At 72.1% G+C, this 112,693-nt stretch carries 99 protein-coding genes, 3 tRNA genes and 4 pseudogenes (1 of these 106 cut by a window edge); 55 read left to right on the top strand and 51 right to left on the bottom strand.

What is annotated here, in order from left to right:
* Positions 1-779: the 5' portion of an exodeoxyribonuclease III gene (locus ACZ7FF_RS25360; RefSeq protein ID WP_470814560.1), read on the bottom strand. The gene continues 25 nt to the left of window position 1, outside the view; only the first 779 of its 804 coding nucleotides appear in the window; its start codon is at positions 777-779; its stop codon lies beyond the left edge, outside the window.
* 77 nt (positions 780-856) lie between these two features.
* On the opposite strand from ACZ7FF_RS25360, the gene ACZ7FF_RS25355 reads away from it, so the two are divergent.
* Positions 857-1,333, top strand: coding sequence for a GNAT family N-acetyltransferase (locus ACZ7FF_RS25355; protein WP_470814559.1), 477 nt, complete (start codon positions 857-859; stop codon positions 1,331-1,333).
* Positions 1,334-1,382: 49 nt separating this feature from the next.
* Here ACZ7FF_RS25355 and ACZ7FF_RS25350 read toward each other — a convergent pair.
* The 7 genes from ACZ7FF_RS25350 to galU all read right to left on the bottom strand — a co-directional run bounded on the left by ACZ7FF_RS25350 (position 1,383) and on the right by galU (position 6,966).
* Positions 1,383-1,456, bottom strand: a tRNA-Ala gene (locus ACZ7FF_RS25350).
* Positions 1,457-1,549: 93 nt separating this feature from the next.
* Positions 1,550-2,743, bottom strand: a complete 1,194-nt coding sequence (gene sepX, locus ACZ7FF_RS25345) for a divisome protein SepX/GlpR (RefSeq protein WP_470814558.1) — start codon at positions 2,741-2,743, stop codon at positions 1,550-1,552.
* A 186-nt stretch (positions 2,744-2,929) separates the two neighbouring features.
* Entirely contained in the window at positions 2,930-3,577 is a 648-nt protein-coding gene (locus ACZ7FF_RS25340; RefSeq protein ID WP_470814557.1) for a GNAT family N-acetyltransferase, read from the bottom strand.
* A 20-nt stretch (positions 3,578-3,597) separates the two neighbouring features.
* On the bottom strand, positions 3,598-4,098 hold the full coding sequence (locus ACZ7FF_RS25335; RefSeq protein ID WP_470814556.1) for a MogA/MoaB family molybdenum cofactor biosynthesis protein: 501 nt from the start codon (positions 4,096-4,098) through the stop codon (positions 3,598-3,600).
* The gene (moaC, locus tag ACZ7FF_RS25330; protein WP_470814555.1) at positions 4,095-4,607 is read right to left on the bottom strand and encodes a cyclic pyranopterin monophosphate synthase MoaC; all 513 of its coding nucleotides are present in this window, start codon (positions 4,605-4,607) and stop codon (positions 4,095-4,097) included. The genes ACZ7FF_RS25335 and moaC overlap by 4 nt, the downstream gene beginning before the upstream one ends.
* A gap of 128 nt (positions 4,608-4,735) precedes the next feature.
* On the bottom strand, positions 4,736-6,058 hold the full coding sequence (glp, locus tag ACZ7FF_RS25325; protein ID WP_470814554.1) for a molybdotransferase-like divisome protein Glp: 1,323 nt from the start codon (positions 6,056-6,058) through the stop codon (positions 4,736-4,738).
* Positions 6,055-6,966, bottom strand: a complete 912-nt coding sequence (galU, locus tag ACZ7FF_RS25320) for a UTP--glucose-1-phosphate uridylyltransferase GalU (protein WP_470814553.1) — start codon at positions 6,964-6,966, stop codon at positions 6,055-6,057. Before galU ends, glp begins: the two co-directional genes overlap by 4 nt.
* A 133-nt stretch (positions 6,967-7,099) precedes the next feature.
* Here galU and ACZ7FF_RS25315 point away from each other — a divergent pair, with 133 nt between their 5' ends.
* A complete protein-coding gene (locus ACZ7FF_RS25315) occupies positions 7,100-7,681 on the top strand; it encodes a 5-formyltetrahydrofolate cyclo-ligase (RefSeq protein WP_470814552.1) in 582 nt (193 codons plus the stop codon).
* A gap of 63 nt (positions 7,682-7,744) precedes the next feature.
* Here ACZ7FF_RS25315 and ACZ7FF_RS25310 read toward each other — a convergent pair whose 3' ends face one another.
* Positions 7,745-10,540, bottom strand: coding sequence for a penicillin acylase family protein (locus ACZ7FF_RS25310; RefSeq protein ID WP_470814551.1), 2,796 nt, complete (start codon positions 10,538-10,540; stop codon positions 7,745-7,747).
* Positions 10,541-10,732: 192 nt separating this feature from the next.
* Here ACZ7FF_RS25310 and ACZ7FF_RS25305 point away from each other — a divergent pair, with 192 nt between their 5' ends.
* From ACZ7FF_RS25305 to mscL, 6 genes are all read left to right on the top strand, one after another.
* Positions 10,733-12,265, top strand: coding sequence for a potassium/proton antiporter (locus ACZ7FF_RS25305; RefSeq protein ID WP_470814721.1), 1,533 nt, complete (start codon positions 10,733-10,735; stop codon positions 12,263-12,265).
* Positions 12,266-12,545: 280 nt separating this feature from the next.
* Entirely contained in the window at positions 12,546-13,844 is a 1,299-nt protein-coding gene (locus ACZ7FF_RS25300) for an MFS transporter (protein ID WP_470814550.1), read from the top strand.
* 67 nt (positions 13,845-13,911) lie between these two features.
* Positions 13,912-14,238: an FmdB family zinc ribbon protein gene (locus ACZ7FF_RS25295; protein ID WP_470814549.1), complete on the top strand. Its 327-nt coding sequence runs from the start codon at positions 13,912-13,914 to the stop codon at positions 14,236-14,238.
* A 100-nt stretch (positions 14,239-14,338) separates the two neighbouring features.
* Positions 14,339-15,172, top strand: coding sequence for an S-methyl-5'-thioadenosine phosphorylase (locus ACZ7FF_RS25290; protein ID WP_470814548.1), 834 nt, complete (start codon positions 14,339-14,341; stop codon positions 15,170-15,172).
* 205 nt (positions 15,173-15,377) lie between these two features.
* A complete protein-coding gene (locus ACZ7FF_RS25285; RefSeq protein WP_470814547.1) occupies positions 15,378-15,974 on the top strand; it encodes a hypothetical protein in 597 nt (198 codons plus the stop codon).
* A gap of 138 nt (positions 15,975-16,112) precedes the next feature.
* A complete protein-coding gene (gene mscL / locus ACZ7FF_RS25280; RefSeq protein WP_470814546.1) occupies positions 16,113-16,571 on the top strand; it encodes a large conductance mechanosensitive channel protein MscL in 459 nt (152 codons plus the stop codon).
* A gap of 91 nt (positions 16,572-16,662) precedes the next feature.
* Here the strand turns inward: mscL and ACZ7FF_RS25275 are convergent, their stop codons facing one another.
* Positions 16,663-16,839, bottom strand: a complete 177-nt coding sequence (locus tag ACZ7FF_RS25275) for a hypothetical protein (protein WP_470814545.1) — start codon at positions 16,837-16,839, stop codon at positions 16,663-16,665.
* A gap of 119 nt (positions 16,840-16,958) precedes the next feature.
* Here ACZ7FF_RS25275 and ACZ7FF_RS25270 point away from each other — a divergent pair, with 119 nt between their 5' ends.
* The 4 genes from ACZ7FF_RS25270 to ACZ7FF_RS25255 all read left to right on the top strand — a co-directional run bounded on the left by ACZ7FF_RS25270 (position 16,959) and on the right by ACZ7FF_RS25255 (position 21,594).
* A complete protein-coding gene (locus ACZ7FF_RS25270) occupies positions 16,959-18,197 on the top strand; it encodes a low temperature requirement protein A (RefSeq protein WP_470814544.1) in 1,239 nt (412 codons plus the stop codon).
* 40 nt (positions 18,198-18,237) lie between these two features.
* The gene (locus ACZ7FF_RS25265) at positions 18,238-19,263 is read left to right on the top strand and encodes a P1 family peptidase (RefSeq protein WP_470814543.1); all 1,026 of its coding nucleotides are present in this window, start codon (positions 18,238-18,240) and stop codon (positions 19,261-19,263) included.
* A 209-nt stretch (positions 19,264-19,472) separates the two neighbouring features.
* Positions 19,473-20,690, top strand: coding sequence for a L,D-transpeptidase (locus ACZ7FF_RS25260; RefSeq protein ID WP_470814542.1), 1,218 nt, complete (start codon positions 19,473-19,475; stop codon positions 20,688-20,690).
* Between the two features lie 157 nt (positions 20,691-20,847).
* Positions 20,848-21,594 (top strand): DUF6227 family protein, encoded by a 747-nt coding sequence (locus ACZ7FF_RS25255; protein WP_470814541.1) that lies wholly within the window; start codon positions 20,848-20,850, stop codon positions 21,592-21,594.
* A 78-nt stretch (positions 21,595-21,672) separates the two neighbouring features.
* Here the strand turns inward: ACZ7FF_RS25255 and ACZ7FF_RS25250 are convergent, their stop codons facing one another.
* The 5 genes from ACZ7FF_RS25250 to ACZ7FF_RS25230 all read right to left on the bottom strand — a co-directional run bounded on the left by ACZ7FF_RS25250 (position 21,673) and on the right by ACZ7FF_RS25230 (position 28,117).
* Positions 21,673-21,939, bottom strand: a complete 267-nt coding sequence (locus ACZ7FF_RS25250; protein ID WP_470814540.1) for a hypothetical protein — start codon at positions 21,937-21,939, stop codon at positions 21,673-21,675.
* 105 nt (positions 21,940-22,044) lie between these two features.
* Positions 22,045-24,195, bottom strand: a complete 2,151-nt coding sequence (locus ACZ7FF_RS25245) for a PTS fructose transporter subunit IIABC (protein WP_470814539.1) — start codon at positions 24,193-24,195, stop codon at positions 22,045-22,047.
* A 496-nt stretch (positions 24,196-24,691) separates the two neighbouring features.
* A complete protein-coding gene (gene pfkB, locus ACZ7FF_RS25240; RefSeq protein ID WP_470814538.1) occupies positions 24,692-25,639 on the bottom strand; it encodes a 1-phosphofructokinase in 948 nt (315 codons plus the stop codon).
* Positions 25,636-26,397, bottom strand: a complete 762-nt coding sequence (locus ACZ7FF_RS25235; RefSeq protein ID WP_470814537.1) for a DeoR/GlpR family DNA-binding transcription regulator — start codon at positions 26,395-26,397, stop codon at positions 25,636-25,638. Before ACZ7FF_RS25235 ends, pfkB begins: the two co-directional genes overlap by 4 nt.
* Positions 26,398-26,611: 214 nt before the next feature.
* Entirely contained in the window at positions 26,612-28,117 is a 1,506-nt protein-coding gene (locus ACZ7FF_RS25230) for an MFS transporter (RefSeq protein ID WP_470814536.1), read from the bottom strand.
* A gap of 62 nt (positions 28,118-28,179) precedes the next feature.
* Between ACZ7FF_RS25230 and ACZ7FF_RS25225 the strand changes: the two genes are divergently transcribed.
* Positions 28,180-29,160, top strand: coding sequence for a helix-turn-helix transcriptional regulator (locus tag ACZ7FF_RS25225; RefSeq protein WP_470814535.1), 981 nt, complete (start codon positions 28,180-28,182; stop codon positions 29,158-29,160).
* A 63-nt stretch (positions 29,161-29,223) separates the two neighbouring features.
* Here ACZ7FF_RS25225 and ACZ7FF_RS25220 read toward each other — a convergent pair whose 3' ends face one another.
* Both ACZ7FF_RS25220 and ACZ7FF_RS25215 read right to left on the bottom strand, forming a co-directional pair.
* Positions 29,224-29,859 (bottom strand): TetR/AcrR family transcriptional regulator, encoded by a 636-nt coding sequence (locus ACZ7FF_RS25220; RefSeq protein ID WP_470814719.1) that lies wholly within the window; start codon positions 29,857-29,859, stop codon positions 29,224-29,226.
* A gap of 834 nt (positions 29,860-30,693) precedes the next feature.
* On the bottom strand, positions 30,694-31,692 hold the full coding sequence (locus ACZ7FF_RS25215) for a sigma-70 family RNA polymerase sigma factor (RefSeq protein ID WP_470814534.1): 999 nt from the start codon (positions 31,690-31,692) through the stop codon (positions 30,694-30,696).
* Between the two features lie 193 nt (positions 31,693-31,885).
* Between ACZ7FF_RS25215 and ACZ7FF_RS25210 the strand changes: the two genes are divergently transcribed.
* Positions 31,886-32,416 (top strand): GNAT family N-acetyltransferase, encoded by a 531-nt coding sequence (locus ACZ7FF_RS25210; RefSeq protein ID WP_470814533.1) that lies wholly within the window; start codon positions 31,886-31,888, stop codon positions 32,414-32,416.
* Between the two features lie 16 nt (positions 32,417-32,432).
* On the opposite strand, the gene ACZ7FF_RS25205 is transcribed toward ACZ7FF_RS25210, so the two are convergent.
* Positions 32,433-33,200, bottom strand: a complete 768-nt coding sequence (locus ACZ7FF_RS25205; protein ID WP_470814717.1) for a dioxygenase family protein — start codon at positions 33,198-33,200, stop codon at positions 32,433-32,435.
* Between the two features lie 145 nt (positions 33,201-33,345).
* Here ACZ7FF_RS25205 and ACZ7FF_RS25200 point away from each other — a divergent pair, with 145 nt between their 5' ends.
* On the top strand, positions 33,346-33,855 hold the full coding sequence (locus tag ACZ7FF_RS25200; protein WP_470814532.1) for a MarR family winged helix-turn-helix transcriptional regulator: 510 nt from the start codon (positions 33,346-33,348) through the stop codon (positions 33,853-33,855).
* A 123-nt stretch (positions 33,856-33,978) separates the two neighbouring features.
* Here ACZ7FF_RS25200 and ACZ7FF_RS25195 read toward each other — a convergent pair whose 3' ends face one another.
* A complete protein-coding gene (locus ACZ7FF_RS25195; RefSeq protein WP_470814531.1) occupies positions 33,979-35,517 on the bottom strand; it encodes an MFS transporter in 1,539 nt (512 codons plus the stop codon).
* A gap of 209 nt (positions 35,518-35,726) precedes the next feature.
* On the bottom strand, positions 35,727-36,374 hold the full coding sequence (locus ACZ7FF_RS25190) for a TetR/AcrR family transcriptional regulator (RefSeq protein WP_470814530.1): 648 nt from the start codon (positions 36,372-36,374) through the stop codon (positions 35,727-35,729).
* 288 nt (positions 36,375-36,662) lie between these two features.
* Here ACZ7FF_RS25190 and ACZ7FF_RS25185 point away from each other — a divergent pair, with 288 nt between their 5' ends.
* From ACZ7FF_RS25185 to ACZ7FF_RS25135, 11 genes and pseudogenes are all read left to right on the top strand, one after another.
* Positions 36,663-37,982, top strand: a complete 1,320-nt coding sequence (locus ACZ7FF_RS25185; protein ID WP_470814529.1) for a M6 family metalloprotease domain-containing protein — start codon at positions 36,663-36,665, stop codon at positions 37,980-37,982.
* Between the two features lie 3 nt (positions 37,983-37,985).
* Positions 37,986-38,188 (top strand): annotated as a pseudogene (locus ACZ7FF_RS25180) (IclR family transcriptional regulator domain-containing protein); the annotation flags it as partial.
* A gap of 75 nt (positions 38,189-38,263) precedes the next feature.
* Positions 38,264-38,336, top strand: a tRNA-Arg gene (locus ACZ7FF_RS25175).
* A gap of 112 nt (positions 38,337-38,448) precedes the next feature.
* Positions 38,449-38,796 (top strand): hypothetical protein, encoded by a 348-nt coding sequence (locus tag ACZ7FF_RS25170; RefSeq protein WP_470814528.1) that lies wholly within the window; start codon positions 38,449-38,451, stop codon positions 38,794-38,796.
* A gap of 31 nt (positions 38,797-38,827) precedes the next feature.
* Positions 38,828-39,712, top strand: coding sequence for a DUF3631 domain-containing protein (locus ACZ7FF_RS25165; RefSeq protein ID WP_470814716.1), 885 nt, complete (start codon positions 38,828-38,830; stop codon positions 39,710-39,712).
* Positions 39,713-40,176: 464 nt separating this feature from the next.
* Positions 40,177-40,974 (top strand): annotated as a pseudogene (locus tag ACZ7FF_RS25160) (serine hydrolase domain-containing protein); the annotation flags it as partial.
* 479 nt (positions 40,975-41,453) lie between these two features.
* A complete protein-coding gene (locus tag ACZ7FF_RS25155) occupies positions 41,454-42,428 on the top strand; it encodes an STAS domain-containing protein (protein ID WP_470814527.1) in 975 nt (324 codons plus the stop codon).
* A gap of 160 nt (positions 42,429-42,588) precedes the next feature.
* Positions 42,589-43,101 (top strand): DUF5994 family protein, encoded by a 513-nt coding sequence (locus ACZ7FF_RS25150; protein ID WP_470814526.1) that lies wholly within the window; start codon positions 42,589-42,591, stop codon positions 43,099-43,101.
* Positions 43,102-43,230: 129 nt separating this feature from the next.
* Positions 43,231-44,424, top strand: coding sequence for a PP2C family protein-serine/threonine phosphatase (locus ACZ7FF_RS25145; RefSeq protein WP_470814714.1), 1,194 nt, complete (start codon positions 43,231-43,233; stop codon positions 44,422-44,424).
* A 94-nt stretch (positions 44,425-44,518) separates the two neighbouring features.
* Positions 44,519-45,224, top strand: a pseudogene (locus ACZ7FF_RS25140) (DUF5994 family protein).
* Positions 45,225-45,539: 315 nt separating this feature from the next.
* Entirely contained in the window at positions 45,540-45,887 is a 348-nt protein-coding gene (locus tag ACZ7FF_RS25135; protein WP_470814525.1) for an STAS domain-containing protein, read from the top strand.
* 73 nt (positions 45,888-45,960) lie between these two features.
* Here the strand turns inward: ACZ7FF_RS25135 and ACZ7FF_RS25130 are convergent, their stop codons facing one another.
* A complete protein-coding gene (locus ACZ7FF_RS25130) occupies positions 45,961-46,443 on the bottom strand; it encodes a DUF5994 family protein (protein WP_470814524.1) in 483 nt (160 codons plus the stop codon).
* A gap of 211 nt (positions 46,444-46,654) precedes the next feature.
* Between ACZ7FF_RS25130 and ACZ7FF_RS25125 the strand changes: the two genes are divergently transcribed.
* Together ACZ7FF_RS25125 and ACZ7FF_RS25120 are read left to right on the top strand one after the other, a co-directional pair.
* Positions 46,655-46,732: transfer RNA gene (locus ACZ7FF_RS25125), tRNA-OTHER, on the top strand.
* Positions 46,733-47,034: 302 nt separating this feature from the next.
* Positions 47,035-47,457 (top strand): restriction system modified-DNA reader domain-containing protein, encoded by a 423-nt coding sequence (locus ACZ7FF_RS25120; RefSeq protein WP_470814523.1) that lies wholly within the window; start codon positions 47,035-47,037, stop codon positions 47,455-47,457.
* A gap of 128 nt (positions 47,458-47,585) precedes the next feature.
* Here ACZ7FF_RS25120 and ACZ7FF_RS25115 read toward each other — a convergent pair whose 3' ends face one another.
* Entirely contained in the window at positions 47,586-49,082 is a 1,497-nt protein-coding gene (locus tag ACZ7FF_RS25115; protein ID WP_470814522.1) for a hypothetical protein, read from the bottom strand.
* The gene (locus tag ACZ7FF_RS25110; RefSeq protein ID WP_470814521.1) at positions 49,079-54,985 is read right to left on the bottom strand and encodes an ATP-binding protein; all 5,907 of its coding nucleotides are present in this window, start codon (positions 54,983-54,985) and stop codon (positions 49,079-49,081) included. Before ACZ7FF_RS25110 ends, ACZ7FF_RS25115 begins: the two co-directional genes overlap by 4 nt.
* Positions 54,986-55,422: 437 nt before the next feature.
* On the opposite strand from ACZ7FF_RS25110, the gene ACZ7FF_RS25105 reads away from it, so the two are divergent.
* Complete coding sequence (locus tag ACZ7FF_RS25105; protein WP_470814520.1) at positions 55,423-55,653, top strand: hypothetical protein; 231 nt, start codon at positions 55,423-55,425, stop codon at positions 55,651-55,653.
* Between the two features lie 128 nt (positions 55,654-55,781).
* Here the strand turns inward: ACZ7FF_RS25105 and ACZ7FF_RS25100 are convergent, their stop codons facing one another.
* The 4 genes from ACZ7FF_RS25100 to ACZ7FF_RS25085 all read right to left on the bottom strand — a co-directional run bounded on the left by ACZ7FF_RS25100 (position 55,782) and on the right by ACZ7FF_RS25085 (position 59,301).
* Positions 55,782-57,047 carry a serine/threonine-protein kinase gene (locus ACZ7FF_RS25100; RefSeq protein ID WP_470814519.1) on the bottom strand — a complete coding sequence of 422 codons (1,266 nt, stop codon included), beginning with the start codon at positions 57,045-57,047 and terminating at the stop codon, positions 55,782-55,784.
* A 513-nt stretch (positions 57,048-57,560) separates the two neighbouring features.
* Positions 57,561-57,773: a hypothetical protein gene (locus ACZ7FF_RS25095; RefSeq protein ID WP_470814518.1), complete on the bottom strand. Its 213-nt coding sequence runs from the start codon at positions 57,771-57,773 to the stop codon at positions 57,561-57,563.
* A gap of 205 nt (positions 57,774-57,978) precedes the next feature.
* Positions 57,979-58,929, bottom strand: coding sequence for a hypothetical protein (locus ACZ7FF_RS25090; protein ID WP_470814517.1), 951 nt, complete (start codon positions 58,927-58,929; stop codon positions 57,979-57,981).
* Between the two features lie 12 nt (positions 58,930-58,941).
* Positions 58,942-59,301: a hypothetical protein gene (locus ACZ7FF_RS25085; RefSeq protein ID WP_470814516.1), complete on the bottom strand. Its 360-nt coding sequence runs from the start codon at positions 59,299-59,301 to the stop codon at positions 58,942-58,944.
* A 110-nt stretch (positions 59,302-59,411) separates the two neighbouring features.
* Between ACZ7FF_RS25085 and ACZ7FF_RS25080 the strand changes: the two genes are divergently transcribed.
* The gene (locus ACZ7FF_RS25080) at positions 59,412-60,293 is read left to right on the top strand and encodes a ribonuclease BN (RefSeq protein WP_470814515.1); all 882 of its coding nucleotides are present in this window, start codon (positions 59,412-59,414) and stop codon (positions 60,291-60,293) included.
* A gap of 309 nt (positions 60,294-60,602) precedes the next feature.
* Positions 60,603-60,923 carry a GYD domain-containing protein gene (locus ACZ7FF_RS25075; RefSeq protein ID WP_470814514.1) on the top strand — a complete coding sequence of 107 codons (321 nt, stop codon included), beginning with the start codon at positions 60,603-60,605 and terminating at the stop codon, positions 60,921-60,923.
* Between the two features lie 21 nt (positions 60,924-60,944).
* Here the strand turns inward: ACZ7FF_RS25075 and ACZ7FF_RS25070 are convergent, their stop codons facing one another.
* The gene (locus tag ACZ7FF_RS25070) at positions 60,945-61,652 is read right to left on the bottom strand and encodes a rhomboid family intramembrane serine protease (RefSeq protein WP_470814513.1); all 708 of its coding nucleotides are present in this window, start codon (positions 61,650-61,652) and stop codon (positions 60,945-60,947) included.
* A gap of 229 nt (positions 61,653-61,881) precedes the next feature.
* On the opposite strand from ACZ7FF_RS25070, the gene ACZ7FF_RS25065 reads away from it, so the two are divergent.
* A complete protein-coding gene (locus ACZ7FF_RS25065) occupies positions 61,882-62,772 on the top strand; it encodes a slipin family protein (RefSeq protein WP_470814512.1) in 891 nt (296 codons plus the stop codon).
* On the opposite strand, the gene ACZ7FF_RS25060 is transcribed toward ACZ7FF_RS25065, so the two are convergent.
* Positions 62,654-63,907 (bottom strand): MFS transporter, encoded by a 1,254-nt coding sequence (locus ACZ7FF_RS25060; RefSeq protein ID WP_470814511.1) that lies wholly within the window; start codon positions 63,905-63,907, stop codon positions 62,654-62,656. The two genes, ACZ7FF_RS25065 and ACZ7FF_RS25060, sit on opposite strands and share 119 nt — an antisense overlap.
* A gap of 85 nt (positions 63,908-63,992) precedes the next feature.
* On the opposite strand from ACZ7FF_RS25060, the pseudogene ACZ7FF_RS25055 reads away from it, so the two are divergent.
* From ACZ7FF_RS25055 to ACZ7FF_RS25045, 3 genes and pseudogenes are all read left to right on the top strand, one after another.
* Positions 63,993-64,955: pseudogene (locus ACZ7FF_RS25055) on the top strand (winged helix-turn-helix domain-containing protein); the annotation flags it as partial.
* Positions 64,956-64,976: 21 nt separating this feature from the next.
* On the top strand, positions 64,977-65,477 hold the full coding sequence (locus ACZ7FF_RS25050; protein ID WP_470814713.1) for a glutathione peroxidase: 501 nt from the start codon (positions 64,977-64,979) through the stop codon (positions 65,475-65,477).
* 93 nt (positions 65,478-65,570) lie between these two features.
* Complete coding sequence (locus ACZ7FF_RS25045; RefSeq protein ID WP_470814510.1) at positions 65,571-66,419, top strand: MerR family transcriptional regulator; 849 nt, start codon at positions 65,571-65,573, stop codon at positions 66,417-66,419.
* Between the two features lie 138 nt (positions 66,420-66,557).
* Here the strand turns inward: ACZ7FF_RS25045 and ACZ7FF_RS25040 are convergent, their stop codons facing one another.
* The 3 genes from ACZ7FF_RS25040 to ACZ7FF_RS25030 all read right to left on the bottom strand — a co-directional run bounded on the left by ACZ7FF_RS25040 (position 66,558) and on the right by ACZ7FF_RS25030 (position 68,805).
* Entirely contained in the window at positions 66,558-66,749 is a 192-nt protein-coding gene (locus ACZ7FF_RS25040; RefSeq protein WP_365177347.1) for a DUF397 domain-containing protein, read from the bottom strand.
* 189 nt (positions 66,750-66,938) lie between these two features.
* Positions 66,939-67,796 (bottom strand): helix-turn-helix domain-containing protein, encoded by an 858-nt coding sequence (locus ACZ7FF_RS25035; RefSeq protein WP_470814509.1) that lies wholly within the window; start codon positions 67,794-67,796, stop codon positions 66,939-66,941.
* Between the two features lie 253 nt (positions 67,797-68,049).
* The gene (locus tag ACZ7FF_RS25030) at positions 68,050-68,805 is read right to left on the bottom strand and encodes a GOLPH3/VPS74 family protein (protein WP_470814508.1); all 756 of its coding nucleotides are present in this window, start codon (positions 68,803-68,805) and stop codon (positions 68,050-68,052) included.
* 196 nt (positions 68,806-69,001) lie between these two features.
* On the opposite strand from ACZ7FF_RS25030, the gene ACZ7FF_RS25025 reads away from it, so the two are divergent.
* Entirely contained in the window at positions 69,002-71,677 is a 2,676-nt protein-coding gene (locus tag ACZ7FF_RS25025) for a D-alanyl-D-alanine carboxypeptidase (RefSeq protein WP_470814507.1), read from the top strand.
* A gap of 197 nt (positions 71,678-71,874) precedes the next feature.
* Entirely contained in the window at positions 71,875-73,779 is a 1,905-nt protein-coding gene (locus tag ACZ7FF_RS25020) for an MFS transporter (RefSeq protein ID WP_470814506.1), read from the top strand.
* Between the two features lie 4 nt (positions 73,780-73,783).
* On the opposite strand, the gene ACZ7FF_RS25015 is transcribed toward ACZ7FF_RS25020, so the two are convergent.
* Positions 73,784-74,629, bottom strand: a complete 846-nt coding sequence (locus ACZ7FF_RS25015) for a hypothetical protein (protein WP_470814505.1) — start codon at positions 74,627-74,629, stop codon at positions 73,784-73,786.
* A 79-nt stretch (positions 74,630-74,708) separates the two neighbouring features.
* Between ACZ7FF_RS25015 and ACZ7FF_RS25010 the strand changes: the two genes are divergently transcribed.
* Positions 74,709-75,497 carry an SDR family oxidoreductase gene (locus ACZ7FF_RS25010; protein ID WP_470814504.1) on the top strand — a complete coding sequence of 263 codons (789 nt, stop codon included), beginning with the start codon at positions 74,709-74,711 and terminating at the stop codon, positions 75,495-75,497.
* A 392-nt stretch (positions 75,498-75,889) separates the two neighbouring features.
* Here the strand turns inward: ACZ7FF_RS25010 and ACZ7FF_RS25005 are convergent, their stop codons facing one another.
* Complete coding sequence (locus ACZ7FF_RS25005; RefSeq protein ID WP_470814503.1) at positions 75,890-77,005, bottom strand: ADP-ribosylglycohydrolase family protein; 1,116 nt, start codon at positions 77,003-77,005, stop codon at positions 75,890-75,892.
* A gap of 72 nt (positions 77,006-77,077) precedes the next feature.
* On the opposite strand from ACZ7FF_RS25005, the gene ACZ7FF_RS25000 reads away from it, so the two are divergent.
* Positions 77,078-77,635, top strand: a complete 558-nt coding sequence (locus ACZ7FF_RS25000; RefSeq protein ID WP_470814502.1) for an alpha/beta fold hydrolase — start codon at positions 77,078-77,080, stop codon at positions 77,633-77,635.
* 220 nt (positions 77,636-77,855) lie between these two features.
* Positions 77,856-78,362, top strand: a complete 507-nt coding sequence (locus ACZ7FF_RS24995) for a DUF2165 domain-containing protein (RefSeq protein ID WP_470814501.1) — start codon at positions 77,856-77,858, stop codon at positions 78,360-78,362.
* Here the strand turns inward: ACZ7FF_RS24995 and ACZ7FF_RS24990 are convergent.
* The 3 genes from ACZ7FF_RS24990 to ACZ7FF_RS24980 form a co-directional block, all read right to left on the bottom strand.
* Positions 78,355-78,918: a hypothetical protein gene (locus ACZ7FF_RS24990; RefSeq protein ID WP_470814500.1), complete on the bottom strand. Its 564-nt coding sequence runs from the start codon at positions 78,916-78,918 to the stop codon at positions 78,355-78,357. The genes ACZ7FF_RS24995 and ACZ7FF_RS24990 overlap by 8 nt on opposite strands.
* A 59-nt stretch (positions 78,919-78,977) precedes the next feature.
* Positions 78,978-81,563 (bottom strand): bifunctional FO biosynthesis protein CofGH, encoded by a 2,586-nt coding sequence (locus ACZ7FF_RS24985; protein ID WP_470814499.1) that lies wholly within the window; start codon positions 81,561-81,563, stop codon positions 78,978-78,980.
* A gap of 78 nt (positions 81,564-81,641) precedes the next feature.
* Complete coding sequence (locus ACZ7FF_RS24980) at positions 81,642-82,487, bottom strand: TIGR03619 family F420-dependent LLM class oxidoreductase (protein ID WP_470814498.1); 846 nt, start codon at positions 82,485-82,487, stop codon at positions 81,642-81,644.
* 85 nt (positions 82,488-82,572) lie between these two features.
* Between ACZ7FF_RS24980 and ACZ7FF_RS24975 the strand changes: the two genes are divergently transcribed.
* The gene (locus ACZ7FF_RS24975) at positions 82,573-84,012 is read left to right on the top strand and encodes a CehA/McbA family metallohydrolase (RefSeq protein WP_470814711.1); all 1,440 of its coding nucleotides are present in this window, start codon (positions 82,573-82,575) and stop codon (positions 84,010-84,012) included.
* Here ACZ7FF_RS24975 and ACZ7FF_RS24970 read toward each other — a convergent pair.
* The gene (locus ACZ7FF_RS24970) at positions 84,005-84,517 is read right to left on the bottom strand and encodes a PadR family transcriptional regulator (protein ID WP_470814497.1); all 513 of its coding nucleotides are present in this window, start codon (positions 84,515-84,517) and stop codon (positions 84,005-84,007) included. The two genes, ACZ7FF_RS24975 and ACZ7FF_RS24970, sit on opposite strands and share 8 nt — an antisense overlap.
* Before the next feature lie 115 nt (positions 84,518-84,632).
* Between ACZ7FF_RS24970 and ACZ7FF_RS24965 the strand changes: the two genes are divergently transcribed.
* From ACZ7FF_RS24965 to ACZ7FF_RS24950, 4 genes are all read left to right on the top strand, one after another.
* Positions 84,633-85,202 carry a hypothetical protein gene (locus ACZ7FF_RS24965; RefSeq protein ID WP_470814496.1) on the top strand — a complete coding sequence of 190 codons (570 nt, stop codon included), beginning with the start codon at positions 84,633-84,635 and terminating at the stop codon, positions 85,200-85,202.
* Entirely contained in the window at positions 85,199-85,750 is a 552-nt protein-coding gene (locus ACZ7FF_RS24960; protein ID WP_470814495.1) for a carotenoid oxygenase family protein, read from the top strand. Before ACZ7FF_RS24965 ends, ACZ7FF_RS24960 begins: the two co-directional genes overlap by 4 nt.
* Positions 85,751-85,899: 149 nt before the next feature.
* Entirely contained in the window at positions 85,900-86,292 is a 393-nt protein-coding gene (locus ACZ7FF_RS24955; RefSeq protein WP_470814494.1) for a nitroreductase/quinone reductase family protein, read from the top strand.
* A 34-nt stretch (positions 86,293-86,326) separates the two neighbouring features.
* A complete protein-coding gene (locus ACZ7FF_RS24950; protein ID WP_470814493.1) occupies positions 86,327-87,220 on the top strand; it encodes a YwqG family protein in 894 nt (297 codons plus the stop codon).
* Positions 87,221-87,271: 51 nt separating this feature from the next.
* On the opposite strand, the gene ACZ7FF_RS24945 is transcribed toward ACZ7FF_RS24950, so the two are convergent.
* The 6 genes from ACZ7FF_RS24945 to ACZ7FF_RS24920 form a co-directional block, all read right to left on the bottom strand.
* Complete coding sequence (locus ACZ7FF_RS24945) at positions 87,272-88,723, bottom strand: aldehyde dehydrogenase family protein (protein WP_470814492.1); 1,452 nt, start codon at positions 88,721-88,723, stop codon at positions 87,272-87,274.
* Positions 88,720-90,450, bottom strand: a complete 1,731-nt coding sequence (locus ACZ7FF_RS24940; protein ID WP_470814491.1) for an N-acyl-D-amino-acid deacylase family protein — start codon at positions 90,448-90,450, stop codon at positions 88,720-88,722. The genes ACZ7FF_RS24945 and ACZ7FF_RS24940 overlap by 4 nt, the downstream gene beginning before the upstream one ends.
* A gap of 94 nt (positions 90,451-90,544) precedes the next feature.
* The gene (locus ACZ7FF_RS24935) at positions 90,545-91,663 is read right to left on the bottom strand and encodes an LLM class flavin-dependent oxidoreductase (protein ID WP_470814490.1); all 1,119 of its coding nucleotides are present in this window, start codon (positions 91,661-91,663) and stop codon (positions 90,545-90,547) included.
* A 99-nt stretch (positions 91,664-91,762) separates the two neighbouring features.
* Entirely contained in the window at positions 91,763-92,533 is a 771-nt protein-coding gene (locus tag ACZ7FF_RS24930; RefSeq protein WP_470814489.1) for an SDR family NAD(P)-dependent oxidoreductase, read from the bottom strand.
* A 12-nt stretch (positions 92,534-92,545) separates the two neighbouring features.
* Positions 92,546-93,463, bottom strand: a complete 918-nt coding sequence (locus ACZ7FF_RS24925) for an LLM class F420-dependent oxidoreductase (protein WP_470814709.1) — start codon at positions 93,461-93,463, stop codon at positions 92,546-92,548.
* A 2-nt stretch (positions 93,464-93,465) separates the two neighbouring features.
* Positions 93,466-94,704: an amidohydrolase family protein gene (locus tag ACZ7FF_RS24920; RefSeq protein WP_470814488.1), complete on the bottom strand. Its 1,239-nt coding sequence runs from the start codon at positions 94,702-94,704 to the stop codon at positions 93,466-93,468.
* 189 nt (positions 94,705-94,893) lie between these two features.
* On the opposite strand from ACZ7FF_RS24920, the gene afsR reads away from it, so the two are divergent.
* Together afsR and ACZ7FF_RS24910 are read left to right on the top strand one after the other, a co-directional pair.
* Positions 94,894-97,860 carry an SARP-family global regulator AfsR gene (gene afsR, locus ACZ7FF_RS24915; protein WP_470814487.1) on the top strand — a complete coding sequence of 989 codons (2,967 nt, stop codon included), beginning with the start codon at positions 94,894-94,896 and terminating at the stop codon, positions 97,858-97,860.
* Positions 97,861-98,070: 210 nt separating this feature from the next.
* On the top strand, positions 98,071-98,292 hold the full coding sequence (locus ACZ7FF_RS24910; RefSeq protein WP_470814486.1) for a hypothetical protein: 222 nt from the start codon (positions 98,071-98,073) through the stop codon (positions 98,290-98,292).
* 101 nt (positions 98,293-98,393) lie between these two features.
* On the opposite strand, the gene ACZ7FF_RS24905 is transcribed toward ACZ7FF_RS24910, so the two are convergent.
* Entirely contained in the window at positions 98,394-99,011 is a 618-nt protein-coding gene (locus ACZ7FF_RS24905; protein WP_470814485.1) for an ATP-binding protein, read from the bottom strand.
* A 118-nt stretch (positions 99,012-99,129) separates the two neighbouring features.
* On the opposite strand from ACZ7FF_RS24905, the gene ACZ7FF_RS24900 reads away from it, so the two are divergent.
* Positions 99,130-99,981: a helix-turn-helix domain-containing protein gene (locus tag ACZ7FF_RS24900; RefSeq protein ID WP_470814484.1), complete on the top strand. Its 852-nt coding sequence runs from the start codon at positions 99,130-99,132 to the stop codon at positions 99,979-99,981.
* Positions 99,962-100,162: a DUF397 domain-containing protein gene (locus ACZ7FF_RS24895; RefSeq protein ID WP_470814483.1), complete on the top strand. Its 201-nt coding sequence runs from the start codon at positions 99,962-99,964 to the stop codon at positions 100,160-100,162. Before ACZ7FF_RS24900 ends, ACZ7FF_RS24895 begins: the two co-directional genes overlap by 20 nt.
* Positions 100,163-100,178: 16 nt before the next feature.
* Here ACZ7FF_RS24895 and ACZ7FF_RS24890 read toward each other — a convergent pair whose 3' ends face one another.
* Positions 100,179-101,804 carry a FadD3 family acyl-CoA ligase gene (locus ACZ7FF_RS24890; RefSeq protein WP_470814482.1) on the bottom strand — a complete coding sequence of 542 codons (1,626 nt, stop codon included), beginning with the start codon at positions 101,802-101,804 and terminating at the stop codon, positions 100,179-100,181.
* 88 nt (positions 101,805-101,892) lie between these two features.
* Here ACZ7FF_RS24890 and ACZ7FF_RS24885 point away from each other — a divergent pair, with 88 nt between their 5' ends.
* Genes ACZ7FF_RS24885 through ACZ7FF_RS24875 form a run of 3 tightly spaced genes read left to right on the top strand, consistent with a single transcriptional unit; the run spans position 101,893 to position 104,230 of the window.
* A complete protein-coding gene (locus ACZ7FF_RS24885) occupies positions 101,893-103,047 on the top strand; it encodes a lipid-transfer protein (RefSeq protein WP_470814481.1) in 1,155 nt (384 codons plus the stop codon).
* A 2-nt stretch (positions 103,048-103,049) separates the two neighbouring features.
* The gene (locus ACZ7FF_RS24880; protein WP_470814480.1) at positions 103,050-103,457 is read left to right on the top strand and encodes a Zn-ribbon domain-containing OB-fold protein; all 408 of its coding nucleotides are present in this window, start codon (positions 103,050-103,052) and stop codon (positions 103,455-103,457) included.
* Complete coding sequence (locus ACZ7FF_RS24875) at positions 103,454-104,230, top strand: enoyl-CoA hydratase/isomerase family protein (RefSeq protein ID WP_470814479.1); 777 nt, start codon at positions 103,454-103,456, stop codon at positions 104,228-104,230. The genes ACZ7FF_RS24880 and ACZ7FF_RS24875 overlap by 4 nt, the downstream gene beginning before the upstream one ends.
* 123 nt (positions 104,231-104,353) lie before the next feature.
* Here ACZ7FF_RS24875 and ACZ7FF_RS24870 read toward each other — a convergent pair whose 3' ends face one another.
* A complete protein-coding gene (locus ACZ7FF_RS24870; protein ID WP_470814478.1) occupies positions 104,354-106,687 on the bottom strand; it encodes an outer membrane protein assembly factor BamB family protein in 2,334 nt (777 codons plus the stop codon).
* Positions 106,688-106,866: 179 nt separating this feature from the next.
* Positions 106,867-107,601: an AfsK-binding protein KbpA gene (gene kbpA, locus ACZ7FF_RS24865; RefSeq protein ID WP_470814477.1), complete on the bottom strand. Its 735-nt coding sequence runs from the start codon at positions 107,599-107,601 to the stop codon at positions 106,867-106,869.
* A 122-nt stretch (positions 107,602-107,723) separates the two neighbouring features.
* On the opposite strand from kbpA, the gene ACZ7FF_RS24860 reads away from it, so the two are divergent.
* Positions 107,724-108,371: a TetR family transcriptional regulator gene (locus tag ACZ7FF_RS24860; protein WP_470814476.1), complete on the top strand. Its 648-nt coding sequence runs from the start codon at positions 107,724-107,726 to the stop codon at positions 108,369-108,371.
* Positions 108,372-108,444: 73 nt separating this feature from the next.
* Here the strand turns inward: ACZ7FF_RS24860 and ACZ7FF_RS24855 are convergent, their stop codons facing one another.
* Positions 108,445-108,897 carry an Lrp/AsnC family transcriptional regulator gene (locus tag ACZ7FF_RS24855; RefSeq protein ID WP_055710012.1) on the bottom strand — a complete coding sequence of 151 codons (453 nt, stop codon included), beginning with the start codon at positions 108,895-108,897 and terminating at the stop codon, positions 108,445-108,447.
* Between the two features lie 82 nt (positions 108,898-108,979).
* Between ACZ7FF_RS24855 and ACZ7FF_RS24850 the strand changes: the two genes are divergently transcribed.
* On the top strand, positions 108,980-109,597 hold the full coding sequence (locus ACZ7FF_RS24850; protein ID WP_470814475.1) for a LysE family translocator: 618 nt from the start codon (positions 108,980-108,982) through the stop codon (positions 109,595-109,597).
* Here ACZ7FF_RS24850 and ACZ7FF_RS24845 read toward each other — a convergent pair.
* Both ACZ7FF_RS24845 and ACZ7FF_RS24840 read right to left on the bottom strand, forming a co-directional pair.
* Positions 109,594-110,079 (bottom strand): nitroreductase family deazaflavin-dependent oxidoreductase, encoded by a 486-nt coding sequence (locus ACZ7FF_RS24845; RefSeq protein ID WP_470814474.1) that lies wholly within the window; start codon positions 110,077-110,079, stop codon positions 109,594-109,596. The genes ACZ7FF_RS24850 and ACZ7FF_RS24845 overlap by 4 nt on opposite strands.
* Positions 110,079-111,263, bottom strand: coding sequence for an acyl-CoA dehydrogenase family protein (locus ACZ7FF_RS24840; protein ID WP_470814473.1), 1,185 nt, complete (start codon positions 111,261-111,263; stop codon positions 110,079-110,081). Before ACZ7FF_RS24840 ends, ACZ7FF_RS24845 begins: the two co-directional genes overlap by 1 nt.
* A gap of 116 nt (positions 111,264-111,379) precedes the next feature.
* On the opposite strand from ACZ7FF_RS24840, the gene ACZ7FF_RS24835 reads away from it, so the two are divergent.
* Positions 111,380-112,549, top strand: a complete 1,170-nt coding sequence (locus tag ACZ7FF_RS24835; RefSeq protein ID WP_470814472.1) for a thiolase C-terminal domain-containing protein — start codon at positions 111,380-111,382, stop codon at positions 112,547-112,549.
* Positions 112,550-112,693 lie beyond the last annotated feature (144 nt).

The raw sequence follows: 112,693 nt of genomic DNA, 5'->3' as shown, positions 1-112,693 counted from the left end.
GGGGCATGGTCCGACCAGCGCTCACCATGCGTGGCCGCGCGCTCGACCACACCCTTGACGGCCCTGGCGGCCAGGCCCGGCGTGGCGGCCTGGTAGTCGATGCGCCATCCCGAATCGTTGTCGAAGGCCCGGCCCCGGTACGACCACCAGGTGTACGGGCCCTCCATGTCCGGGTGCAGGGAGCGTACGACGTCGACGTAGCCGCCCTCCTCCGGGGCGAAGACCCGGCCGAGCCATTCACGCTCCTCCGGGAGGAAGCCGGAGTTCTTGGTGTTGCCGCGCCAGTTCTTGAGGTCGGCCTGCTGGTGGGCGATGTTCCAGTCGCCGCAGACGACCACCTCGCGCCCGTCGGCGGCGGCCCGCTCGCGCACCCCCTTGAGGTGGGCGAGGAACTCGCCCATGAAGCGGATCTTCTCGTCCTGCCGCTCGGTGCCGACCTCGCCGGAGGGCAGATAGAGGGAGGCGACGGTCACGCCGGGCAGATCGGCCTCGACGTAGCGCCCGCTGCCGTCGAACTCGGCCGATCCGAAGCCGATCCGGACCCGGTCGGGCTCACGCCGCGTGTAGAGGGAGACGCCCGCGCGGCCCTTGGCGGCGGCCGGGGCGTGCACGACGTGCCAGCCTTCGGGCTGCCGGACCTCGTCGGGCAGCTGGTGCGGCTCGGCGCGCACCTCCTGCAGGCAGACGACGTCCGCGTCGGTCCGGGCGAGCCACTCCACGAAGCCCTTCTTGGCGGCGGCTCGCAGCCCGTTCACGTTCACCGAGGTCACAGTCAGCACCAGGGCACGATACCGGCACACTGGACGGAGCCAGCACGACCCGATGTCCGCTACTGCATAGAAGTACGATACCCAGCATGAATATTCGCCGCGTCCGTTTCGACCACCCCGACGCCGTCAAGCTCAACGACGAGGTCCAGGCCGAGTACCGCCTGCGCTACGGCGACGAGGGCGACGCCACCGTCCTCGCCCCCGAGGACTTCGACCCGCCCGCCGGTGTGTACCTGATCGCCTACGACGAGCTCGACCGCCCGGTGGCCACCGGCGGCTGGCGCAGCCAGGACCGCAACGGGCACGGCAACGAGGACGGCGACGCCGAGCTCAAGCGCATGTACGTGATCGACATGATGCGCGGCCGGGGCCTGGCCCGCCGCATGCTCGCGGCCCTGGAGGAGGACGCCCGCACGGCCGGCCGCGCCCGCATGGTCCTGGAGACGGGCAGCGCCCAGCCGGAGGCCATCGCCCTGTACGAGTCCAGCGGCTACGAACCGTGCGTGAAGTTCGGCTACTACCGCCACCACGAGGAGAGCCGCTGCTTCGCGAAGCGGCTGTAGATGTGCTGAAGCCCCAGTCGGTTTTCACCGACTGGGGCTTCATGCTGCGTGGACCTGAGGGGATTTGAACCCCTGGCCCCCTCGATGCGAACGAGGTGCGCTACCGGACTGCGCCACAGGCCCTTGCAACGAGTGAAACTTTAGCATCCCGATCGGGGTGCTTGGAAATCCGTTCCCGGACTGGTCAGGGGGCGGCTTCGCGGGGTGTGGCGGCCGTCACTCGTTGGCCGCGCGGGGGCGGCCGCCTTCCTCGTACTGGTCGAAGAGCGGGGTGCGCACGCGCTCGCGGGCCCGGCGGGCGGAGGCCGCACGGCGGGCGTCGCTGCGGCCGTCGGCGGGCTTGTCGCCGGCCGCGGCCGCCTGCTCGTCCGCCTCGGCCTCCGGCGCGTGGCTCGCCTCGTGCTCGGGTGCGACCGAGCTGGAGCGTGCCGAGCTCCAGATGTCGGGGCCGCCCAGATCGACGTCGGAGGTGGCGCGCGGGGCGACCGGCGCGGTCACGTACGTCGGCAGCGGGACCGGTACCGGGTCCCAGCTGTCCCCGTGCCCGGGCCGCCGCTGCCGCTCGCGCTGCTGCTGGTCGACCCACTCGGCGTGGTCGGTCTGCTCGACGAGGGCGCGCCGGTCGGCGGCCAGCGCGGAGAGGCCGGGATCGGTGTCGGCTCCTGGGCCCTCTTCCGGTTCGTCGGCGCCGAGGTCGGTGTCGAGCTGCGCGCGGCGGCGCGGCTGGCGCTCGCGCAGCCGCTGGGCCGCGGCCTCGGCGCGCCGGCGGTCCATCTGGTAGGCGAAGCGGCGGCGTTCCTGGGTGCGCAGATGGGCGATGTACGCGCTGAGCAGCACGGCGGGCACGCCGGGCGCCCACAGGAAGGCGAGTCCGCCGACGGCCGCGACGACGGCGCCGAGGGTGAAGGCGAAGAAGAGCATCACGGTGGTGCGCCGACGGCGCGCGAGCACCTTCGAGCGCCGGGCACGTGCCGCCGCCTGCGCCGAGTTGCGCGCTGCCGCGGGATCGCGCTGCTGCGCGGGCACGAAGGCGGACCTGGGGGCCGGCGGGGCGGGGCGCTCGTGCGCCGGCTCGTGCGCCGGTTCCGTGGTGCGGGGTGTCTCGGGCCCGGTCTCGGCGTGGACCTGACGGCGGGTCGGAGGCAGGGCGAAGGCCCGGACGTCCACCGAGTCGGTGGCTGCGTCCGGCTCGCCGGTGTCCGGCTCCCCCTCCTGGGCGGAGCGTGCCCGCAGGTCCCTGGCGTATCGGCGCTCCATCCCCGCCCGTCCGGACAGCAGCCGGATGGCGGTGCTGAAGCGTTCCGTCGGACGGGCCTCGTTCAGCTCGTCCTGCCTACGGAGCCACATCGGCACCAAGTAGGCGGCCCAGGCCCCGACAATGACTGCGTAGATGAGGCCGCTGCTGCTCACGCCTCACACGGTAGAGGGGTTTGCTCGAAGCCATCGGCCAATTGGGCCGGTGTGTCGCACGATCTGGCTGATATTTCCAGCTTTTTTTGCGACCGATGCGATCAGCGGCGGGCCTCCTGGCGTGAATTCAATGCCATGAGCCGGTCGTCAGGCGATCATTTTCGAACATATATTCAATTTCCGCGGCTAGGCGGGATTCCCCGGAGTGTTCTCGCGCTCCGTGTGCCGCGGCTCGTGCCGGTGCTGCTGGGAGCGTGCCCGTTGCCAGCGCCCGAGCAAACCGTCCGGCACCTCCTCCGCGGTGAGCGCGAAGACGAGATGGTCGCGCCAGGCCCCGTCGATGTGCAGATAGCGGGGCCTGAGCCCCTCCTCGCGGAATCCGAGTTTCTCCACGACCCGGCGGCTGGGCCGGTTCTCGGGGCGAATGCAGACCTCGATACGGTGCAGTCCGACGGCGTGGAAACAGTGGTCGACCACGAGCGCCACGGCCGTGGGCATCACGCCGCGCCCGGCCACCGACTCGTCCACCCAGTAGCCGATGTGGCCCGAGCACATCGACCCCCAGGTGATCCCGGCGACCGTCAACTGCCCGACGAGGCGCCCCTGGTACTCGATGACGAACGGCAGCATCCGGCCCGCGTTCGCCTCGGCGCGCAAGTGCCGGACCATCTGGCGGTAGGTCGGCCGGTGCGCTATGGGACCGCTCGGCGTGGGCGGCGGGATGGTCGCCTCCCAGGGGCGCAGCCAGTCCCGGTTGCGCCGGTTCACCTCGCGCCAGACCCGTTGGTCGCGCAGCTTTATCGGCCGGAGGACGACATCTCCGTCCGCGAGCACGACCGGCCAGGATGGGCTGTTCAGCTCGCACCCCCACTACTGGGTCTGGGGTGGTCGCCGCCGCGGATCTGGTCGACGGCGTGGGCCAGCAGAGGCTCCAGGACGGCGAGGCCGTCCCGCACCCCGCCGGTGGACCCCGGCAGATTGACGATCAGGGTCCGCCCCGCCACTCCGGCAAGGCCCCGGGACAGGGCGGCGGTCGGCACCTTCTCCCGGCCGAACGCCCGGATGGCCTCCGCGATGCCCGGGACCTCGTAGTCGATCACCGCGCGGGTCGCCTCGGGGGTGCGGTCGGTGGGCGAGACACCGGTGCCGCCGGTGGTGACGATGGCGTCGTACCCGGCGTCGGCACCCGCGCGCAGGGCCGCCTCCACGGGGTCCCCGTCGGGGACCACCCGGGGGCCGTCGACGTCGAAGCCGAAGCGCTTGAGGCCGTCGGCGATCAGCGGGCCGCCCCGGTCCTCGTAGACGCCCGCCGCCGCCCTGTTGGAGGCGGTGACCACCAGAGCGCGGTAGGTCATGCCCGGCTCCAGTCGCCCGACTTGCCGCCCGTCTTCTCCTCCACGCGTACGTCCGTGATGACCGCTCCCTTGTCGACCGCCTTGACCATGTCGATCACGGTGAGCGCGGCGACCGTCACCGCGGTGAGGGCCTCCATCTCGACGCCCGTGCGGTCCGTCGTCCTCACGGTGGCCCGGATCTCCACGGCGTCGTCCGCGACCGACAGATCCAGTGTCACACCGGACACCGACAACGGGTGGCACAGCGGGATGAGGTCGGGGGTGCGCTTGGCGCCCATGATGCCCGCGATCCGGGCGGTGGCGAGCGCGTCGCCCTTGGGCATCCCCTCGCCGCGCAGCAGTTCCACCACGCGGGGGGAGACGAGGACGCGGCCGGACGCGCGGGCGGTGCGCGCGGTCACCTCCTTGCCGGACACGTCGACCATGCGGGCGGCGCCCGCGTCGTCGATGTGCGTCAGTCGGTCCTGCGCGACGGGGCCGGGGGTCTCCCCCCGGAAAGGCTCAGTCATGCTGTGTGGCGCTCCCGGTCCGGGCCCGTCGCGGTGCGGTGCACGGGCCTGTTGTGCGCGACACGGTACCGCCCCGCCCGCGCGCGTGGCCGACCAGGATCGTCCTGCGGACGGGCAGGCGCGCGTGCTCAGCCGAGCAGTACGACCTCCACGTCGGTGCCGGGCTCGACGGACTCCACGTCCTCGGGGACGACGATCAGCGCGTCTGCGTGCGCCAGTGCCGCGACCAGGTGGGAGCCGGCGCCGCCGACCGGGACCACCTCGCCCCCGGCGTGGCTGCCGCGCAGGAACTGGCGGCGTCCCTTGGGCGAGCGCAGCGCCCGGTCCGCCTTCAGCGTGGCCCGGGTGCGGGGCCGGTGGACGTCACCGAGGCCCATCAGGGCACGGATCGCCGGCCGGACGAACAGCTCGAAGGAGACGTACGACGACACGGGGTTGCCGGGCAGGGCCAGCAGGGGCGTGTGGTCGGGGCCGATGGAGCCGAAGCCCTGGGGCTTGCCCGGCTGCATGGCCAGCTTGCGGAACTCGATGCCGCCGCCGGCCTCGTCCTCGTCGCCGACGTGCGACAAGGCCTCCTTGACCACGTCGTACGCCCCGACGCTCACCCCTCCGGTGGTCACCAGCAGGTCGGCGCGGATCAGCTGGTCCTCGACGGTGGACCGCAGCGTCTCGACGTCGTCGGCGACGGCGCCCACCCGGTAGGCGATGGCGCCCGCGTCCCGCGCGGCGGCGGTGAGGGCGAAGCTGTTGGAGTCGAAGATCTGCCCGTCGCGCAGTTCCTCGCCGGGCTGGACGAGTTCGCTGCCGGTGGACAGCACGACCACGCGCGGGCGCGGGCGCACCCGGACCGTGCCGCGGCCGATGGCGGCGAGCAGCGCGATCTGCGGCGGGCCGAGGATGGTCCCGGCCTCCAGCGCGAGGTCGCCGGCCTTCACGTCGCCGCCCTTGGCGCGCACGTGCGCGCGTGCCTCCGCGGGGCGGTGGATGCGCACCTGGCCCGAGGCACCCTCGGGGGCCGAGCCGCGCGCCCGCATGCCGCTGACCGGGCCCTCGCCGAGTCCGCCGTCGGTCCACTCGACGGGCACGACGGCCTCGGCGCCGGGCGGCAGGGGGGCACCGGTCATGATGCGGGCGGCCTGGCCGGGCCCGACCCGGACCGGGTCGGCCGCGCCCGCCGCGACGTCCCCGACGACCTCCAGGACGGCCGGGAACTCCTCGCTCGCGCCGGACACGTCCGCGACCCGTACCGCGTACCCGTCCATGGAACTGTTGTCGAAGGGCGGCAGGGAGACCGGCACCGTGACGTCGTCGACCAGGACACAGCCCTGGGCGTCGAGCAGTTGCAGCTCGATGGGTTCGAGGGGGCGGACCGTGGAGAGGATGTCCTCCAGGTGCTCGTCCACCGACCACAGGTCGTCCGGGCCGGCGGGGCGGGTCGCGGCGCTGCTCAAGATTGCTGCATCTCCTCGGCTACGTAACTGCGAAGCCAGGTCCGGAAGTCCGGTCCCAGGTCTTCACGTTCGCATGCGAGTCTGACAATGGCACGCAGATAGTCGCCACGGTCTCCGGTGTCATAGCGGCGGCCGTGGAAGACGACGCCGTGCACGGGGCCGCCGACCTTCTCGTCCTCGGCGAGCTGCTGCAGCGCGTCGGTGAGCTGGATCTCGTTGCCGCGGCCCGGCTCGGTCTTGCGGAGTATCTCGAAGATGTGCGGGTCGAGGACGTAGCGGCCGATGATCGCGTAGTTGGACGGGGCGTCCGCCGGCTCCGGCTTCTCGACCAGCCCGGTCACCCGCACCACGTCGTCCTCGGAGGTGGCCTCCACGGCCGCGCAGCCGTACATGTGGATCTGCTCGGGCGCGACCTCCATGAGGGCGACCACGCTGCCGCCGTGCTGCTCCTGGATGTCGATCATGCGCTGGAGGAGCGGGTCGCGCGGGTCGATCAGGTCGTCGCCGAGGAGCACGGCGAAGGGCTCGTGGCCGACGTGCGGGGCGGCGCACAGCACGGCGTGGCCGAGGCCCCTGGGGTCGCCCTGGCGGACGTAGTGCATGGTCGCCAGGTCACTTGACTCCTGCACCTTCGCGAGCCGTTTCTCGTCGCCCTTCTTCTCGAGGGCCGACTCCAGCTCGTAGTTGCGGTCGAAGTGGTCCTCGAGGGGGCGCTTGTTGCGGCCGGTGATCATGAGGACGTCGTCGAGTCCCGCCGCCACGGCCTCCTCGACCACGTACTGGATCGCCGGCTTGTCGACGACCGGCAGCATCTCCTTGGGAGTGGCTTTGGTGGCCGGCAGGAACCGGGTGCCAAGACCTGCCGCGGGAATGACAGCCTTGCTGATCCTGGGGTGGGACTGAGTCATGCCCGCAACCTTATCCGGTGCCTTTGTGGGAAAACTGTGGCTCCGGTTGGTTGACCCTTTATGACTGCATTAGGAAAGGGCGCGAGAACGACCAGTGGAACACGACGGACGCACGGACGACAGTGACAAGCGAATGTTTCGGCGGGAGTTCCTGGCGGTGAGGAACAGGTTGACGCCGGATGACGTACGCGAGACGGGCCGCGCGCTGGCGGCGCGCGCCCTGGAGCTGCCCGAACTGACGGACGCGCGCACGGTCGCCGCGTACGTCTCCGTCGGGAGCGAGCCCGGCACGCTCACCCTGCTCGACGCGCTGCGCGCGCGGGGCGTGCGGGTACTGCTCCCGGCGCTGCTGCCCGACAACGATCTGGACTGGGGCGCGTACACCGGCGCCGACTCCCTGGCCCTGATCCAACATGGCGGAAAAATGCCCCTGTTCGAGCCCTCGGGCGAGCGCCTGGGCGCCGGTGCCGTGACGGACGCGGACGTCGTGCTGCTGCCCGGGCTCGCGGTCGACGAGCGCGGGATGCGCCTGGGGCGCGGCGGGGGGTCGTACGACCGTGTGCTGGCGCGTCTGGACCGCGCGGGCGTCCGGCCCCGGCTCGTGGTGCTCCTGTACGACTCGGAGGTCGTCGCGCGCGTGCCGGCGCGGGAGCACGACCGGCCGGTGCACGCGGTGGTGACCCCCTCCGGGGTGCGCCGCTTCACGAGCGACTGAGGGCCCTCGTGCGAAACGGCCCTCCACGCGCGCGTGGAGGGCCGTTTCCGGTGTGCCGGATGCTCACGGTTTGAGGACGAGGGTGTCGCTCGTGCTCTTGTCGACCGCCTTGTCGGAGAACGCCCAGGGCAGCAGCTCGCCCTTGGCCCACATGCCCGTCTGGTCCGTGTAGTGCGCGCTGAAGGCGTGCCCGGAGGCGCCGGTCAGGTTGATCCACTTGGACTTGTCGAGGTCGGCGAGGTTGACGACCATCCGCATGGACGGCACCCAGACGACGTTGTAGCCGCCGGCGGCGTTCCAGCCGGTCGCGTTCACCGTGGCCTCGCCGCCGCTGAGCTTCCAGGGGCCGCGGTTGAGGATGTACTGCAGGACCTCGGGGCCGTCGGTGCCGAGCGTCTGGTTCTTCAGGAACAGGCGGTGCAGCCGGCCCCAGCTCCAGGTGTCGATGTCCTTGCCGAGCTTGGCGGTCAGCTCCCAGCGGGCGTCGATCATGGCGCGCTCGAAGAGCTGGTCCATGTTGTTCGCCGCGGGGCGGGTGCCCGACCTGGGCGTCTTCCACCAGTCGCTGTTCGGCTTGTCCATCAGGGTGCGCACGACCTCGAACCAGCGGTCACCGCCGTCGGGCTGGGCCTGGTCGGTGTCGCGCTCACCGCACTCGCGCACCTTGGAGTCGTCGTCCAGCGGGCCGGTGCTGTCGATCTTGTCGACCCACAGGCACTGCCCCTGGACGCGCAGCTCCTTGGGGAGCTTGTTGCCGAAGGCGAGCTTGAGGATGTTGCGCCAGACGGAGTTGAAGTAGGCGGCCGCCGCGGAGTCGGCGTCCTGGGTGTAGTCCCAGCCCTCCAGCAGCTTCTGCGCGTCGCGGACGTCCTTGTCCGGGAGGTTGATCTTCAGCAGCCTCGGCACCAGGAGCTTGGCGATCTCGCTGCTGCTGTCCAGTTGCATCTGGCGCATGTCGTCGGTGGAGATCTTGCCGCCGTCCTTGATCTTGGACTCGATCAGGTCGGTGATGCGCTGGCTGCGGGTGCCGTAGCCCCAGTCGGTGGTGAGCGTGTAGGGGTACTTGTCCTTGTCGACCACGGCCTGGTTGGCGGTGACGATGTAGCCGCGCTTGGGGTCGTACTCGTAGGGCAGCTCGTCCTGCTTGATGAAGCCGGTCCAGCGGTACTTCGAGTCCCATCCCGGCGCGGGGATGGAGCCGTCGTCCACGGAGGTGCGCGTGGGGATCTTGCCGGGCAGCGTGTAGCCGATGTGGCCGTCGGTGCTCGCGAAGACCAGGTTCTGCGAGGGCACGTCGAACTTCGCGGCCGCGGCGCGGAAGCCGGTCCAGTCGGCCGCCTTGTCGAGGGCGAAGACGGCATCCATGGAGGTGCCCGGGTCGAGCGCGGTCCACCTCAGGGCGATGCCGTAGCCGTCGCCGCGGTCGGGTGCGGCGGTGTTGACCGTGGCCCGCTTGCCGACCTGGACGAGTTCGTCGTCACGGTCGGACAGCAGCGGCATCCCGTCCTGGGTCTGGCGGACGACGATCGACTTGGAGGCGCCGCCGGCGACCTTGATGGTCTCCTCGCGGGTGCGGAAGGGGCGGACCTTGCCGTCGTAGAGGTAGCCGTTGCCGGTGACCTTCTCCAGGTACAGGTCGGTGACGTCGACCCCGGAGTTGGTCATGCCCCAGGCGATGTCCGCGTTGTGGCCGATGATCACACCGGGCATGCCGGCGAACGTGTAGCCGGTGACGTCGTACTGGCACTTGGCGGACACGGTCCGGCAGTGCAGGCCCATCTGGTACCAGACGGACGGCAGGGACGCCGACAGGTGCGGGTCGTTGGCGAGCAGCGGCTTGCCGGTGATGGTGTACCGGCCGCCGACGACCCAGGAGTTGGAGCCGATGCCCTGGCCGTTCACGCCGACGGCCGTGGGGACGTTGTCCAGGACGTTGTAGAGGCCCGCCAGCTGGCTCGTGAGGCCCGGTCCGCCGGCGGCCGAGGTGGAGGAGCCGGTCGTGGCCGTCGTGCCCCGAGAGGTCTCCGTGCCGCCGGGCGTGCCCGTCGCGCCGCTCTGCTGGAAGGTCCTGGTCAGCTCGTTGTACTGGCCCTGCTGCACGATCGGCTTGTTGCGGCTGTAGGGGTACTCCGGGTACAGGTCCTGGATCTGCTGCGGGCCGAGGCGGCTCGTCATCAGGGCGCGGTCGATCTCGTCCTGCATGTTGCCGCGCAGGTCCCAGGCCATCGCCTTCAGCCAGGAGACGGAGTCGACCGGGGTCCACTGCGACGGCTTGTAGTCGTTGGTGAGGCCCAGGGCCGCGTACTCCAGGGAGATGTCCTTGCCGTCCTTGCCCTGGAGGTAGGCGTTGACCCCCTTGGAGTACGCCTGGAGGTACGACTTCGTGGCGGCCGACAGCTTGGTGTCGTACTCCTGCTTGGCGACCCGGTCCCAGCCGAGCGTGCGCAGGAACTCGTCGTTCTTGACCTGGCTCTTGCCGAACATCTCCGACAGGCGCCCGGAGGTCATGTGGCGGCGCACGTCCATCTCGTAGAACCGGTCCTGCGCCTGGACGTAGCCCTGCGCCATGAACAGGTCCTCGTCGGAGGACGCGTAGATCTGCGGGATGCCGTTGCCGTCCCGCTTGACGTCCACCGGCCCGGACAGGCCCTGGAGGGTGATCGTTCCCTTGGTCTGCGGGAAGGAGGCGCGCACGGTGCTGATCGACCAGTACGCGCCGTAGGCGATGCCCCCGATGATGGCGAGGACCAGCACCAGCACGATCAGTCGGGCTTTGCGCCCCTTCTTCCTGCCGGACGTGACGGACGTGGCACCCGAGGTGGCGGTGTCACCCGTTGTGGCGGTGGTGTTGGGGGGCATCGCTGTCCTTGCTGTCCTAACGCGAGCGGCAGGTCGGGCTGTGACTTTGAATGAGCGCTGGAGCAACCATAGGCGCAGGGCCCTCGCCGCCTTGACGCGGAGTCGGGAACCGGCACGCAAGAGCGTTCGATCTTGCCTCGAAAAGCGTCAAGAAAGCGTCAAGACTTAGGTAAGGTAACGAAGTAACCGAAGATCTCAGGGGAGGAAACGCCGCTGACCGTCCACCACCTCAACCAGCTCCTGCTCGTCTGCTCCCTCGTCCTGCTCGTCGCCGTCGCGGCCGTGCGGGTCTCCTCCCGCAGCGGGCTCCCCAGCCTGCTCGTCTACCTGGGGATCGGCGTCCTGATGGGCCAGGACGGCATCGGCCACATCCAGTTCAACAGCGCCGAAGTGACCCAGGTCATGGGATACGCGGCGCTGGTCGTGATCCTCGCCGAGGGCGGCCTGGGCACGAAGTGGAAGGAGGTGAAGCCGGTCCTGTCGTCCGCCTGCGTCCTGGCGACGGCGGGCGTCGCCGTCAGCGTGGGTGTGACCGCGGCGGGTGCGCACTACCTGGTCGGGCTGGAGTGGCGGCAGGCGCTGATCATCGGCGCGGTGGTGTCGTCCACGGACGCGGCGGCGGTCTTCTCCGTGCTGCGCAGAATTCCCCTCCCCGCGCGCGTGACGGGCACGCTGGAGGCGGAGTCGGGGTTCAACGACGCCCCGGTGGTCATCCTGGTCGTCGCCTTCTCCACGGCGGGCCCGGTCGAGCACTGGTACGTCCTGCTGGGCGAGATAGTCCTGGAGCTGGCCATCGGCGCGGCCATGGGGATCGCGGTGGGCTGGGTCGGCTCCTGGGGACTCAGGCACGTGGCACTGCCCGCGTCCGGCCTCTACCCGATCGCCGTGCTGGCGATCGCCGTCACGGCGTACGCGGCCGGCGCCCTGGCGCACGGCAGCGGCTTCCTGGCCGTCTATCTGGCCTCGATGATGCTCGGCAACGCGAGGCTCCCCCACTGGCCGGCCACCCGCGGGTTCGCCGAGGGGCTCGGCTGGATCGCCCAGATCGGCATGTTCGTCGTGCTCGGCCTGCTGGTCAGCCCGCACGAGCTGGGCGACGACGTCTGGCCCGCCCTCGTCATCGGCATGGCGCTGACCATGGTGGCCCGCCCGCTGAGCGTGGTCCTCAGCCTGGCGCCCTTCCGCGTGCCCTGGCAGGAGCAGACCCTCATGTCATGGGCGGGGCTGCGCGGCGCCGTACCCATCATCCTGGCGACGATCCCGATGGTGAACGGTGTCTCCGACAGCCACCGCATCTTCAACATCGTCTTCGTGCTGGTCGTCGTCTACACGCTCGTGCAGGGCCCGACGCTGCCCTGGCTGGCCCGCAGGCTGCAGCTGGGCGAGGAGGGCGAGGCCTCCGACCTCGGCATCGAGTCGGCACCACTGGAGCGGCTGCGCGGGCACCTGCTGTCCGTGTCGGTCTCCGGCGACTCGCGCATGCACGGCGTGGAGGTCCACGAGCTGCGGCTGCCGCCGGGGGCCGCCGTGACCCTCGTCGTACGCGACGAAAAATCGTTCGTTCCCGGGCCCACCACGGTGCTGCGGCACGGCGACGAGCTGCTCGTCGTCGCCACCGACCCGGTCCGCGACGCGGCGGAACGACGGCTGCGCGCGGTCGCCCACGGCGGCAAGCTGGCCGACTGGCTCGGCACGGACGGGGCCGGCACGGGCGGCTCGCGTTGAGCGGACGTTTCGTACGGCTCACGCCCCGGGAAATCACAGGTGGCCGCCTCGGTGGTGCTCGTTTTCACAGCCGTGCCGGGCGGTGATCCCTGTACGATGAAGGGGCACCCTGATCGAACCAACTCTGCCTGACGCAGAGCTGGCGCGACCGTATGGCGGCCGTACGCCCCCCACACTCCTCGTGGGCGCCGGTATCTACCGCAGTCCGCGCAAGAGGACAGCTCTCGGCGCCCGGGCCCTCACGGGGCACGCGCTACCAGGCGGCAGAAAGGCACGGGCCGTGGGATCCACGGTCACCACCGACGAGCCGGCGAAGACCTCGACGGCCTCCTCCCGCCCCGGATACGGGCACCTGCTGCGCACCCGCGGCGCCTGGACCTTCCTGCTCCCCGGCTTCGCGGCACGCCAGCCGTTCGCGATGCTCACCATCTCCATCGTGCTGCTGGTGCAGCACACCACCGGCTCCTACGGCGCCGCAGGTGCCGCCGCCGCCGCGACCGGTGTGTCCATGGCACTGTTCGCGCCCTACAGCGGCCGCCTGGCCGACCGCTACGGCCAGCGCGCCGTACTGATCCCCGGCGTCCTGGTGCACACCCTGTCGGGCCTGTCCCTGACGGCGCTCGCACTGGCCCACGCACCCCTGTGGGCGCTCTTCCTCGCGGCCGTGCCCACCGGCGCCTCGGTGCCGCAGGTCGGCCCCATGGTGCGGGCGCGCTGGGGCGTGAAGCTCCAGGGCTCGCCCCTGATGTCCACCGCGGCCGCCTTCGAGTCGGTCACGGACGAGCTGACCTTCGTCTTCGGCCCCCTGCTGGCGACCGCGCTGTGCACCGCGGTCGCACCGGCGGCGGGCCTGGTCACCGAGGGTGCGCTGACCCTCGTCGGCGGCCTGCTGTTCGCCGCGCAGAAGAGCACGCAGCCGCCGGTGACCGACGAGGACGGGCACGCGCGCGCGAAGCAGGTCTCGGCGCTGCGCGTCCCGGGTGTGCGCGTGCTGGTCGTGACCTTCCTGGGCATCGGCTCCGTCTTCGGCGGCATGCAGGTGTCCCTCGCGGCCTTCACCGAGTCCATCGGGCAGCCCGGCCTGAACGGCGTCCTGTACGGCGTCTTCGCCGCCGGCAACATGCTCTCCGGCATCGTCTGCGGCGCCATCGCCTGGAAGGCCGCGCCCCGGCACCGTCTGGTCATCGGCTACACGGCGCTCGCGATCACCGCGTCCGCCCTGTGGACGGCGCACTCGGTGCTGCTGCTCGCGGGACTCGGCCTGCTGGTCGGCATGTGCATCGCGCCGGCGCTGATCACCGGCTACACGCTGGTCGAGGGCCTGGTCCCGGCCGGTGCCCGGACCGAGGCCTTCACCTGGCTGACCGGCGCGGTCGCGCTCGGCCAGGCGGCCGCCGTCACCGTCGCCGGACAGCTCGAGGACCGGCTGTGGGGCGGCGCCGGATTCCTGGTCCCCGCGGCCGGCACCGTGCTCGCGCTGGTGACCCTGCTGTCGCTGCGCTCCCGGCTGGTCGCGCGGCCGCGGAACCTGACCGTCGCACGTGGCGTCGGTCACCGCGTGCCGGTGACGGTGGACTGATCCCCGGGAATACGTCACTATGGATCGTCGTTAGCACTCACTGAGTAAGAGTGCCAGGAGGAAGACAGTGCCGACTTATCAGTACCAGTGCACCGAGTGCGGCGAGGGCCTCGAGGCGGTGCAGAAGTTCACCGACGACGCCCTGACCGTGTGCCCCAACTGCAGTGGCCGCCTGAAGAAGGTGTTCTCCGCGGTCGGCATCGTCTTCAAGGGCTCCGGCTTCTACCGCAACGACTCCCGCGGCTCCACGTCGAGCAGCAGCCCGGCGTCGAAGTCGTCCGGCTCGTCGTCGTCCGACTCGAAGTCGAGCTCGACGTCCACGTCCTCGTCGACGTCTGCGTCCTCGTCGTCCTCGTCGTCCTCGTCGAGCTCCACCAGCAGCTCCGCCGCCTGAGACCTCTCGCTCCGGGCCCTGCCGTCGTACGACGGCGGGGCCCTCGGCGTTCCCCGGCACCGGCTCCCCCGTGCCTTCGAGGCCAGCTAGTGTGCTGGTCATGGCGAACGCAGAGATCGGCGTAATCGGCGGTTCGGGCTTCTACTCGTTCCTCGACGACGTGACCGAGGTCCCGGTGGACACCCCCTACGGGCCGCCCAGCGACTCCCTCTTCCTCGGCGAGATCGCCGGCCGACGGGTCGCCTTCCTGCCCCGGCACGGCCGCGGCCACCATCTGCCCCCGCACCGCATCAACTACCGCGCCAACCTGTGGGCGCTGCGCTCCGTCGGCGTCCGCCAGGTCCTCGGCCCCTGCGCGGTGGGCGGTCTGCGCCCCGAGTACGGCCCCGGCACCCTGCTCGTACCCGACCAGTTCGTGGACCGTACGAAGTCCAGGGCGCAGAGCTACTTCGACGGGCTGCCGCTGCCCGGCGGCGCCGTGCCGAACGTCGTGCACGTCTCCATGGCCGACCCCTACTGCCCCGCCGGACGCTCCGCGGCGCTGAAGGCCGCCCGCGGACGGGACTGGGAGCCGGTGGACGGCGGCACGCTGGTCGTGGTCGAGGGACCGCGTTTCTCCACGCGTGCCGAATCGTTGTGGCACCAGGCGCAGGGCTGGTCGGTCGTGGGCATGACCGGCCACCCGGAGGCGGCGCTCGCCCGGGAGCTGGAGCTCTGCTACACGTCGCTGACCCTGGTCACCGACCTCGACGCGGGCGCCGAGACCGGCGAGGGCGTCTCCCACGAGGAGGTGCTGCGGGTGTTCGCCGCCAACGTGGACCGGCTGCGCGGGGTGCTGTTCGACGCGGTGGCCGCGCTGCCGGAGGCCGGGGCGCGTGACTGCCTGTGCGCCGGCGCGCTCGGCGGGATGGACCCGGGCTTCGAACTGCCGTAGCGCAGCCGGTCCGCCTGGGCGGGCGGCGAAGGCGGAGTTCCCCGTTCGGGTGGGTGGGTTTTCCACAGGCGTGCGGCGGTCCACGGGCTCCGGCGGACTTCGGCGGGAGGCCTCATCGTGGGTTCGCAAGCCGAATCCCTCGTCGCAGGCGGTGATCCCCGTGCCTTCGTCCCCGCTCCCGTCCCACCCCGCTTCCCCGTCGCCCTTGTCTGCTCCCTCTCCCTCCGTTTCCGTCTTTCCCACGCCGGCCCGATCCCCGTTGCCGCCGCCCCTCCGGCTCCCACGTCCCCTGGGGACGGACGCCCCCGCGACCTGCGAGGTGCCACCGTTCCCTCCCGTGCGGGTGCGCGGCGGCCGGTACGGACTGCAACGGCTGGTACGGCGCCGCGGGCGGGCGGTCGCGGCCGGTCTCGCGGTGACCGCGGCCGTGCTCGTGGCCGCCGGCCCGCGCACCACGGCGGAACCGCACGACACCCAGCGCGCCCGCGGGCACCCGGCCGCGGAACCGGTACGACGGCACCGAGCGGCGGATCTGGTGACCGCGCCGGTGCGGATCGCCGACGCCGCCACGGTCCGGCTGCTGCGGCCCGGCGACCGGGTCGACGTCATCGCCGCCGAGGAACCGTCGGCCGGAGGCGGCGCCAGGGTGCTCGCGCGCGGTGTGCGGGTGACAAGGGTGCCGGAGCCGCTGGGCGGCGCGGCCGAGAGCGGCGCGCTGGTCGTCCTGTCGGTGCCGCGCACCACGGCGGCACGCCTGGTCGGCGCGAGTGCCACGGCGCGACTGGCGGTGACGATGTGGTGAACCGGCCGCGTCGATCGCCAGGAGGCTTGCCGTCGAGTCCAGCATTCGAGCGACGGGATTGGACACAACGGCGGCATCGTGACGTAGGTTGCGGAGGGTTTTCTTCCACAACCTGTGCATGCGAGGAGAGTCCCCTAGGTGAGCGCGAAGCAGGAACCGGGCATCTGGCAGGGCTTCAAGGCCTTCCTGATGCGCGGCAACGTCGTCGATCTGGCAGTCGCGGTGGTCATCGGCGCGGCCTTCTCGAACATCGTCAACTCAGTGGTGAAGGGGATCATCAACCCACTGGTCGGCACGATCGGGACGCAGAACCTGGACAACTACAACTCGTGCCTCAGCTCGTCCTGCCACGGGACGCAGGGGATCCGGCTGATGTGGGGCTCCGTCCTGGGCGCCGCGCTGACCTTCCTGATCACCGCGTCGGTGGTGTACTTCCTGATGGTCCTGCCGATGGCGAAGTTCCTCGCCCGGCAGGCGGCGCGCAAGGCGGCGCGGGAGGGCGCCCAGGAGGTCATGGAGGTGACCGAGCTGGAGGTGCTCAAGGAGATCCGCGACGCGCTGGTCGCACAGCGCGGCGCCGGGCACGACCAGCGCTAGCGGCGCTCGCACGGACAGCGCTGAGCTGCCGGAGGACGCCGAGCTGGCGGAAGGCTCGAAAGCGGCGGACGACTCGAAGGTGGTGGCCCGCTCAGAGGTGGTGGGGCGGCTTCTCGTCGAGGAAGCGCTTCAGTTCCGCGGCGCTGTCGCGGTCCGGCCGCTCGCCCCATCCGCGGTCGGTGTCGTCCGAGGACTGCTGGTCCAGTGGATCGTCGAAGACCAGCGCGGGCGTCGGAGTGCGCGGCTCGGGTTCGGGGGCGGTGCTCATGCGTCCAGGGTACGGCCCCGGCCCGGGCGGCCCTGCGGCGGAGCGAGGGCCCCGGGCCCGGACGGCCGTCCGTCGGGGCGGCAGGGATTTCAGGACGGTTTTCTGCTGTCCTGGGAAGCATGATGTCGAGTTCCGCTCCAGCGCCGGCCCCGTCGGGCACGCACCGCCCTTCCAGCCCCCTGCAACGGCTCACCGCCCGCGGGCGCCACGAGGCGCACCGGGTCTCCTCGCCACTGGAGCTCCTGTTCGACCTGTGCTTCGTCGTGGCGATCGCGCAGGCGGGTGTGCAGCTGGTGCACGCCGTCGCGCAGGGGCACGCGGGCGACGGCGTCCTCGACTACGCGATGCTGTTCTTCGCCATCTGGTGGGCCTGGATGAACTTCACCTGGTTCGCCTCGGCGTACGACAACGACGACGTGCTCTACCGGATCGTCACCCTGGTGCAGATCGCCGGCGTCCTGGTGCTCGCCGCCGGCATCTCCCAGGCCTTCCAGCGCCACGACTACCTGGTGGTCTGGATCGGCTACGTGATCATGCGGCTGGCGATGGCCACGCAGTGGCTCAGGGCAGCGAGGTCGGCCCAGGGCGGCGAGCGCTCGATGGCCCTCCGGTACGCCTGCGGCGTGCTGCTGTGCCAGGTCGGCTGGGTGGGGCTGGTGGTGCTGCCCGGGCCCGCCCGGCCCTGGGTGTTCCTCGTGATGGCGATCGCGGAGATGTGCGTACCGCTGTACGCCGAGAGGGCCGCCACGACCTCCTGGCACCCGCACCACATCGCCGAGCGCTACGGCCTGTTCACGATCATCGTGCTCGGCGAGACGATCTCCGCGGCCACGGTGGCCGTGAAGTCCGCCGTGGACGAGCACGACGCACTGGGCGAGCTGTTGCCGATCGCGGCGGGCGGGCTCCTCATCGTCTTCTCCGCGTGGTGGATCTACTTCGTGGTGCCCATCCACGGGCACCTGCGCTCCAACCGGCAGTCCTTCCTGTGGGGTTACGGCCACTACCTGATCTTCTCCTCGGCCGCGGCGATCGGCGCGGGCCTGGAGGTGGCCGTGGAGCAGACGGTCGGCAAGTCACCCCTGTCCACCGCGGCCGCTTCGGCGGCCGTGACCCTGCCGACGGCGCTGTACCTGCTCACTGTCTGGGCGCTGCACTCGCGGCACTTCAAGGTCGGCATCGCCCAGCAACTGGTGCTGCCGGTCGCCGCCGCGCTGGTGCTCTGCTGCACCTTCCTGGGCGACTGGGCGGTGCTCGCGACGGGGCTGGTCACCTCGGCGGCGGTGGCGACGGGGGTGACGCTGACGGCGCGGATGGCAGCACGCGAGGCCCGGACGGGCGCCGCCACGTCGGCCGGTTGAGACCCCGGAAGGCGTCCGCGGCTGGGCCAGACTGGCCCGCATGACAGTTGACGCACTGACCGACGTCGCCGGACTCCGGGTGGGGCACGCCACCCGCACCGGGGACGGCTGGCTCACCGGCACCACCGTCGTCCTCGCTCCGTTGGGCGGCGCCGTCGCCGCCGTCGACGTGCGCGGCGGCGGGCCCGGCACCAAGGAGACCGACGCCCTCGACCCGCGCAACGTGGTGCAGAGGGTCGACGCCGTCGTCCTCACGGGCGGCAGCGCCTACGGCCTCGACTCGGCGTCCGGGGTGATGGCCTGGCTGGAGGAGCAGCAGCGGGGCGTGCCGGTGGGGACGGATCCCGGGCATGTCGTGCCGGTGGTGCCCGCCGCCTGCGTCTTCGACCTGGGGCGCGGCGGGAACTTCCGGGCCCGGCCGGACGCGGCGACGGGGCGCGCGGCGGTGGAGGCCGCGGCGGTGAGTACGCCGGACGCCGGGGTGGCCCAGGGCTGTGTGGGGGCCGGGACGGGAGCCGTGGCGGGGCGGCTCAAGGGCGGGGTGGGCACCGCGAGCACGGTGCTCGACTCGGGCGTCACGGTGGCCGCGCTGGCGGTCGCCAACGCCGCCGGCTCGGTGATGGATCCGGAAACGGGGGTGCTGTACGGGGAGTTGTTCCAGGGGCGGATGGCCTTTCCGGAGCAGAGCGTGCACGAGGCCGCTTGCCGGCGTCTGGAGGAGGCCGCCGCCCGGAACGCGCCGCCGCCGCTCAACACGACCCTCGCGGTGGTCGCGACGGACGCGGACCTGACCAAGGCCCAGGCGCAGAAGCTCGCGGGCACGGCGCACGACGGCATCGCACGCGCCGTGCGGCCGGTGCATCTCCTGCACGACGGGGACACGGTGTTCGCGCTGGCGACCGGTGCACGCCCGCTGGACGCGCACCCGCTGGCGCTCAACGAGATCCTCGCCGCGGGCGCCGATCTGGTGACCTGCGCGATCGTACGGGCCGTGCGCGCGGCGGAGTCGGTGGACGGGCCGGGTGGGTCGTGGCCGTCGTACCGGGAGTTGTACGGGCAGCCGTAGCGGTCCGGGACGGGCAGTCGTGGCGGGGTGGGCGGAGCAGTCGTAGCGGTGTGGGCGGGGCCGGTCCGCGGCCGGGGGCCGTGAATTTGTCGCGGTTCTGTCACGTGATGGCGTCCAAGGAAATCGCGCGGAACCCCGACGGGCGCCGCCGCCCTCTTCGTTCACGCACTGGAACGGATCACGCACATCACACGAACCTGGAGCAGCCCGTGACAACGCCGGACATTACAGCGCGGCGCGCACTGGTGGCCTGTGCCGCCCTGGCGGTCGGCGCCCTCGGCCTGACCGCGTGCGGCGGCAACGCCAATGCCGACGACGAGGGCAAGGGCGGCGCCGGCGCCCCCAGGACGTCGGCGGCCAGGATCGTGATCTCGGCCAAGGACGGTTCGACGGACGCGTCCATCAACGCGACCGGGGTGAAGGTCAGCGGCGGCAGGCTGACCGGCGTGAAGATGACCGTGGCCGGGTCGGGACAGACGGTGCCGGGGTCGCTGTCGGCGGACGGCGGCGTCTGGAAGCCCGAGCACCAGCTGGAGCGCGGCACGAAGTACCAGATAGCCGCGACCGCCAAGGACTCCGGCGGGCGCACGGCGGCGGCGAACTCCATCTTCACCACCGTCACCACGGCCAACAGCTTCATCGGCACCTACACCCCCGACAACGGCACGACGGTCGGGGTGGGCATGCCGGTGTCGTTCGCCTTCGACAAGTCGATCACCGACAAGAAGGCCGTGCAGTCCCACATCACGGTGAACTCCAGCAGCGGGCAGCAGGTCGTCGGGCACTGGTTCGGCGACCGGCGGCTGGACTTCCGGCCCCAGGAGTACTGGAAGGCCGGTTCCAAGGTCACGATGCGGGTCGACCTCGACGGGGTCCGGGGCGCCAAGGGCGTCTACGGGGTGCAGAAGAAGACCGTCTCCTTCACCGTCGGGCGGTCGCAGGTCTCCACGGTCGACGCCCGCACGCAGACGATGACCGTGGTGCGGGACGGCCGGACGTTCCGGACCGTGCCGATCTCCTCCGGCGGCGCGCAGCACACCACGTACAACGGGCAGATGGTGATCTCCGAGAAGTTCACGCAGACGCGCATGAACGGCTCGACGGTCGGCTTCGGCGGGGAGTACGACATCGCGGACGTGCCGCACGCGATGCGACTGACGTCGTCGGGGACGTTCATCCACGGCAACTACTGGTACGACAAGGGCAACCCGCCGTTCGGCCGGGAGGGCACCAGCCACGGCTGCGTCGGCCTCGCGGACGTGCAGGGCGCCCAGGGCGCGACGACGGCGAAGTGGTTCTTCGACAACTCGCTCGTGGGCGACGTCGTGATCGTGAAGAACTCCCCCGACACGACGGTCGCCCCGGACAACGGCCTCAACGGCTGGAACATGTCCTGGAACGCCTGGACCGCCGGAAGTGCCGTCTGAGTGGCGGGTTCTGACCGTATGTGAGGCCGCGCGGGAACTTCTCGCGCGGCCCGCGCGTTTTCCCGGCGCACGTTTTCTCGGTTCCCGGACATGATGTCCGACCGAGGGGCTACGGTATGCACCCACAAGGTGACATGCAGCAACGCCGGGAGATGCCTTGAGCGTTCCGTACGAGACGGCAGCGTACGAACCAGCCGAGTCGCCCGAGTCTCCGGAGGAGCACCTCGCGCGACTCCTCGGCCGTGCCCTGAACTCCTTCGAGCTGCCGGACGAGGTCATATGGCGGCTCGACTGCGCCCTGGCGCACGACAGTTCGCTGTACTCCGCGCACCACAGCGCCGGACTGCACCGGGAGACGTACCGGCACACCTGGCTGCTCGCCGACGGTTCGGCGGTCACGCTGTGGGAGCTCGTGCACAACCCCACCCCGGGCGCGGCCCCGGAACACGAGGTGTACGTCGACGAGGAGGAACTGCAGGCCGCCACGGCCCGGCTCGGGCTGCCGCCCCAGACGCCGGACTGGGAGCTGCCCGCGCTGAGGCGGCTGTGGGCGATTCCCGAGCCCCGGCACGTGTTCGCCTCCGACGACTCCGCCGACCACGCTCGCCGGCTGCTGCGCCGCGCGGAGAACCCGGACCGGCCGGACGCGGAGACGGCGGACCTGCTGGCGACGGCGACCGCGCACGAGATCACGCAGGCGTTCGGACGTCCCGGGCGGGCCGGCCGGGTGGGACTGAGCTACGCGCTGTACGAGCACGCGTTCCTGCTGCCGGACGGCAGTCAGGTCTCCCTGTGGGAGGCCGAGCACACGGCGACGCCCGACGGGCGGCACATGTGCGAGGTGTACATGTCCGAGGACGCGGCCCGGGACGCCATGGAGCGGCGCGCGGCGCGGCTGGGATGACACCCGCGCAGGACGGGTGACGAGAGACCGACGCCCGGCCGGTGACGGCGCGGGCGGGTGCCGCGGGCCCGCTGTCGGTCAGCGGCTGCCGAGTTGCCGTACCAGCCCGGCGAAGGCGTCGCGTTCCGCCGGGGTCAGCTCGACCGACTCCCGCAGCGGTCCGGACTGCGGCTGGGGCGGGAGGACCGGGAGGCGCGTGGCCGGTCGGCGGGTGGCCGGGAGCTCTCGCAGGGCCTCCGTGCGGAAGCGGCGCAGCAGACGCATGACACCGATCGCCCAGGCCACGCCGGCCAGGGTGAGGGCGGCCGCACCGGCCAACTGGAGACTCGAGACATGCTCTGGCATGCCCTCCAGTACACACCACGGTCCGGGACTTTGACCCCGGACCGTGACGTATCTCGCAGGTGCCGTGAACAACTCACAGCGCCCCAAAGGGACAAGGCGCGCCGGTCAGGCGGCCACCGGCTGCTTGGTCTCCTCCGAGGTGGCGGCGGGGTTCCGGTCCGGACCGTCGGCCGTGGCCCCGGGGGCCTGCCTGCGCATGCCCTTGAGGACGATCACCAGGACCGTGCTGGCGCAGACGCCGGCGGCGATCGCGAGCAGGTAGAGGAACGGGTTGCCGATCAGCGGGACCACGAAGATGCCGCCGTGCGGGGCGCGCAGGGTGGCGCCGAAGGTCATCGACAGGGCGCCGGTGAGCGCGCCGCCCACCATGGCGGACGGGATGACCCGCAGCGGGTCGGCCGCCGCGAACGGAATCGCGCCCTCGGAGATGAAGGAGGCGCCGAGGACCCAGGCGGCCTTGCCGTTCTCCCGCTCGGTCTGCGTGAACAGCCTGCCGCGCACGGTCGTGGCCAGCGCCATCGCCAGCGGCGGCACCATGCCGGCCGCCATCACCGCGGCCATGATCTTCATCGCGGAGTCGCTGGGGTCGGAGACCGCGATACCGGCCGTGGCGAAGGTGTACGCGACCTTGTTGACCGGGCCGCCGAGGTCGAAGCACATCATCAGGCCGAGCAGGGCGCCGAGCAGGACGGCGTTGGTGCCGGTGAGACCGTTCAGCCAGCCGGTGAGGGCGTGCTGGGCGGTGGCGATGGGCTTGCCGATCACCACGAACATCAGGAACCCGACGATCGCCGAGGAGATCAGCGGGATCACCACCACCGGCATGATGCCGCGCAGCGCCGGCGGGATGCGCACCTTCTGGATCGCCAGCACCACGCCACCGGCGATCAGACCGGCCGCGAGGCCGCCCAGGAAGCCCGCGTTGATGGTCAGTGAGATCGAGCCGCCCACGAAGCCGGGGACCAGACCGGGCCGGTCGGCCATGCCGTAGGCGATGTAGCCGGCGAGGACCGGGACGAGGAAGGCGAAGGCCACTGCGCCGATCTGGAACAGCAGGGCGCCCCAGCTGTCGGCCTGGGTCCACACGAAGTGGTCCATCACCGACGGCGCCTTGTTGATCTTGTAGCCGCCGATCGCGAAGCCCAGGGCGATGAGGAGTCCACCCGCGGCGACGAACGGCACCATGTAGCTCACGCCGCTCATCAGCCACTTGCGGAGCTTGGTGCCGTAGCCCTCGGTGGTGTCGCCCGCGCGCTCGACCGGCGTGCCGCCCGACGCGGAGGCCGGGGCGCTGGTCTCGCCGCGTGCCGCCTTCTCGCGGACCTCGGCGATGAGTGCGGCGGGGCGGTTGATGCCCGCCTTCACGCCGACGTCGACGGTGGCCTTGCCCGCGAAGCGGTCCTTGTCGCGCACGGGGACGTCGTGCGCGAAGATCACGCCGTCCGCCGCGGCGATGACCGCGAGGTCCAGCCGGGTGAAGCCGGCCGATCCCTGCGTCTCGACGATCACCTCGACGCCCGTCTCGCGCCCGGCGTTCTCCAGGGACTCGGCCGCCATGTAGGTGTGGGCGATGCCGGTCGGGCAGGAGGTGACGGCGACGATACGGAAGGGACGCCCACCGGAGTCCGGGCCGCTGCCGGTGCCCTCACCGGGCGCGTCCGCCGTGGTACCCGCCGCGGCGTCGGCGGAGGCCGCCACCGACGCCGCAGCGGTGTCTTCCGGGGCGCTCGCAGTGTCCTGCGCGCCCGCGACTTCCGCCGTGTCCGCCGCGCCCTCGGCTCCCCCGCTGTCCGCCGCGGCTTCCGTCGCGGGCGGCTCCTCGCCCCGGATCAGCGCCGCCGCCGTCCCCGCGTCGTCCGCCGCCCGCAGCGCGGAGGTGAACTCGGCGTTCATCAGCTGCCGGGCCAGGGAGGAGAGGATCGTCAGATGGGCGTCGTCGGCACCGGCCGGGGCCGCGATCAGGAAGATGAGGTCGGCCGGACCGTCCGGCGCGCCGAAGTCGATGCCGGCGGCGCTGCGTCCGAAGGCCAGCGAGGGCTCGGTGACGTGGGCGCTGCGGCAGTGCGGGATGCCGATACCGCCGTCGAGACCGGTCGGCATCTGGGCCTCACGGGCGGCCACGTCGGCGAGGAAGCCCTCCAGGTCGGTCACCCGGCCCTGGGCCACCATGCGCTCGGCGAGGGCACGTGCCGCCGCTTCCTTGGTGTCGGCGGACAGGTCGAGGTCGACCAGGTCCGCGGTGATCATGTCGCTCATCGCGGGCTCCTATGCGCGCGTATCGCCCGGGGAGTGAGGTGGGCGGAAGGGGGGACGGGGATGCGGTGGGTACGGGGGGCAGGGTGAGGAACGCTTCCGGGGAAACCCCGTCCGCCCGCGGTGACGCCGGTGCCGGGGAAACCCCGCCGGCCCACGGTGACGCCGGTGCGGGGGAAACCCCGTCCGCCCGGGGTGGCACGGCGGTCCGGGTCACGGTGCCGTCCGGTGGTGCCGGGCGGGAGGTGCCGCCGCTCGGGGGCCGGCCGGCCGGAGGCATCCGGGGGTGTGGATGCGACCGGCGCGTGGGGCGCCCGGGTCACGGGGCGCGCACCTTGAAGGCCGGCTCGTGCGCCGGGCCACCGGATCACGGGGCGGTCGACGCGGAGTACGGCTCGCAAGCCCGGCCACGGAATCAAGTGGCGGTCCCCACGGAACGCGGCTCGCAAGCACGGCCGCCTGCTCACCGAGCGGCCCGTGCGGAACGTGGCGGCGCCGGTCATGGCGTCGGCTCCGTCAGTTCGCGGTCGAGTGGGATGTCGGCGGTGACCGTCACGGCGCCCGGGTCGAGGTCGGCGGGGGTCGGCATCACGCTGCCCGGGAGCTGCACGGCCGCGGCGCCGTGGGCGACGGCGGAGGCGAGGGCCTTGGGACCGCTGCCGCCGGCGATCAGGAATCCGGCGAGGGAGGAGTCACCGGCACCCACGTTGCTGCGGACGGCGGCCACGCGGGCGCTGCCGAACCAGGCGCCCGAGTCCTCCACGAGGAGCTGTCCGTCGGCGCCCAGGCTCGCGAGCACGGCCCGCGCCCCCGCCCCGCGCAGTTCCTCGGCCGCCTTGAGCGCGTCGCCCACGGTCGCCAGGGGGCGTCCGACGGCCACCGCGAGTTCCTCGGCGTTGGGCTTGACCACGTCGGGCCGGGCGCGCAGCGCCTCCAGGAGCGCGCCCCCGGAGGTGTCCAGGGCGATGCGCGCGCCCCCTGCGTGCGCCCGCGTGACGACATCGGCGTACCACGAGGGCGCGAGCCCCCGGGGCAGACTGCCGCAGCAGGCGATCCAGCCGACGTCGCGCGACTGCTCGCGCACCGTCTCCAGGAGCAGTTCCTGTTCGGCCGGGGAGAGTTCGGGGCCGGGCGCGTTGATCTTCGTCAGCACCCCGTCCACCTCGGCGAGCGCGATGTTGGAGCGGGTGGCGCCGGCGATGGGGACCGGGGCGACCTCGATGCCCTGCGCGTCGAGCAGATCGGCGATGAGCGCGCCCGGCGCACCCCCGAGGGGCAGCACGGCGACCGTGCGCCGCCCGGCGGCCGCGACAGCGCGCGAGACGTTCACGCCCTTGCCGCCGGGGTCCGTGCGCTCGGTCTCGGCGCGGATGACCTCGCCACGCTTCAGCGCGCGGACCTCGTAGGTGCGGTCGAGGGACGGGTTGGGGGTGACGGTGAGGATCATGCGCGCACCACTTCCGTGCCGCCGCGCTCGATGACGGCGGTGTCTTCGGGGCTCAGCCCGCTGTCGGTGATCAGCAGGTCCACGTCGCTCAGGTCGCCGAAGCGGGCGAAGTGCTCCTGGCCGTGCTTGGCGGAGTCGGCGAGGAGGACGACACGGCGGGCGGCCGCCATGGCGGCCCGCTTCACCGCGGCCTCGGCGAGGTCGGGGGTGGTCAGACCGTGTTCGACGGAGAAGCCGTTGGCGGCGACGAACAGGACGTCGGCGCGGATCTCGCCGTACGCGCGCAGCGCCCAGGCGTCCACGGCGGCGCGGGTCCGGTGCCGTACGCGCCCCCCGACCAGGTGGAGCTGGATGCCCGGGTGGTCGGCGAGGCGGGCGGCGATGGGCAGGCTGTGCGTGACGACGGTGAGGGACGACTCCAGCGGAATGGCCGCGGCGACCCGCGCCACGGTCGTACCGGCGTCGAGGACCATCGTGCCCTCGGTGGGCAGTTCGGCGAGGGCGGCCTTGGCGATGCGGTCCTTCTCGTCGGCCGCGGTGGACTCGCGCTCGGCGAGGTCCGGCTCGAAGTCGAGGCGGCCGACCGGGATGGCGCCGCCATGCACCCGGCGCACGAGCCCGGCGCGGTCGAGGGCCTTCAGGTCACGGCGGATCGTCTCCGCGGTGACCTGGAACTCCTCGGCCAGCGACAGCACGTCCACCCGGCCGCCGTCGCGGGCGAGCCGGAGGATCTCCTGCTGCCGTTCCGGTGCGTACATGCGCTCGCCCTCCGACTGACTGTCCGTTCACTTCCGGGGAATGCCCGAATGTGTGGTTTCTCTGGAGGCTACGCCCGGCTTTCCGGAAAGTAAACAGGTTCGGGCGCGAATCGGGCATGATCGGGCGCCCCGGCTGTCCGGGGCGCACACGACGAGGGCCCGGCACCCACGGGTGCCGGGCCCTCGCAGAGGCCGGGGAGAGGCAGGGAGCGGTTCAGTGCACCAGCTCCGGCTCCTTCTCCGCCGCCAGGGGCTGCGCGTCGTCCGCGCCCTCCACGTGCTGGGCCGGCCGCTTCGGCAGGGCGGACATCAGCAGGAAGATCGCGCCCATGATCCCGGCGACCCACCACAGCGCGTGCTGGAAGGCGTGCACGAAGGCCGGGCCGACCTGGGCCGGGCTCAGCCGGTCGCCGACCTCCCCGAAGAAGACCACCGACACGAGCCCCAGACCGAGCGCGTTGCCCATCTGCTGCACGGTGTTGATCAGCCCGGACGCGGATCCGGCGTGCTCGCGCGGCACCTCCGAGAGCACCGCGTCGGTCAGCGGGGCGACGATCAGTCCCATGCCCGCGCCCATCACGACCAGCGGCAGGGCCATCTGCCAGGAGGCGACGGCGAGACCGTAGCGGTGCGCCTCCCACAGGTAGATCAGCACACCCGCGGCCATCACCAGGGCGCCCGTCTGGAGCACCTTCCGGCCGAACCGCGGGACCAGCTTCTGCACCGACAACCCGGCCGCCGTGGACACCGCGAGCGAGAACGGCACCCCGGTCAGCCCGGCCCGCAGCGGGCTCCAGCCCAGGCCGATCTGCATGTACAGGGTCCACACCAGGAAGAAGATGCCGAGCGCGACACCGAAGACGGTCTGCACGGCGATGCCGGCGGCGAAGCTCTTCACGCGGAACAGCGACAGTTCGACCAGCGGGGAGCCGTCGCGGGCCGCCTTGCGCCGCTCGTACGCCACCAGCGCCCCGAACACGCCGAGCGCGCCCGCCATCGAGACGTAGCCCCACAGCGGCCAGCCCAGCTCGCGGCCGCGGGTGAGCGGGTAGAGCAGCATCAGCAGGCCCAGCGAGACCAGGGCGACCCCGACGAGGTCCAGCTTCAGCGCCTTCGGGGCGCGGGACTCGGTGATGAAGCGGCGCCCGAGGAGGAAGGCGACGACGCCGACCGGAAGGTTGATGAGGAAGATGGGGCGCCACTCGAGCCCGAACAGGTTCCACTCCGTCAGCAGGGCGCCCAGCAGCGGACCGGAGACCGCGCCCAGGCCGACGATGGCGCCGAACAGACCGAAGACCTTGCCGCGCTCGTGGGCCGGGAAGGTGGCGTGCACGATCGACAGCACCTGCGGCACCATCATCGCCGCCATGCCGCCCTGCAGGATGCGGGAGGCGACCAGCATCTCCGGATCGGCGGCGAAGCCGCACAGCGCGGAGGCGAGGGTGAAGCCGCCGATGCCGATCAGGAACAGCCGCCTGCGGCCGTGGATGTCACCGAGCCGGCCGCCGGTGATCAGACCGGCGGCGAACGCGAGGGCGTAACCGGCCGTTATCCACTGGATCTGGCTGACCGAGGCGTGGGCGGTCCGCTGGATCGACGGGATGGCGATGTTGACGATCGTGACGTCGACCAGGTCCATGAACGCCGCGGTCATGACGATCGCCAGGGCGAACCAGCGGGCTCGGTCGGGGGCGGGGGTGGTTCGGTCGTTCGAGGTCATGAGAAGAAGGTAGAACCCCATTAGGCCAGACCGTGTCCTAGATCTGCGGCATTCTCGTACGCATGACGACGGACACTCCGGCACGGTTGCTGCAGCTGCTCTCGCTCCTCCAGACGCCCCGCGAGTGGCCCGGCGGGGAGCTGGCCGGCCGGCTCGGGGTGTCCCGCCGGACCGTGCGGCGGGACATCGACCGGCTGCGTGAGCTGGGCTACCCGGTGCAGGCGACGAAGGGCTCGGACGGCGGGTACCGCCTGGTCGCGGGCAAGGCGATGCCACCGCTGGTGCTCGACGACGAGGAGGCGGTCGCCATCGCGGTGGGACTGCGGGCCGGGGCCGGGCACGCCGTGGCGGGCGTGGACGAGGCGTCGGTACGGGCCCTGGCCAAGCTGGAGCAGGTGCTGCCGGCCCGGCTGCGGCACCGGGTGTCCACGCTCCAGGCCGCGACCACCCCGCTGACCAGCGGGGACGGGGCGAGCATCGCACCGGAGACGCTGACCGTGATGGCCTCGGCCGTGGCGGGGCGGGAGCGGCTGCGGTTCGCCTACCGCGACAAGGAGGGCGGCGAGTCCCGCCGGCTGACCGAGCCGCACCGGCTGGTGTCGACCGGGCGCCGCTGGTACCTCGTCGCCTACGACCTCGACCGCGCCGACTGGCGCACCTTCCGGGTGGACCGGGTGAGCGAGCCGTTCGCGACCGGGGTGCGCTTCACGGAGCGGGAGCTGCCGACCGGGAGCGCCGCCGAGTATCTGCGGCGCTCCATCCAACGGCAGCAGGAGACCTACGAGTTCGAGGTGCGGTTCGCCGCTCCGGCGGAGCAGGTCTCGGCACGGGTGCCGGCGTGGGCCGGGGTGGTCGAGAGCGATGCCGGGGACGGCGCCGTGCTGCGCGGCACCACCGGTGACCCCGTGGAGTGGCTGGCGGTACGGCTGGCGATGAGCGGGCTCGAGTTCGGCGTGCGCAGGCCGGAGGAACTGGTTTCTGCCGTAAGGGAGTTGGGGGCGCGGCTGACCCGGGCGGCGGACGCGCTCCCCGGCCGGCCGTGACGGCCCGGGGCCGTCAGGCGGGCCGGGCCGCCGTGATGCGACGGCCCTTGCCAGGCGTCCCCGTCAGGAACCGCCGCGCCGCAGGCCCTGGTTGCCGGCCCGGCCCCATTCGAAGGCGCGCAGGGACTTCAGGTTGCGCAGCGCCAGGGCCGCCGGGCCGTCCGGTCCGGTGGCCGGGGCGGCGGTGCCGGCCCAGGACTCCACGGCCACGCGGACGGCGCTGCCCGCCACGGCCGCGGCGAAGCGCAGGTCCGGCGAGATCACCGAGGGAGCGGGGACGTCGCCGCCGGCCCCCGCGGAGGCCAGGCGTCGCGCGAGGATCTCCGCGACCGCGCCCTCGTACACCTGGCACACCTCGGCCCAGACCTTGCGCAGGGCTGGGCTGGTGTCGGCCAGGCGGATCAGGGTGCGGACCCATTCCCAGGAGGACGCCGAGACGCCGGGGCCGGGGGTGAGGGTCTGCTCGACGGCGTGTTCCAGCGCCTGCGGGACGGTGAGGTGGGCGGGGGCCGTGCGGACCGCTTCCGCCCAGCGCTGGGCGCCCGCCGCGTAGAGCGGGGCCACCGCCTCCTCCTTGGTGGCGAAGTAGCGGTAGAAGGTGCGCGGTGCGATGCCCGCCGTCTGGGCGATGTCCTCGGCGCGGGTCGCCCGCAGGCCCTGGCGGACGAACAGGGCCGCCGCCGCCCTGGCGATCTCCATACGGGTCTCGGCCTTGCGGCGCTCGGTGAGGGACACCGGCGCGGAACCGGGGGCCGGCCGGTCGGCAGTTCTGGAGGTGGTACGGGGGGTACTGCGGGTGGTGCTCATCTCGGCAGGCTATGCCCGTGTGGCAGAATCTGCCATCCGGCGGTCCACCCCGGGGTTCAGGTACGGGGTGGGCCGCCGTTTCCATTCCGCACGGCCGTTCCGGCAGCTCAACGGCTCCCGCGGTCTCAGCCTCGAACGGCCCTCGGCCGCGCGTCTCCCCGCCCGGACCGCCTCCGAACCGGTGCGGCTCCCGGGAGCCGTCACGCCGTGTGGCGTGGAAGTGCCGCCGCGACCGGGCCGGCACCAGGAACCGTCCTGCCGTCGGGCCGCCCCCGCAACGGCCATCCGCTCGCACTCCCGCCGCCGAACGGGACGGCTCCGTAGGGACGGAAGAGGAAACCGGGCTTCGGCGCCCGGGGGGGATAGGCGCCGAAGCCCGGCTCTGGGAAGGTCCCGGCGCCGGGGGGGGGATTGCGTCGGGACGTGGCTCGTGTGGGGTCGGCCAGGTGTGCGTGGTGGCGGGTGGGGAGTGCGGCGGTTCCCGGGGCCCTGCTGCTGGTCCCGGAAGGGTTGTTCCCGCGGGCCCGGGACTTGAAGCGACGGGACCACGCCATGTTTGCGCCGTCTTTCGCCACCCGGCGTACGCGCCCCGCAGGGCCGCACGCCCGCCGCACCGGCCGCGTGCGCACCACGGCCGGTGTCGCCGTACGCCTCGTCGCACCGGTCACGGCACCGGCTCGACCCGGGGGCCGTCAACCCCTTGGCCCCGTCGCGCCGTTCGGCCCGTCAGGCCGCCGCGTCGAAGCCGGTGTCGCGGGCCAGCTTCTTCAGCTCGAGGAGGGCGTGCTTCTCGATCTGGCGGATGCGCTCACGGGTCAGGCCGTGCTCCTTGCCGACCTCGGTCAGGGTGCGCTCGCGGCCGTCCTCGATGCCGTACCGCATCTTGATGATGGAGGCCGTGCGCTGGTCCAGGCGGCCGATCAGGTCGTCCAGTTCCTCGCTGCGCAGCAGGGTCAGGACGGACTGCTCGGGGGAGACCGCCGAGGTGTCCTCCAGCAGGTCGCCGAACTGGGTCTCGCCCTCGTCGTCCACCGACATGTTCAGGGAGACCGGGTCACGGGCCCAGTCGAGGACGTCGATCACGCGCTCCGGCGTCGAGCCCAGCTCCGCGGCGATCTCCGCGGGCTCCGGGTCGCGGCCGTTCTCGCGGTTGAACTCGCGCTGGACGCGCCGGATCCGGCCCAGCTCCTCCACCAGGTGGACGGGGAGCCGGATCGTGCGGGACTGGTCGGCGATGGAGCGGGTGATGGCCTGTCGGATCCACCAGGTGGCGTACGTCGAGAACTTGAAGCCCTTGCGGTAGTCGAACTTCTCGACGGCGCGCACCAGGCCGGCGTTGCCCTCCTGGATCAGGTCGAGCAGGGGCAGGCCGCTGCGCGGGTAGCGCCGGGCGACCGCCACGACCAGACGGAGGTTGGAACGGATGAAGACGTCCTTGGCCCGGTCGCTCGCGGCGACCAGCGCCTCCAGTTCCTCCCGGGTGGCGTCCGAGGTCGTCTCCTCGAATCCGTCGAGGACCTGCCGCGCGAACACACCCGCCTCGATGGTCTGGGACAGCTCGACCTCCTTTGCGGCGTCGAGCAGCGGCGTACGCGCGATCTCGTCGAGGTACATGCCGACCAGGTCGCGGTCCGCGATCTCGCCGCCATGAACGCGAACACTGCTTGCCGAGTCGGCCGTCTCGCCGGTGGCGGACTTACGACGGGCGACGGCACGGGTTGCCATGCGTGCTCCCTTGCGATGGTGGGCTGGCGGGTGGTCCTGATGAACGCTCGGCACTCCGGGACATGTCTCTCGGGACTCTCTTCGAGTGCCCTGCATCCGTGGGAAACAACGACTGGAATCCGGACAGAATTCCCAACACGCCCCCCAATTTTTCTGATCATGCAGTACCCTGTCGGCCACACCGGGAGGCGTGATGGTGTCGGAGCCCACAGAGGTGCAGGTCAGGCCGGGGATCGAGGGAGACCTCGACGACCTCACGGCGATCTACAACCACTATGTGCGTGAGACGGCCATCACATTCGACACCGCGATCTTCACTCCGCGGGAGCGCCGCCCCTGGCTGCTCTCCCACCCGGAAGACGGCCCGTACCGCCTGATGGTTGCCAGCGGGACCGATTCCGGAACGGGTTCGCCGCGGATTCTCGGGTACGCCACATCCAGCCCTTTCCGCGCGAAGCCCGCGTACGCCACATCCGTGGAGACATCGGTGTACGTCGCGCCGGACGCCGGGGGGCGCGGTGTCGGCACCCTGCTCTACGGCGCCCTCTTCGCGGCACTGGCCGGCGAGGACGTGCACCGGGCCTACGCCGGGGTCGCGCAGCCGAACGAGGCCTCCGGTCGGCTGCACGCCCGCTTCGGCTTCCGGCACGTCGGCACGTACCGCGAGGTGGGCCGCAAGTTCGGCCGCTACTGGGACGTGGCCTGGTACGAGAAGGACCTGTAGACCCGCCGGGAGGCGGTCACCCGAACTGCACGGACCGCTTCGCCATGCCCATCCAGAACCCGTCGATCACGGACCTCTGCGCGTCCAGCTCACCGCCGGCCTCCGCCGCGCCCATGGTGACGAAGAGCGGGGCGAAGTGCTCGGTGCGCGGGTGGGCGTACCGGCCGGCCGGGGCCTTGTCCAGGAAGTCGAGCAGGGCGTCCCAGTCGCGGGCCTCCAGGGCGCGCCGGCCCCAGTCGTCGAACTCGGAGGACCAGGTGGGGACGCCGTTGCCCGCGTGCCGCAGCGCGGCGAGGTTGTGGGTGAAGAAGCCGGAGCCGACGATCAGCACGCCCTCGTCGCGCAGCGGGGCGAGCCTGCGGCCGATGTCCATCAGGCGCACCGGGTCGAGGGTGGGCATGGAGATCTGCAGGACCGGTATGTCGGCGTCCGGGAACATCTCCACCAGGGGGACGTAGGCGCCGTGGTCGAGGCCCCGGTCGGGGATGTCCTGGACGGGGGTGCCGGGGGCGCGCAGCAGCTTGCGCACGGAGGCGGCCAGGTCGGGGGCGCCGGGGGCGTCGTACCGGACCCGGTAGTAGTGCTCGGGGAAGCCCCAGAAGTCGTGGACGAGCGGGACGGTCGTGACGGCGCCCAGCGCGAGCGGGGCCTCCTCCCAGTGGGCGGAGACCATGAGGATCGCCCTGGGCCGGGGCAGGCCGGCGGACCAGGCGGCGAGCTGGCCGGGCCAGACCGCGTCGTCGGCGAGCGGCGGGGCGCCGTGGCTGAGGTACAGGGCGGGCATGCGCTCCCGGCCCGCAGTGGTCGTGGCGGCGGACACTTCGGCGGACATGGCTGCGGCTCCCTGATGCTTTAACTCTCAAGCTCTTCGCCGACACCGTACGCCCGACTTGTTCAAGTTTCAAGGAGCCTGCTCGTAGAGTGGAGACATGAACACGGCACCCGATCCCGCCGCGCGGCACCGCTGGCTCACCGACGAGGAACAGCGCGTCTGGCGCGCCTACCTGCACGCCACCACCCTGCTGGAGGACCACCTCGACCGGCAGCTGCAGCGTGACGCGGGCATGCCGCACATCTACTACGGCCTCCTCGTGGGCCTCGCCGAGGCACCGCGCCGCCGGCTGCGGATGACCGAGCTGGCGATGCGGGCGAAGATCACCCGTTCCCGGCTGTCGCACGCGATCGCCCGCCTGGAGCGGAACGGCTGGGTGCGCCGCGAGGACTGCCCCTCCGACAAGCGCGGCCAGTTCGCCGTCCTCACCGACGAGGGCTTCGAGGTGCTCAGGCGCACCGCCCCCGGTCACGTGGACGCCGTACGGCAGGCCCTGTTCGACCGGCTCACCCCGCAACAGCAGAAGGCCCTCGGCGAGATCATGGAGATCGTCGCCGAGGGCCTCCAGCCCAACGAAGCGGGTGCGGACCTGCCCTGGCTCCGCTAGGGCCTGGCTGACCATGCGCGTCGTCGCCCGAAGGGCGGCCGCGCGGCGTCAGGTGCGTGCTCTCGGCGTGCCCGGCCCCAGGCCCTCGTACCGGACGTGCAGGTCAATACACCTAGCGTCCGGTCAGTGGGCGACCACCGGCACCCTGACCTCGTCCTCGACGCCCTCGCCGGAGGCCACCGTGGTGGAGCCCGGACGGCCGGCGTTGACGAAGGTGAAGGCGATCAGCGAGGCGAGCGCCAGGATGCCGACGGCGAACCAGATCGCCGTGCTGTAGCCGTGCACCATGCCCTCGAGCTTGACCAGCTCCAGCTGCGGCTTGGCGGTGGCGGCGGCGATGTGGTCCTTGACGTACAAGGTGGTCGCCGAGGCGGCGATGGTGTTCAGCAGGGCGGTGCCGATCGCGCCGCCCACCTGCTGCGAGGTGTTGACCATCGCGGAGGCGACACCGGCGTCCCGGGGCTGGACGCCCTGGGTGGCCAGGGACATCGCCGGCATGAACGCCGTGCCCATGCCGAGGCCGAGCAGCACCATCGCGGGCAGCAGCAGGGTGGTGTAGGAGGAGTCGATCTTCAGCTGGGTCAGCAGCAGCATGCCGAGCGCGGCGACCAGGAAGCCCGGGCCCATCAGGAAGCGCGCCGGGATCCGGGTCATCAGCCGGGTGCCGATCTGCGTGGAGCCGGTGATCATGCCTGCCACCATCGGCAGGAACGCGAAGCCGGTCTTGACCGGCGAGTAGCCCTTCACGACCTGCAGGTAGTAGGTCAGGAAGAGGAACAGGCCGAACATGCCGATGATCGCGAGACCGAGCGAGAGGTAGATGCCGCCGCGGTTGCGGTCGGTCACCACGCGCAGCGGCAGCAGCGGGGCCTTGACCCGGGACTCGACGACGGCGAAGGCGAGCAGCAGCACGGCGGACGCGACGAACATCGAGACGGTCACGGCGTCGCCCCAGCCGTCGGACTCGGCGCGCGTGAAGCCGTAGACGAGCGCGATCAGGCCGAGCGAGGAGAGGAACACGCCGGGGATGTCGAGCGGGGAGCGGTTGCGGCCGCCCTCGGGCTCACGGATGACGAAGTAGGCGCCGGCCGCGGCGACGATGGCGAACGGGATGTTCACGAAGAACGTCCAGCGCCAGTTCAGGTACTGGGTGAGGAAGCCGCCGAGGATCAGGCCGACGGCACCGCCGCCGCCCGCGATCGCTCCATAGATGCCGAACGCCTTCGCGCGCTCCTTGGCGTCGGTGAACATGACGGCGAGCAGGGAGAGCGCGGCCGGGGCGAGCAGGGCGCCGAAGACACCCTGGAGGGCGCGGGCGCCGAACATCATCGGGCCGGAGGTGGCGGCGCCACCCAGCGCGGAGGCGAGGGCGAAGCCGGCCAGGCCGGTGACGAAGGCGCGCTTGCGGCCCCACTTGTCGGCGATCCGGCCGCCGAAGAGCAGCAGACCGCCGAAGGCGAGGGCGTAGGCCGTGACGACCCACTGCCGGTTGCCGTCGGATATGCCGAGGTCGGTCTGGGCGTGGGGCAGGGCGATGTTCACGATGGTGGCGTCGAGGACGACCATCAGCTGGGCGAGCGCGATGAAGACGAGCGCCTTCCAGCGGTTGGCGTCGCCGGTCGGTGCGGCGGCGCCGGGAGCCTTGACGGCTGCTTCGGACATGGGGGTACCCACTTCGGGACTTCGTGACGGAAAAGTCGGAGTAGACGGAAAAAACGGCAAGCGAAGGGCAGGCGACGGCTCGTCGACGGTGACGGCCGGGAAGCCGGGCGTAGGGGCGGACTGGGGTCGGGGTCCGGACTCATCGGCCGGGACCCGGCCGGTCACGGGGACCGGCCGACCGGACTCGACGGATCGTCAGGAGTGGTCGGTCAGCACGCGCGCAGCTCCTCGACGGTGACGGCCCTGCCCGGCAGGGCGGAGCGGGCGGGGGCCCGCAGGCCGTCGAGGAAGAGCTGGAGGTGTCGGTGGACGAAACGGTCGCCGCGCAGGCAGTCCGTGCCGGCCGGGGGCCGGCTCAGCTGGGCGACGGCGATCAGCAGATCGCCGACACCCACGTCGGAGCGCAGCTGACCGGCCGCCACGGCCCGGCCCATGACCTCCTCGACGAGCCGCTCGACGCGCTCGCGGGAGGCCTCCAGGTCGGGATGGTTCTGGTCGAACGTGCTGGAGACCATCGGGCACAGCGCACTGATCCGCTCGTCGGCGGCGGTGTGCACGAAGTGCTCCAGGGCGGTGAAGGCGTCCCCGGTCTCCGCGAGGGCGCCCTCGGCCGCCTCGGCCGTACGGTCCATCACGGAGCAGACGACCTCACGGACGAGGGCGTCGCGGTCGGGGAAGTTGCGGTACACCGTGGCGTTGCCGACCCCCGCCCGGCGGGCGATCTCGTCGAGCGGCACGTCCGGGCCGTGCTCGACGAACATCTCCCGGGCGGCGGTGACGATCCGCTCCCGGTTGCGCAGGGCGTCGGCGCGCGGCCGGGGCACCTTGCGCACTGCGGGGGAGGTCGCGGTCGGCACGGCGTACTCCTCGGAGTGTGGGGGGCGATCCGGGGAAGCAGTCCCCGTTTCGCTCGGACACCCTTCTAAACGGGGAAGTGTTCCCCGGTTATTTCCCGCTCCCGAAACGAATCGCTGTGACCTGAGACACACTCACCTCCCGCCGTCTCCCGCCGGGATTCACCCCGTCGTGGACCGCCCTTCCCACGATCGGTCTCCTCCAGCGAGCGCCCGCCCCCTCGGCGACACAGGGTGATCGCAAGGGTGCAGTCGGAGACCGGCGGCTGCCGTGGAGCGAAGGGTCCATGCATGCAGCCGCTGTCGCCCCGCCGCATACGCGCCCACCACATACGCCCCCCTCGCACACCCCCGCGCCGCATACGCCCGCGCCGGGTGGCCACCCTCGCCGCGGTGACCGCGTTGACCCTCGCGGTCAGCACCTCGGCCGGGACCGGACACCTGCTGGCGCCCTCCACCGCCGGGCCGATCGGCCTCGCCCGCTCCTCCGCCCTCTCCCCCTGCATGATCCGCGGCAGCTCGGACGTGCAGATGACCGAGGGCGTGCCCACCCCGCGCGGCTACGCCCGCTCCACGGGCACCGTCCACGCCCTGACCCTGATGGTCGACTTCTCCGACGCGCCCGGCCAGGGCAGCGCGATGGACCGCTTCCACGAGTTCTTCCCGCGAACCCAGGAGTGGTTCCGCACCGCGTCCTACGGCCGCCTGGACTACCGGCCCGAGACGCCCGTCACCCACTGGCTGCGGATGCCGAAGCCCTTCAAGGCGTACGGCATAGAGCGCGGCGCGCCCTTCGACCCCGGCTACCGGCAGCTGGTGCAGGACATCGTGGCCGCCGCCGACCCGAACGTGGACTTTCGCTCGTACGACCTGCTGAACGTGCTGGTCACCCCGAACGCCGGCCCCTCCGCCCTGGACACGGTGCTCTCCGTGACCTTCGCCGGGAACGGCGACGCCCCGGTCGCCGACGGCGTGCCCGTCTCCAACGCCTCGTTCGTCTACTCCCGCCAGGACGACGGCTCCGGCTCCTTCGCCCACACCGGCTTCCGGGTGCTGCCGCACGAGAACGGCCACACCTTCGGCCTGCCCGATCTGTACACCCAGGACGGCGGCGGCGCGGTCGGGCACTGGGACATCATGAGCGAGGACTGGGGGGCCGACAACGACTACCTCGCCTGGCACAAGTGGAAGCTGGGCTGGCTGGACGGCTCCCAGGTCGGCTGCGCGGTCGCCCGGGGCAGCGTCGAGTACACACTGACCCCGCTGTACCGCACGGGCGGCGGGAAGCTGGTGATCGTGCCGATCGACGGCCACAGCGTCTACGCCCTGGAGGTGCGCGCACAGGGCGGCAACGACGAGGTGGTGTGCCGTCCGGGGCTCCTCGTCTACAAGGTCGACGCCACGGTGGACACCGGGCGCGGGCCGATCACCGTGTACGACTCCCACCGCAACAGCGGCGGCTGCACCCGTAGCCCCAACGTCCAGACCGAGCTCTCCGACGCCACCTTCTCCCCCGGCGAGACCTTCAAGGACCCGGCCCACGGCATCAGCGTCCAGGTGACGAGCACGGACGACGACGGGAACTACCGCATCCGCGTGACCCGGAACTGACCGGCCCGCATGGACTACGTCCGCCTCGACGGCCGGGACGTCGTCCTCCTCCCTCCCCCCCCCGCGTGATGGAACTCGGCAACGCCTACCTCGCCGCACTGCGCCTGCCCGCACTGCTCGGCGCGCACGCCGACGCCCTCGCCGACGAACTCGACGAGTCGGTGTCCCTGGCGGTCGCCGACCTCGACGGCATCCGCTTCATCCACATCCCCCTGACCTGAGCCCCGGCCGCCCCTGATCCGGTACCCTGTGGACCGAGCGCCCACCAGGCGCCCACCCACGCCTTCGTAGCTCAGGGGATAGAGCACCGCTCTCCTAAAGCGGGTGTCGCAGGTTCGAATCCTGCCGGGGGCACAGAGAAACACCTGGTCAGAGGCCCTTCCGTCCGACGGACGGGAGGGCCTTCGCACTCGCAGCACACATATGGCACACACGGGCTGCGGGCAGAGGTGGGGAGCTGTGCGAGATGCCCGCGAAGGACGAGCTGGCCCGGCGCCGGTACGAGAAGCTGGTGGAGCGGCTTGAGTCGCTGATGCAGGGCGCTTTGAAGCCGGAGTACCAGGGCTACTACGGGCAGCTGGTCCTCGGCGCAGACGAGCTTGCGGAGATGGGCGAGCTCAAAGACGTCCGACGTGCTGCCAGGGAGGCGGGACGACGTCTCGGCTGGAAGGCGACCACTCACCTCGTCGGCGGAAGGCTCTTCATCCTCGACGAGCGCGAGGTACCCGAGGAGATCGAGCGGCAGGCTGGGAATGCGGCCGCTGCTGCGATCGACCGGGCCTGGGAGGAAGGCCGCCGGCCGCGACTGACCTGACCCGAGAAAGACGCAAGGGGCACCCCACCGCATCAGCACGGCTGGGTGCCCCTTCGCTTACGGCGCTCCGGCACAGGTTAGTGAGGCGCTGACTGCCGTCACACTGTGGGTGGCGGCCACGCACATCCAGCCTGCGCTGCAACACGCACCGCGTCTGGCGGTGGTCGGGCCGGCGAAGCGGTGCGGCAAGTCCCGCCTGCTGGATGTGATCACGGAAACCGTGCGCAAGCCGCTGATCACGGTCAACACCAGCCCAGCGGTCGTCTTCCGCGCCATCGGTGACGACCCACCCACCCTGCTGGTGGACGAGGCCGACACCATCTTCGGCAGCGTCAAGGCCGCCGAGAAGAACGAGGAGCTGCGTGACCGGCTGACCGCCTGGCTGCGCCCACTGATGGACACCGCAGCGGATCTGGTGCCTCCGATGCCGGTGCAGGACCGGGCGGCAGACACGTGGGAGCCCCTGGTGGTCGTCGCCGAACTGGCAGGCGGCTCCTGGCCCGATCAAGCACGGAAAGCTTGCACAGTTATGTGCGCGGCCGAGGTCGGGCAGGACGACGAGTCCAACGCGAAGACGCGCCTGCTGAAGGACATCCGCCGCGTATTCGCCAGCTACGGCCATCCCGACACCGTACGCACACGGGACCTGATGGAGGAGCTGCTCAAGGACCAGGAGGCCCCATGGGCGGAGTACCGCAACACCGGTCTGCCCCCGCGCTACCTGGGGATCCTGCTGAAGGACTTCGGCATCCAGGCGGCCGTCCTCCGCTTCGAGGGCGGACGGCAGGCCCGGGGATTCACCCGCACGCAGTTCACTGATGCCTGGGCCCGCTACTGCCCCGAGGAGCAGCCACCTGGCGGCGATGAAGAGCTCGCAGCCGGTCGGCTGCTTTTCGGACGCGCCCGCACCCGTTGAAGCCAGAGCTCCTCGCACGGCCCCCGGACGGAACGGATGAGAGGGAACTGCCATGGAGACCTTCGAACGCGCCCGGCTGGACGCCTACTTCGCCCGAATCGCCACCCAGTTCGCCTCGGGTGAGCAGACGGCGTCGTTTCTGATCACGCACCTGCTGGCCGAGCGTCCCGCGTTCGTCCGCGCGGTCGCCGCGATGACCCGGCTCATCGCAGTGCTGCCCAAGCCGAAGCCCGTCCACCCGGCCGCGAAGCGCGAGGTCGAGCAGACACACATGGTCGACGCCCTCACCCGTGAGATGTTCGCCCAGGCCGGCGGCGCGCTGGACTACATCGAGTCCCGGGCCGCTGGCGAGACGGTCTGCCTGATGGACGTCGGCGGCTACTTCGCCCCGAGCCTCGCTGAGGTGCACAGCCGCTTCACCGGGCAGCTCGTCGGGGTGATCGAGGACACCGAGAACGGGCACCGCCGTCACCGCCAGGCAGCTGCTGACGCACACCGCCGGCGTCCCACTGCGAGCCCAGCTGAAGAACCTCTACGGCAGCAACCCGGACGACATCCGCCGCGGCGTGCTGCACGAGCTTCTCCACCGCTCGCCCGGCGAAGCCGTCGAGTACACCGACCGGGCCGCCCTCATCCTCGGCTACCTCGCCGAATACCTCTCCGGCCACCCGTTGGACCAACTGGCCACCGCCCGCACCTGGCGCCCCCTGGGCATGACCTCCACCCGCTTCGGCCCCCTGCCCGCCGAAATCGCCGGCCGCTGCGCACCGACCGAACTCGACCAGGACACCGACACCCACCTGAAGGGAACGGCCCACGACTTCTCCGCACGCCTCCTGGGCGGTGCCTGCGGTATCGCAGGCGTCTTCACCGTCCTGGACGACCTCGCCGCCTTCCTCCGCTACATGCTTGACGGCTCCACGTCCCGCACCAGCGCAGGCTTCACGACCGCATGGACCGCATGCTCCCTGACCATGCAGACCGGCGGGCTCCAGCCGGCCCGTGGACTGTTCTGGCACCCCGCCCCTGGTACGTCCCTGGAAGAGAACGTGTGGGTCCACTACGGCTTCACCGGCACAGGCATGTGGATCTCCCCCACCGACGGCCGGTGGGCGGTGCTTTTGACCAATAAGCTCTACTACTCCCGCGACCGCGAACCGCTGAACGGTGTCCGCAACGCCTTCCGAAAGCTGGCTTTCGCTCAGGGACCAAATCCTTCTGGCGTGGGACGTTTCGCTCGGATGGGTTCGGAGACCCGGTGAGCGGAGGTCGCGTCGCGTGCGGGTTCGGAAGTGAGCTGGCATTCAATTCGTCCACCCGCACTGCCGTCCGGCTTCGATCGCGGGCGGCAGCGCTGTGCTGTATTCAGGGCACTGCGCGGCGGCCAGTGCTGGTCCCAGAGCCGGCGCGCATCCTGTGGCACCTGCCGCGACAGGGCAGGGGCGGGGTGGCGCCCCTGCCCTTACCCCGCCGGCCCTCGGCTGTGAGGTGCGCATCCTTCGACGCAGCCGCTTCCGGTTGCGGCCGACGTACGGTTGAAGTACCGAGGGCATCACGCACTCCGGCCCCCACACCGGGTCGTCCTCGGCGAGAGACGAGTGAATCCGGGCCGCCCCCGTGGTCGGCGCGGAGACGGGTCGGCACCATGTCCGCCGCGGTCGAAACAACTCAGCGAGCTCATCACGGCAGGAGCCGCGCGGAGCGCCCGCGCAGGTCCGCAACCCCGCCGAGGAGAGACGTGGTGGCCCATTCCCAGCTGCACATCCATCGGCGGAACCGAGGAGAGCGAACGCTCGTCACGCTTGCCGGCGACATCGGGCCGGCCACCACGCCGCTGCTACGGGCCGCAGTGGAGCAGTGTCTGCTGGACGGCGTCACCGAGATCGACCTCGACCTGACCACGGTCGGCTCCTGCGACGCCAGGGGCTTGGACGTCCTCCTGTCGGCAGCTCGGCGCGCCGGCCGGGTCCACGCTCGCCTGCGGCTGCACCATCCGTGCGCTCAGATCGCCCGGCTCCTCGATGCCACGGGATCGACTTCGCTGCTCCTTGCGACCCCCGCGAGTCCCGTGCCGCCCACCGCATCCGGCGACCTCATGAGTACCGCGACGCGGGCGCCCGAGGACCTCGCTCGTCGGCCGGACCAGCCGGTCATCAGGGACGGTATCCGCCTTCGCCGGCTGACCCGCCGGCAGGCAGAGGACATGCGCGAGGACATCGCCGACCTGGCTGCGGAGTCCGTCGCGGGCACCGCCGGAGAGGCATACCACGACCGCGGAGACTTCCTGCACCGCTTGGCGGTCACCGCCCACCGCCCCGGCTTCGCCCTGCTGGTCGCCGAGACGACGGTGCTGGTCGGTTGCGCCTTCGGTTTTCCGGTGGGCTCTGACGGCTCCGACGGCCGGCAGGGCGGCGGAAGGCTCCAGGAGATCATCCAGCGACTCACTTCCCGGGCACGGTTCGTCGTCCTCACCCAGGTCGTGGCCCATCCGCACGCTCAACACCGCGACATCGCCCGCCGGCTGCAACAGCGTCTGCTCACAGACCTGCACTCCTCCCTCGGGGTCACCCTGCTGCATTCTGCCGACCAGGCAGGACAAGCCGCCTTCTCGTCCTGGGGCTGGCAGAACATGGGTGAGGTCGTGGGGCTGCACGGCGCCGTCGCCCCCTGCGTGCTGACCTTGCACGCCGAAGGACAGCCCTCGGCACGCCGGTGATGCGGCAGTGCGATGGCTGCGCGCCACACCGCCTGCCACAGCCGGGAGTAATCTGAGACATACCGAGAACTTCCGGGCGCACTATGACTGTGGCGCCGTTCCCGGCGAGTGACACGACACGGGCAGCCGGAAACCGCACGGCCCGGAACGGGATCGCACGATGAACGCCATCTCAAAGCCCGCCGGGGGTACGGCGCCAGGTGACGGGCACTCCTACCGCATGCCCTGGCCCCGGCTGCGCCTCACGCCGGACGTCAGCCATGGCCCGCTGGACGGCGCATGGTGGCCGCGCTGCGACGCACTGGAACTGGAGCTGCCCGTGCTGGTCGGCTCCTTGGATCCGGGCATCGGCACCATCACCCGCGTGACCGTGGGGACGGCCGCTTGGCCCGATGCCCCGCAGGAGGTGATGGCACCCGGCCACGTGATCGAGGTGGTGCTGACCGATTCCGCCGCCGAGGCGCATGCCATCACCTTGGACTGCGGCACCGTGGGGCGCTGGGAACTGCTGGTGATCCCCCCGGACGAGCCGGCCCGAGTGGCCACCCGGCTGCTGACCGCCGCTGCCGACCCTGCGAACCCACTCTCGGCTCCGCGCCTGCTGGCACTCGCCGAGAGCGGCCTCGACGGACAGAACACATGGGAGTCGGAAGGAGGAGCCGGACCCAGGTGAGCAGTTTGGCCGGCTCCGCCCGACCGGCGGGCCGGGCATCCACGACCGCAAGATGGAGCCATGGCATCGACAGATCCGTTGTCAGCCCGGCCCGCCCCCGCCCGAAGCGTGACCGCGGAAGGTGAGGGGATTACAGCAGGCCGGCGCCCGGACCGATCCGAAAGCTTCGGGGAAGCGCTCCTCGGAAAGATCCTCGACAGCGCACACGAACTCCCGCCCCATCTCATCGGGCCCCTGGTCGCCGACGTGGTGGACCAGCTCGGTGGCCGCCGTCCGCAGGTGCTGTTGCAGGACTACGGCCAGTTGGTGCTCGTACCGCTGCCCGGTGAGGGACTCACCGGCGGGGAACCCCAGCTGATCGACGACTCCGAGGCGGGCCGCTGCTTTCTCGACGCCGTCCCTGTCGAGGTGTGCCAGGAGGACGGCGTCCGGGTCCATCTGCCCCTGCTGGACGGCGGTGACCAGGTGGGGGTCATGGCGGTGACGCTGGACAGCGTCGATGACGACGACCGCCGCCTGCTGCTCAGAATCTCCGGCCTGGTGGCCGACCTTCTGGTGACCAAGCACGGCTATTCCGACCTGTTCTTCGACGTCCGACGCGATGAGGGGATGAGCGTCGCCGCGGAGATCCAGTGGTCCCTGCTGCCACCGCTGGCCATGATCATGCCCCGGGTCGCCGTCGCCGGGATCCTGGAACCCGCCTACGACGTGGGCGGCGACAGCTTCGACTACGCGCTGAACGGCGACGTCCTCCACGTGGTCATGATCGACGCGATGGGGCACGGACTGGACGCGGCCACGATGGCCACCGTGGCCATCGGCGCCTACCGCCACGCCCGCCGCGCCGGCATCGGACTGTCGGAGATCTACGCGTTCATGGACCGCGCCGTGGCCGAGCAGTTCGGTCCCGAGCATTTCGTCACCGTGCAGATGCTGCAGCTGGACACGACGACGGGACGGGTGCAATGGGTCAACGCCGGACACCCGCCGCCGATCCTCGTCCGTGGCCACCGCGTCGCACAGCGTCTGGTCGCCCCGACGACCCTTCCCGTCGGCCTGGGTGGTTCGGAGCCTCGGGTGAGCGAGCTGGGGCTGGTGCCCGGGGACCGCGTCCTCTGCTTCACCGACGGAGTGGTCGAGGAACACAAGAGCGGCGGGGAGGAGTTCGGGGAGGACCAGCTGATCGACTGTGTGAACCATCTGCAGAGGACCGGCCGCGGGGTCCGGGCGGTGACGCGCTCCCTGTCCCACACGCTCAAACGGGCGCGGGGCGGACAGACCAGCGACGACGCGACGCTGCTCATGGTGGAGTGGCGCGGCTGACCTCGCGTCCTCGCCGTCCGTCACCGTCGCACGGCGGCAGGTACCGCAGATCCGTGCGCCCACTTCCCCTCGCCGCCCGTGAACGCGGAGTAGTGTGGGCAGTACCGAGGGCATCTCGCACACTGGCTTCCACGCCGGGTCGTCCCCGGCGAAGGACGACACCCGGGCCGTCGCACAGGTGGCCCCGGAGACGGGTCCGCACCATGTCGGCGACCTTGTACCCCACCCTGCCGCACCGTGAGCCCGTCGCAGCCCCGGCTGTGCGTCTCGCGCTGAAGACCGACGGCGCCTCCCGCGGGCTGCTGGATGGAGCCTGGTGGCCACGGTCCCGGGACCTGCTGAGTGAACTGCCGGCGCTCACGGACGTCTTGGACCCCCTGTGGGGCCGCATCACGCGTATCGCCGTCAACCCGGAGCACTGGCCGGTCATCCCCCGCGAGATCCCCGTGAGCGGGCACACCGTCAAGGTCGGCTGGTTCACGTCGGAGATCGACCCGCACAAGCTGCTGTTGCTTTCCTACGGCACCGGCCGCTGGGATCTCCTCGTCGTTCCGCCCGAGACCGGGGCGCAGTCGGCGGCCCGTCTGATGGCAGCCGTATCCGACCACGACGGCCCGCTCCTGACCGCGACCGCGCTGATCGCCGCGGAAGCGGCCCGGCACGCCGTCTCCCCCACCGACCAGGCACTGGACCCGGACGAGGCATGGGAGTACGAGGGCGGCGCCCCGGCGGTGTCCACGGCCGGCACCGGACAGACCGGTCCGCCAGGGCCGGCCGGCCGGCTGATCATCGGTATGTGAGGTGGCCGCCATGAACGCCTTCCTGACGGCCATCGCTTTCCTGATCCTCGTCGCAGCGGCGGCGTACGTGATCCACCGGCTCGGGCTCCAGCACGCCGACAGGATCGCGGCGTACCGGTACAGCACCCCCCGGCCCGGTCGCCGTGGCCATGGCGCGCCCCCGCCGCACCCCGCACCATGGGCCGGCATCCAGGCGTCCGACAGGCCACCCGGCCACCCCGCCCCACCACCCGCCCGGCCCGCGGCGACGCGAGCCCGGGGCGTGGACGCAGGCTCTGGAGCACCCGAGGATCCGAGCACCTGAACCGAGGCGTCATGACTCTTCCGCGGCTGAACATCTACCGGCACGACCGGGGGGCGCGGGCCCTGGTCACCCTGGCCGGTGTGATAGACCCCGTCACCGCGCCCCGGGTGCGCGCCGCTCTTGAGCAGTGTCTGCGGGACGGCATCACCCTCATCGACGTCGATCTGACCACCGTCGACCGCTGTGACGACAGCGGCCTGCGCGTCTTCCTCGACGTGTCCGAGCAAGCCGCCGAGGCCCAGGCGTTCCTCCTGCTGCACCACCCCTCCCCGCAGACCGAACGACTGCTCATGGACACGGGCTCCGATGGTCTGCTCTACCCGATGAGGCCGGGAGGAGCGCGCCGTCAGCGGGCCTGACGTCGACAGAAGCGCCCCAGGGAACGGGCCGCCGTGGTCAAGCCGTACGCCGGTCGCGCCCCGCGCCACCCCTTCAGCCCACAGGACCACGCCTGCTCACGGTGTCGATGAGGATCTGTTCCGCGTCGCTGACGTTGTCCGCCCGGACCGCCTGGGCCATCGCGGCACGGGCGGCATCCGGTGCCGCGTCGGGCGGGACGACCAGCAGCGAGAAGATGTCCCGGTCGGCCCGGGTGATCAGGACCGTGTCGTCACCGACCGGGAAGGAGTCGACGTGCACCACGTGGTCGTCCACGACGATACGCGTCGGGAGACTCTCCCAGGCGGCGGCATCCAACCCCACACGGGACACGGGGCCGAGGTGGGCGACGAGGGCACTCAACAGGGCGGGCAGCTCGGCGCCGATGTCGCGCGAGCGCGGCCACCACGCGCCGTCGAGCACGCCTTTGCGTGATTCGGTCGTCTCCAGCCGGAGAAGCGCACATCCCGGCCGCACGGCCTCGTGGACGCCACTGGGCAGACGCCGGGGGACAGGTGGTGTATCCGAGCTGGTCATAATGACCACCCGTCTGTAGGGCCGGTGCGACCGCGGGACTCCGCCCCGCAGCTCCCACGCTACTCCTGGCGCCACACGCACCGACGTCTGCAAGAGCGCCCGCCCTCTCGCCCCGCCCCCGAGGGAACGGATCCAGCACACATGAGGTCGGGAAGCCCCGTGAACACTGGAGAACTACGGGGTGGTGTTTCCCCAGGCCAGATGCACTCAGACCGACGTCTCTGCAGGTCACGGCCCCGCTCAAGGAAAACTCCTAAAGCGGGTGTCGCAGGTTCGAATCCTGCCGGGGGCACAGCGCCTGACAGGCGCGACGCATGTGAAAGGCCCCTCGGAGATGTCTCCGAGGGGCCTTTGGGGCTTGTACGGGAACGAACATGGGAACGCGCTTTCACGCCGCATCCTGCGCGGGGACCATGGGCGACTCCCCCGTGCACGGCCGCCGGTGGCACGCCCCCGTCCAGATCGGTGCCCTCTATGCCGATCCTGCGGAGCCCCCTCCAACCGGCTGCTGCCCGTGGTCAGGGCCCAGCTCCACACCAAACTTTGAATCTGGCAGTCTGGCAGTAATAAAGTTCAGTGCGGAGATGTTACATGCCCAAGTCCATGCGGACCATCGAGATCGACGATGAGGTGTTCGCCTACTTGCAGCGACACTGTGAGCCCCTTGTTGATACCCCGAACGACGTCCTGCGTCGTGAACTCCTGAAGGGCGGGAAGCCGCCCGTCGACAAGACGGGCGGCCGCAAGACCGGCGCCCTGATGTCCGTCATCGAAGCCGGCCTGGCCGCAGCCGGGGACACGGTTCGCCACCACCAGTCGAGACTCAGGCGGACCCACGAAGCCACCATCACCGCTGACGGCTGGATCGAAATCCCCGACGGCCGGGCATTCCCCCAACCCTCCCCCGCGCTGAAGGCGCAGACCGGGAGCGACATCAACGGGTGGGGCCAGTACACGCACGTCCCCAGCGGACGCCGCCTGCAGGAACTGCGCGAAGAGGTCGCGAAGCGCTAGGCGTGAAGTTCGCCAGAAACAGTCGCCGAGACTTCACCCGGTGCGGTTTTCCCTTCCGTCGAGAAGACGCCCAGTCAACTCGCTTCATAAGCCTCGGACTTGGCGACGACCTGAGGGGACGCCAGACGTCAGAAACGGGAGAGCGCTTCCAGTAGGTCCTGGAGCAGAACGTCGTCGAGAGGTGTGCGGTGGGCAAGCTTGTTGCGTGCCCACCGGAGCGTGCGCAGTTGGCGGAACTGAACCTCGGTGAGGTCGATGTCCCGGTGCACCGCCGCGTCGTAGAGCTCGCCGAGTTCCATGGATGCGAGGTCTGCCGCCGAGCCGTTGGCACCTCGCAGGGACTGCCGGACGTAGGTGTCGACGAGTCGTGCGATGCCGCGTACCGCAATGCGCGGGAGTAGCTCGATGAAGCCAAGGCGGACGTCGTCGATCAATGGCAGCAGCACGCGGTTCTGAGCCTGCCACACCAACTTGTCGAGTTCCGAGCCGCCATGTGTCGCCGCACCGGAGCGGGGACTGCGGCGAATCTGCCCCTCCCAGCTGTCGACCAGCCCGGCCGACCATGCCTCGCGCAGCCCTTGTTCGGGAAACTGGGCGTATGCCGCGCCGGACGTCGCGCGTCCATGAGCGCGGTGCGCCTGGGAGTCGGCGCAGCACTCACGCAGGGCGGGCGCCAGTTCCTTGATCTTGCCGCTCCATGTGTCGGCCAGCTTCACGGCGAGTTCCAGATCGGGGCCAGCTGCCTGGACGACCGTCTCGCAGCGCAGGGCGTGCCGGATGAGTTTGCCGGGCGTCATACGGTCGTGGGCGTGCCCGACGCCCGCATGAGGAATGGCGTCAGCCACCACGGTGGCCGTGTCGAGGTGGCTCCAGACACCCCACCACCAGTGTGGTCTCGACACCGTTGCGTCGAGAAGTCCCATGGTGTCCGCCTCCAGGTCCCGCAGACGAGAGGCCACGAGGAGCCGGGGCCGGTCGCCTGGTTTGAGGCCGGCCTCCTTCACGGCAGCCTGGAAGCGACGTATCAGTCGGGAGACGGCGAGCGGGTTCGCCTCGCTCCATGCGCGGACGACGAGCACGGGCGCACGGCCGTCCGGCTCGGTGACCAGTTCCGAAACCAGGTCTCCGTGCAGATTGAGACTGTCGGCAAGGCGCACGGCGATGTCGTTGTCCGGGCGGTCGCAGGACCTGGCGGCAGGGACGGCCCCGAGCGGACGAGCCTCGGGCGAACCGGAGCTGCCGACCTGTTCGGAGAGGCCGAACGGGTCCCAGTCGCCGAAGCCGTCGTCGATGTCGAAGCTGTCCTCGGAGCTTCGAAAGACGGGCGCCTCTTCGGCGCCGAACGCATCCCACAGGTACCGCGCGTCCGGCGTGGGCGTCCTCAGCGTGGTGCGCCGGTGCGACTCCTTGCGCGGGATGTCCACGACGTCGTCGAGGTGGTGGATCACCGCCTCCAAGGCGCGGTCCGCGCGGTCCGACTCCACCTCGGCGTCCGGGAACAGCCAGACGCAGGTGAGCCCGGCGCGCAGGTCGGCCAGGACCCGCGCACAGTGGCGTCGCGCGCCCGGCAGGTGCAGGACGACCTCTGGGGACAACATGCCGACCGATCCGATGAGCTCGGTCACATCGACCCGTCCTGCAGCTTCGCCACGGTCTGGAGCGCACGGAAGGTGACGCTGTCGACGGTAAGGATCTCTCCGTCGTTGTCGAGGATCCCAAGCGCCTCAAGATCCGTCAGCAGTGCCTCAGCCTCGTCCAGGTCGTCATCGAGCACGACGGCGAGGTCCTGGGGGACGGCATGGGCCTTGCCCTGACGGTGCTCTTCCAGACTGAACATGTCGGCCCAGGCGGCCATCTGCCGCACATGGCGTTCGGAGAGCCCGACCCGTCGCAGGTGGTCGGTGGCGGGGCCAGGATCGTCCATGCGGCGACGCATCGCCTCGAAAAGATTCTCCCGCGGGGCGCCGTGGATGTACTGGGCGATGGTCTGCTCGACGATGGCGGGCCAGCCCCCGGTTGCTTCGATGAGGTTGCGCCGCTCCGGGGCCGATACGAACGGCTGCTCCGGCCACGCGCGGAGACTGGTGCTGTTCCAGCGCCGGGGCTGTACCCGGAATACCTCCGGGAGATCAAGGCCTGACGCGGTCAGTGGGTCGACGACGGCCAGCGTGCGCCGGCGCGGGATCTCCTTGCCGTCCTCCTCCGACGCCGAGGCGTACTTGGCGAGTCGTTCGACCGCGTCCCGGACGTCCGCCGATGGAACGCCGCGCAGGTCGACGAAGAGCAGGTGCGGCGTATGCTCGCGGGCCCACTTGGTGACCGTCTGGGCCAGTTCCGTCGTCGGCACCGAAACGAAGTGGCGGCCCTCTCCGGCGTACTGCTTCGCGGCCTTGTCCAGGAATCCGGCGCCAAGTGCCTCCGTGGCCGAGATCATTGTGGTGCGCCGGGAGAGCGCGTCGTACCACTGCTCGTCCGTCAGTGGGCTCATGCGCATGACCTGACGGCGGTCGACACCGATGGACCGGCGGGCAACGCGCGGGTTGTAGTCGTACTTCTGCGTGAACTCGCTGGTGCGCAGTTCCGCGTCGAGTTCGTCGCGGGTGCCGAGCATGTTGACGATGTTCGGGCTGCGCATGACGAAGCTGTTACTCCGTCCCTGGAGCGGGAGGACCAGACCGAGGCCCTCCATCTCCATCAGGTCGGTGCGGACCTCGTCCACGCCGTTCTGCTCCGGGAAGCCGTCCGGCCACACACCGTGCGCCTGTTCCTGCAGCTCTTGGGGCGTGTAGCCGCGAGCGTAGCCGTCCGTGAGGCTTCGCAGGGCCAGGATCAGGGTCAGAACGCGGTACCGGTCCTCCAGGTCGATGGTCAGCCGAAGCCGGTCGCGGATCTTGTCACGGATGCCTCCGGAAGCGACGACCTTCTGCACGTCGGCAGCGGTGATCCGGGGACGCCCGCCGTCCGGGGACAGGGCGCGGCTCTGCATCTCCTCGACCAGTCCCTCGCAGACGATCTGTACGAGGTTGGCCTGGTTGTTGGTCAGGGCCAGGATGCGCCATACGAGGTCGGGGTTCTCGAAGAACAGCCCGACCGCGACCAGCGGTTCAACGACCAGGTCAACCGCGGCCTTCGGGCGCAGCGGGCCGACCAGAACGGGCTCGCCGCCATGCCCGGTGATGGAGTTGGTGAGCCGGTTGTACCGCTGCACCTGGTGCAGACCCGCGAACACGATCTTGAAGCGGCGTTCGGTGTCGGCCATCAACTGCATCAGGCTGGCGAGGATCCGGAACGTGGACTGCGCTCCGGCCGTATCGACGGGTCGGGCGTCCGCATTGAGGAAGGCGTCTGCCTCGTCGGCGAGAAAGAGGATGCGCCGCTCCGAGCTCTCGTCCAGCCATTGCCGGATCCGAGCGGCGACGGCGGCCGGGACCGCGTTCCCCGACGTGCCGTTGTCGAGCACCCCCACAAGCTTCAGCTGCTCGGCCAGCACGCTCCAGATTTCGTTCGGGAGCCGGCTGAGCCCGATCTCGGCGATGCGGAGGTCTGTGTAGACCGCTACCTGATTACCGCCGTGCCCCGCCTGGAAGCTGTCCGCCACCTGTCGGAGCAGCGAGGACTTGCCCAGCTGCCGCCCTCCGTAGAGGAAGAGACCGCCCTCTCGAGCCATGATCGCGCTTTTCTCGTCGTCGCGACCCTTGAAGACCTCGGCGGAGACCTGCCCGGCCTGGAAAGGCTCGTACGGTCGGTACGCGGCCCACGGCAGCGTCACGCGCTGCACCGCGCGGAAGGAACGGGCCTCGCCTGCGGCGATCCAGCCGAAGACGGCCGGGTCGACGACGATCGCCTGCTGCGGCTTCTGGTACGAGGCCTGCGCGAGGCGTCGACGTCCGCCGATGCCGAGCGGCTGCAGGTAGAGGATGATGTTGGCGCCGAGTGCGGCCTCCGGCAGGTGACGCAGCAGGGCGTCGGGACCGAGCTCTTCGTTCGCGACGACGAGGACTCGGTAGAGGCCACCCGCGCGGGAACCGAGCCGCGACACGTAACCGGGGACGTTGTCACTGATCTCGGCGGTGATCGAGAGTGTCATCACCTGCCAGTCCTTGCGGTCCTGGTCGCCGAGCCGGACCGGCCCCTTGATGCTCAAGCCGAGCATGCGCAACACGCTGGGGACGTGCTTCTGGAAGGAGTTGCGGCGCTCGTTCGGTCGTCCGAGCGAGTCCCAGGCCTCCAGGGCCACCGTGACCGCGTCGGTCTTGGCCTGTCGGGAGCGCCCGCGTGCGTAGTGGGCGAACCACCAGCGCGCGCTGACTCCCGTGCTGCTGGCCTTGGGAGCGTCCGGGTGCCGCACGCCCGCAAGGAAGGCTGCCATCTCCGCGCCGGTCTCGGCGGCCTGTTCCGGAATGCTCTCGCCCTTGCGGGCGAAGGAGAGCAACTCCTCGGCGGTGGCGACGTCCCCACGGTCGATGAGACCGCTGATCCGGGTGACGTCCGCCTCTCCCAGATTCAGGCCGGCCAGCTGCTCGCGGAGTTGGTCGGTCTTCTCCGACACTCTGGTGCTCAGCTGGGTGACCACATCCTGCACCTGCTCCAGTCGCCGCCGGAACCGCAGATCGTTGTCCGAGTTCTCGAAATCGAGAAGCTGGGCCGCCAAGTGACTCTCCTGCTCGGGAGTGAGCAGGTTCTGCAGGCGTACCTGGGCGAAGAGGTCGGCGGCCCGGCGCAGGGCCGTTCCGGCCTTGACACGCCACTCGGCCTCGGCGTCACCGAGCCGACGCCGCAGCGTGTCCACCTGGCCCGCTTCCGACGCGGAGACCGCGCGGAGTCGACCCGTGGCCACGAGTTCGACGAGCCGTCCGGCGAGGTGCAGGTCACCGCGGTCGATGTGGGCGGCGAACGCCTTCCCCGTATCGGCCGGATCCGTGAGCTCCAGCAGGGCGTCCAGGGTGTCTGCCGCGGACAGGTCTGGTACGTCCTGACCTGCGGCCGTCGTGATCCAGGTCAGGCCCGGCAGGACGAGCAGCGAGTTGGTACTCGGCAGCCCACGCACGGACCCCGGCGGGACCGGGTTGGGCCCGGCGTTGATCCAGTTGAGCAGCAACCGCACCGCTTCGCCGCCGGGACCGGGCAGTGGTGCCGCCTGCAGTGCTGCCTGGACGGCGGCCACCAACTCGCCGCGGAGGCGACGGCTGTCACCGCGCTGCGGCATCTCAGCGACCTGCACCGCCTCGCGCAGAAGCATCGTCACCTCTCCGATGCGCCCGCGCAGTTGATCCAGGGCCGTTGCGATGATCTTGGTCTTGCGCTGGTTGGGGGAACTGACCCGGCGCGTCGTGTCCCTGATGATCCGATCGACGGAGTCGTCTTCCCCGTAGGTGCCCTCAAGATCCTGGCGCAGTTGTTCAGGGGTTGCCCCGCCCACCGACCATGCCGTGATCAGGTTGAGGGTGCGCCCGAGTTCCGCGTCGTCCTTGAGCAGGGTCTGGAGCACCCGCGAGGCGAGCTGGTATGCGATCTTGCTGGTTGGCAGGCGACGCTTGAGGGCCTCCGCCCGGTCACCCAAATCCATCGGATCGACGGTGTCGTCCTGCGTGAGGCTGAACTCCTCGCCCGGCTGGACCGACACTCCCCTGCGGACCTCCTGGGCCAGCGTACGGAACAGCTCGTTCCAGACCTCGGGCAGACCGGGCAGCTGGGCGAAGTCGTTGACGATCGGCAACGCCCAGCCTGCCTGCAGGCCACTGCGTACCGCGGCGGCCAGGGCAACGAGGTACCCGTCCCGGTCCTCCGCGGTCGACAGCGGGCCGCGCTCCTCCTCGACGTTGAGCTGCAGGGTCATCGCCGTCTGCTGGCCGGGCGCCAGCCCGAACGCCGACGCGGCGAACGCGAGGGACTGACACCGCTCCTCCCGTTCCCCAGCGGCCCGGCTCAGCCAGTAGGCCTCGGCCAGCCTGCCCTCGGCGATCAACGTCTCCGCCGGAGAGGGGTGATCGCCTGTCCGTGTCCAGATGCCGGTCGCCCCGGCGGCTCCGGTCGCGCCGCCAGGGTCGGTGGCCTCCCGCTCGTCCTCGTCCGGCGTCCGCTGCGAGTCGTCCGACGGGAGGGCCCCGTGCGGTACCGCCGGCCGCCATGGTGTGGTGCGCGGTCGTGGGAGGGGGGCGGTCTGTCCGAGACGCCCCTCCGGCCCGTCCATGGCCCGCGCGGTCGCCGCCGTCGCGGGGGCTGCCGCGAACGACACCTCCTCATGTTCGGTTGCACGGGCGTCTGCCTGGGTCTCCGTCTCCTCGCCGTCCGAACCCGCCTCTTCGGAAGCCGGTTCTCCTGCGACGCCCGCGAGCGGCTCGGGCGACCGGGGAGCGAACTCCCTCTCTCGCGGCGGTGCTTCCTTCTCGACTGCGGCGGGAATACTGTGCGCGCCCACTTCGGCAAGCGGCTCTTCACCCAGCGTATTTCCCACCGCCCCGCCCGTCGTGTCAGGCGCAGGGCACCTTTCCCCGGTGGCTGAGGCGGCCGACCGGGGCTCAGATGGAGTCCCGTCGGTCGACTGAAGCTCCTCAAGCCGGGCGTCGATGGCGACGATCGCCGCCTGCAGTCCGCTGAGCACGCCCGGATTGCTTGTCCCGGCAGACATCGTGACGAGCCGTGCGCGATCGGCCAGGGCTGCTTCGATCTCCTCACGGATCTTTGCCGCGCGAACGTCCGCCAGGAGCCGGTCCAGGTCGTCATGGCCCTGCTCGTCTGTCCAGCGGGTGTTGCCGTCCAGACCGAGAACCAATTCGGCTGTCTCGGCACGCCGACCGAACCAGGCGTCCAAAGCATCGGACACCTGGGCGTCCCTCGTGCCCAGGCCCCTGCGGATGTGCATCGCAAGGCTTTCCAGCCGGCCCGCCAGCGCCTTACCCTCCCTGCGCAGTCGATGCGCGGCGGCTACGAGCTGCTCGGCGAGGTCGTCGGGCACCGGGTTCTCCTTGTCGGCGAATTGGGATCGCGTGCTTCGCGGGACCTCTTGCGAGGGTGGGGCCGTGCCGGCCGGCCGTGTCCCCGCCTTGGCGTAGCGTCGGCGGGACTTCGGCGGCTCGGGCCACGGCGCTGGGGCGGCAGCGGCCTGCCAGAGGGTGTGCCAGTGCTCCAGAACGCCCTGACGTTCGGGCGGGTTCTCGTCGGTGAGCGCGTACCAGTGGAGGGTCAGACATGCCAGCGACGGCGGCAGGGCCGTGAACGTCGACTTCAGGCCCTCGACCTCCGCGTAAGAGAGGCCCTGCCCGGCGAAGCCGTGCTGACGAGCCATCTTGTCGGCCACCTCGTGTCCGACTTCGGAGATGCGCAGGAGCAGGTCCGCGGGAGCCTTGGCAACCCAGGAACGCATGCCTGAGGCGGTCGCGCGAGCCTGCTGTGTCGGTTCGCCCTGATATCGAAACGTGTGCCCATGGACGACCGCGAGGAAGGCCAGCAGGTGCTGCAGGGATTCTGGCGGTTGGCTGGAAAGCCAACGGCGGAGTTCGTGAGCTGGCGGCACGCCAAGCATCTTCACACGTTCTCCACTCCTCCGGCCAGGCGCATGCGCGAGGGAAATGGCAACTCGACGATGTCTCTCCAGCATGTGAACAACGAGATTGACTGGCCGTCCGACAGCAAGCCGGCACGTGGTGCGCTCCGCTCATGGACCTTCGCGTTCCAGCCACTCCGAGCAGGACCGAGCTGGTCGAACACTGAATGAGTAGCAGGTCGACCTCGGTGGCGGAGGAGAGATGCTCAAGCCAGAGAAGCGGTTGTCCCCCGTGTGTTCCCTCCCTGGGATGCCGCCCGGAGCCGGGTCGACGTGCGCGGGGAGGCGGGCTGTTCTAGCGTCGGAGGGAGGGGGCCGATGCTGCCGAGCCGGGGGCGTGGGGCCGGGGCCCCGGACGCTTCCGCCGCTCGGTGCCTTGAGCCCGCGAGTCCCCGACCGACCCCGGAGAGCAGGTGGCTCCCATGCGCACGTCGTCCCGTGCGGCCGGTCTTCTCACCGGTCTGACCCTCGCGCTCGGCGCGGTCTTCGCCGCTCCCGCCGCCCACGCGGACATCCCCGCGTGCACGACCATGGTCCAGCGGACGGGCGTCGCGGTCTCGGACGCCGTCCGAGCGGCGTGCACCCAGGGTGTGCACAACGACCTGCAGGGCTGTGTGGGTGCCCTCACCGGGGCCGGGGTGCCGGGCGCCTGACATCCGTCCGGCTCATGCCGTCCGGCTCATGCCGTCCGGCTCACGCGGGGAGATGCAGGCCTCACGCGGGGAGAGGCAGGCCGGGTGGTACCGGCGGGCAGGACATGTGGCCCGTCGGCCGCCCGACCTCAGTCGTCGGCGCTTTTGTGGGCCTTTCCCGGGGGCTTCGGGGTGCCGTGCGAGGGGTGGTGGGCGTGGTTGTCGCCGGGGTGGTGCGGGCCCTGTCCGTGGTGGGTGCCGCCGTGGTGGCGGGCGGGTGCCGGTCGGGTCGGGGCCGGTGAGCCGGACGAGGTCATGAGCCTGGAGAGGGGCTCGGCCAGCGGTCCGGTCGGCGGGGCCGGGGTGGGGCCGGCCTCGGGAGTCGCCGTGCTGGAGGGCCGGGGCGCGGTGGTCGGGTGCGCGGCGGCACGGTCGTCGGGGTTCCCGCTGGTGCCCTGGGCGAGGGCGAGGGTCGTTCCGATGGCCACGGAGACCGCGGCCAGGGCGGTCCCCACCGCCAGGCGGCGGTTGCGCCGGGTGCCGCGCAGCAGCCCGGGCCGGGTGGCCGCCACCTCCTCGGTCCGTACGAACGCGGCCTGCGTCCGTATGGACTCCTCCTCGTCCCCGGGAGCCGTACGAGGCGCCGGAGGCTTTACGGCGCCGATCGGCCCGCCGGTGCGGGGAGTTCCGGCGTCCAGGGAGGCGAGGGTCTTCGCGCACTGATCGGCGTCCGGGCGCGCCTCGGGGTCCAGGGCGGTCATCGCCCGCAGCAGGGCCGCCAGGTCCGAGGAGAGCCAGGCGGGGACGACGGGCGGGCGGTGGAGGCGGGCGACCGCGGCCTCCAACGGAGTTCCCTGGTACTCCAGTTCGCCCTTGAGGCACTCCAGCAGGACCAGGCCGAGCGCGTAGACGTCCGTGGCCGGTCCCACCCGCCTGCCCGTGACCTGCTCGGGCGCCAGATACGCGGCGGTGCCCGTGAGCACGTCCGGTGCGGTGTGGCGCGTGGCGTTCGCCAGGAGTGCGATGCCGAAGTCGGCGAGGTGGGGGGCGCCCGCCGTGTCGAGCAGGACGTTCGACGGTTTGACGTCGCGGTGCACGATGCCGGTGCGGTGGACGTGGGCGAGCGCTCGGGCGAGGGCGGTGCCCAGGTCGGCCACGCGCCGCCGGGGCAGGGCTCCGCACACCAGGAGGCTGCGCAGCGTGGGGCCGTCGACGAGTTGCATGACCAGGTAGGTCTGGTCGTCGTGGCGGCCGGCGTCGTAGACCGTGACCAGTCCGGGGTGCTGCAGGCGGGCGAGGAGAACGGCCTCCGAGGTGAGACGGTCCTCGGTGCGCGGGTCGGGGCCGGGCCGGAAGACCTTGACGGCCACGGGCCGCCGAAGGCGCGTGTCGACGGCCTCGTAGACGTCGGCCATGCCGCCCGATCCGATTCTGGCGCCCAACCGGTAGCGGCCGGAGAGGACTTGCGTGGGCCGTGGATCCGCCGGGACCGGCGCGGCGGTCGGCAGGGCTGCTGATCGGCGGGCCTTCATCTGGGTCTCCGTTGCTGTCACCGCGTACCGGACTCGGCCAAGGGCCTTGCTGCGACGCGGGTACCCCCGAGGCCGTGCCGGATGCCCGGAACGAGGTCGGGGCCTCTACGACGGCCAGTCCGAGCGGCCGCGCGGCACGCCGGCCACACCGAGGCCGGCCACATCCGGAAGGCCGCCCGGAGGGTCACTCCGCCCACCCTGAAGGCCGCTCCATCCGCCCGGAAGGAGCCCCGCCGGGCCCCAGCCCCTCTGCCAGGACCGAGGCCGCCCTACCCAAGGCCAAGTCCGCTCCGCCGGGTCATAGCTACCCTGCCGAGGCCAAGGCCGCCCCGCCGGGCCCAGCCGCTCCGCCGAAGCCGACGCCGCCCTGCCCGGGCCTCGGCCGCCCTGCCAGCGCTACGGCGCAGGGACGGCCGGTCGGGCCGGTCGGCAGCCGGGGGTGCAGACCCAGAGCCGGAACAGCAGCCCCCGGTGCCGCAGTTCGCACAGCACCCGGCCGCTCGCTCCCAGCGGCTCGGCGCAGACGGCGCAGTCCAGGGCCATCTGCTGGCGGGGGCGGAGCCGGGCGACGTCGGGGAGGAGCGGGTGCGCCGTGCCGGGGCCGTTCATCGGGCGCCCCTGGGCCGGGGCGGGGCGGCTCCGGGCCGGGCGGAGACCGGTGGGGCTAACGGTTCTCGTCCCGCGCCGGCATGTGGCCGTATGGCCGGAGCATCGTGGATGGACCCGTGGCCGCCGACCGGACCTGCCTGAACTGGTGTGCGGGAATGCGTCATTGATGTGATGCCTTCGGCGTCGCCGGCGTCGCTTCCTCGCGTCAACGGCGCGGCTGGGGACGGTCGGTCGGTCGTTTGCGGTCCTTCTGCGGGTGGGCGCCCCTCGCCGGCTGCTTGCCGGTCCGCGGCCCTTGCCCGCTCGTCGCCTCTTCGGCGGCCCCCTCGGGAGACTGCACCCGATGGCGCGGCATCGACCTCCGGGGCGGCCTGGTGAGGGTGATCTGCCGCACCACCTGCTGGAAGCAGGTCAGTGACGCGAAGGTCGGCAGGGCGGCGGTCGCGGCGCTGATGACGTTCCGCGGCGCCTGCGCGGCACAGAGCGTCATGGCGATGGCGGAGAAGGCCAGGAGGACGGACCAGGAGTGGAAGGCCCGGCGCCGGTACAGCGCCGCCCGGACGATGGACAGCGACGCCACCAGCCAGGGGCCGAAGACCAGCAGCGGCCACCAGGCGACCACGCTGCTGTGCGCGCGCGACGCCGCGACGAACCGCAGCGGGTCGTAGGCGATCAGGCCGCCGAAGGTGCTCACGGCGGACGCGATGACCGTCGCCAGCGCGGCGATGACATAGCTGGCGACGCGGATCCTGCTCGGGCGCTGCCGTTTCCTGACCTTGCGATGGCCGCGGGGCGCGGTCCTCACCGGCGCCAGCTCGGCGGTGAGTTCCACCAGGGCTTCGCGCGGGGTCTTCGTGCCCGGCAGGTCCGGGGCGTCGGGAGGGCCCGGGGCGACCGGAGCGCCCGGACCGGCGAGGTAGTCCTCGAAGTGGTCCTCATGACGTGCCGCCGGAATCTTCGGCTGCTGCTCGATGGCGTCGCGCAGCATGTAGGCCAGCTCTTCCGCGGGATCCCAGCTGGAGTCCGGGGGGACCAGGGGCGGTGAGAAGTCGTCGGCGGGCGCTCGGTGCCGCCCCCCGCCGCCCTGGTGGCCGTCCGGATATCCCTCCGGATACTCGACGGGGAAATCGGGATAATACCCGTACTCAGGAGACATGGGACGGTTCGATCATTCCGCCGATGCGCAACCGAATGCGATCCCCGAACTGACCCACCCTCTGGAAATACATCCCTCCCAGTAGGTGATCGCGTCCATGAACTGCTGGAGGATGTCCTCGGTCACCTCGAGCGTGACGGGAAGTCCACCCTTCATCAGGACTCCCTTTGTGGTATCCATGCCGGTCGCTGCAGGCAGGTAGGTGTAGGAACCCAGCCGCACGGGAGGACGCCCAGCAGTCGAGCAGGACGAATCTGGACCCGATCCCAGCAACCGCCCCGTCATTACCTTCGTCATGTTGTAACTAACGCCGCCATCCGGCGGCGGGTGCGCCGCGAACGGGTGAATAATTACTAACAATATCCGGCTCAATTATTGGCCACCTGGAGAAAATGGAAGAAAAGTTAATCCGAAGGGATGGGCCGCGGGACGGGCACCCGGCCGGCGCGACACACCCGGCGGACCGGAGTTCACTTCATTGCATGAGCGAGGGCAGGAAGACGTCCCGCCGGCGCACGCGCATGCTCCTGCGCCACGCCGACCAGCAGTGGCGTACCGCCACCCGCCGCTTCGAGGAGACCGGGCCCGGCCGGCTGTGGGGGCGGCTCTCGGCGGTGGACTTCTTCGGGCACTCCTTCCAGCTGGCCGCGCTCGCACTGCTGTGCTTCTTCCCCTTCCTGATCATCATCTCGGCGGCGGCGGGCCGGAACGCGGCCGTGGTCGTCGCCGGCTGGCTGGGGCTGAACCAGCAGGCCGCACAGGCCGTGGCGACGCTGTTCGCGCCGACGACGAACTCGTACCCCCTCACCGCGACGAGCGCCGTCCTGCTCCTGCTCGGGGCCGTGGCCGTGGCCGGCACCCTCCAGAGCTGGTACCGGATGCTGTTCGGCGTCCTTGTGAGCGGCTGGCGGAGCACCGCCTCCCAGCTCACCTGGCTCGCCGGGCTGTTCTCCTACGCGGCCGTGCAGGCCGCGCTCGGCAGGGCGGTCGGCGGGTGGCTGCTCCCCTGCCTGGTCGGCTTCTTCTGGGCCGTCGCCTTCTGGTGGGGAAGCATGTACGTGCTGCTCGCGGGAATCGTGCCGTGGCGCGTCCTCCTCCCCCCGGCCCTGGTCACCAGCGTGTGCTGGATCGGACTCGGGGCGTTCTCGGCCCGCTACTTCTCCGGGGCGATCGTGGCGAACGAGCAGAAGTACGGCCCCATCGGCGTCGTCATGGTCATCCTGTCGTGGCTGGTGGCGGTCGGCGTGGTGATCCATCTGGGAGCGATCGCGGGCCGCGTGCTGAGCCGGGCGGACAGTCGTACCGGGGCCGCGCCGCCGGAGGCCCCCGGACGCCCACCGGGACCGGGCGGCGACGAGAGATGAACGGGCGGCGGCCCCGGAGCGTGCAGCATGAAATCACATGACCTTCCGCAAAGGAGATTTCGATATCCGCGGGGTAGGGCGGTGCGAAATCGAGGCGATTCGCATGGGGTTCACCATGGGAATGCAAATTTCCGGCACGGAGTCGCCCGATACGGCCGGTCAGACAGGTGGAGAGGAGCCGGAAATACCTCGCGGACACGAAGTCGAATAGCTGCCGCCGAGTGAATCCGGGCGCCCGGTGGGTGGCGGCGGCCGGATGGGCGGGAAGGACTTCGGCGTACCGGACCAGCGACGGCGGAGAGCACCCGTATGCCGAAGTTCCTCATCCAGGCCAGCTACACGCCCGAGGGCGCCAAGGGCCTGCTCGCGGAGGGCGCGAGCGGCCGCCGCGCCGCCGTCGAGCAGGTCGTCGCGGGACTCGGCGGGACGGTCGAGGCCATGTACTACGGCTTCGGGGAGGACGACTTCGTGTGCATCCTCGACTTCCCCGACCCCGTGTCCATGGCCGCCGTCAGCCTCACGGTCAAGGCGAGCGGGGCGCTCCGCACCCGGGCCACTCCCCTGCTCACGGTCGAGGAGATCGACGAGGCCGCACGCCGGAAGGTCGCCTTCCGCGCTCCCGGCGCGTGAACGGGTGAGGGCCCGGCCCGGTCAGAGCAGGCCGAGGTCGCCGAGTTCCTTGTGCAGGTCGGCCCGTGGGTCCGCGGCGGAGCCCCCGGCGCCGCCGGACGCGGGCGGAGCGCCGGTCCGGGGGCGGCGGTCACGGAACAGCCAGGCCCCGGCCAGGCCCCCGGCGAGCCCGCCGAGGTGCGCGAGCCAGCTCACTCCCGGCGTGCCGGGCACGGCCACGGTGAGGAGGTAGGCGAAGGAGGCGCCCATGACGACGCCGAGCAGCGTGTCGATCAGGTGGCGGTCGAAGAGCCCGCGTACGACGACGTAGCCGAAGTAGCCGAAGATCAGGCCGCTGGCGCCGACCGTCTCCACGTCGCCCCGTTCGAGGAACCACACCGCGAGGCCGCTGGTCACCGCGATCAGCAGGGTCAGGCCGAGGAAGCGCGCCACGCCCCGGTAGGCGGCGAGGAAGCCGAAGACGAACAGCGGTCCGGAGTTGCTCTCGATGTGGGCCCAGCTCCAGTGCAGCAGCGGCGCGACGAGGATGTCCGGCAGCGTGCCGACGTCCCCGGACGTCACGCCGTGGTCCCGTGAAAGCGCGTAGTGGTCGGCGAAGTTGACCAGTTGCAGCAGCCAGACGGTCGCGAGGAAGCCGAACATCACGAAGAACGCCTTGCGCGCCTCCGCGATCATCTGTTCCGGACCGGTCGACGCGACGACGGCCCGGTCCCCGTCAGACCTGCTCATGGCACGTTCTCCTCCCCCTGTGGAACGCACCTGTGGAACGCGTCCGCACCACGGCGCACTGTATTGCCGCGGTACCGCGCGCGCACCCTACCGCGCAGGGGGAGGCCGGACGGCGCGCGTCGCCTTCTTTACGGATCCCTGACGTACCGTGCGCATCCAGCCAGCCCGGCCGGGTGTCCTCCTCGGTGTCCGGACCCCGGACGGAGACGTGTTGGAGATAAGGAGTGCCATGACAGGCACCGTCGTCGCAGTGGTGGTCGTGATCCTGCTCGCGCTGCTCGTGCTGAGGAGCGGCATGCGGGTCATCAACCAGGTGGAGCGCGGGGTCGTGTTCCGGTGGGGGAAGGCGCTGCCGGGTCACCGGGAGCCGGGCATCACCTTCCTGATCCCGTTCGCCGACCGGATGCGCAAGGTGAACGTGCAGACGATGACGATGCCCGTGCCGACCCAGGAGGGCATCACCAGGGACAACGTGTCGGTGAAGGTCGACGCGGTCGTCTACTTCCGGGTGGTCGACCCGGTGCGCGCGGCCATCGAGGTGCAGGACTACGTCTTCGCGGTCGGCCAGGTCGCCCAGTCGTCCCTGCGGTCCGTCATCGGCAAGAGCGACCTGGACGACCTGCTGAGCGACCGGGAGCGGCTGCACGAGGGTCTGGCCCTGATGATCGACAGCCCGGCCGCCGAGTGGGGCGTCCACGTCGATCGCGTCGAGATCAAGGACGTCCAGCTGCCCGAGTCGCTGAAGCGGTCCATGTCGCGGCAGGCCGAGGCGGAGCGGGAGCGGCGGGCCCGCGTCATCACCGCCGACGGCGAGTTCCAGGCCGCGCAGCAGCTCGCCAACGCCTCCAGGATCATGTCGGACTCGCCGGAGGCGATGCAGCTGCGGCTGCTGCAGACGGTCGTCGAGGTCGCCGCAGAGAAGAACTCCACGCTCGTCATGCCGTTCCCCGTCGAGCTGCTGCGCTACTTCGACCGGGCCGTGCAGAAGATCGACGCCGACCTCACGCCTCGGCAGCCGGCTCCGGCCGGGCCGCAGCAGACTCCGGCCGGGGCCGAGCAGGCTCCGGTGCCCGTCCCGCCGGTCCAGGTTCCGGCGCAGGAGAGCGGCGACCAGCACTAGCCAGGGCGAGCGTCACACACACCGAGCCCGCCGCCATCACCGTCATCCCGGCGGCGGGCGAGGTGAGTTGGGCCACCGCGCCGGCCAGGGACGCGCTCACCCCCTGCATGGTCAGCATGCCGGACGAGTGCAGGCCGAGGGCCTGGCCGGCGAGTTCGCCGGGGGTCAGGTCCATCAGCCGCTCCTGCTGCACGAGGCTCGCGCCGAAGCCCACGGAGGCGACCGTCACGCACACCGCCGCCACCGGCAGCGGCGGGTGCGCGCCGAACAGCAGGTACGGCGCCGCCAGCAGCAGCAACAGGGGCGTGGCCAGCCGGCGGCGCACCCCGGCCGGGAGCAGCCGGCCCACCGTCACGTCCCCGGCGAACATCCCGAACGCCCCGCAGGCGAACAGGGTGCCGGCTGCATGCGGGGCGTAGGACACGTACAGGGACTCGCAGCCGACGACCATGCCGTTGGGCAGCCACAGGCCCAGGTAGGTGAGGCGGCGCGGGCGGGACGACCACAGCAGGGCGTTGGTCCGCCAGGTCGCCGACGGGGAGGGGCGGCCCTCGCTCCGGGGCGCTCGGGCGGTCAGGCCGAGGCGCAGAACGAGCGCGGCCGCCAGGTACAGGGCCGCCGACAGCAGCAGGCAGACGCGCGCGGGGAGCGCGGCCAGCAGCGCGCCGCCGGTGGCGAATCCGGCGATCTGCGTGAGCCCGCCCATCATGTTGAACAGCGAACGCCCGGGCAGGTAGCCCTCCTTGGCGAGGACCTCGTTCAGCAGGCCCCAGCGGACCCCGCCGCCGAGGGAGGCCACGAGCCCCAGCACGAGGAGCAGGGCGAAGACCGCGCCGACCGGCAGTCCGGGCACCGCCTGGAGTGCCGTGCCGGCCGCGAAGGCCAGCGCGATCGCGGACAGGGCGGTGCGCGGCGGCAGCCGGTCGGCGCCGGAGAGCAGGAAGGTCGCGCCGAGCACCTGGGTGAGCGACGGGCCGAACATGCTCACCGCCGACAGCAGCGGGGATCCGGTGGCCCGGTAGACGAGGGTGCCGAGGGCGAGGCCGCCCACGGTCTGGGCGGCCGTCTGGGCGGCGGACCCGAGGAAGAGGGGCGTGAACTCCGGGGTGCGGAACTGGGACCGGTAGCTGGGCATGCCCGGAGTCTCGGGCGGGGCGGGCAGGGGCCGATATTGTTTCGCCGGGGTGCGAAAGGCCGTACGGCCGTGAGGGGGTGCCGGGGTGGGGTGGTGGCAGCTCAACGCGGACACCCTGGCCCGCAGCCGCTTCGTCGTCTCCCCGTTCGCCGAGACCTTCGCGAGCCTGCGGCTGCTGCATGTGGGGGACGCCGCGCATCCCGGTGAGCGGGAGTGGCTGCGCGCCCATCTGCCGGCCTACCGGGGGTGGCTGGCGGACGACCCCGTGACGGCGCGGCTGGTACGGGCCGGGCTCGGCCGGGAGTGGATCGCCGACTTCCTGACGCCCACACCCCGGGACGGCGAGCGGTTCGCCGACGCGGTCGCCAGGGTGCGGGCGACCGGCCCGGACGCGGCCCGCGCCCATCTGCGGACCTCCCTCGCCGGTCCGCTCCCGGCCGGGCTCGACCGGGACGACCTGCCCGAGCGGGCGGCCGTACTCCTGGAGCGGGTGTGGGAGGAGACCGTACGGCCGTCCTGGGAGCGGCGCCGGCGGGTGCTGGAGGCGGACGTGGTCGCGCGGACCGCGCAGGTGAGCCGGGGCGGCTGGGCGAGCGCGCTCGACGCCCTGCGGCCCGGGCGGACCCGCTGGCTCGGCGGGAACCGGCTGCAGATCAACCTCCACGAGTACCCGCCCCGCGAGATCTCCGGGGCCGAACTGGTCTTCGTGCCGGTGACCGTGCAGCGGGCCGGCTGGGTGGCCTGGGAGGACGGGCTGCGGTACGCGGCGGTCTACCCGTGCGCCGGCGCCCTCGCCGACCCGGCGGGCCGGCCCGTCCCGTCCGCCCTGGGCGCCCTGCTCGGCCCGGTCAGGGCCAGGATCCTGGTCCTCCTCGACTCCCCGCTGAGCACCACCCAGCTGACCGTCCTGACCGGCCGGCCCCTGGGCTCGGTGGGCCGCCATCTGAAGGTCCTCAGGGAGGCGGGCCTGGTGGACCGCGGGCGAGCGGGACGATCGGTGCTGTACGCCCGGACGGCTGCGGGGGACGTCCTGATCGGCGCGCCCGGCGGAGCGCATAGCATCCGATCCATGACAACTGCTGACCACAACGTGCTGAATGTCGAGATCGGGGCCCTCACCGGCGGCTCCGCGAACCTTGCCCAGTACGCCGGCAAGGCCGTGCTCATCGTGAACGTGGCCTCCAAGTGCGGCCTGACGCCGCAGTACACGGGCCTGGAGAAGCTCCAGGAGCGGTACGGCGACCAGGGCTTCACCGTCCTCGGCGTGCCCTGCAACCAGTTCCTCGGGCAGGAGCCCGGCACCGCCGAGGAGATCGCCGAGTTCTGCTCGGCGACGTACGGCGTGACCTTCCCGCTGACCGAGAAGGTCGAGGTGAACGGCGAGGGCCGGCACCCGCTGTACGAGCGGCTCGTCGGCCTCGCGGACGCCGAGGGGCACAGCGGGGACATCCGCTGGAACTTCGAGAAGTTCCTGATCGGCCGGGACGGCCGGGTCGTCGCCCGGTTCTCGCCGCAGACCGAGCCGGAGTCGGCCGAGGTCGTGGCGGCCGTCGAGGCCCAGCTCGGCTGACCGCCGGGCGGGGCTTGACCTTGTCCCTGGGGCAGGGACGAACGTCCTCCTCGCCGGGCGGAACGGGTCCGCCCGGTGACGGAGGATGGCATCGTGAACGAGGAGCTGCTGACCATCGGCGCCTTCGCCGCGCGGGCCCGCCTGTCGGCCAAGGCCCTGCGGCTGTACGACCGGCTCGGACTGCTGGTCCCGGCCCATGTCGACGAGGCGAGCGGCTACCGCTACTACCACGCGGGCCAGACCGAGCGCGCCCGCCTGGTGGCCCTGCTGCGGCAGCTGGACATGCCGCTCGCCCGGATCGCCGAGGTGGTCGGGGCCGAGGGCGCCGAGGCGGCCGAACGGCTCGCCCGCTACTGGGCGGACGTGGAGGCCCGGGTGGCCGGGCAGCGGACCCTCGCCGAGTACCTCCGTGGACGACTGTCGGGGAGGAGCTCCGAGATGTACGAGAAGTTCGCGATCGAAACCGTGGACGTGCCGGCGCAGGTCGTGATCACCGAGTCGCGGCACACGCTGGCGGGCGAGCTGCCCGCGTGGATCGGCGCGTCGCTGGGCCGGCTGGAGGCGGCCGCCCGGGAGTGCGGCGGGGTGACCGGGGCGCCGTTCGTGGTCTACCACGCCGAGGTGTCGATGGAGAGCGACGGGCCCGCCGAGTCCTGTGTCCCGGTGGCCGACGAGGCGGCGGCCCGCGCGTGGGCCGAACGCCACGGCCGTACCTGGGAGACCTCGGTCCGGGTGGAGCCGGCGGCACGGCTGGCCTACACCCGCATCACCAAGGCGCAGGTGGCCCATCCGCAGATCCTCGCCGCGTTCGAGGCGGTGGAGCAGTGGATGGCCCGGGAGGGGCTGGAGATGGCTGGACCTTGCCGGGAGGTCTACTTCGCGGACTGGGAGGCGGCGGGGGCCGGGGACCCGGTGTGCGACGTGGCGTTCCCGGTGCGGTAGCCGGGCGCGGCCGAGCCCTCTCGGCAAGGACGGCGTCTGGTCGAGAGGGCTCTTCTGGCGGTGCTTGTGCAGTTGTCGTCGGACGGGTGGTCCGCGGTCGTCCGACGGTCAGGCGGACGAGGGGCGGGGGAGAACCCCTTACGCCTTGACCGAGGCCACGAAGGCGTTCCACGCGCCGGCGGGGAAGGCCAGGACGGGGCCCTCGGTGACCTTGGAGTCGCGGACGGCGAGTTCGGCGGCGGTGGGCGACTTGACCTCGACGCAGGCGCCGTTGCCCGCGGAATAGGAAGACTTCATCCACGTCTCCGAAGCGCCCTGAATCAGTGCCATGTCCACTCCTGTTGCGAGTTGCGGTAGTGCGGTTCACGCCAACCTTGTCGTCTGATTGGCGTGATCGACGCTACCGGGCAACCGCCCCCGCCGGAGTAGCCGTTCACTCAACCGGATGGCATATTCCAGATGGGACTTCCACGGGAGCGCACCCACGGTGTACGATCGCGCGCCCTCTGTGTCGAATGCTCATTCCGCGTAGTCTTTCGCCACTCTGTCGATGAATTGCCGGGAAGCTTCCACATTGAGGGACTGCGCCCGCAGATGCTCGTACATCACGGCGTACTTCTGCACGTCCTGGGCCTTCTCCAGATAGAGGTCGCTGGTCACGCCCTCCAGGTAGACCACGCTGGAGTCGGCCGCGTCGGCGAACTCCAGGATCGCGTACTGGCCGTTGAGCCCCGGGTGCGCACCCACTTCGAACGGCAGCACCTGGACGGTGACGTGCGGCAGCTGGGACATCTCGATCAGGTGCTCCAACTGCTCCCGCATCACCAGCTTGCTGCCCACCTCCCGGCGCAGCGCCGCCTCGTCCAGCACGACCCACAGCCGGAGCGGGTTGTGGCCCGCGGTGATACGTTCCTGTCGGCGCATGCGCACCTGGACGCGCTTCTCGATCTCCGCGGTGGACGTCTCGGGCAACGCGCCCTGCACCAGAGCCTCGGCGTAGGCGCGGGTCTGCAACAGTCCGGTGACCAGCTGGGGTTCGTACACCCGCAGCGACTCGGCGTCGGTCTCCAGGCCGATGTACACGCTGTACGGGATGTCGCCGAAGGTGTGCCACCACCCCTGCTGCCGCGAGTCCCGGGCCATCTCCATCAGCGAGTCGACGATCCGCTGGTCCTCGACCTCGTAGACTCCGCACAGGTCGCGCACGTCGCGCTGGCTGATGCTCCGCCGGCCGTTCTCCAGGCGGCTGATCTTCGACTGCGACACGAGCAGCCGCTCGGCCACTTCCTCGGCCGTCATGCCCTTGAGCTCGCGGAGCCTGCGCAGCTCCTGGCCCAGCCGGCGCCGCCTGACGGTGGGATTGACATTGGACGCCACGGGACGTGCACCTCCGGCTGCCTGCCTGTTGCTTAACACTTTCCGTATCTGCTGTTCAGCAGACTGCCACCAAGGTGCTTTCTACCGCTGGGAAATGGTGGATATGCGGCGCGTACGCGTCAGTTCGCCGGAACGCGCCACCCGAGAGCGCGTTCCGGACGCAGTCGAGCGGTGCGGTGAGACCGACGGGGTCTCACCGCACCGCTCGGACCAGCGGCTCCCGAACCGGTTCCGTGGGGACCGGCGTTGTGACTCAGTGGGCCACGGCGCGCGCCATGGAGCCACGGCGCGGCTGCATCGGCACACCGCGCGCGGGTTCGGCGGCGGGCCGGCCTCCGGGCGCGGGCTGCCGGCCGGCCGCGGCCGGGCCGCGGCGCGGCTGCGCGACCGCGCCGTTCTGCACGTCCATGACGGCGTGCGCGACGAGCCCGCCCATAGGATCGTGCCGGATCAGGTCCCGCAGCCGGGACCGCGAGGACCTGCCCTCGTTGCCCGGGTACAGGTGCTTGCCGAGCCCGACGGCGTGCGCCAGGGCGGCGAGCGCCGCGGTCCGCGGGTCCGGCGGTACGCCGGTGCGGATCGCGGAGTCCAGCCGGGAACGGATCTCCCGGCTGATGGCGGTGTCCGTCGCCTGGTACCGCGTCGTCGGCAGCACCCCGCACATCTGTCCCGGCACCGCGGCGACCATGCCGCACCGCTCCAGATGCGAGAGGTAGATCTGGCGCAGCCCCAGCCGGGGTCCGCCGATCCAGTGGACGGCCCGCACGGGAGCGCCACGCCTTCGCAGCAACTCCAACGCGCAGTCCAGTGTTGGATCTCCTGTGGGCCGTGGCACCACCACGGCGATACGATCCCCGTCTGGGGCTATCCGTCCGGCCAGCGCCAGCTCCACTAGCTGCGCTCCGGCCAGACCGAGGTCGAGCGACTGCGGCTGCGCAGTGGTACCCGTGGCCGGGTCCAGTGCGAGCAGCAGAAGCTCCTCCGGAATTGTTCTGCGGCTCCTGCCCATCCATGCCTCCCCGCGTGGATGAATGACAGGGTGACCCCTCTCACATTGGTCTGTCGAGGGCGCGTGACCGGTTCGTAAGGGAACCGGTAGGTATGTCGTTCTCGTCTTTCGCGAGGGGCAAGCCCTCACACAGGACACTGGTACATGGTTCGGACAGGGCGCGCGCGTGGGCGTGCGGCGCATGGAGGAGGCATCGGTGGCGGGCGAGTCCCCCGACAAGTCGAAGCAGCGCGAGTCGTCGGCGGAACCGACGTCGGGGAGCGGGGGTTCGGTTCCCGAGGCGCGTGATCCGCGGCTCGCGGTGTCCCGCGAAAAGGATTCCCCGGGCGGCGTGGACACCGCGACGAAGATCCTCTCCATGCGGGACGCCGAGAAGCCGGCGGACGGCGGGGACCGGGCCGACGGCGGCTCCGACACCCCGGACGAGGACACCGCCCTCCGCAAGGCCGTCTCGGCCTGGGTCCGCGGAGCCGACGCGACTGCAAAGAAGACGGCGCCGACGGAACAGTCCGAGGACGCCGACCCCGAGGAGCCGGTGGAGGACGCGACGCCCAAGGCTGACGCCGACGCCGAGAACGCCGCGGACACGAAGGCCGACGCGGAGAGCGGCGCGGACTCCAAGGCGGGTGCGGACGCGGACGAGACGGCCGGGGCAGACGCCGAGCCGGAGGGCGATGCGAGCACCGAGGCGGCCGCGACGAACGACGCGGACGCGAAGGCGGAACCCAAGGCCGACGCCGACTCGAAGGCCGACGCCGACGTGAAGTCGGACGCGAGCACTGACGCCGAGTCCGACGCGGGCTCGGCGCAGGGCGCGGAGGCCGAGGCCGAGACCGACGCGGACACCGGGACCGGCGCGGGCGCGAAGACGGACGCCGACACTGACGCCAAGACCGGCGCGGGCGCGAAGGCCGACGCGAGCGCTGACGCCAAGGCCGATGCCGACGCGAGGACTGACGCCGACTCGAAGACTGACGCGGACGCGGACGCCGAGACCGGTGCCGACGCGAAGGCCGACGCCGGCTCGAAGGCCGACGCGGACGCCAAGGCCGACGCCGGTTCCAAGGCGGACGCGGACGCCGAAGGCGACGCGGACGCCGAAGGCGACGCCGACGCCGACGCGAAGGCCGACGCCCGTTCCAAGGCGGACGCGGGCGCGAAGGCCGGTGCGGACAAGGTTGTCGGGGCCGGTGAATTCGGCGCCGAGGCAGGGGCGGACGGTGACGAGCCGGAGGCCGCCGACGGCGAGGAGGACCCGCAGGGGCCACCCGCACCCCACGACGAGACCAGCACGAGTGGTGCGGATGGGGACGACGACGCCGACGACGGAGCCGAGGCGGGGGTCGATCAGCCGACCACCGTCTTCAAGGCCCTCCGCCCCAAGGCGCCGCAGGTCGACCAGCCCACGACCATGCTCAAGCTCGGCACTCCCAAGGCCCCCAAGGCTCCCGAGGCCCCCGAGTCGGACCCCGAGCGCACGAGCAGGTTCGTCGCGCTCAAGAACGACATGAAGCCGGCGCCGACGCCCCCGGACGTCACCGCCGCCGTCCCCCAGGTCGGCCCCGAGCGCACCACCCAGCAGCCCCTGCCCCCGAAGCCGCCGCTGGACCTGCTGGCGGAGCTGACGAACACGCCCCCGCCCCCGCAGACCCCGGTCCGCACGATCGTGCGCCGGGTCAAGATCTGGACCCCTCTGGTCCTGCTCCTGGTGATCGTCTTCGCGGTCGTGCAGACGTTCCGTCCGCTCCCCCAGCCCACCCTCGGCCTCACCGCGAAGGACTCGTACACCTTCGCCGGCGGCAAGGTGGACATCCCGTGGCCGTCCCAGGGGCAGGCCGCTCTCGACGTCCAGGGCATCGGCACCTTCGGCTCCTCCGGCGACCAGAAGCCCGTGCCGATCGCGAGCGTCGCCAAGGTCATGACGGCGTACATCATCCTGCACGACCACCCGCTGGCGAGCGGCGCCGCCGGCCCCAAGATAAAGATCGACAAGACCGCCGAGCAGCAGTCGGACGCGGGTCAGGAGTCCACGGTCCACGTCACCGCCGGTGACTCGATCACCCAGCGCGAGGCGCTGGAGAGCATCCTCATCGCCTCCGCCAACAACATCGCCCGGCTGCTGGCCCGCTGGGACGAGGGCTCGGAGAAGGCGTTCGTGGCGAAGATGAACACCACCGCCAAGGACCTCGGCATGACGAACACCACGTACACCGACCCCTCCGGTCTGACGAACACCACCGTCAGCACGGCCGTGGACCAGGTGAAGCTGGCCAAGGCCGCGATGACCCTGCCCGCCTTCCGCGAGGTCGCGGCGATGATGTCGTACAACGACTACAAGGGGGCCTACCACTCCAACTGGAACCACCTGGTCGGCCACAACAACGTCGTCGGCATCAAGACCGGCACCACCACCTCCGCCCTCGGCAACCTCGTCTTCGCGGCGAAGCAGCAGGTGGGCAGCGAGACCCGGACCGTCGTCGGCGCCGTGATCCGCCAGCCCGCCGACCCCTCCGACCACTCCATCCTCACGGGGGCGCTGAACGCCGCGGACAAGCTGATCCGCGCCGGTCAGGCCGCGCTGAAGCCGGCGACGATCCTGAAGCAGGGCGATGTCGTCGGGTACGTGGACGACGGCCTCGGCGGCCGCACCCCGGTGGTGGCCACCAAGGACGTCACGGCGGCCGGCTGGTCCGGTCTGAAGGTGAAGCTGTCCTTCGCCCCCGACGCGGTGCCGCACATCGCGAAGGCCGGCACCAAGGTCGGCACGCTCACCGTGGGTGACGGTTCGGCCGGTGCCGTGAGCGTTCCGGTGGCCCTGGAGAAGGATCTGGCCAAGCCCGGCTTCGCCGCGAAGCTCACGCGGCTGGGCTGATCGCACCGCTCCCGCCCCCTCCACGCACCCCGCCCACGGCGCCCCGCCCGGGAGCCCTGTGGCGGGGTGCGTGCTAGCGTCACGAATCGGGGCAGGTCGCCGGTCACGGGACAGGGCCGCGAACTGTACGGGAAACGGCCGGGAACACCGAGGGACGCGGCCGAGAACAGAAGACGGGACACGGGGAGTGCCTTCAGGTGGCCACAGCGGAGCCGACACGCGCCGACGACACCGAACCGGGCCCGGGATCCGGCCCGCGAATACGCCTGTCCGCGGCTGACACCGGCGGTACGGACGGTACGGACGGTCATCACGACAGCCGTGACGGCCGTGACAGCCGTGCCGCCCGCGCGGAGTCGGACGGGACCGGCACCCTCGCGCGTCTCCTCACCGCCGCCGAGCCCCTGCGGCGGCGGGTGCTCGTGCACCCCGTGCTGTCGTTCACCGCGCTCGCGGGCGTCCTGCACATCCTCTGGTTCTTCACGTTCGCGAACAGTGGCGGCGATCTCGCGGCGCAGGACGCCTGGGCCGAGTTCGTCGGCCGGCACCCGGACTCGGCGTACAACCTCGCCTGGTACGGGGGCATGCACCCGGTGTCGTACAGCGTGGTGTCGCCGTACCTGATGGCCGTCCTCGGCGTCCGTACGACGATGATGATCGCCGGAACGGTGTCGGCGGGCCTGCTCACCCTGGTCCTGATCCGCAGCCGGGCGGTGCGCAACCCCCTGTGGGCGTCCCTCGCCGGTGTCCTCGCGTTCCTGTGCAACGCGATCTCGGGTCGGGTGACCTTCGGGCTCGGCACGATGTTCGCGCTCGGCGCGGTCGCGGCCGTGTTCTGCTGGCCGTACCGGTGGCGGCACAAACGCTGGGCCAAGGCGGCGGTGGCCGCGCCGCTGGCCGGGCTGTCCACCATGGCCTCCCCCGTCTCGGGACTGTTCGTGGGCCTGGTGGCGGTCGCGTTGTTCCTGCAGAAGCGGCGGCCGGGAGCCTGGGCGCTGGGGCTCGCCCCGACGGTGGTCGTCGCCGCCTCGTACTTCCTCTTCCCGTTCTCCGGCACCCAGCCGATGACGATCGGCTCGGTGATACTGCCGCTGGCGTACGGGCTGCTGTGCTTCTACCTGGTGCCCAGGGAGTGGGTGACCGTCCGGCTCACGGCGGCCGTCTACAGCGTCGGCGTCGTCCTGGTCTGGCTGATCAACTCCCAGATCGGGTCGAACATCTCCCGGCTGCCGATGCTGTTCGCGGGTGCGACCCTGATCGCGGCGCTGCCGTTCAGCACGCCGAAGTCGCGCCGGTGGTACGCGACCGTGGTGGCGTTCCTGGGCTTCGTCGGCTGGATCGGCTTCAAGTCGGTGGACGACATCATCCACACGACCCCGGCCGCCTCCTGGGCCCGTGAGCTGGCCCCGCTGGTCAACCAGTTGCAGAAGGCCGGCGCCGAGAAGGGCCGCGTCGAGGTGGTCCCGGCGCGTTCGCACCGAGAGGCCTCGGCGCTGGCGCCGTACGTCAACCTGGCGCGCGGCTGGAACCGGCAGGCCGACATGGAGCGCAACCCGCTCTTCTACGACGACACGCTCAACTCGGCGAACTACCACGAGTGGCTCCAGCGGTGGGCCGTGCACTTCGTCGTCCTGCCCAGGGACAACCCGGACGGGGACGGCGGCGAGCGGGAGCGGGAGCTGCTCCGGCGCGGGATGCCGTATCTGACGCAGGTCTGGGGCGACGCCAACTGGCAGCTGTTCAGGGTCACCGACCCGACGCCGCTGGCCGAACCCGACGCCGTGGTGGACCGGGCCGATCAGGGCGAGATGACGCTGGACGTGCGCCGGGCCGGGCGGATCCTGATCCGGATCCCGTACTCGCCGTGGCTGAGCGTCGTCGACGAGCACGGCAAGAGCCTGAAGCCGCCGCAGCCGGTCCCGTCCGCTTCGTCCGGTGCGCCGAAGAAGTACCGGAACGTCAACGGGTGCCTCATGCCCACGCAGGAGGACACGGACGGGGACAAGTGGACGGTGCTGCTCGCCCCGAAGTCGGGCACGTACCGGCTGGCCGCGCCGTACCAGCTGCCCCGCGGAACGCCGTGCCCCGACGAGCTGAAGTGAGGGCTCAGGTCCCGCGCAGTTCGGTGACGTACCGGTCCGTGCCCGGTACCGTCGGGACGAACGGCGCCACCAGCTCCACCCGGCCCAGCCCCGAGCCCGAGACGTCCGCGTCCAGCCCCGTGAAGTGCGGCTCCCAGCACTCCCGCGGGTCCGCCTCCAGGAACCACAGCAGGGTGACCCGGGTGTCCACGCCCTCCACCTGCTTGACGTAGGTCATGCGGTCGCCGGGCAGGGGCGTGGGCCGGAAGACCGTGACCATGGCCGCCGGGGAGCCCGCGAGGCGGCGGGGCAGGTGCCGGGCGGCCAGCCACTCCAGCAGCTCGGCCCGCTGCTGCGGGGAGTCGGCGTCGATCACTTGCAGGACCAGCCCGGTGTACGGGTGGTCCAGGGCGTGGAAGTCCCTCGGGCCCGCGGCGCCGTCCCGGTAGACCGTGGTCTCGTGGTCCTGGAAGGCCGTGAAGACGTGGGTGCGGTCCTGGTAGACGCGGGCGTCCCGGTTCAGGCGCCGGTTGATGGCGACCGTCCACCTCATGTGGTCGCCGTAGCGGCCGGCGGTGATCCAGTACGTGGAGAGGTAGCAGCCGGTGGTGACCGGCTGGGCGACGGCCGACTTCTCCGGGTAGCGCAGGAGCTGCAGCTCGCGGGTCGCGACCCAGCGGCGGCCCGCGTACATCCAGGGCATGGCCATGGCGCCGGCGTAGTAGTGGTCGTCCTCGTACCAACGGTTGTACGCGTACTCGTGGCCGGGATGCGGCTCGACCATGGTGATCAGGGCGTGGCCGGGGCGGACGCCGTACGGGCCGACGGCGGCCAGTTCGGTGTACCGCTCGCTGTGGGTGTCCTCGCTCATGCGGCTCCCCTTCCGTCCTCCTGCGGTCGCCCATACTCTGACGCCCCGTCAGATGAAGCGCCATACCAGGGAGGCACCGATGTCGTTGCTCACCGGCAGGACCGTGGTCGTCTCGGGGGTCGGGGCCGGGCTCGGCCACCAGGTCGCGGCGGCCGTCGTGAAGGACGGCGGGAACGCGGTGCTCGGGGCGCGCACCGAGGAGAACCTCGCCAAGAGCGCGGCCGAGATCGACCCGCGGGGCGGGCGCACCGCCTACCGGGCGACGGACATCACCGACGAGGGGCAGTGCGAGCGGCTCGCCGCGCTGGCGCGGGAGCGGTTCGGCGGGATCGACGCCGTGGTGCACGTGGCGGCCTGGGACTCGTACTTCGGTGGAATCGAGGACGCGGACTTCGCGACCTGGCAGTCGGTCGTCGACGTGAACCTGCTCGGGACCCTGCGGATGACCCGGGCCTGTCTGCCGGCACTGAAGGAGGGCGGTGGCGGTTCGGTGGTGTTCGTCGGGACCCAGTCGGCCGTCGCCGCGCCCTCGCAGGTGCGGCAGGCGGCGTACGCGGCCTCGAAGGGGGCGCTGACCAGCGCGATGTACTCGCTGGCGCGGGAGCTCGGGCCGTACCGGGTGCGCGTCAACACGGTGCTGCCGGGCTGGATGTGGGGGCCGCCGGTGCAGGCGTACGTGCGGTTCACCGCCCAGACGGAGGGGGTGCCGGAGGCCGAGGTGCTGGCGCGGCTGACCGAGCGGATGGCGTTGCCGGAGCTGGCCACCGACGGGGACGTGGCGGACGCGGCGGTGTTCCTGTGCTCGGACCGGGCGCGGGCCGTCACCGGGCAGTCCTTGCTGGTCAACGCGGGTGAGCTGATGCGCTGACCGAACTCGGCCCACTCGCCGAGTGGTTCACATCGATGAACGGTGGTCATCCAGGCGAACATCTTTACCGTGACTTGACCTAGCGGTCGCTTGTCGTGTTCATGTACGCAGACCCACGATCGGGCACATGAACAGTCTCGACTGGGCCGTACGCGTCGGCTACTTCGGTGTGATGGTCGCGATCGGCGTCTGGTCGCACAGGCGCGTGGACGACGTCTCCGACTTCTTCACGGCCGGCGGCCGGATGCCCTGGCGGCTCTCCGGCATCTCGCACCACGGGACGCCGCGGCGGCCGTGCCGGCGCCTTCCGGTGCCGGGGACGACCTGGTGGGAGCGCCGTAGGGGCCCCGCCGGAGTCGGGTTCGCGCGGTTCCCCGCGCTCCGTGCGGGGCTCAGGCCCGTGGGTACCTCGCCAGCCAGCCCGGCGACGAGCCGGCCGGGCCGTGCAGGGCGGGGCCCTGGGTCATCTCCATCGAGAAGTCGTCGGCCAGTTCCAGGACCGTGGGGCGGCCCTCCAGTTCGGCCAGCCAGGCCGGGGGGAGGGCCGTCTCGCCGTGCAGGGCGCCGAGCAGGCCCCCGGTGAGGGCGCCGGCCGCGGCCGAAGGGCCGCTCTGGTTCACCGCCAGGCACAGCCCGTGCCGCACGTCCTCCCCCACCAGCGCGCAGTACACGGAGGCGGCCAGCAGCCCGTCCGCCGTGCCGTCCCCGGCCAGCTCCTCCACCCGCGAGGGGCCGGGCATCCCCTGCCGCACCGCGCCGAGGGCGTGCTGCAGGGCGTCGGAGACGGGCTGGTGGCCGGGACGGGCGGCGAGCAGGGCGAGGGCCCGCTGCACCGCGCCGTCGAGGCTCTCCCCGCGGGCCAGGCCGTGCACGATCACGGCGTACGCGCCCGCCGACAGATAGGCGATGGGATGCCCGTGGGTCTGGGCGGCGCACTCCACCGCCAGCTGGATGACGAGCTGCGGCTCCCAGCCGACGAGCAGCCCGAAGGGCGCCGAGCGGGCGACGGCCTCCGGCCCCAGCTCTCCCGGGTTCTTCGGGGTCTCCAGCGTGCCCATGGTCTCGTCGCCGAACCCGGCGAGCAGCGCCCGGCTCGGGTCGCGGCGGGCGTAGAGCCACTCCTCGCGGGCCAGCCAGCCGTCGTCCTTGCGGCGTTCGTCCGGGCCCCAGTCCCGCTGGGTGGCCGCCCACCGCAGATAGGCGCGGTGCAGATCGGTGGGCGGGTGCCAGGCGCCGGTGTCGCGGCGCACCTGGGCCCGGATCAGCCCGTCCACGGTGAACAGGGTCAGCTGGGTGTGGTGGGTGACCGTGCCGCGCCTCCCCTGCCCGAAGGCCAGGTCGAGAAGCCCCTCCGGGCCGTACGCGGCGCGGATCTCCTCCAGGGACAGCGGGTCGGCCGGACCGCCCAGCGCGTCGCCGACGGCGGACCCGAGGAGGGTGCCGCGCACCCTGCTGCGGAAGTCCTGCTGCTCGGCACGGCCCCAGACGGGGCCGGCTGTCGCACTCATCGTGACCTCCTCACGGCACCGTCCGCCCGTACGACGTTCAGCACTGTAATCGACCAGGAACGGGCCGTTCAGATGGGCAAACCATCATCCAGCGGTCATTTCCGCCCACCTCCCCTGGAGGTCACGGCCCACGTCCGCGCCCGCCTCGGCGTGGGCAAGGTCGTCCTCCTCGCCAACAGCTTCGGCACCGTCGTGGGCCTCCGGCTGGCCCGCAACCACCCGGAGCTGTACTCGGCGTACGTCGGCACGGACCAGAACATCGTGGGCGGCGGGGACGCCTCCGCCCACGAGGCGCTGCTGGGCCGCCTCGCGAAGGCGGGCAGGAAGAAGCAGCTGGCGCGGATGACGGCCCTGGGTCCGGACCGGACCTCCTGGTCGGCGCACGAGTGGGCGCAGTACGCGAAGACCGTGGTCACGACCGACCCGCTGACCTACGACACCATGAAGACGGTGATCGTCCGCTCCCTGTGGTTCTCGCCCGCGCACACCCTGCGCGACCTGCGTTCGTACCTGAAGGCGCAGGCCTTCTCGGAGCAGCTGGGCCCCCAGGCGACGTCCATCGACGAGTACGCGGAGGGCACCGACTTCCGCCTCCCCTTCTCGTCTTCCAGGGCGACAGCGACGTGCTGACCCCGCCGGAGCCGGCCCGCCGCTTCCACGAGGCGGTCACCGCCCCGGTGAAGGGCTTCGCGCTCGTCCCGGGGGCGAGCCACTTCGCGGCCTTCCGCCACCCGGACCTCTTCCTGGGGCCTGCTGCTGACCGGGGTGCGGCCGGTGGTGACGCGGTAGCCGACGGATTCTGGCTCAATGCGCATGCAGGAAGGCCGAGTTCGTCGGGGAGAATTCGGCCATGAACACCACCCCCACGCGTCACTCGAGCCTCAGACTCGCCGCCGGTGTGCTGACCGGCATACTCGCCCTCTACATCGCCCTGGTCGCCCTCGGGAACATCACGGACTTCGGGACCAACCAGCAGTTCGTGCGGCACGTACTGGCGATGGACACGACGTTCCAGGACCACGACCTGATGTGGCGGGCCATCACCGGAACCGGCCTGCAGGACACCGCCTACGTGGCGATCATCGCCTGGGAGACGGTGGCGGCCCTGGTACTGATCTGGGGGACCTGCCTCTGGGCGCGGCGCAGGGACGAGTCCGCCCGGCGCTGGTCCACCTACGGCCTGCTGATGCTGGTGCTGCTCTTCGGCGCCGGGTTCATCGCGATCGGCGGTGAGTGGTTCGCGATGTGGCAGTCGAAGACGTGGAACGGACTGGACGCGGCGACCCGGGTCTTCCTGCTCAGCGGGGTGGCGCTGATCGTCAACCAGCTGCCGGCCCGGCGCGACGACGCTATCTGACGACCGTCACCCGCGTGTTCGTGTCACCGAAGCCCCACAGCGCGGCGCCGTCCTCCTTGTGCATGCGTATGCCGCCCAGCTTCTGGCCGTTGGCCGGGGGCGGCGAGGCGCCGTCGAGGGCGTTGGAGAAGGCTATGTTCACGCCGTCGACCTTGGTGAAGTACATGACGTGCTCGATCTCGACGCCGTCCGAGCCCTTCAGGGACTGCGTGCGCAGCGTGACCGAGTAGCGGCCGGGCTGCGGGCTCACCGTGCCCGGCCACACCGTGAACGTGCGGGACGCCCTGCCGGTCGCGTCGACCAGCCACACGCGCTTCTCGCCGAGCGAGTACACGACCCGCCGGCCCGTGCCGGACGCGTCCGGCAGGGCGGGCGCGGCCGGCGCCTTCGGTGTCGCGGTCGCGTGCGCGCCCGCCGACGCCGAGGCGCTGGGCTTCGCCACGGCGGCCGCGGGATGCGACCCGTGGTCCGCCTGTACGGCGAGGAAGACGACGGCCGCGGTCGCCCCCACCGTCAGTCCGGTGACCCAGGCCCACGAGGGCAGTCCGGCAGCCACGGGTACGCATCTCCTCCGCTACGGGGCCCCGTCTCGGGCCGGGGGTCGGATCATCGTACTCAGTCCAGCACGGGCAGCAGATCCGGCAGGTGCCCGTCGGACTCCTCGGCCGCGCGCCGCCGCTCCTCGGGGACCTCGCCGTAGGTCGTGGTGCGGGGTTTCGCCGGGCGGCCTGCCGCCTCCGCCACCGCCACCAGGTCCCGTACGGACTTGTAGGAGCCGTAGGAGGACCCCGCCATGCGCGAGATCGTCTCCTCCATGAGGGTGCCGCCCAGGTCGTTCGCGCCGGAGCGGAGCATCTCCGCCGCCCCCTCGGTGCCCAGTTTGACCCAGCTCGTCTGGATGTTCGTGATGTAAGGGTGCAGCAGCAGTCGGGCCATCGCCGTCACCGCCCTGTTGTCCCGCACGGACGGGCCGGGCCGGGCGATGCCCGCCAGGTACACCGGCGCGTTGGTGTGGATGAACGGGAGCGTCACGAACTCCGTGAAGCCGCCGGTCTCGCGCTGGATGCCGGCGAGCGTGCGCAGATGGCCGAGCCAGTGGCGGGGCTGGTCGACATGGCCGTACATCATCGTGGAGGACGAGCGGATGCCCAGCTCGTGGGCCGCCTTGACCACCTCGATCCAGGTGGCCGCGGGCAGCTTGCCCTTGGTCAGCACCCAGCGGACCTCGTCGTCCAGGATCTCGGCCGCCGTACCGGGGATGGTGTCCAGGCCGGCCTCCTTGGCGGCCGACAGCCACTCGCGGACCGACATGCCGGTGCGGGTGGCGCCGTTCACCACCTCCATCGGCGAGAAGGCGTGGACGTGCATGCCGGGGACGCGTTCCTTGACCGCCCTCGCGATGTCGAAGTAGGCCGTGCCGGGCAGGTCGGGGTGGATGCCGCCCTGCATGCACACCTCCACCGCGCCCACGTCCCACGCCTGCTGGGCGCGGTCGGCCACCTGCTCCAGGGAGAGCGTGTACGCGTCGGCGTCGGTCCTGCGCTGGGCGAAGGCGCAGAAGCGGCAGCCGGTGTAGCAGACGTTGGTGAAGTTGATGTTGCGGGTGACGATGTACGTCACGTCGTCGCCGACCACCGAGCGGCGCACGTCGTCGGCCACCCGGCACAGCGCGTCCAGCGCCGGGCCGTCCGCGTGCAGCAGGGCGAGGGCCTCGGCGTCGGTCAGCCGGGTGGGGTCGTCGGCCGCCGTGCGCAGTGCCTGGCGGACGTCGGTGTCGATGCGCTCCGGAGCCATGCCGGGGACGGCCGCCTCGCGCAGGGCCTCCCAGTCGCCGTACACCTCGTCGAAGTCGTCGCGCCGGTCGGCGCTGCGGCCGTCGGTGTCGATCGTGCGGTGCAGGTCGGTGCGGCCGCTCGGCACGAAGGCCTCCTCCGGCTCCTGCCACGGGCGGCCCTCGACGGCCGCGTCCGGGAGGGCGAGGCCCGTGTCCGGGTCGGCCAGCGCGCTCACGTGCGGGCGCAGCCGCGGGTCCAGCCACGGCTCACCGCGCGTCACGAACTCCGGGTAGACACAGAGGCGTTCCCGCAACCGGAAGCCGGCCGCCGCGGACCTCGCCGCCAGCTCCTCGATCTGCGGCCAGGGGCGTTCGGGGTTGACGTGGTCGATGGTCAGGGGCGACACCCCGCCCCAGTCGTCGATGCCGGCGCCGATCAGCCGCTCGTACTCGGAGTCGACCAGGTTCGGCGGGGCCTGGAGGCAGGCGCTCGGGCCCATGATGTGCCGGGCGACGGCCACCGTGGCGACCAGGTCGTCGAGTTCGGCGTCCGGCATGCCGCGCATCGCCGTGTCCGGTTTGGCGCGGAAGTTCTGGACGATCAGCTCCTGGATGCCGTGGTAGGCCCGGGAGACCTTGCGCAGGGCGAACAGGGACTCCGCGCGCTCCTCGTACGTCTCGCCGATGCCCATCAGCAGGCCGGAGGTGAAGGGGACCGAGGAGCGGCCCGCGTCCTCCAACACCCTGAGCCGGACGGCCGGTTCCTTGTCCGGGGAGCCGTGGTGCGGGCCGCCCGGCTCGGACCACAGGCGGGTCGCGGTCGTCTCCAGCATCATGCCCATGCTGGGCGCCACGGGCTTCAGCCGCTGGAAGTCCGTCCACGTCATCACGCCCGGGTTGAGGTGGGGCAGCAGGCCCGTCTCCTCCAGGATGCGGATGGAGACGGCGCGGACGTAGGCGATGGTGTCGTCGTAGCCGTGCGCGTCCAGCCACTCGCGCGCCTCGGGCCAGCGGTCCTCGGGCTTGTCGCCGAGGGTGATCAGGGCTTCCTTGCAGCCGAGGGCGGCGCCCTTGCGGGCGATGTCCAGGACCTCGTCCGGGGACATGAACATCCCGTGCCCGGCGCGGCGCAGCTTGCCCGGGACGGTGACGAAGGTGCAGTAGTGGCACTTGTCCCGGCACAGCCGGGTGAGGGGGACGAAGACGCTCTTCGAGTAGGTGATGACACCGGGCCTGCCCGCCGCCTCCAGGCCGGCGTCCCGCACCCGCGCGGCGGACGCGGCGAGGTCGGTCAGGGCCTCGCCGCGGGCCTGGAGCAGCACCGCCGCCTCGGCGACGTCGAGGGCGACGCCGTCCCTGGCACGTTTGAGGGCGCGACGCATGGAGTTCTCGGTCGGGCCGGTTCCGGAGGTCGCGGAAGTCGTCATCCTCTGAGCATACGTAGGGACTCCGGCGCTCCGGCGGGGCCAGGGGGGGCGTGCGGTGCGCGGGCCGGACGGGTCCGGCTACAGGTACGCGGCGTACTCGTCCAGCGTCCGCAGCACCTCCCGCTCCCCGGCCGACGGCAGCTGCACCACCGTCTCCTCGATGCCCAGTTCGGCGTAGTGGGCGAGCTTGCCGGGGCTGGGCAGGACGGCGTACGGGACCACCTGGAGGGCGGCCGGGTCGCGGCCGGCGTCCGCCCAGACGGATCGCAGCGCGGGCAGGGACTCACCGAGGCCCCGGCCGCCGATCGGCAGCCAGCCGTCGGCGAACTCGGCGATGTGCGCGAACAGTTTCGGCCCGGCGGCACCGCCGACGAGGGTGCGCGGACCGGCCACCGGCCCCCGCGGCTTCCGCACCGGCTTGGGGTGGGCGAAGCTGGCCCGCACACGGGCGAACCCGCCTTCGTAGGCGGTCGGTTCCCCGGCCCACAGCGCCTGCATCAGGCGCACCCGGTCGCGGACCAGTTCCCGCCGGGTGCGCCACCTGACCCCGTGGTCGGCGGCCTCCTCGACGTTCCAGCCGTAGCCGAGGCCGAGGGTGAGGCGGCCGCCGGAGAGGTGGTCCAGGGTGGCGATCTGCTTGGCCAGGGCGATCGGGTCGTGCTGGGCGACCAGCGTGACACCGGTGCCGAGCGCGAGCCGCTCGGTGACGGCGGCGGCCTGGCCGAGGGCGACGAAGGGGTCGAGGGTGCGGCCGTACTCGGGCGGCAGGTCGCCGCCGAGTGGGTACGGCGTGGTCCGCTCGACCGGGATGTGGGTGTGTTCGGGCAGGTAGAGCCCGGCGTAGCCGCGCTGTTCGAGTTCGCGGGCGAGACGCACGGGGGTGACGGTCTCGTCGGTGAGGAAGATCGTGACGGCGATGCGCATGGGCCATCTGTAGCGGCGGCGGGTCCAACTGTCCACGCCGACCGGGATTCCGGTGCACAGGGGGGTGCCGACGGCCGGGTGTGGCCTGTGTCGCGGTTCCCGGCGCCGCTCCGGGACGCCTACCGTGGGGGGCGTGACGACCATCCGCGGCACACTGCCTCCGGGCTCTCCGGACTACGTCTACGTACCCGTCGAAGTACCGGCGGGAACCGCCGGACTGAAGGTCTCCTACACCTACGACAGGCCCGCCGTGCCGCCCGGCACCGCCGGCAACGCCCTCGACATCGGGCTGTTCGACGAGCGCGGCACCGAGCTGGGCGGCCGGGGTTTCCGGGGCTGGTCGGGGGGCGCGCGCACGGAGTTCTTCGTACGCGCCGACGACGCGACGCCCGGGTACCTGCCCGGCCCGCTGAACCCCGGCACCTGGCACGTCGCGCTCGGCCCGTACACGGTGGCGCCGCAGGGGCTGTCGTACGAGCTGACGGTCACGCTGACACCGGGGGAGCCCGGCGAGACCCCGGCGCCGGTGTATCCGCCGCCGCGGGCCCGGGGGCGGGGCCGGGCCTGGTACCGGGGCGACTGCCATCTGCACTCCTGGCACTCCGACGGCCGCCGCACCCCGGGCGAGATCGCGGCGCTGGCCCGGGCGGCCGGGCTGGACTTCATCAACAGCTCGGAGCACAACACCAGTTCCGCGCACCCGCACTGGGCGGACGCGGCGGGCGAGGACCTGCTGGTGCTGCTCGGCGAGGAGGTCACCACCAGGAACGGCCACGTGCTGGCCGTCGGCACCGACCCGGGCACCTTCGTGGACTGGCGCTACCGGGCCCGGGACCACCAGTGGGCCCGGTTCGCCCGGCGGATCCGCGAGGCCGGCGGCCTGGTCGTACCGGCGCATCCGCACGCCACCTGCGTGGGCTGCGCCTGGAAGTCCGGGTACCTGGAGGCGGACGCGGTCGAGGTGTGGAACGGGCCCTGGACCCCGGACGACGAGGTGACGCTGGCCGCGTGGGACGCGCAGCTCGTCGCCTCGGTGCGCGGGGAGCGGGGGTGGCTGCCCGCCATGGGCGACTCCGACGCCCACCGGGACCCGGACGCGGTCGGCCTGCCGCAGACCGTCGTCCTGGCCGAGGACCTGACCCGGGAGGCGGTCCTGGCGGGCCTGCGGGCCGGCCGGTCCTACGTCGCCGAGTCCCGGCACGTCTCCCTGTCCTTCACGGCGAGCGCCGAGGGCGGCGGGCGGGCCGGCATCGGCGAGCGGCTCGCGGTGGACTCCGGTACCCCGGTGACCGTCCGGCTGGAGGTCGAGGGCGGCCCGCGCTGCTCGGTCCGCTTCGTGACCGACCAGGGCGTGCTGTTCACCGGCGACCCGCTGCCGGTGTCGGGCACGGGCGCCGCCGAGTGGCGCACGACGGCGGCCTACGCGGCTTACGTCCGGGCCGAGTTGCGGCACGAGACGGCGCTCGGCCCGGTGCCCGGCGCGATGGCCGCGTTCACCAATCCGGTCTTCCTCGGGGCTACTTGATCTGTTCCGCGGCCCACTCGGCCCACTCCTGGCGCATCGCGTTGAAGCGCAGGCCGTACTCCAGGGCGATCCGGCCGTAGACGGCGAGGTTGTCGTCGTCCCAGTCGACGGCGTCGGTGAGCTGCCGCAGCTGCTCGTGCCCCTCCCGGGACATCTCGATCAGCCCGGTCAGGTACGCGCGCGCCTGCTCGGGCCGCAGCACGCCGAGGAAGAAGACGCGCAGCAGGATGTCGCTGCGGGTGTTGCGCTGGGGCCTGGTCTCGGTCAGCCAGTGGCGCAGCTCGTCCATGCCCTCGTCGGTGAGCGCGTACTCCTTGCGTCCGCGCGGCCCCTCGGCGCTCACCGTGATCAGCCCGGAGCCCGCCAGCTTGGTCAGCTCGGTGTAGATCTGGCTCTGGGTGGCGGGCCAGACGTTGGCCAGCGAGGTGTCGAACGTCTTCAGCAGGTCGTAGCCGCTGGCGGAACGCTCGGACAGCAGGCCGAGCAGTGCGTGTCTGAGGCTCATGCCCTCCACTCTACATTCCACAGTTGACATGTCACGACACCACCTTCTACTTTTGACATGTCGAGACAGGAACTCGACGCCCGGCCCAGACCAGACCACACCTTCGGGGGACCCCGTGTCGTACCTGCGCTCGTTCTTGCCGTGGATCGTCTTCGCCGTCATCCCCTCGGGTGACTGGCAGTGGGGCGCCCTCGCCGCCCTGGTGCTGTCCGTGGGGATCATCGCCCAGGAGAGGCGGGGCGGCGCCGGCTTCGACGCGCTGATCATCGAGGCCGGTTCGGCGGTCTTCTTCGCGGCCCTCACCGCGATCGCCTTCGCCGACCCGCACTCCGGCGTGCACGACTACTCCGCGGCCCTCTCCTCCGGCACCCTCGCCGTCATCGCCGGCGTCTCGCTGGCCATCGGGCGGCCGTTCACCCTGGGCATCGCCAAGCGGACGACACCGCGCGAGTACTGGGGCCTGAAGCCGTTCATCCGGACCAACGTGATCATCACCGCCGTCTGGACCGCCGCCTTCGCCGTGAGCGCCGTCGCCCTCGCGCTGCTGGACCACACCGGCGGCGCCCACGCGACACCCGCCACCGTCGTCCAGATCGCCGGCTTCGTGGTGCCGATGGTCTTCACCGTCCGCTACGTCGCCCGCGTCCAGGCGAAGGCCCGCGCCGCCGGGCAGGTGGCCCGATGACCACCGCGCCCAGGCACCTCACCGGGAACCACGCCCCGGTCGCCGAGGAACTCACCGCGCACGACCTGCCGGTGACCGGCACGGTCCCGCCGGAGCTGACCGGCTGGTACCTGCGCAACGGCCCGAACCCGGCCGACGCCGCCTCAGGACACTGGTTCTTCGGCGACGGCATGGTCCACGGCGTCCGCATGGAGGGCGGACGCGCCGCCTCCTACCGCAACCGCTGGGTGCGTACCACCCGGTTCACCGACCAGGCGCCGCCGTACGGCGACCGGGGCGACCGGGACCTCGCCGCCGGACCGGCCGACACCCACGTCGTCCGGCACGCCGGCCGCACCTCCGGGGAGGCGGCGTTCGCCCCCGCCGACGAGACCCCGGGCGGCCCGGGCCGGCTGCTGACGTACGTGCACGACGCCGCCACCGACCGCAGCGACCTCGTCGTCCTGGACGCCGGCGACCTCGCCGCGCCCCCGGTCGCCACCGTGCACCTCCCGGCCCGGGTGCCCTTCGGCTTCCACGGCAATCGGCTCGCCGACCGGGACGGCTAGGAGCCCCTCCGCCTCCCCCGTTTGCGGGGGATCCCGATCGCGGGGGAGGCTGACCCGCGTCGGGTGCCCGCCCGTTCGCACCGCGGGGGCTCTCCGCGCGGCGGGCGCGTGGGCCGCGGCGGGCGTCGCACCGGGAGAGAGCAGGAGACATGTCAGGCGCAGACCGCAAGCACCGCATCGTGACCCGCTTCCAGCGGCACCTCGCCAATCCGCTGATCAGGCACCTGCCGTTCCAGACGCTCCTGGAGACCACCGGCCGCACCTCCGGGCTGCCCCGGCGGACCCCGGTGGGCGGCCGCCGGGTCGGGGACGCCTTCTGGCTCGTGTCGGAGTTCGGCCCGCGGTCCCAGTACGTGCGCAACATCCAGGCCGACCCGCGCGTCCGCGTCCGTGTCGCCGGCCGCTGGTACCGCGGCACCGCCCGCCTCCTGCCCGACGACGACCCGGTCGCCCGGCTGCGCTCCCTGCCCCGCCTCAACAGCACGGCGGTGCGGGTGCTCGGCACGGACCTGCTGACGGTACGGGTCGACCTGGAGCGGTGAGGGGCCGCCCGGGCGGGTCTGCGACACTGCGCGCGTGAAGCTCACCACCGCGCCCCCGGCCGTCGAACCCGCCCGCGACTTCCCGGAGTTGGCGCCCCACGCGCGCACGACGGTGCGGCTGCACCCGCGGCGCGGCACGCCCGGCCCGCGCGACAGCCACCTCGGCGGCCCGCTGTGGTGGCCGGCGGCCGAGCCGTGGCCGGAGTGCGCCGGCCACAAGGACGTCAACGGCCGTCCCGAGGAGCCGTGTCCGCTGGTCGCGGTGGCCCAGTTCACGGCGGCGGACTTCCCCGAGCTGCCCTTCCCGCCGGGCACCGACCTCGTCCAGCTGCTGTGGTGTCCCGAGTGGCACGACCAGCCGCATCCGGACGGCTGGGGCCAGGCCTGCCGGCTGGTCTGGCGCGGGGCGGCCGACGTGACCGATCCGCTCACCGTCCAGCCGGACCCCGAGGAGCACTGGGACTACGGCTGGGACATGATCCCGCGCGCCTGTGTGCTGCACCCGGAGCGGCTGACCGAGTACCCCTGGCACGAGGAGCTGCCCGCGGGACTTGCGGAGCGCTTCGAGGCCTGGCTGGACGAGCGGAACCTGTCCGACGACGTGTCGGTGATCCCGGGCTGGAAGCTGGGCGGCGCCATGAGCTGGCCGGTCACGGACATGCCCCGGGCGCTGGACTGCGGGGAGTGCGGGGCGCCGCTGGAGCTGTTCCTCCAGTGCGACACGTACGAGTACGCGCTCGGCGGCTGGGGCCCGGACGGCGCGCCGCACCGCTTCCAGCCCCTGGAGGAACGGCACCTGGAGCCGGGCGGCGAGGAGTGGGACGCGGCCCGCGAGCCGGCCGGCATGGTGGTCGGCCGGGGCGGCCACGCGGGCGTGTACGCCTGCTCGGCCGATCCCCGGCATCCGGTGTCGTTCTTCACCCAGTGACGCCGGGGCCGCCTCGCCCGCCCGGCCAGGGCCTGCCCGGCCCGGGCCCGCTCAGCCCGGCCAGACGAGGGCCTGCACCTCGCTGTAGGCGTGCAGGGCGTACACGCCCACGTCACGGCCGACGCCGCTCTTCCCGAAGCCGCCGAACGGGGCCTCCATGTTGCGCCCGACGGTGTTGACGCCGACCCCGCCGGCCCGCAGCCGCCGGGCCACCCGGAAGGCGCGGGCCACGTCGCCGGACCAGACGTAGTCGATGAGGCCGTAGTCGGAGTCGTTGGCGAGGGCCACGCCCTCGTCCTCCTCGTCGAAGGGGATCACCGTGACCACCGGGCCGAAGATCTCCTCGCGGGCCACCCGCATGTCGTTGGTGCAGTCGGCGAGGAGGGTCGGGGCCACGTAGAACCCCCGCTCCAGGGACGGGCGTTCGCCGCCCGCGACCACCGTCGCGCCCTCCTTGCGGCCCACTTCGACGTACGCCTCCACACGCGCCCGGTGCTCGGCGGAGATCACCGGTCCGACGACCGTGTCCGGATCCCGCGGATCCCCCACCTTCAGGCGCCCCGCGTACCCGGCCAGCCGCTCCACGAGCCGCTCGTACACCGCCCGCTGGGCCAGCACCCGCGTCGGCGCCGTGCAGATCTGGCCGCTGTAGAAGGAGAAGGTGGTGCCGATGCCGGCGACGGCCGAGGCGAGGTCGGCGTCGTCGAGGACCAGGGCCGCGCCCTTGCCGCCCAGCTCCATCAGCTGGCGTTTCATGCCCCGCCCGCAGACCTCGCCGATGCGCTGCCCGACGGCCGTCGACCCGGTGAAGCTCACCATGTCGACGTCCGGGGACGCCACGGCGGCCTCGCCCACGCCGACGTCCCGCCCGGAGACGACGTTCACCACGCCCGGCGGCGCCCCGGCCGCCTCCAGCGCCTCGGCCATCCGGTAGACGGACAGCGGGTCCTGGGGCGCGGGCTTCACGACCACCGTGTTGCCCATCGCCAGCGCCGGGGCGACCTTGCCCGCCGCGTTGGCCCAGGGGTTGTTGTACGACGTGACGCAGGCGACCACGCCCACCGGCTGGCGCACGGCAAGCGCGCCCATCACCCCGGCCCGCCCCATCGGCCCGGCCTCGTTGATCTGCGGCGGGATCGCCCATTCGGCGGGCTCCACGGCCGCGTACCGTCGGAACCGGGCGGCGGCCACGCCCACCTGCATCGCCCGGGCGGTCCCGGTGGTCGCCCCGGTCTCCGCCCGCGCCAGGTCGGCGTGCTCCCCGAGGCGGGCGCGGACGAGGTCGGCGGCCCGGCCGAGCACCGCCGCCCGTTCCGCCGCCGGTGTCCGCGACCAGGCGCCGAAGGCCTCCCGGGCGGCCGCGCAGGCGGCCCGGACCTGCTCGGCGGAGGCCTCCGGGGCCCGGCCGACGCTCTCCTCGGTCGCCGGGTCGACGACCTCGTAGTGCCCGCCGTCGGGCTCGGTCCAGACGCCGCCGACGAACAGCCGCTGCCCGTCGCTCACCGGGTGCTCACCGTCCCCGTGTCCCGCCCCGAGCGCAGCACCCGCCCGGGCGCGGCCCCGCTCACCACGTCGTCCCGGATGGCCTCGACGCCGTTGACCCACACGGCCCGGATCCCGAGGGCCCGGGAGTCCAGCCGCGGGCTGTCCCCCGGCAGGTCGTGCACCAGCCTCGCCTGGCCGGCGTCGATGCGCTCCGGGTCGAAGAGCACGAGGTCGGCGTGCCAGCCCTCGGCGATCCGGCCCCGCTCGCGCAGTCCGAAGAGCCGCGCGGGGTCGTCGGTCAGCATCTTCACGGCCTGCTCCAGGCCCAGCAGCCTGCGCCCGCGCAGACAGTCCCCGATGAACCGGGTGGTGTACGGCGCCCCGCACATCCGGTCCAGGTGCGCCCCGGCGTCGGACCCGCCGAGCAGCACGTCCTCGTGCTGCCAGGTCTCGGCGCGCAGCGCCCAGGAGGCGGGGTCGTTGTCGGTGGGCATCGGCCACAGCACCGTGCGCAGTCCGTCGGCCGCGCAGATCTCCACCAGGCAGTGGAACGGGTCCTGCCCGCGCTCCTCGGCGATGTCCCGGACCACCCGCCCGGTCAGCCCGGCGTTGGCCTCGCTGTAGGTGTCGCCGATGACGTACCGGCCGAAGTCGGCGAGCCGCCGGAAGACGCCGGCCTCCTTGGAGCGGGCCCGGCGCAGCATCCCGGCGCGCACGTCCGGGTCACGGAGCCGGGCGATCCGCTCCGGTACCGGCAGCCCGAGCACCGGCCCCCACCCGGGGATGAGGTTCAGCGCGCAGAAGGTGCCGAGCGACATGTTCATCGGGGTGAGGATCGGCATGGTGAGCGCGACGACCCGGCCGCCCGCCTTGCGCGCCCGCTCGCTCGCCAGCAGCTGCCGGGGCACCCGCTCGGGCACGGCCGCGTCGACGGTGAGCACGTTCCAGTTCAGGGGCCGCCCGGCCGCCGCGCTCATCTCGGCGAGCAGCTCGATCTCGGCGTCGGCGAACTGGTCGAGGCAGCCGGCGACGATCGCCTCGATCTGCGTCCCCTCGTGCTCGCCGACGGCCCGGGACAGCGCGAGCAGTTCGGCGGGCGCCGCGTGCCGGGAGGCGACCGGCCGGCCGTCGCCGTCGGAGTGGGTGGTGGACTGGGTGGTGGAGAAGCCCCAGGCCCCCGCGTCCATGGCCTCGTGCGCCAGCCGGACGATCGCGTCCAGCTGCTCCCGGTCCGGCTGTCCGCCGGTCGCGTCGGGCCCCATCACGTACCGGCGCAGGGCGCAGTGCCCGACCATGAAGCCGGCGTTGACGGCGATGCGGCCCTCCAGGGCGTCCAGGTACTCCCCGAAGCCGTTCCAGCTCCAGGGCGCCCCCTCCTCCAGGGCGACCAGCGACATGCCCTCGACCCTGGACATCATGCGACGGGTGTAGTCGGCGTCCCCCGGGCGGGCGGGGTTGAGGGGCGCGAGCGTGAACCCGCAGTTCCCGGCGGCGACGGTGGTCACCCCGTGGTTCAGCGAGGGTGTCGCGTAGGGGTCCCAGAACAGCTGGGCGTCGTAGTGGGTGTGGGGGTCGACGAACCCGGGGGCGAGGACGAGCCCGGAGGCGTCCTCGGTGGTGCGGGCCTCCCCGGTGACCTCGCCGACGGCGGCGACACGGCCGTCGCGCATGCCGACGTCGGCGGTGCGGGCGGGGCCGCCGGTGCCGTCGACGACCGTCGCACCCTTGATGACGTGATCGAACATGGGGCTCCCTCTCAACTCCGGCGCGGGGTCCGACCTGAAGGGGCGCGGGGAACCGCGCGGCGAGCCGCGACGCACCCACGTCCCGCGACGGCCCTCACACGGCGGCCCGGAAGCGCGTGGTCCGGTGGACCGGATCCGTGTCGATCTCCGGGATCACCCGCTCCCCGATCAGCCGGATCGTCTGCAGCGTCCGGTCCTTCGGCACGCCCACCGGCAGCCCGAAGCACAGCTGGTCGGCGCCCGCCTGCTCCCACCGCTTGCACTGCCGCGTCACCTCGTCCGGGTCGCCGCAGATCAGCAGCTCCTCCTCGATGAGCAGCTCCACGAACTCGGGGGTGTACTCGGGCAGCGTCTCCGGCCACTCGGGGAACCCCTCCGGCCGGGGGAAGGTGTCGTGGTAGCGGAAGACCAGCGAGGGCAGGTAGTGCAGTCCGCCGTTCACCGCGATCTCGATCGCCTCCGCGTGCGTCGGCGCGCAGATCGCGGTGGTCGTCACCATCACGTTGTCGTTCACGAAGTCCCCGACGGGCTCGGCGTCCACGACGGCCGTCTTGTACTGCTCCAGCACCCACTCCATGTCGGAGACCTTCTGGATGCTGAAGCCGAGCACGCCGAGGCCCTTCTTCGCGGCCATGGCGTACGACGGCGGGGAACCGGCCGCGTACCACATCGCCGGGTGCGACTTCCCGTACGGCTTCGGCAGGACCTTGCGCGGCGGCAGCTGCCAGTGCTTGCCCTGGAAGCCGGTGTACTCGTCCTGGAGCCACATCTTCGGGAACTCGGCGATCGTCTCCTCCCAGATCTCCTTGGTGTGGTTCATGTCGGTGATGCCGGGCAGGAAGCCGAGGATCTCGTGGCTGCCGGCGCCCCGGCCGCTGCCGAACTCGAAGCGGCCCTCGCTGAGGTGGTCGAGCATGGCGACCTTCTCGGCGACCTTCACCGGGTGGTTGACCTGGGCGAGCGGGTTGAAGATCCCGGAGCCGAGGTGGATGCGCTCCGTCGCGTGCGCGAGGTAGCCGAGGAAGACGTCGTTGGCGGACAGGTGGGAGTACTCCTCCAGGAAGTGGTGCTCGGAGGCCCAGGCGTACTTGAAGCCGGACTTGTCCGCCTGGATGACGTACTCGGTCTCCTCCATCAGCGCCTTGTGCTCGGCGAGCGGGTCGGTCTCGGCGCGCTTGCCCACGTATCCCTGTACAAAGAGCCCGAATTCCACGGCGGTTCACCGTCCCGTGATTTTCTGACGTTGTGTCAGATCCAGTCTGTCGGCCGACTGTCGCACCGGCCGTCGCGAGCGTCAATAGCTGACGATCCCTCAGATGACGCTGACCCCGGCCAGCCAGCCGCCGTCGATCACGAACGGCTGGCCGGTGATGTACGAGGAGTCGTCCGAGGTGAGGAAGAGCGCGAGCCGCGCCACCTCCTCCGGCTGCCCGACCCGCCCGAGCGGCACGAGCTTGCGGTACAGCTCGTCCAGCGCCCGGCTCATCTCCTGCGGATCGATGTCCGGGTCCAGCCGGGCCGGGTTCGACATCGCGGTGTCGATGGCGCCCGGGCAGACGGCGTTGACCCGTATCCGCCGGTCCGCCAGCTCCAGCGCGGCCACCCGGGTCAGTCCGAGCACGGCGTGCTTGGTGGCGGCGTACGTGCCGACGGCCGCCATGCCCGTCAGGGCGGTGTAGGAGGCGGTGTTGACGATGGTGCCGCCGTCCGTCAGCTCCGGCGCGACCGTTCTGATCCCCAGGAAGCAGCCGACCTGGTTGACCTGGACGACCTGCATGAACTCGTCCAGCGGGGTGTCCACGAGGGAGTTGAAGCGCAGGATGCCCGCGTTGTTGACCAGCCCGTCGATCCGCCCGTACGCCCGCTTCACGGCCGCGACCGCCTCCCGCCAGCCCTCCTCGCTGCCCACGTCGAGGTGCACGTACAGCGCCCCGATCTCCTTGGCCAGGGCCTCCCCCTGGTCGTCCAGCACGTCGGCGACGGCCACCCGCGCGCCCTCCGCCCTGAAGAGCCGGGCCTCCTGCTCGCCCTGTCCGCGGGCCGCCCCGGTGATGACGACGACCCGCCCGTCCAGCTTGCCCATGAAGCTCCTCCCTCAGTTCAGGCGGGGCGCGACCTCGGCCCCGAACGCCTCGATCTGCTCGATGAGTTCGGCCCGGCCACGGCTGCGGAACCGCACCTGGACCTGGTCCACGCCCAGCGCCCGGTACGCCCGCAGCGACTCGGCGATCTCCTCCGGCGACCCGGTGAGGGTGCGCCGCCCGACGTCCCAGCCGGCCCGGCCGACGTACAGCGGCTCGGTGAGGGCACCGACGGTGAAGGGGCCCTCGACGCCGTGGTCGGCCCGCAGCCGCCGGATCCGGGCGACCTGTACCGGCAGGCGCTCGCGCGGGTCCCCCTGCGGCAGCCAGCCGTCGCCCCGCAGCGCGGCCCTGCGCACCGCGGCGGGCGAGGAGCCGCCGACCCAGAGGGGGACGCGCGGCTGCGCCGGCCGGGGCCGCTGGCCGAGCCCGGCGAAGTCGTAGAACTTGCCGTGGTGCTCGGGGAACTCCTCGGTCCCGAGGGCGGCCCGCAGGGCGTCGATGCTCTCGTCCAGGACGGCTCCCCGGCGCTCGAAGTCCGCCCCCAGCGCCTCGAACTCCTCCCGCACGTGTCCGGCCCCCACCCCGAGGACCAGCCGCCCGCCGGAGAGGTGGTCGAGGGTGGCGTACTGCTTCGCGGTGAGCAGCGGGTGGCGCAGCCCGACCACGGCCACGTGGCTGAGCAGCCGGACGCGCCCGGTCACGGCCGCGAGGTGGGCGAGGGTGGCGACGGGGTCGTACCAGACCGTGCTCATGGCCGGGGCCAGCCGCCGCGGGACCGCCACGTGGTCGCAGCAGGCCAGGTAGTCGAACCCGGCGCGGTCCACGGCCCGCGCGATCTCCACCAGGTCCGCCGGGCCGGCCCCGGCCTCCCACGCCTCGGCGAACAGGGCGCTCTGCGCCTGGACGGGCAGCTGGATGCCGTACGCCAGGCTCACTTCGCCCCCCGCCACAGGCCGTCCGCGGTCAGGCCCAGCAGGTCGATGGCGTTGCCGCGCACGATCCGCTCGACCACGTCCGGCGCCAGGTGCCCCATCTGGGCCTCGCCGACCTCGCGGGACTTGGGCCAGGTGGAGTCGGAGTGCGGGTAGTCGGTCTCGTACAGGACGTTGCCGATCCCGACGGCGTCCAGGTTGCGCAGGCCGAAGGCGTCGTCGAAGAAGCAGCCGTAGACGTGTCCGGCGAACAGCTCGGACGGCGGGCGGCGCACCTTGTCGGCGACCCCGCCCCAGCCCCGGTTCTCCTCCCACACCACGTCCGCGCGTTCGAGGATGTAGGGGATCCAGCCGATCTGGCCCTCGGCGTACATCACCTTCAGGTTCGGGAAGCGCTCGAACTTGCCGCTCATCAGCCAGTCCACCATCGAGAAGCAGCAGTTGGCGAAGGTGATGGTGGAGCCGACGGCGGGCGGCGCGTCGGCGGAGGTGGAGGGCATCCGGCTGCTGGAGCCGATGTGCATGGCGACGACCGTGCCGGTCTCGTCGCAGGCCGCGAGGAACGGGTCCCAGTCGTCGGTGTGGACCGAGGGCAGACCGAGGTGCGGGGGAATCTCGGAGAACGCGACGGCCCGGACGCCCCGTTCGGCGTTGCGCCGGACCTCCCGGGCCGCCAGCTCGGCGTCCCACAGGGGTATCAGCGTGAGCGGTATCAGCCGGCCGTGCGCCTCGGGCCCGCACCACTCCTCCACCATCCAGTCGTTGTAGGCCCGGACGCAGAGCAGGGCGAGCTCCCGGTCCCGGGCCTCGGTGAAGGTCTGCCCGCAAAAGCGCGGGAAGGTGGGGAAGCAGAGGGCGGACTGCACGTGGTTGACGTCCATGTCGGCGAGCCGCTGCGGGACGTCGTACGACCCGGCACGCATCTGCCCGTAGGTGATGACCTCGAGCTTGATCTCGTCCCGGTCGTAGCCGACGGCGGTGTCGAGCCGGGTGAGGGGCCGGTGCAGGTCCTCGTAGACCCACCAGTCGCCGAGCGGCCCGTCGTCGCTGCCCGGCGCCCCCATGACCGGCCGGAAGCGCCCGCCGAGGAAGGTCATCTCCTTCAGCGGGGCGCGAACGATCCGGGGCCCGGTGTCCCGGTACTTCTTCGGCAGCCGGTCCTGCCACACGGTGGCGGGCTCGACGGTGTGGTCGTCCACGGAGATGATCAGCGGGAAAGTGCTGTCGTGGGTGTCCATGGCGCTCACGGTAGCGCCGATCTGACGACCCGTCAGCTATCGGTGTCGGCCGCGTGTGTGCGAAGAGGGTGTGAGGGCTTTGTGGACTGAGACGCACCGGCCTGTGATCGGCGTCTCCCACGGCTGACGCAACCACCCGGAACAAGGCAAACTGACGGGGTGGTTCGTGATGCCGAGGGGGGCGAACGCATGGACGGTGGGCCGCGAGTGCCTGAGCAGCGACGTCCCGGCTCCGCGACCGGCGCGGAACCGGCGGCGTTGCGCTTCGGCGTGCTCGGTCCGGTGCGGGCCTGGCGCGGCGCGGAGGCGCTGAGCACGGGCTCCCCCCAGCAGCGCGCCCTGCTGGCCGCCCTGCTGCTGCGCGAGGGCCGTACGGCCACCGCGGCGGAGCTGATCGACGCGCTGTGGGGCCCCGAGCCCCCGTCCCAGGCGCTGGCGGCGGTGCGCACGTACGCGTCGAGGCTGCGCAAGGTCCTGGACCCTGGGGTCCTGGTGAGCGAGTCCGGCGGCTACGCGGTCCGCGGCCTCGGCGAGGGCGTGCTGGACCTGGCCGCGGCGCAGGACCTGGCGGCGGAGGCGGAGAAGGCGCGGGGCACGGGCGACCTGGGCCGCGCCCGCTCGCTGCTCGGCGAGGCCCTCGCCCTGTGGGACGGCGAGCCGCTGGCCGGCGTCCCCGGCCCCTACGCGGAGACCCAGCGGGTCCGCCTGGAGGAGTGGCGCCTCGGCCTGCTGGAGTCACGCCTGGACATGGACCTGGAGCAGGGCTGCCACGCGGAGGCGGTCTCCGAACTCACCGCGCTGACGGCCGCGCACCCCCTGCGGGAGCGGCTGCGGGAACTGCTGATGCTGGCGCTGTACCGCAGCGGGAGGCAGGCGGAGGCGCTGGCGGTGTACGCCGACACCCGCCGGCTGCTCGCGGACGAGCTGGGCGTGGACCCCCGCCCGGGCCTGCGCGAGCTCCAGCAGCGCATCCTCCAGGCGGACCCCGCGCTCGCCGAGCCGTCCGCCCCGGCGCAGGAACCGGCCGCGGTCCCGGTCCGCCCGGCACAACTGCCCGCCTCCGTACCCGACTTCACCGGCCGGTCCACCGTCGTGGACGAGCTGAGCGAGGTGCTGGCCTCGGCGTCCGAGACGGAGGGCCGGGTCATGGCGGTCTCCGCCCTGGCCGGCATCGGGGGCGTCGGCAAGACCACCCTGGCCGTCCATGTCGCCCACCGCGCCCGCACCGCCTTCCCGGACGGCCAGCTCTACGTCGACCTGCAGGGCGCGGGCCCGCGCCCCGCGGAGCCCGAGACCGTGCTGGGCTCCTTCCTGCGGGCCCTCGGCACGGCCGACTCGGCGGTCCCGGACAGCCTGGAGGAGCGCGCGGCCCTGTACCGCTCGGTGCTGGACGGCCGCCGGGTCCTCGTGCTGCTGGACAACGCGAAGGACGCGGCGCAGATCCGTCCGCTGCTGCCCGGGACGGAGGGCTGCGCGGCCCTGGTGACCTCCCGGGTGCGGATGGTGGACCTGGCCGGGGCCCATCTGGTGGACCTGGACGTCATGTCCCCCGAGGAGGCGCTCGCGCTGTTCACGAAGATCGTGGGCGAGGAGCGGGTCGCGGCGGAGCGGGAGGCCGCCCTCGACGTCGTCGCCGCGTGCGGTTTCCTGCCCCTGGCCATCCGGATCGCCGCGTCCCGCCTGGCGGCCCGCCGCACCTGGACGGTCTCGGTGCTCGCGGTCAAGCTCGCCGACGAACGCCGCCGGCTGGACGAGCTGCAGGCCGGCGACCTTGCGGTGAAGGCGACGTTCGAGCTGGGCTACGGGCAGCTGGAGCCGGCCCAGGCGCGCGCCTTCCGGCTGCTGGGGCTCGCCGACGGCCCGGACATCTCCCTGGCCGCCGCAGGGGCGGTCCTGGGCCTCCCCGCGGAGGACACCGAGGACCTGCTGGAGTCCCTGGTCGACACGTCCCTGCTGGAGTCGGCGGCGCCCGGCCGCTACCGCTTCCACGACCTGGTCCGGCTCTACGCGCGTGCGTGCGCGGAGCGGGACGAGCAGCCGCCGAGCGAGCGGGAGGCCGCGCTGTCGCGGCTGCTGGACTTCTACCTGGCCACGGTGGCCGGCGTCTACGCGATCGAACGGCCGGGCGACCGGCTGGTGGACCACCTGGAGCCGACCGCCGTCCCCGGTCTCGTCTTCCCCGACCGGCGGACCGCGCAGGACTGGCTCTACTCCGAGGCGGTGCCGCTGCTCGCCTGCGTACGGCAGTCGTCGAGCGGCACGACACTGCGCCGGGCGGTCGACCTGCTGTGGGCGGCGGTCGACCTGGCCGAGTCGGGCGCCAACTTCAAGGAGTACGAGGCGTCCGGTGCCGCGTTGCGCGACGCCGCGCACACCGCCTTCGACGGCAGGGCCGAGGGCCGGGCCGTGCTGGTACTGGCCAACGCACGCCACTGGTCGGGGCAGTTCGCCCTGGCCCACGAGGAGGCCCGGCGGGCGCTCACCCTCTCGGAGGCCGCCGACGACCCCCTGCCCTGCTGCTGGGCGGCGAACATCCTCGGCGCCTTCTGCTTCTACCAGGGCCGCTACGCCGAGGGCGAGGAGTATCTGGAGCGCGCCATAAGGGACTTCCGCGCCTGCGGTGACCTGTCGGGCGCGGCGGCGGCGCTGTGCAACCTCTCGCGGCTGCACCTGCAGACCGGGCGCGCCGACAGCGCGGTCCATCTCGCCCGGCAGGGCACCGAGATGTACGAGGAACTCGGGCACTCCCTCAAGGCGGCCAACGGCCACTACGCGCTCGGACTCGCGCTCGGCAGGAGCGACCGGCTGGACGACGCCGCCGCGCACCTCGGTCAGGCACTGCCCGTCTTCCGGGTCAGCCGGCAGCGGCTGTGGGAGGGCATGACCCTCTTCCGGCTCGCCGAGGTGGACCTGCTCGCCCAGCGGCCCGCGCAGGCCGCGGCGCACGCCGAGATGTCCCTGAGCCAGCTGCGGGACATCGGCGGCGAGTGGCGCCGGGGCAATGTGCTCACCGTGCTCGGCAAGGCCCTGAACGGCATCGGCCACACCGGCCGGGCCCAGGTCTGCTGGCAGGACGCGCTGGAGATCTACGAGCGGCTCAACTCGCCGGAGGCGGCGGAGGTGCAGGCGCTCCTGACGCCGGCCGCCGCGGCCTGAGCCGCCCGCCCCGGCGTTCATCGATCGTTTATCGCCCTCCGGCATCCTCTTGGACATCGGGACGTCGCGTCGGGGGGCGCACGGACCGCCGGTGAGGCCGCCGGGCTCTCGATCTAGAGTTGGCGGCTCCAGTGGCCCATCCGGTCGATCTCGGGGGAGTGACCGGATGGGCCCGCACAGCCGCAACGCGATTTCCAAGGGGAGCACCTGATGAGCGACACCACCAAGGACGAGCCCGTCGTCAAGCCGGACAACACGCACATCACCGACGCCAAGGCCGGCGCCGCGGTGCAGCCGCTCAACACGCACATCACCGACGCCCAGGCGGGCGGCACGGTGCAGCCGCTGAACACGCACATCACCGACACCAAGGACGCCACGGGCGGTACGGCCACGCCGGACAACACCCACATCACGTCCGACCCCAGCTAGACCTTTCCCGCACGGGGATCGGCCGCGGCGGCGCGGAGGGGAAGCCGCCGCGGCCGAGGTGTGTCCGGGGCGGAGGCGGCTTCGCGCCGGCGGGCCGTCACTCACTCCGTCACCGCCAGCTCGCACCACACCGTCTTGCCCTCCACCCCCCGCTCCACGCTCCAGCACAGCGCCACCGCGTCCAGCATGGCGAGCCCACGGCCCTCCTCGTCTTCGGGGGTCCCGGTCACAGGCGCGGGGAGAGCCTGGCCGGCCGGGTCCGTGACCTCGACGCGAACACGGCTGCCGCCCTTTCGCGTCACCCTTACCCGAACCTGGGTCCCCTCTCCCACGTGCCGGATCACATTGGTGACGAGTTCGGTGACGCAGAGCTGGACATCGGGGCAGGGTGCGTCCAGATAGCGGCGGACGGTGCGACGGAGGCCCTGAAGGACCCCGGGCACGGCGGGGAGTTCGATGTCCAGCGGCGGTCGGCCGATCGCGCTCCCGGCGCTCCGCAGCGCCGCGACCAGCTTGCGTGCCGTAGCGGCGTTGCAGTTACCGAGCGCGACGAGGCCGGCCGGGGGCCGGTAGCTGCCCGCGAAGCTCGCCAGGTCCACCCGCAGCGACGGCAGGACGATGCCGTGCCCGGAGAGGGCGGCGCGCAGGTCGTCCACGCAGAGGGTGATGTCGTAGACGGAGTTGCCCGAATCGGCGGGGGCGGGGGTTGGGGACGGCACGATGCGTACGCCTTCCGGTGCGTGCTGTGAGGAAACAGTCACAGGGTGAAGCCGGCGTCGGTACCTTTTGAAGAGGTTTCGGCTACGCAGTGCAACCGGCAAACGGCGGTGATGAGTTGTGCCCCCACGCAAGGATCCTGACGCATCGGCCAACGTCCCTTCCTTCTACGGCGCCGAGTTGCGCTACCAACGGGAACTGGCGGGCCTCACCCTGGAACAACTGGCCGAGGGAAGCTTCCGCGGTGTGCCCTTCCTGAGCCAGATCGAGCGGGGCGAGCGCCGCATGCCGGTGGACCTGGCCCGGCACGCCGACAAGGTGCTGGGCACGGACGGCTTTTTCGAGCGCCGCTGTGAAGACGCCCGCAGGGCACGGCAGTCGGGGCATGCGGAGTACTTCGCGGACGTGGCGGAGATGGAGCGCCATGCGGAGACCGTCGAGGACTGGGCGCCGATGCTTGTGCCGGGGTTGTTGCAGACACCGCCCTACGCCCGAGCGATCGTACGAGCCGCCATGCCCCGCGCCTCCGACGAGGAGGTCGAGGAGAAGGTCAACGTCCGCGTGGCCCGCGCCAAGCTCTTCGACTCGGAGAACCCACCCAAGTTCTGGGCGGTGCTGGACGAGTCACTCATCCGGCGACCAGCGCTTGCCGACGAGCAGATGGCGGAACTCCTGGAGCACATCGCGCAGGTGGTGCGGAAGACGCACTCCATTCTGCAGATCATCCCGCAAACCACCGGTGTCCATCCGTTCATGATGGGCATGACCAGGTTCATGACCTTCACGGACGCACCTCCGGTGGTGTACACCGAATCCCTGCACAGCGGTCAACTCATTGACTATCCGGCACTCGTGAAGCAGTACCGCGAGTCGTACGATCTGCTCAGGGCCGCCGCATTGCCGCCTGAGGCGTCCCTTGCGATCACCGAGGCTGCGGCAGAGGACTACCGAAATGGCAAGCGTCGGGATTGACTTGAGTGCAACCATGTGGCGCAAGAGCAGCTACAGCAACGGCACCGGCGGCGAGTGCGTCGAAGTGGCCGACCTCCAGGGCGTCATCCCCGTCCGCGACTCGAAGAAGGCCGTGGACGGCCCCGTACTCCTCTTCGGTCCCCGCGCCTGGGGCGCCTTCCTCGGCTCCGTGAAGGGCTGAGCAGCCCCCCTTCCCGTCAGCTCCCGGGCGCGTCCGGTCCCCTGCCCCGCAAGACCCCCTTCAGCACCTTTCCGCTCGCGTTGCGGGGGAGTCCGGTGACGAAGTCCACGGACCTCGGCACCTTGTAGTTCGCCATCTCGCGGCGGGACCAGGCGATCAGGTCGTCGGCCGTGAGGGTGGAGCCGGGGCCGCGCACCACGAACGCCTTGCCGACCTCGCCGAGCCGGGCGTCGGGTACGCCGATCACGGCCACGTCCCGCACGTCCGGGTGGGTGCCGAGCAGTTGCTCTATCTCCGCCGGGTAGGCGTTGAAGCCGCCGACTATGAACATGTCCTTGATGCGGTCCGTGATGCGCAGGTTGCCGGACCGGTCCAGGACCCCCACGTCGCCGGTGCGCAGCCAGCCGTCCGGGGTCACCGCCTCCGCCGTGGCCGCCGGGTCGGCGAAGTAGCCCCGCATGACGTTGAAGCCGCGGACCAGGACCTCGCCCGGGACGCCCGCCGGAACCGCCGTGCCCGAGGCGTCGGCCACCCGCACCTCGGTGCCGGGGATCGCGCGGCCGGAGGTGGTGGCGATCACCGAGGGGTCGTCGCCGCGCCGGCACATGGTGACGATGCCGCTCGCCTCCGAGAGCCCGTAGGCGGTGAGGACCGTGCCGACGCCGAGTTCGCCGCGCAGCCGCTCCACCAGGCGCAGCGGCACCACCGCGGCGCCCGTGACCACGAGCCGGAGCGCCGAGAGGTCGTGGGCGTCCCGGGACGGGTGGTCCAGGAGGGACTGGTGGAGGGTCGGGGGACCGGGGAGCACCGAGACCCGTTCCGCCGCGATGTTGGCGAGGGCCGTGTCCACGTTGAACACCGGCTGCGGGATCATCGTCGCCCCGCGCATGAGGCACGCGATCACCCCGGCCTTGTAGCCGAAGGTGTGGAAGAAGGGGTTGACGATCAGATAGCGGTCGCCGGCGCGCAGTCCGGCGAGCTCTGCCCAGATCCCGTACCCGCGCAGGGTCTGCGCGTGCGTGATCATCGCGCCCTTGGGCCGGCCCGTCGTCCCCGAGGTGAAGACGATGTCCGAGAGGTGCGAGCCGACCAACTCGGCCTCCCGGGCGGCGACTTCCGCTCCGGAGATCCCCTCCCCCGCCGCAAGGAAGTCCTTCCAGGTCCGGAAGTGCGCGGGTGCGTCGCCCGAGAGGACCACCACCTGTTCCAGGTCCGGCAGGCCGGGCAGGGGGACGCCGGGGCGGGCGGCGCCGGCGGGCGCGCCCGCCGCGCGGCGCAGCGACGCCACGTAGGAGGTGCCGAGGAAGGTGCCCGTGACGAAGAGGAGCCGGGCGCCGCTGCGGCGCAGCACGTCGGCGGCCTCGGCGCCCTTGAAGCGGGTGTTCAGCGGCACCAGCACCGCGCCCGCCGAGACCGCGCCGAGGGCCGCGACGATCCAGTCCAGGGAGTTGGGAGCCCAGACGGCCACCCGGTCGCCGGTCCGCAGGCCCCCGGCCAGGCAGGCCGCCGCGGCGCGCTCGACGCGGGCGCCGAGTTCGGCGTACGTGATGCGCGTACGGCCGTCGACCACGGCCTCGGCGTCCGCGTACCGCCCGGCCGACGACCTGACCAGTTCCGGGATGGTGTCCCACTCGCCGTCCATGGCGGACCTCCCCGACACACGTAGCTGACTGTCCGTCAGATTAGCGGTAACCTGACGGACTGTCAGCCAGTGGAGGGGGCCGCACACCATGGCAGGAACGGGACTCAAGGACGCCACGGCCATCGTCGGTATCGGGCAGACCACCTTCGCCAGGCACCTCCCGGAGGACGAGCGGACGCTCGCCTGCCGGGCCGTGCTCGCCGCGCTCGACGACGCGGGGATCGCGCCCGGCGAGGTCGACGCCCTGGCCTCCTACACGATGGAGGAGACGGACGAGGTGGAGCTGGCGAAGGCGGTCGGGTTCGGGGACCTGACCTACTTCGGCAAGGTCGGGTACGGGGGCGGCGGGTCCTGTGCGACCGTGGCGCACCTCGCCGCCGCCATCGCCTCCGGGCAGGCCACGGTGGGGGTCGCCTGGCGGTCCCGCAAGCGGGGCAGCGGGCCGCGGCCGTGGACCAGCACCACGGTGCAGCTGCCCACTCCCGCCCAGTGGACCCGCCCCTTCGGGCTGCTGCGGCCCGCCGACGAGATAGCCATGCTGACCCGGCGGTACATGCACGAGTACGGCGCCACCCGCGACCACCTGTTCAACGTCGCCCTCGCCTGCCGCAACCGGGCCAACCAGAACCCGGCGGCGGTGATGTACGAACGGCCGCTGACCCGCGAGATGTACATGACCTCCCGGTGGATCAGCGAGCCGCTGTGCCTCTTCGACAACTGCCTGGAGACCGACGGTGCCCTCGCGTGCGTGGTCGTCGGCCGGGAGCGGGCCCGGGACTGCGCGCGGCGGCCCGTGTACGTCCACGCCGCCGCCCAGGGGCTGCCCGCCCAGCACCACGGCATGGTCAACTACTGGAACGACGACCCGCTCACCGGCCCGGCCTGGACCGCCGCCCGGCACCTGTGGAAGCACGCCGACGTCACACCGGACGACGTGGACGTGGCGCAGATCTACGACGCGTTCACCGCGCTCGTCCCGCTCTCCCTGGAGGGGTACGGCTTCTGCGGCCGGGGGGAGGGTGGCGCCTTCACCGAGCAGGGCGCGCTGGAGATCGGGGGCCGGCTGCCGGTCAACACCGGGGGCGGCGGGCTCTCCGAGGCCTATGTGCACGGCTTCAACCTCATCAACGAGGGCGTCAGGCAGCTGCGCGGCACCAGCACCGCGCAGGTCCCCGGTGCCGCGACCTGCCTGGTCACGGCCGGTGAGGGTGTCCCCACCTCCGCTCTCCTCCTGAGGAGCTGACCATGCTGACTCCGGTCACCGACACCGACGGCGCCCCCTTCTGGGAGTACGCGGCCCGCGGCGAACTGCGCGTGCAGGCCTGCGGCGAGTGCGGCGAGGCGCGCTTCCCGCCCCGGCCCTGCTGCCCGCACTGCCAGTCCTTCGCGAGCGAGTGGCGGCCCGTGTCGGGGCGCGGGCGCGTGTGGTCCTACGTCGTGCCGCATCCGCCGCTGCTGCCCGACTACGCGGCGCAGGCGCCGTACAACGTGGTCGTCGTGGAGCTGGAGGACGCCCCGCGGATCCGGCTGGTGGGGAACGTGGTGAGCCGGGCCGGGGCGGCCCTGGACTCCGTCGAGCCGGAGCGGATCCGGGTCGGCGCCCGGGTGCAGGTGGTCTTCTCCGGCGGGCTGCCGCAGTGGATCCTCGCGTGAGCACCGTCCGGGTCGACACCGACAAGGACAGCGGTGTCGCCGTGGTCACGCTCGACCGGCCCGAGCGGCTCAACGCCGTCGACCTCGCCATGGCCGGGGAACTCGCCGCCGTCTGGCGGGCGTTGCGCTTCGACGACGCCGTACGGGCGGTCGTGCTCACCGGGGCCGGGGAGCGCGCGTTCTGCACGGGCATCGACCGGGACGCGGTGGTACCGCAGCCGTCGTCGCCGTACATGCAGGACGATCCGCTGCTCGCGGTCGGGCCGAAGGCGAACGACCTGTGGAAGCCGGTCGTGGCCGCGGTGCGCGGGATGGCCTGCGGCGGCGCCTTCTACCTGCTGGGCGAGAGCGAGTTCGTCGTCGCGGACACCACGGCGGTCTTCTTCGATCCGCACACCGCCTACGGCATGGTCAGCGCGTACGAGTCCGTGCTCATGGCCCAGCGGATGCCGTACGGGGAGGCCGCGCGGATGATGCTCATGGGCACGGCCGAGCGGATCTCCGCCGAGCGGGCCCATGCCGTCGGGCTCGTCTCCGAACTCACCGCGCCCGGGGAGGCGCTGGACGCGGCCGTGCGCTGTGCCGCCGTCGTCGCGGGGTATCCGCCGGAGGGGGTGCAGGGGACCGTGCGGGCCCTGTGGGCGGCCAAGGAGGCGGCGCGTGCGCAGGCGTTCGCGCAGGCGCCGCACCTCATCGCGCTGGGCAATCTGCCGGCCGAACGGCAGGCCGCGCTGTTCGCCGGGCGGCGCCGGGACGGGTTCCGGGTGCGGTGAGCCGCCCCGGCCCGCGCGGGACCGCATGGCGGGTGCCGGGTACCGGGGGTAGCGTCGGCCCTGGACGGCCGCCGTCCGGAACCCTTCCGTGTCAGCCGGTACGACGGCCGTCACGCACCCGGTTCACGTCGTGCGGGCCGTCCCGGTGCCCTTCTCCGCGTCCAGCGCGTACACACAGCGGTCCTTGCTGCACGCGTACACCACGCCGTCCCTGACCACCGGGGAGCCGGTGATCTCGCCGCCGGTCGCCAGCTTCCAGCGCAGCCGGCCGTCGTCGGCCTTCAGGGTGTACAGCAGGTGGTCGGTGGAACCGAAGTGGATCCGGCCCTCGGCGACCGCGGGCGCGCCCACGACGTCCCCGCCCGCCTGGAAGCGCCACTTGGGGGTGCCGGTGACCGCGTCCAGGGTGTACAGGCCCTTGCCGCTGCCCACATGGACGTGGCCGGCCGCCACCAGGACCGGGTCGATGGAGGAGCGGGCCTCGGTGGCGATGCGCCAGCGGTCGCGGCCGTCGGTGGCGTCGAGGGCGTAGACCGTGCCGAGGTAGTCGGCGAGGTAGATGCCGCCGCCGGTGACGGCCGGGCCGGGGGCGAAGGCGGGCGGGCACAGGAAGACCGCGGGGGCCTCGAAGTGCCAGCGGACCATGCCGCTCGCCGCCTCGAAGGCGAGCACACGGGTGCCCGCGCTGACGTAGACGTAGCCGTCGGGGGCCGGGGCGAGCCGCACCGGGACACCGCCGCAGGAGGCGGCGTCGCCGATGGGGTACGACCAGCGCTCCTCGCCGGTGCGGGCCTCCAGGGCGCGCAGCCGGGCGTCCTGCCACACGTAGACCGTGCCGTCGTGGACGAGCGGGCCGGACTCGGGGGACTCGAAGTCGGTCTGGCAGCCGCTGATCTCCCACAGCTTCTGCCCGTTCGCGGCCTCCCAGGCCTGGACGCCGCCGCCCCGGGTGCCGGTGACGACCGTGCCGCGGTCCGCCCTGAGGGAGTACACCCAGGCGTCCGTGGACAGCCGCCACAGGTCGCCGCCCTCGCGCGCGTCGAGCGCGAAGAGGGTGGGCCCGTCGGAGGCGTGGATACGGCCGTCCGCCACCGCCATGGACCAGGCCACGTCCCGCGTCTTGAAGCGGCGGCGGCCGGTGCCCACGTCGAGGGCGTGCACCTCGAAGGAGGTGACGTACACGAGGTCGCCGTCGACCGACGGGGTGCCCCACACATCGTTCGACATGCGGAAACGCCAGGGCCGCCAGCCGCTCGCCGTCTCCGGGGGCTGGGGCGGCACGGGCGCGAGGGCCGGGTCGGCGCCGGCCAGGCCCGGGCGGGGGCGGGACCAGCTGGCGACCAGGCCGGCCTCCGGAGGGGGCGCCTTGACGGCGGCGGCGCGGGCGTCGGCGACCCGGGGGCCGGGGCCGATCGGCACCGGGGCGCCGGCCAGCCGGACCGGCCCGGTGTCGGGGGCACCGGCCGGCATCGGCGGGTCGTACGGCGGCGGCGGGGGTACGGCCGCGCGGCCGCCGCTGCGGGGGCCGCCCGCGGTGACCGGGGCGGGCTTTACGGCGGGCCGGCCGCCACGGCGGGACTCGATGAGCGCGACCGCCTTCTCGGGCAGCCAGGCGGAGGCGGTGCCGCTGTCGTCGGAGCCGGAGCCGAACAGGTGCGGGGCGAGCTGGGCCTGGAGGTCGGCCGGGCTGGGGCGCCCGGGGGCCTCCATCTGCATGCAGAGCTCGATCAGCGGGCGCAGCTCGTCGGGCAGACCGGTGAGGTCCGGGCCCTCCCGGAGCAGCATGAAGACGGTCTCGACCGGGTTGGCGCCGTGGAAGGGCGGGTGGCCGGTGGCCGCGAAGACCAGCATGGAGCCGAGGGAGAAGACGTCGCTGGCGCCGGTGACGCTGCGGGAGTCCTTGGCCTGCTCGGGGGACATGTAGGCGGGGGTGCCGACGGCGACGTTCGTCATGGTCAGACGCGTGTTGGACACACCGGAGGCGATGCCGAAGTCGATCACCCGGGGGCCGTCCTCGACCACCAGCACGTTGGACGGCTTGAGGTCGCGGTGGACCAGCCCGGCCCCGTGGATGGACTGCAGCGCCTCGGCGACGCCCGCCGCCAGCCAGCGCACGGCCTGGGCCGGCAGCGGCCCGCAGTCGTTCACTATCTCCTCGAGGGAGGGCGCGGGGACGTAGGCGGTGGCCAGCCACGGCACGGCGGCCCGCGGATCGGCGTCGACCACGGCCGCCGTGTAGAACCCGGAGACCGCGCGGGCCGCCTCCACCTCACGGGTGAAGCGGACGCGGAAGAGCTGGTCCTCGGCCAGTTCGGTGCGCACCGTCTTGATCGCCACGCGCCGGCCGGACGCCGAGCGCGCGAGATAGACCAGCCCCATGCCGCCGGCGCCCAGCCGGCCCAGCACCTCGAACGGCCCGATCCGCCGCGGATCGTGCTGCGTCAGCTGATCCACCACTTGCCTGCCACCTCCCCGTACTGGCCGCGCCGTTCCTTATGTACGCGACCGAAGTGCAGCGTCTCACCACCGCACCGCCGTGGCGGCACGCACCCCGATTCTTCCTGGCCGAGCGGCTGGTTGCGAACCCGGCGACGAATCGGGGTGTTCTACCGCGAACACCGACGAATGCGGTCGCTTCACCGCTGCAGCAGTGCGAACGACGCCCCCTGATTGTCGGTGACGACGGCCACTCGTCCGTACGACGTCTCAAAGGGTGGCGCCTGCACCCTGCCGCCGAGCCGCCGCACGGTGTCGAGTGCGCCGTCGAGGCCGGTGACCCGGAAGTGGGCGAGGAAGTGGGCGGGCATCTCGGCGGGGAAGACGTCGGTGATGTCGGCACGGCCGAAGTCGGGCTCGGCACCGGCGCCGAACAGGGCGTCGTGGAAGAGGCCGCCGTAGAAGACGTTGGCGGCGGCGGTGTCCGGGGTGTACAGCTCGGCCCAGACGAAGGTGCCCGGCTCGTGCCGGCGCCCGAAGCCGGGGTGGGTGCCGGGCTGCCACAGGCCGAACACCGCGCCCTCGGTGTCGGCGGCGAGGGCCGCGACCCCGAGGTCGCCCACCGGGAACGGGGCCATGATCACCTGTCCGCCGGCCGCGGTGACCCGCCGGCCGAGGGCCGTGGCGTCCGGGGTGGCGAAGGAGACCGTCCAGACGGTGGGCAGCCGGCCGTCGATCTTGGGGGCCATCGAGGCGACCGGCTCTCCCCCCAGCCGCGCCCACACCGAGGAGCCGTACGCCGCCTCGAAGGTCCACCCGAAGAGCTCACCGTAGAACCGCTTGCCCCCCTCGACGTCGTCGAGCTGGGCGTCCACCCAGCAGGGCACGCCCTCCCCGTATGCCTCTTCGTTCGCGGATGCCCTGTTTTCGGCCATGTCGTCAAAGTAGCCGGGCGACGCGCACCCCGCAGACCAGCAACACCACCCTCCATACACCCGTGCACCCCATTTGCAGTCGGCCGAATCGCGCTCCGATCACCCCTCGGTAAGCTGACGGCATGACAGGACAAGTGCGTACCGTCGACGGCCGCGTGGCCGGCCGGCGTGGGCAGGCGACCCGGCAGAAGCTGCTCGACTGCCTCAGCGAGATGCTCAGCTCCTCCCCCTACCGGGACGTCAAGGTCATCGATGTCGCCCGGAAGGCCGGTACTTCGCCCGCGACCTTCTACCAGTACTTCCCGGACGTCGAGGGCGCCGTCCTGGAGATCGCCGAGCAAATGGCGGCCGAGGGCGCGGGATTGACCGAACTCCTGGAGGGCCGCGCCTGGACCGGCAAGGCGGGCTGGCAGACCGCGCAGGAACTCGTGGACGGGTTCCTGGAGTTCTGGCGGAAGAACGACGCGATCCTGCGTGTGGTCGACCTCGGCGCGGCCGAGGGGGACAAACGGTTCTACAAGATCCGCATGAAGATCCTGAACTCGGTCAACAACTCCCTCGCGGACTCCATCGCGGAGCTGCAGTCCAAGGGCAGGGTCGACAAGGACGTGAACCCCGCGGCGGTGGCCGGCTCCCTGGTCGCGATGCTCGCCGCGGTGGCGTCCCACCAGAAGGGCTTCTCCTCCTGGGGCGTGAAGCAGGCCGAACTCAAGCCGAACCTCGCTCTGTTGGTGCACCTGGGCGTGACCGGCAAGAAGCCGACGAAGTAGCGCTCACCCCTCTTACGAAGTCCAAGTCCTGTCTGGCGGGCGGTGGTTCACGCGTTGAGCCACCGCCTGCCGTCTACGCGGGCAGCGGCCGGTCCCTGACCACGTGCTTCATCACCAGGGTGGAGGTCAGGCGCTGCACGCCCGGCAGGGTCGCGAGCCGTTCGTCGTACAGGCGCTGGAACGCGGCGAGGTCGGCGGTGGCGACCCGCAGGAGGTAGTCGGGCTCGCCGAAGAGCCGCTGGGCGTCCAGCACGTGCTCCAGCTCGCCGACCGCCCGCTCGAACTCGGCGACGGTGTCCCGGTCCTCCTGCCGCATGGAGACGAAGACCAGCGCCTCGAAGTTCAGCCCGAGCGCGGCCGCGTCCACCACCGCCCGGTAGCCCTGGATGGCGCCGGAGCGCTCCAGCTCGCGCAGCCGGCGGTGACAGGGCGAGACGCTGAGCCGCACCCGCGCGGCCAGCTCCGTCACGGTCAGCCGCCCGTCCTGCTGCAACTCGGCAAGGATTTTCCGGTCTACGTCGTCCATGAAGAAGATATTTGCCCAGAATCCGTGATCAAGGGCAAACTTCAGGAACACTTTCGGGCCAATCGCGCCTAATGTCCCCGACATGGACTCGGGACTGCTCTTCTCCTTCCTCGCCGTCGACCTGCTGCTGGTCTGCGTGCCGGGCGCCGACTGGGCGTATGTGATCGCGGCCGCCCTGCGCGGCGGCCGGGTACCGCGCGCGGTGGCGGGCCTGGTCTCGGGGTACGCCCTGCACACCGCGCTGGCGAGCGCGGGCCTGGCGGTCCTGGTCGCGGGCTCCCCCCGACTGCTGACCGCCCTGACGGTGGCGGGCGCCGGCTATCTGCTGTGGCTCGGCTGGGGAGTGCTGCGCCGCCCGGCGGTACCGGACGCCGGCCGGGCGGCCCCGCCCGAGGACCGGATCTTCCTCAGGGGCGCCACGATCAGCGGCCTGAACCCCAAGGGACTGCTGCTCTACCTCTCCGTCCTCCCCCAGTTCCTCACCCTCCGGGGCCCCCACCTCCCCGTGGCCGCGCAGACGGCGGCCCTCGGCCTGCTCCACATGGCGTGCTGCGCCGCCGTCTACCTCACCGTCGGCGTCCTCGCCCGCGTCCTGCTCACCGCACGTCCGGCGGCGGCCCGCGCGGTCACCCGCACCTCGGGCGCGGCGATGCTGGGAATCGGCGCGTTCCTGCTGGTGGAGCGGCTCGCCACGTTCTAGGACGGCCGCCGTGTGATCCGGAACAGCCGGATCTCGCGCGTCACCCGGGCCTGGTAGGCGGCGTACGGCGGCCAGAAGGCGAGCACCGCCCGCCAGGCCGCCGCCCGCTCCGGTCCGGTGAGCGGCACGGCGGTGACGGGGATGTCCTCGCCCCGCCAGCTGACGGACGCCTCCGGGTGGGCGAGCAGGTTGTGGGTCCAGGCGGGGTGGCCGGTGCGGCCGAAGTTGGAGCCGACGAGGATCCAGCTCCGGCCGCCCTCCTCCGGCATGCAGGCGAGCGGGGTGCGCCGGGGCAGCCCGCTGCGGGCGCCGCTGGAGGTGAGGATCACCCCCGGCAGCAGCCGGGCGCTGAGCAGGACCCGGCCCCGGGTGAGCCGGTGCACGCCCCGGTCCAGCGCCGGGACCACATGCGGGGCGACCTTCGCGAACACCCGGGTGGACGAGACCCGCTGCACGAGCCGTACGCCGGCGCCCGCGCCCATCAGACCGCCACCTGCCCGCGCGGGAACAGCCCCGCCGTCTCCGCGGCCCGCTCCCGCAGCCGGTGCCCGGGCCCGAACAGCAGCTCGTCCCCGGCGGCCCGCTTGAAGTACAGATGGGCGTCGTGCTCCCAGGTGAACCCGATCCCGCCGTGCAACTGGATGCCCTCGGCGGCGGCACACCGCAGCGCCTCCCCCGCCTGCGCGAGGGCCAGGGCTCCGGCCCGCTCCCCGTGCGCCGCCGCCCAGGCGGCGTAGTACGCGGCCGACCGCGCGGCCTGCACCGCCACGTACACGTCCGCCAGCCGGTGCTTGACGGCCTGGAAGGATCCGACCGGCCGCCCGAACTGCTCGCGCTCCCCGACGTACTGCACGGTCCGCTCCAGCACCCGGTCGGCCGCCCCCACCGCCTCGGCGGCGAGCACGGTGGCGACGAGGTCCCCGTGCGCGGCGAGCGCGGGCCGTACGTCCGTGTCCTCGTCGCCCAGCAACTCGGCGCGCACCTCACGCAGTTGCACGCGCCCCTGCGGCCGGGTGGCGTCGAGGGCGGTCTGCCGGGCCCGCGCCAGCCCCTCGGCCCCGGCCTCGACCAGGAAGAGCAGCGTCCGGGAGCGGGCGAACCCGCCGGTGTGCGCGGCGACCAGCAGCAGTCCGGCGCTGTGCCCGTCCAGCACCTGGTCCGCCTGCCCGTACAGCCGCCAGCCCGTCTCCGTGTGCCGCGCCTGCACCCCGCCGGCCCGTCCCCCGCCGGCCGTGTAACCGCCGTTCCCGCGGGTGAGGGCGAGGGCCGTGGTGAGGGCCGGGCCGGGGACGGCGAGGGCGGCGGTGAGGGTGCCGGCCGCGAGCCCGGGCAGCAGTGCGGCGCGCTGCGCCTCGGTGCCCAGGGCGAGGACCAGGGGCGCGGTGAGCACGGAGGTGGCGAGCAGCGGGGAGGGGGCGAGGGCGCGGCCGGTCTCCTCGCAGGCGAGGGCCAGCTCGGTGACCGAGCAGCCGACCCCGCCGTACCGCTCGGGGAGGGCGAGGCCGGGCAGGCCGAGCCGGTCGGCGAGGGCGGTCCACAGCCGCGGGTCGTACCCGTCCGGGCCGTCGACGGCGGCCCGCACCTCGGCGGGGCCGCACTGCCGGTGCAGCAGCTCGCGCAGGGTGCGGCGGATCTCGTCCTGCTCGGCGGTGAGGCGGGTGTCCATGGCTGATCCCTCCGCGTCCCTCATCTGACGGTGCGTCATATTAGGTCAGCGCCGCCGGGATGCCCAGAGCCGCGACACCTGCCACCGGGGCCATTACCTGATGTACCGTCAGATTTATGACACCAGGGAGCAGGAAGGTCGCCGTGGTGGGCGTGGCCCTCTCCGACTGCGGCCGGGTCGCCGACGCCACCCCCTACACACTGCACGCCCAGGCGGCCCGCCGCGCGCTCGCGGACGCCGGCCTGGACCGCGCCCGGGTGGACGGCCTCGCCTCCGCGGGCCTCGGCACGCTGGCCCCGGTGGAGGTCGCCGAGTACCTGGGCCTGCGCCCGACCTGGGTGGACTCCACCTCCGTCGGCGGCTCGACCTGGGAGGTCATGGCGGCCCACGCGGCGGACGCGATAGCCGCCGGCCACGCGAACGCGGTCCTGCTGGTCTACGGCTCGACGGCGCGGGCGGACATCAGGGCGGGCCGCAGGACGGGCGAACTGTCCTTCGGCGCGCGCGGTCCGCTGCAGTTCGAGGTGCCCTACGGCCACACGCTGGTCGCCAAGTACGCGATGGCGGCCCGCCGCCACATGATCGAGCACGGCACGAGCGTCGAGCAGCTGGCCGAGGTCGCGGTCCAGGCGAGGGCGAACGCGGCCCTGAACCCGGAGGCGATGTTCCGCGCCCCGATCACGGTCGACGACGTCCAGGCCGGACCGCTGATCGCCGACCCCTTCACCAAGCTGCACTGCTGCATCCGCTCGGACGGCGGCGCGGCGGTGCTCCTGGCGGCCGAGGAGTACGTGCGCGACTGCCGCACGGACCCCGTGTGGGTCCTCGGCACCGGCGAGCACGTCAGCCACGCGGCGATGTCGCACTGGCCGGACTTCACGGTGTCCCCGGCCGCGGTGAGCGGCCGGCTGGCCTTCGAGCGGGCCGGGGTGCGCCCGGCCGAGATCGACTTCGCGGAGATCTACGACGCCTTCACCTACATGACCCTGGTGACCCTGGAGGACCTGGGCTTCTGCGCCAAGGGCGAGGGCGGCGCGTTCGTGGAGAAGGGGCGCCTGCTGGTGCGCGGCGGCGACCTGCCGGTGAACACCGACGGCGGCGGCCTCTCGGCCCAGCACCCGGGGATGCGGGGGCTGTTCCTGCTCGTGGAGGCGGTGCGGCAGCTGCGCGGGGAGGCCGGGGAGCGCCAGGTGCACGGCCGGGACGGACGCCTGCCGCGGCTGGGCGTCGCCTCCGGCACCGGGGGCTGGTTCTGCTCGTCGGGCACGGTGGTCCTGGGCCGCTGAGCGTGTGCGGCCGCCTGGGGCCTGTCTGACCTGATCCGAACGACAGGCCCTAGTAGTGCTTCGTTAGGTTCTGGGCTGTCTGCGGATGCTCCGAGGGCGGGGCATGGGGCGTCCGCAGGTGGTGCATGTGCCGGTCCAGCACCT

The sequence above is a fragment of the Streptomyces sp. NPDC037126 genome (genome assembly GCF_055605965.1).
Note: the sequence above shows the minus strand (reverse complement) of the source record. Positions and strands in the feature narration are given on the sequence as shown.

Bases quoted from the DNA above. Each gene is read 5' to 3' on its own strand.
- ACZ7FF_RS25010 (WP_470814504.1), top strand. From the start codon at position 74,709: ATGTCGTTGCTCACCGGCAGGACCGTGGTCGTCTCGGGGGTCGGGGCC.
- ACZ7FF_RS25075 (WP_470814514.1), top strand. From the start codon at position 60,603: ATGCCGAAGTTCCTCATCCAGGCCAGCTACACGCCCGAGGGCGCCAAG.
- ACZ7FF_RS24895 (WP_470814483.1), top strand. From the start codon at position 99,962: ATGGCAAGCGTCGGGATTGACTTGAGTGCAACCATGTGGCGCAAGAGC.
- ACZ7FF_RS25250 (WP_470814540.1), bottom strand. From the start codon at position 21,939: ATGCCAGAGCATGTCTCGAGTCTCCAGTTGGCCGGTGCGGCCGCCCTC.
- ACZ7FF_RS24920 (WP_470814488.1), bottom strand. From the start codon at position 94,704: ATGGACACCCACGACAGCACTTTCCCGCTGATCATCTCCGTGGACGAC.
- ACZ7FF_RS25050 (WP_470814713.1), top strand. From the start codon at position 64,977: ATGACAACTGCTGACCACAACGTGCTGAATGTCGAGATCGGGGCCCTC.
- afsR (WP_470814487.1), top strand. From the start codon at position 94,894: ATGGACGGTGGGCCGCGAGTGCCTGAGCAGCGACGTCCCGGCTCCGCG.
- ACZ7FF_RS25170 (WP_470814528.1), top strand. From the start codon at position 38,449: ATGCCCGCGAAGGACGAGCTGGCCCGGCGCCGGTACGAGAAGCTGGTG.
- ACZ7FF_RS25120 (WP_470814523.1), top strand. From the start codon at position 47,035: ATGCCCAAGTCCATGCGGACCATCGAGATCGACGATGAGGTGTTCGCC.
- ACZ7FF_RS24880 (WP_470814480.1), top strand. From the start codon at position 103,050: ATGCTGACTCCGGTCACCGACACCGACGGCGCCCCCTTCTGGGAGTAC.
- ACZ7FF_RS24855 (WP_055710012.1), bottom strand. From the start codon at position 108,897: ATGGACGACGTAGACCGGAAAATCCTTGCCGAGTTGCAGCAGGACGGG.
- ACZ7FF_RS24910 (WP_470814486.1), top strand. From the start codon at position 98,071: ATGAGCGACACCACCAAGGACGAGCCCGTCGTCAAGCCGGACAACACG.
- ACZ7FF_RS25315 (WP_470814552.1), top strand. From the start codon at position 7,100: ATGTTTCGGCGGGAGTTCCTGGCGGTGAGGAACAGGTTGACGCCGGAT.
- ACZ7FF_RS24980 (WP_470814498.1), bottom strand. From the start codon at position 82,487: ATGCGCATCGCCGTCACGATCTTCCTCACCGACGAGACCGTCACCCCC.
- ACZ7FF_RS25245 (WP_470814539.1), bottom strand. From the start codon at position 24,195: ATGAGCGACATGATCACCGCGGACCTGGTCGACCTCGACCTGTCCGCC.
- ACZ7FF_RS24955 (WP_470814494.1), top strand. From the start codon at position 85,900: ATGTCAGGCGCAGACCGCAAGCACCGCATCGTGACCCGCTTCCAGCGG.
- ACZ7FF_RS25030 (WP_470814508.1), bottom strand. From the start codon at position 68,805: ATGGGCAGGAGCCGCAGAACAATTCCGGAGGAGCTTCTGCTGCTCGCA.
- ACZ7FF_RS25270 (WP_470814544.1), top strand. From the start codon at position 16,959: ATGATGTCGAGTTCCGCTCCAGCGCCGGCCCCGTCGGGCACGCACCGC.
- ACZ7FF_RS24845 (WP_470814474.1), bottom strand. From the start codon at position 110,079: ATGGGCGCGGGCGCCGGCGTACGGCTCGTGCAGCGGGTCTCGTCCACC.
- ACZ7FF_RS25070 (WP_470814513.1), bottom strand. From the start codon at position 61,652: ATGAGCAGGTCTGACGGGGACCGGGCCGTCGTCGCGTCGACCGGTCCG.
- ACZ7FF_RS25015 (WP_470814505.1), bottom strand. From the start codon at position 74,629: ATGAGCGAGGACACCCACAGCGAGCGGTACACCGAACTGGCCGCCGTC.
- ACZ7FF_RS24885 (WP_470814481.1), top strand. From the start codon at position 101,893: ATGGCAGGAACGGGACTCAAGGACGCCACGGCCATCGTCGGTATCGGG.
- ACZ7FF_RS25235 (WP_470814537.1), bottom strand. From the start codon at position 26,397: ATGTACGCACCGGAACGGCAGCAGGAGATCCTCCGGCTCGCCCGCGAC.
- ACZ7FF_RS25105 (WP_470814520.1), top strand. From the start codon at position 55,423: ATGCGCACGTCGTCCCGTGCGGCCGGTCTTCTCACCGGTCTGACCCTC.
- ACZ7FF_RS24860 (WP_470814476.1), top strand. From the start codon at position 107,724: ATGACAGGACAAGTGCGTACCGTCGACGGCCGCGTGGCCGGCCGGCGT.
- ACZ7FF_RS25185 (WP_470814529.1), top strand. From the start codon at position 36,663: ATGCAGCCGCTGTCGCCCCGCCGCATACGCGCCCACCACATACGCCCC.
- ACZ7FF_RS25230 (WP_470814536.1), bottom strand. From the start codon at position 28,117: ATGACCTCGAACGACCGAACCACCCCCGCCCCCGACCGAGCCCGCTGG.
- ACZ7FF_RS25205 (WP_470814717.1), bottom strand. From the start codon at position 33,200: ATGCCCGCCCTGTACCTCAGCCACGGCGCCCCGCCGCTCGCCGACGAC.
- ACZ7FF_RS25065 (WP_470814512.1), top strand. From the start codon at position 61,882: ATGACAGGCACCGTCGTCGCAGTGGTGGTCGTGATCCTGCTCGCGCTG.
- pfkB (WP_470814538.1), bottom strand. From the start codon at position 25,639: ATGATCCTCACCGTCACCCCCAACCCGTCCCTCGACCGCACCTACGAG.
- ACZ7FF_RS25080 (WP_470814515.1), top strand. From the start codon at position 59,412: ATGAGCGAGGGCAGGAAGACGTCCCGCCGGCGCACGCGCATGCTCCTG.
- ACZ7FF_RS25135 (WP_470814525.1), top strand. From the start codon at position 45,540: ATGACTCTTCCGCGGCTGAACATCTACCGGCACGACCGGGGGGCGCGG.
- ACZ7FF_RS25150 (WP_470814526.1), top strand. From the start codon at position 42,589: ATGAACGCCATCTCAAAGCCCGCCGGGGGTACGGCGCCAGGTGACGGG.
- ACZ7FF_RS24970 (WP_470814497.1), bottom strand. From the start codon at position 84,517: ATGAGCCTCAGACACGCACTGCTCGGCCTGCTGTCCGAGCGTTCCGCC.
- galU (WP_470814553.1), bottom strand. From the start codon at position 6,966: ATGACTCAGTCCCACCCCAGGATCAGCAAGGCTGTCATTCCCGCGGCA.
- ACZ7FF_RS24985 (WP_470814499.1), bottom strand. From the start codon at position 81,563: ATGACGACTTCCGCGACCTCCGGAACCGGCCCGACCGAGAACTCCATG.
- ACZ7FF_RS24835 (WP_470814472.1), top strand. From the start codon at position 111,380: ATGACACCAGGGAGCAGGAAGGTCGCCGTGGTGGGCGTGGCCCTCTCC.
- ACZ7FF_RS25100 (WP_470814519.1), bottom strand. From the start codon at position 57,047: ATGGCCGACGTCTACGAGGCCGTCGACACGCGCCTTCGGCGGCCCGTG.
- ACZ7FF_RS25090 (WP_470814517.1), bottom strand. From the start codon at position 58,929: ATGTCTCCTGAGTACGGGTATTATCCCGATTTCCCCGTCGAGTATCCG.
- ACZ7FF_RS25005 (WP_470814503.1), bottom strand. From the start codon at position 77,005: ATGAGTGCGACAGCCGGCCCCGTCTGGGGCCGTGCCGAGCAGCAGGAC.
- kbpA (WP_470814477.1), bottom strand. From the start codon at position 107,601: ATGGCCGAAAACAGGGCATCCGCGAACGAAGAGGCATACGGGGAGGGC.
- ACZ7FF_RS25310 (WP_470814551.1), bottom strand. From the start codon at position 10,540: ATGCCCCCCAACACCACCGCCACAACGGGTGACACCGCCACCTCGGGT.
- moaC (WP_470814555.1), bottom strand. From the start codon at position 4,607: ATGACTGAGCCTTTCCGGGGGGAGACCCCCGGCCCCGTCGCGCAGGAC.
- ACZ7FF_RS25265 (WP_470814543.1), top strand. From the start codon at position 18,238: ATGACAGTTGACGCACTGACCGACGTCGCCGGACTCCGGGTGGGGCAC.
- ACZ7FF_RS25200 (WP_470814532.1), top strand. From the start codon at position 33,346: ATGAACACGGCACCCGATCCCGCCGCGCGGCACCGCTGGCTCACCGAC.
- ACZ7FF_RS24995 (WP_470814501.1), top strand. From the start codon at position 77,856: ATGAACACCACCCCCACGCGTCACTCGAGCCTCAGACTCGCCGCCGGT.
- ACZ7FF_RS24960 (WP_470814495.1), top strand. From the start codon at position 85,199: ATGACCACCGCGCCCAGGCACCTCACCGGGAACCACGCCCCGGTCGCC.
- ACZ7FF_RS25195 (WP_470814531.1), bottom strand. From the start codon at position 35,517: ATGTCCGAAGCAGCCGTCAAGGCTCCCGGCGCCGCCGCACCGACCGGC.
- ACZ7FF_RS25225 (WP_470814535.1), top strand. From the start codon at position 28,180: ATGACGACGGACACTCCGGCACGGTTGCTGCAGCTGCTCTCGCTCCTC.
- ACZ7FF_RS25130 (WP_470814524.1), bottom strand. From the start codon at position 46,443: ATGACCAGCTCGGATACACCACCTGTCCCCCGGCGTCTGCCCAGTGGC.
- ACZ7FF_RS25095 (WP_470814518.1), bottom strand. From the start codon at position 57,773: ATGAACGGCCCCGGCACGGCGCACCCGCTCCTCCCCGACGTCGCCCGG.
- ACZ7FF_RS25060 (WP_470814511.1), bottom strand. From the start codon at position 63,907: ATGCCCAGCTACCGGTCCCAGTTCCGCACCCCGGAGTTCACGCCCCTC.
- ACZ7FF_RS25040 (WP_365177347.1), bottom strand. From the start codon at position 66,749: ATGGCACTGATTCAGGGCGCTTCGGAGACGTGGATGAAGTCTTCCTAT.
- ACZ7FF_RS25335 (WP_470814556.1), bottom strand. From the start codon at position 4,098: ATGACCTACCGCGCTCTGGTGGTCACCGCCTCCAACAGGGCGGCGGCG.
- ACZ7FF_RS24840 (WP_470814473.1), bottom strand. From the start codon at position 111,263: ATGGACACCCGCCTCACCGCCGAGCAGGACGAGATCCGCCGCACCCTG.
- ACZ7FF_RS24850 (WP_470814475.1), top strand. From the start codon at position 108,980: ATGGACTCGGGACTGCTCTTCTCCTTCCTCGCCGTCGACCTGCTGCTG.
- ACZ7FF_RS25275 (WP_470814545.1), bottom strand. From the start codon at position 16,839: ATGAGCACCGCCCCCGAACCCGAGCCGCGCACTCCGACGCCCGCGCTG.
- ACZ7FF_RS25215 (WP_470814534.1), bottom strand. From the start codon at position 31,692: ATGGCAACCCGTGCCGTCGCCCGTCGTAAGTCCGCCACCGGCGAGACG.
- ACZ7FF_RS24930 (WP_470814489.1), bottom strand. From the start codon at position 92,533: ATGGGCAAGCTGGACGGGCGGGTCGTCGTCATCACCGGGGCGGCCCGC.
- ACZ7FF_RS24890 (WP_470814482.1), bottom strand. From the start codon at position 101,804: ATGGACGGCGAGTGGGACACCATCCCGGAACTGGTCAGGTCGTCGGCC.
- ACZ7FF_RS24940 (WP_470814491.1), bottom strand. From the start codon at position 90,450: ATGTTCGATCACGTCATCAAGGGTGCGACGGTCGTCGACGGCACCGGC.
- ACZ7FF_RS25355 (WP_470814559.1), top strand. From the start codon at position 857: ATGAATATTCGCCGCGTCCGTTTCGACCACCCCGACGCCGTCAAGCTC.
- ACZ7FF_RS25220 (WP_470814719.1), bottom strand. From the start codon at position 29,859: ATGGAGATCGCCAGGGCGGCGGCGGCCCTGTTCGTCCGCCAGGGCCTG.
- ACZ7FF_RS25290 (WP_470814548.1), top strand. From the start codon at position 14,339: ATGGCGAACGCAGAGATCGGCGTAATCGGCGGTTCGGGCTTCTACTCG.
- ACZ7FF_RS25210 (WP_470814533.1), top strand. From the start codon at position 31,886: ATGGTGTCGGAGCCCACAGAGGTGCAGGTCAGGCCGGGGATCGAGGGA.
- ACZ7FF_RS25000 (WP_470814502.1), top strand. From the start codon at position 77,078: ATGGGCAAACCATCATCCAGCGGTCATTTCCGCCCACCTCCCCTGGAG.